This window comes from Chryseomicrobium aureum, assembly GCF_043182735.1.
GTDB classification, from domain to species: Bacteria; Bacillota; Bacilli; order Bacillales_A; family Planococcaceae; genus Chryseomicrobium; species Chryseomicrobium aureum.
In genome coordinates this window covers 1-111,330 of the sequence record NZ_CP171117.1, presented here as the reverse complement: position 1 = coordinate 111,330, position 111,330 = coordinate 1, and the positions used below count along the sequence as shown (strand labels likewise).

Annotated in this window: 129 protein-coding genes, 4 pseudogenes, 4 riboswitches and 1 other annotated feature; of the genes and pseudogenes, 47 read left to right on the top strand and 86 right to left on the bottom strand. The window is 43.1% G+C overall.

Annotation, left to right across the window (positions count from 1 at the left end; all coding sequences use genetic code 11):
- Positions 1-50 precede the first annotated feature (50 nt).
- From ACF3OH_RS00665 to ACF3OH_RS00655, 3 genes are all read right to left on the bottom strand, one after another.
- Positions 51-506, bottom strand: a complete 456-nt coding sequence (locus ACF3OH_RS00665) for an Lrp/AsnC family transcriptional regulator (protein WP_204590065.1) — start codon at positions 504-506, stop codon at positions 51-53.
- 136 nt (positions 507-642) lie between these two features.
- Positions 643-780, bottom strand: a complete 138-nt coding sequence (locus tag ACF3OH_RS00660) for a hypothetical protein (RefSeq protein WP_239584870.1) — start codon at positions 778-780, stop codon at positions 643-645.
- 17 nt (positions 781-797) lie between these two features.
- The gene (locus ACF3OH_RS00655) at positions 798-1,121 is read right to left on the bottom strand and encodes an HD domain-containing phosphohydrolase (protein ID WP_204590087.1); all 324 of its coding nucleotides are present in this window, start codon (positions 1,119-1,121) and stop codon (positions 798-800) included.
- Positions 1,122-1,402: 281 nt separating this feature from the next.
- Here ACF3OH_RS00655 and ACF3OH_RS00650 point away from each other — a divergent pair, with 281 nt between their 5' ends.
- Both ACF3OH_RS00650 and ACF3OH_RS00645 read left to right on the top strand, forming a co-directional pair.
- On the top strand, positions 1,403-1,921 hold the full coding sequence (locus ACF3OH_RS00650; RefSeq protein ID WP_204590063.1) for a DUF1648 domain-containing protein: 519 nt from the start codon (positions 1,403-1,405) through the stop codon (positions 1,919-1,921).
- Between the two features lie 12 nt (positions 1,922-1,933).
- Positions 1,934-3,043: a site-2 protease family protein gene (locus tag ACF3OH_RS00645; protein WP_392455353.1), complete on the top strand. Its 1,110-nt coding sequence runs from the start codon at positions 1,934-1,936 to the stop codon at positions 3,041-3,043.
- 21 nt (positions 3,044-3,064) lie between these two features.
- On the opposite strand, the gene ACF3OH_RS00640 is transcribed toward ACF3OH_RS00645, so the two are convergent.
- From ACF3OH_RS00640 to ACF3OH_RS00625, 4 genes are all read right to left on the bottom strand, one after another.
- Entirely contained in the window at positions 3,065-3,568 is a 504-nt protein-coding gene (locus tag ACF3OH_RS00640) for an LURP-one-related/scramblase family protein (protein WP_204590061.1), read from the bottom strand.
- Positions 3,569-3,709: 141 nt separating this feature from the next.
- A complete protein-coding gene (locus ACF3OH_RS00635; RefSeq protein WP_204590060.1) occupies positions 3,710-4,159 on the bottom strand; it encodes a MarR family winged helix-turn-helix transcriptional regulator in 450 nt (149 codons plus the stop codon).
- 91 nt (positions 4,160-4,250) lie between these two features.
- Positions 4,251-5,228 carry a sortase domain-bontaining protein gene (locus ACF3OH_RS00630; RefSeq protein WP_392455352.1) on the bottom strand — a complete coding sequence of 326 codons (978 nt, stop codon included), beginning with the start codon at positions 5,226-5,228 and terminating at the stop codon, positions 4,251-4,253.
- A gap of 34 nt (positions 5,229-5,262) precedes the next feature.
- On the bottom strand, positions 5,263-6,594 hold the full coding sequence (locus ACF3OH_RS00625) for a hypothetical protein (RefSeq protein WP_392455350.1): 1,332 nt from the start codon (positions 6,592-6,594) through the stop codon (positions 5,263-5,265).
- 169 nt (positions 6,595-6,763) lie between these two features.
- Between ACF3OH_RS00625 and ACF3OH_RS00620 the strand changes: the two genes are divergently transcribed.
- Positions 6,764-7,102, top strand: coding sequence for a cryptochrome/photolyase family protein (locus tag ACF3OH_RS00620; RefSeq protein WP_392455348.1), 339 nt, complete (start codon positions 6,764-6,766; stop codon positions 7,100-7,102).
- 14 nt (positions 7,103-7,116) lie between these two features.
- Here the strand turns inward: ACF3OH_RS00620 and ACF3OH_RS00615 are convergent, their stop codons facing one another.
- Positions 7,117-7,446 carry a branched-chain amino acid transporter permease gene (locus ACF3OH_RS00615; protein WP_392455347.1) on the bottom strand — a complete coding sequence of 110 codons (330 nt, stop codon included), beginning with the start codon at positions 7,444-7,446 and terminating at the stop codon, positions 7,117-7,119.
- Entirely contained in the window at positions 7,443-8,150 is a 708-nt protein-coding gene (locus tag ACF3OH_RS00610; RefSeq protein ID WP_392455346.1) for an AzlC family ABC transporter permease, read from the bottom strand. The genes ACF3OH_RS00615 and ACF3OH_RS00610 overlap by 4 nt, the downstream gene beginning before the upstream one ends.
- A 193-nt stretch (positions 8,151-8,343) precedes the next feature.
- Between ACF3OH_RS00610 and guaC the strand changes: the two genes are divergently transcribed.
- Complete coding sequence (gene guaC / locus ACF3OH_RS00605) at positions 8,344-9,327, top strand: GMP reductase (RefSeq protein ID WP_392455345.1); 984 nt, start codon at positions 8,344-8,346, stop codon at positions 9,325-9,327.
- Between the two features lie 35 nt (positions 9,328-9,362).
- Here the strand turns inward: guaC and ACF3OH_RS00600 are convergent, their stop codons facing one another.
- The 5 genes from ACF3OH_RS00600 to ACF3OH_RS00580 all read right to left on the bottom strand — a co-directional run bounded on the left by ACF3OH_RS00600 (position 9,363) and on the right by ACF3OH_RS00580 (position 14,080).
- Complete coding sequence (locus tag ACF3OH_RS00600) at positions 9,363-10,043, bottom strand: response regulator transcription factor (RefSeq protein WP_392455344.1); 681 nt, start codon at positions 10,041-10,043, stop codon at positions 9,363-9,365.
- Positions 10,044-10,055: 12 nt separating this feature from the next.
- A complete protein-coding gene (locus tag ACF3OH_RS00595; protein ID WP_392455342.1) occupies positions 10,056-11,417 on the bottom strand; it encodes a sensor histidine kinase in 1,362 nt (453 codons plus the stop codon).
- A gap of 53 nt (positions 11,418-11,470) precedes the next feature.
- Complete coding sequence (locus tag ACF3OH_RS00590; RefSeq protein WP_392455340.1) at positions 11,471-12,058, bottom strand: YdhK family protein; 588 nt, start codon at positions 12,056-12,058, stop codon at positions 11,471-11,473.
- Between the two features lie 68 nt (positions 12,059-12,126).
- Positions 12,127-13,494: a UDP-N-acetylmuramoyl-L-alanyl-D-glutamate--2,6-diaminopimelate ligase gene (locus ACF3OH_RS00585; protein ID WP_392455338.1), complete on the bottom strand. Its 1,368-nt coding sequence runs from the start codon at positions 13,492-13,494 to the stop codon at positions 12,127-12,129.
- A 13-nt stretch (positions 13,495-13,507) separates the two neighbouring features.
- Positions 13,508-14,080, bottom strand: a complete 573-nt coding sequence (locus ACF3OH_RS00580; RefSeq protein WP_392455337.1) for a TVP38/TMEM64 family protein — start codon at positions 14,078-14,080, stop codon at positions 13,508-13,510.
- Positions 14,081-14,263: 183 nt separating this feature from the next.
- Here ACF3OH_RS00580 and ACF3OH_RS00575 point away from each other — a divergent pair, with 183 nt between their 5' ends.
- Together ACF3OH_RS00575 and ACF3OH_RS00570 are read left to right on the top strand one after the other, a co-directional pair.
- Positions 14,264-14,887 (top strand): nitrite reductase, encoded by a 624-nt coding sequence (locus ACF3OH_RS00575; protein ID WP_392455335.1) that lies wholly within the window; start codon positions 14,264-14,266, stop codon positions 14,885-14,887.
- Between the two features lie 108 nt (positions 14,888-14,995).
- The gene (locus ACF3OH_RS00570; RefSeq protein ID WP_392455334.1) at positions 14,996-15,394 is read left to right on the top strand and encodes a cytidine deaminase; all 399 of its coding nucleotides are present in this window, start codon (positions 14,996-14,998) and stop codon (positions 15,392-15,394) included.
- 38 nt (positions 15,395-15,432) lie between these two features.
- Here ACF3OH_RS00570 and thiW read toward each other — a convergent pair whose 3' ends face one another.
- From thiW to ACF3OH_RS00540, 6 genes are all read right to left on the bottom strand, one after another.
- Entirely contained in the window at positions 15,433-15,921 is a 489-nt protein-coding gene (gene thiW, locus ACF3OH_RS00565) for an energy coupling factor transporter S component ThiW (RefSeq protein ID WP_392455333.1), read from the bottom strand.
- Positions 15,912-16,547, bottom strand: coding sequence for a thiamine phosphate synthase (gene thiE / locus ACF3OH_RS00560; RefSeq protein ID WP_392455332.1), 636 nt, complete (start codon positions 16,545-16,547; stop codon positions 15,912-15,914). Before thiE ends, thiW begins: the two co-directional genes overlap by 10 nt.
- Positions 16,507-17,367 (bottom strand): bifunctional hydroxymethylpyrimidine kinase/phosphomethylpyrimidine kinase, encoded by an 861-nt coding sequence (thiD, locus tag ACF3OH_RS00555; protein ID WP_392455331.1) that lies wholly within the window; start codon positions 17,365-17,367, stop codon positions 16,507-16,509. Before thiD ends, thiE begins: the two co-directional genes overlap by 41 nt.
- A complete protein-coding gene (thiM, locus tag ACF3OH_RS00550) occupies positions 17,364-18,104 on the bottom strand; it encodes a hydroxyethylthiazole kinase (RefSeq protein ID WP_392455330.1) in 741 nt (246 codons plus the stop codon). Before thiM ends, thiD begins: the two co-directional genes overlap by 4 nt.
- Complete coding sequence (tenA, locus tag ACF3OH_RS00545; RefSeq protein WP_392455329.1) at positions 18,094-18,780, bottom strand: thiaminase II; 687 nt, start codon at positions 18,778-18,780, stop codon at positions 18,094-18,096. Before tenA ends, thiM begins: the two co-directional genes overlap by 11 nt.
- Positions 18,781-18,859: 79 nt before the next feature.
- A riboswitch (TPP riboswitch) is annotated at positions 18,860-18,961 on the bottom strand.
- Between the two features lie 35 nt (positions 18,962-18,996).
- Complete coding sequence (locus ACF3OH_RS00540) at positions 18,997-20,076, bottom strand: citrate/2-methylcitrate synthase (protein ID WP_392455328.1); 1,080 nt, start codon at positions 20,074-20,076, stop codon at positions 18,997-18,999.
- Between the two features lie 103 nt (positions 20,077-20,179).
- Here ACF3OH_RS00540 and ACF3OH_RS00535 point away from each other — a divergent pair, with 103 nt between their 5' ends.
- Both ACF3OH_RS00535 and ACF3OH_RS00530 read left to right on the top strand, forming a co-directional pair.
- A complete protein-coding gene (locus ACF3OH_RS00535; protein ID WP_392455327.1) occupies positions 20,180-21,061 on the top strand; it encodes a LysR family transcriptional regulator in 882 nt (293 codons plus the stop codon).
- A 24-nt stretch (positions 21,062-21,085) separates the two neighbouring features.
- Positions 21,086-21,916, top strand: coding sequence for an SDR family NAD(P)-dependent oxidoreductase (locus ACF3OH_RS00530; RefSeq protein WP_392455325.1), 831 nt, complete (start codon positions 21,086-21,088; stop codon positions 21,914-21,916).
- 59 nt (positions 21,917-21,975) lie between these two features.
- Here the strand turns inward: ACF3OH_RS00530 and ACF3OH_RS00525 are convergent, their stop codons facing one another.
- Complete coding sequence (locus ACF3OH_RS00525; protein ID WP_392455324.1) at positions 21,976-22,323, bottom strand: NIPSNAP family protein; 348 nt, start codon at positions 22,321-22,323, stop codon at positions 21,976-21,978.
- Between the two features lie 69 nt (positions 22,324-22,392).
- Here ACF3OH_RS00525 and ACF3OH_RS00520 point away from each other — a divergent pair, with 69 nt between their 5' ends.
- On the top strand, positions 22,393-22,872 hold the full coding sequence (locus ACF3OH_RS00520; RefSeq protein ID WP_392455322.1) for a GNAT family N-acetyltransferase: 480 nt from the start codon (positions 22,393-22,395) through the stop codon (positions 22,870-22,872).
- A gap of 37 nt (positions 22,873-22,909) precedes the next feature.
- Here ACF3OH_RS00520 and ACF3OH_RS00515 read toward each other — a convergent pair whose 3' ends face one another.
- Positions 22,910-23,449, bottom strand: a complete 540-nt coding sequence (locus tag ACF3OH_RS00515; protein ID WP_204590042.1) for an NUDIX domain-containing protein — start codon at positions 23,447-23,449, stop codon at positions 22,910-22,912.
- A 177-nt stretch (positions 23,450-23,626) separates the two neighbouring features.
- Between ACF3OH_RS00515 and ACF3OH_RS00510 the strand changes: the two genes are divergently transcribed.
- Positions 23,627-24,385, top strand: coding sequence for a PHP domain-containing protein (locus ACF3OH_RS00510; RefSeq protein WP_392455320.1), 759 nt, complete (start codon positions 23,627-23,629; stop codon positions 24,383-24,385).
- Between the two features lie 49 nt (positions 24,386-24,434).
- On the opposite strand, the gene ACF3OH_RS00505 is transcribed toward ACF3OH_RS00510, so the two are convergent.
- The gene (locus tag ACF3OH_RS00505; protein ID WP_392455318.1) at positions 24,435-25,391 is read right to left on the bottom strand and encodes an ABC transporter permease; all 957 of its coding nucleotides are present in this window, start codon (positions 25,389-25,391) and stop codon (positions 24,435-24,437) included.
- The gene (locus tag ACF3OH_RS00500) at positions 25,384-26,289 is read right to left on the bottom strand and encodes an ABC transporter ATP-binding protein (RefSeq protein ID WP_392456657.1); all 906 of its coding nucleotides are present in this window, start codon (positions 26,287-26,289) and stop codon (positions 25,384-25,386) included. Before ACF3OH_RS00500 ends, ACF3OH_RS00505 begins: the two co-directional genes overlap by 8 nt.
- A 335-nt stretch (positions 26,290-26,624) precedes the next feature.
- Here ACF3OH_RS00500 and ACF3OH_RS00495 point away from each other — a divergent pair, with 335 nt between their 5' ends.
- Entirely contained in the window at positions 26,625-27,098 is a 474-nt protein-coding gene (locus ACF3OH_RS00495) for a HEAT repeat domain-containing protein (RefSeq protein ID WP_392455317.1), read from the top strand.
- 40 nt (positions 27,099-27,138) lie between these two features.
- Here ACF3OH_RS00495 and ACF3OH_RS00490 read toward each other — a convergent pair whose 3' ends face one another.
- The 3 genes from ACF3OH_RS00490 to ACF3OH_RS00480 are packed head-to-tail and all read right to left on the bottom strand — an operon-like array spanning position 27,139 to position 28,384.
- The gene (locus ACF3OH_RS00490) at positions 27,139-27,318 is read right to left on the bottom strand and encodes a hypothetical protein (protein WP_392455315.1); all 180 of its coding nucleotides are present in this window, start codon (positions 27,316-27,318) and stop codon (positions 27,139-27,141) included.
- A gap of 46 nt (positions 27,319-27,364) precedes the next feature.
- Entirely contained in the window at positions 27,365-27,886 is a 522-nt protein-coding gene (locus ACF3OH_RS00485; protein ID WP_392455314.1) for an ankyrin repeat domain-containing protein, read from the bottom strand.
- 33 nt (positions 27,887-27,919) lie between these two features.
- A complete protein-coding gene (locus ACF3OH_RS00480) occupies positions 27,920-28,384 on the bottom strand; it encodes an SMI1/KNR4 family protein (protein WP_392455313.1) in 465 nt (154 codons plus the stop codon).
- A gap of 479 nt (positions 28,385-28,863) precedes the next feature.
- Here ACF3OH_RS00480 and ACF3OH_RS00475 point away from each other — a divergent pair.
- A pseudogene (locus ACF3OH_RS00475) lies at positions 28,864-30,769 on the top strand (endonuclease MutS2).
- A 128-nt stretch (positions 30,770-30,897) separates the two neighbouring features.
- Here ACF3OH_RS00475 and ACF3OH_RS00470 read toward each other — a convergent pair.
- The 6 genes from ACF3OH_RS00470 to ACF3OH_RS00445 all read right to left on the bottom strand — a co-directional run bounded on the left by ACF3OH_RS00470 (position 30,898) and on the right by ACF3OH_RS00445 (position 36,425).
- Positions 30,898-31,485, bottom strand: coding sequence for a hypothetical protein (locus ACF3OH_RS00470; RefSeq protein ID WP_392455311.1), 588 nt, complete (start codon positions 31,483-31,485; stop codon positions 30,898-30,900).
- An 894-nt stretch (positions 31,486-32,379) separates the two neighbouring features.
- Complete coding sequence (locus ACF3OH_RS00465; RefSeq protein ID WP_392455310.1) at positions 32,380-32,739, bottom strand: hypothetical protein; 360 nt, start codon at positions 32,737-32,739, stop codon at positions 32,380-32,382.
- 250 nt (positions 32,740-32,989) lie between these two features.
- Positions 32,990-33,202 carry a hypothetical protein gene (locus tag ACF3OH_RS00460; RefSeq protein ID WP_392455309.1) on the bottom strand — a complete coding sequence of 71 codons (213 nt, stop codon included), beginning with the start codon at positions 33,200-33,202 and terminating at the stop codon, positions 32,990-32,992.
- A gap of 134 nt (positions 33,203-33,336) precedes the next feature.
- A complete protein-coding gene (locus ACF3OH_RS00455) occupies positions 33,337-33,801 on the bottom strand; it encodes a hypothetical protein (protein ID WP_392455308.1) in 465 nt (154 codons plus the stop codon).
- Positions 33,802-33,920: 119 nt separating this feature from the next.
- Positions 33,921-34,508 carry a hypothetical protein gene (locus ACF3OH_RS00450; RefSeq protein WP_392455307.1) on the bottom strand — a complete coding sequence of 196 codons (588 nt, stop codon included), beginning with the start codon at positions 34,506-34,508 and terminating at the stop codon, positions 33,921-33,923.
- A gap of 225 nt (positions 34,509-34,733) precedes the next feature.
- On the bottom strand, positions 34,734-36,425 hold the full coding sequence (locus ACF3OH_RS00445; protein WP_392455306.1) for a DUF262 domain-containing protein: 1,692 nt from the start codon (positions 36,423-36,425) through the stop codon (positions 34,734-34,736).
- Between the two features lie 167 nt (positions 36,426-36,592).
- Between ACF3OH_RS00445 and ACF3OH_RS00440 the strand changes: the two genes are divergently transcribed.
- The 6 genes from ACF3OH_RS00440 (at position 36,593) to ACF3OH_RS00415 (ending at position 41,020) form a co-directional block, all read left to right on the top strand.
- On the top strand, positions 36,593-36,919 hold the full coding sequence (locus ACF3OH_RS00440; protein WP_342527210.1) for a nucleoside triphosphate pyrophosphohydrolase: 327 nt from the start codon (positions 36,593-36,595) through the stop codon (positions 36,917-36,919).
- Positions 36,912-39,338 (top strand): DEAD/DEAH box helicase family protein, encoded by a 2,427-nt coding sequence (locus tag ACF3OH_RS00435; protein ID WP_392455305.1) that lies wholly within the window; start codon positions 36,912-36,914, stop codon positions 39,336-39,338. Before ACF3OH_RS00440 ends, ACF3OH_RS00435 begins: the two co-directional genes overlap by 8 nt.
- Positions 39,339-39,573: 235 nt before the next feature.
- A complete protein-coding gene (locus ACF3OH_RS00430; RefSeq protein ID WP_392455304.1) occupies positions 39,574-39,894 on the top strand; it encodes a DUF3784 domain-containing protein in 321 nt (106 codons plus the stop codon).
- Positions 39,895-40,016: 122 nt separating this feature from the next.
- Positions 40,017-40,250, top strand: a complete 234-nt coding sequence (locus ACF3OH_RS00425; RefSeq protein WP_204590024.1) for a helix-turn-helix transcriptional regulator — start codon at positions 40,017-40,019, stop codon at positions 40,248-40,250.
- A complete protein-coding gene (locus tag ACF3OH_RS00420; protein ID WP_392455303.1) occupies positions 40,247-40,591 on the top strand; it encodes a DUF2178 domain-containing protein in 345 nt (114 codons plus the stop codon). The genes ACF3OH_RS00425 and ACF3OH_RS00420 overlap by 4 nt, the downstream gene beginning before the upstream one ends.
- A 186-nt stretch (positions 40,592-40,777) precedes the next feature.
- Complete coding sequence (locus ACF3OH_RS00415) at positions 40,778-41,020, top strand: hypothetical protein (protein ID WP_392455302.1); 243 nt, start codon at positions 40,778-40,780, stop codon at positions 41,018-41,020.
- A gap of 435 nt (positions 41,021-41,455) precedes the next feature.
- Here ACF3OH_RS00415 and ACF3OH_RS00410 read toward each other — a convergent pair whose 3' ends face one another.
- From ACF3OH_RS00410 to ACF3OH_RS00400, 3 genes are read right to left on the bottom strand one after another with little or no spacing between them, the layout of a single operon-like run.
- On the bottom strand, positions 41,456-42,283 hold the full coding sequence (locus ACF3OH_RS00410) for a GNAT family N-acetyltransferase (RefSeq protein ID WP_392455301.1): 828 nt from the start codon (positions 42,281-42,283) through the stop codon (positions 41,456-41,458).
- The gene (locus ACF3OH_RS00405; RefSeq protein ID WP_342527227.1) at positions 42,280-42,813 is read right to left on the bottom strand and encodes an NUDIX domain-containing protein; all 534 of its coding nucleotides are present in this window, start codon (positions 42,811-42,813) and stop codon (positions 42,280-42,282) included. The genes ACF3OH_RS00410 and ACF3OH_RS00405 overlap by 4 nt, the downstream gene beginning before the upstream one ends.
- Before the next feature lie 48 nt (positions 42,814-42,861).
- Complete coding sequence (locus ACF3OH_RS00400; RefSeq protein ID WP_392455299.1) at positions 42,862-43,437, bottom strand: TetR-like C-terminal domain-containing protein; 576 nt, start codon at positions 43,435-43,437, stop codon at positions 42,862-42,864.
- Between the two features lie 158 nt (positions 43,438-43,595).
- Between ACF3OH_RS00400 and ACF3OH_RS00395 the strand changes: the two genes are divergently transcribed.
- Positions 43,596-44,354 (top strand): glucose 1-dehydrogenase, encoded by a 759-nt coding sequence (locus ACF3OH_RS00395; RefSeq protein ID WP_392455298.1) that lies wholly within the window; start codon positions 43,596-43,598, stop codon positions 44,352-44,354.
- A gap of 183 nt (positions 44,355-44,537) precedes the next feature.
- Here ACF3OH_RS00395 and ACF3OH_RS00390 read toward each other — a convergent pair whose 3' ends face one another.
- On the bottom strand, positions 44,538-44,942 hold the full coding sequence (locus tag ACF3OH_RS00390; RefSeq protein WP_392455296.1) for a GNAT family N-acetyltransferase: 405 nt from the start codon (positions 44,940-44,942) through the stop codon (positions 44,538-44,540).
- A 189-nt stretch (positions 44,943-45,131) separates the two neighbouring features.
- Here ACF3OH_RS00390 and ACF3OH_RS00385 point away from each other — a divergent pair, with 189 nt between their 5' ends.
- The gene (locus tag ACF3OH_RS00385; protein WP_204590015.1) at positions 45,132-45,914 is read left to right on the top strand and encodes an SDR family NAD(P)-dependent oxidoreductase; all 783 of its coding nucleotides are present in this window, start codon (positions 45,132-45,134) and stop codon (positions 45,912-45,914) included.
- 78 nt (positions 45,915-45,992) lie between these two features.
- Here the strand turns inward: ACF3OH_RS00385 and ACF3OH_RS00380 are convergent, their stop codons facing one another.
- The 5 genes from ACF3OH_RS00380 to ACF3OH_RS00360 all read right to left on the bottom strand — a co-directional run bounded on the left by ACF3OH_RS00380 (position 45,993) and on the right by ACF3OH_RS00360 (position 49,192).
- Positions 45,993-46,736, bottom strand: coding sequence for an ABC transporter permease (locus tag ACF3OH_RS00380; RefSeq protein ID WP_392455295.1), 744 nt, complete (start codon positions 46,734-46,736; stop codon positions 45,993-45,995).
- Positions 46,733-47,662, bottom strand: a complete 930-nt coding sequence (locus ACF3OH_RS00375; RefSeq protein ID WP_392455294.1) for an ABC transporter ATP-binding protein — start codon at positions 47,660-47,662, stop codon at positions 46,733-46,735. The genes ACF3OH_RS00380 and ACF3OH_RS00375 overlap by 4 nt, the downstream gene beginning before the upstream one ends.
- Positions 47,663-47,674: 12 nt before the next feature.
- Entirely contained in the window at positions 47,675-48,088 is a 414-nt protein-coding gene (locus tag ACF3OH_RS00370; RefSeq protein WP_392455293.1) for a DUF3021 domain-containing protein, read from the bottom strand.
- Positions 48,078-48,557, bottom strand: coding sequence for a LytTR family DNA-binding domain-containing protein (locus tag ACF3OH_RS00365; RefSeq protein WP_392455292.1), 480 nt, complete (start codon positions 48,555-48,557; stop codon positions 48,078-48,080). The genes ACF3OH_RS00370 and ACF3OH_RS00365 overlap by 11 nt, the downstream gene beginning before the upstream one ends.
- 218 nt (positions 48,558-48,775) lie before the next feature.
- The gene (locus tag ACF3OH_RS00360; protein ID WP_392455290.1) at positions 48,776-49,192 is read right to left on the bottom strand and encodes an Ohr family peroxiredoxin; all 417 of its coding nucleotides are present in this window, start codon (positions 49,190-49,192) and stop codon (positions 48,776-48,778) included.
- A 103-nt stretch (positions 49,193-49,295) separates the two neighbouring features.
- Here ACF3OH_RS00360 and ACF3OH_RS00355 point away from each other — a divergent pair, with 103 nt between their 5' ends.
- From ACF3OH_RS00355 to ACF3OH_RS00340, 4 genes are all read left to right on the top strand, one after another.
- Positions 49,296-49,736: a MarR family winged helix-turn-helix transcriptional regulator gene (locus ACF3OH_RS00355; protein WP_392455289.1), complete on the top strand. Its 441-nt coding sequence runs from the start codon at positions 49,296-49,298 to the stop codon at positions 49,734-49,736.
- A gap of 121 nt (positions 49,737-49,857) precedes the next feature.
- Positions 49,858-50,484: a transposase gene (locus ACF3OH_RS00350; protein WP_392455287.1), complete on the top strand. Its 627-nt coding sequence runs from the start codon at positions 49,858-49,860 to the stop codon at positions 50,482-50,484.
- Between the two features lie 343 nt (positions 50,485-50,827).
- On the top strand, positions 50,828-53,599 hold the full coding sequence (locus tag ACF3OH_RS00345; protein ID WP_392455286.1) for an EAL domain-containing protein: 2,772 nt from the start codon (positions 50,828-50,830) through the stop codon (positions 53,597-53,599).
- Between the two features lie 15 nt (positions 53,600-53,614).
- Positions 53,615-55,255: a thiamine pyrophosphate-binding protein gene (locus ACF3OH_RS00340; protein ID WP_392455284.1), complete on the top strand. Its 1,641-nt coding sequence runs from the start codon at positions 53,615-53,617 to the stop codon at positions 55,253-55,255.
- Positions 55,256-55,302: 47 nt separating this feature from the next.
- Here ACF3OH_RS00340 and ACF3OH_RS00335 read toward each other — a convergent pair whose 3' ends face one another.
- Genes ACF3OH_RS00335 through ACF3OH_RS00325 form a run of 3 tightly spaced genes read right to left on the bottom strand, consistent with a single transcriptional unit; the run spans position 55,303 to position 56,886 of the window.
- On the bottom strand, positions 55,303-55,860 hold the full coding sequence (locus ACF3OH_RS00335; RefSeq protein ID WP_392455283.1) for a hypothetical protein: 558 nt from the start codon (positions 55,858-55,860) through the stop codon (positions 55,303-55,305).
- A 17-nt stretch (positions 55,861-55,877) separates the two neighbouring features.
- Positions 55,878-56,441, bottom strand: a complete 564-nt coding sequence (locus tag ACF3OH_RS00330; RefSeq protein WP_392455282.1) for a DUF4256 domain-containing protein — start codon at positions 56,439-56,441, stop codon at positions 55,878-55,880.
- A 31-nt stretch (positions 56,442-56,472) separates the two neighbouring features.
- Positions 56,473-56,886, bottom strand: coding sequence for a hypothetical protein (locus ACF3OH_RS00325; protein ID WP_392455281.1), 414 nt, complete (start codon positions 56,884-56,886; stop codon positions 56,473-56,475).
- A gap of 131 nt (positions 56,887-57,017) precedes the next feature.
- On the opposite strand from ACF3OH_RS00325, the gene ACF3OH_RS00320 reads away from it, so the two are divergent.
- Positions 57,018-57,218, top strand: a complete 201-nt coding sequence (locus tag ACF3OH_RS00320) for a helix-turn-helix transcriptional regulator (protein ID WP_392455279.1) — start codon at positions 57,018-57,020, stop codon at positions 57,216-57,218.
- A complete protein-coding gene (locus tag ACF3OH_RS00315) occupies positions 57,208-57,465 on the top strand; it encodes a hypothetical protein (RefSeq protein ID WP_392455277.1) in 258 nt (85 codons plus the stop codon). The genes ACF3OH_RS00320 and ACF3OH_RS00315 overlap by 11 nt, the downstream gene beginning before the upstream one ends.
- A gap of 88 nt (positions 57,466-57,553) precedes the next feature.
- Here ACF3OH_RS00315 and ACF3OH_RS00310 read toward each other — a convergent pair whose 3' ends face one another.
- The 4 genes from ACF3OH_RS00310 to ACF3OH_RS00295 form a co-directional block, all read right to left on the bottom strand.
- Positions 57,554-58,414 carry a MetQ/NlpA family ABC transporter substrate-binding protein gene (locus ACF3OH_RS00310; RefSeq protein WP_204590002.1) on the bottom strand — a complete coding sequence of 287 codons (861 nt, stop codon included), beginning with the start codon at positions 58,412-58,414 and terminating at the stop codon, positions 57,554-57,556.
- Between the two features lie 11 nt (positions 58,415-58,425).
- Positions 58,426-59,088: a methionine ABC transporter permease gene (locus ACF3OH_RS00305; RefSeq protein ID WP_204590001.1), complete on the bottom strand. Its 663-nt coding sequence runs from the start codon at positions 59,086-59,088 to the stop codon at positions 58,426-58,428.
- The gene (locus tag ACF3OH_RS00300) at positions 59,078-60,103 is read right to left on the bottom strand and encodes a methionine ABC transporter ATP-binding protein (protein WP_392455276.1); all 1,026 of its coding nucleotides are present in this window, start codon (positions 60,101-60,103) and stop codon (positions 59,078-59,080) included. Before ACF3OH_RS00300 ends, ACF3OH_RS00305 begins: the two co-directional genes overlap by 11 nt.
- Before the next feature lie 92 nt (positions 60,104-60,195).
- A riboswitch (SAM riboswitch) is annotated at positions 60,196-60,298 on the bottom strand.
- A 261-nt stretch (positions 60,299-60,559) separates the two neighbouring features.
- Positions 60,560-61,045 carry a peptide-methionine (S)-S-oxide reductase gene (locus tag ACF3OH_RS00295; RefSeq protein ID WP_342527257.1) on the bottom strand — a complete coding sequence of 162 codons (486 nt, stop codon included), beginning with the start codon at positions 61,043-61,045 and terminating at the stop codon, positions 60,560-60,562.
- Positions 61,046-61,350: 305 nt separating this feature from the next.
- Here ACF3OH_RS00295 and ACF3OH_RS00290 point away from each other — a divergent pair, with 305 nt between their 5' ends.
- From ACF3OH_RS00290 to ACF3OH_RS00255, 8 genes are all read left to right on the top strand, one after another.
- Entirely contained in the window at positions 61,351-62,676 is a 1,326-nt protein-coding gene (locus ACF3OH_RS00290; RefSeq protein WP_392455274.1) for an alkaline phosphatase, read from the top strand.
- 225 nt (positions 62,677-62,901) lie between these two features.
- Complete coding sequence (locus ACF3OH_RS00285) at positions 62,902-63,102, top strand: cold-shock protein (protein ID WP_204589995.1); 201 nt, start codon at positions 62,902-62,904, stop codon at positions 63,100-63,102.
- A gap of 142 nt (positions 63,103-63,244) precedes the next feature.
- The gene (locus ACF3OH_RS00280) at positions 63,245-63,757 is read left to right on the top strand and encodes a GNAT family N-acetyltransferase (protein WP_204589994.1); all 513 of its coding nucleotides are present in this window, start codon (positions 63,245-63,247) and stop codon (positions 63,755-63,757) included.
- Positions 63,758-63,776: 19 nt separating this feature from the next.
- On the top strand, positions 63,777-64,205 hold the full coding sequence (locus ACF3OH_RS00275) for a DUF4275 family protein (RefSeq protein ID WP_392455272.1): 429 nt from the start codon (positions 63,777-63,779) through the stop codon (positions 64,203-64,205).
- Positions 64,206-64,366: 161 nt separating this feature from the next.
- A complete protein-coding gene (locus tag ACF3OH_RS00270; RefSeq protein ID WP_392455270.1) occupies positions 64,367-65,812 on the top strand; it encodes a DEAD/DEAH box helicase in 1,446 nt (481 codons plus the stop codon).
- Between the two features lie 87 nt (positions 65,813-65,899).
- Positions 65,900-66,310, top strand: a complete 411-nt coding sequence (locus ACF3OH_RS00265) for a nucleotidyltransferase domain-containing protein (protein ID WP_204589991.1) — start codon at positions 65,900-65,902, stop codon at positions 66,308-66,310.
- On the top strand, positions 66,303-66,713 hold the full coding sequence (locus ACF3OH_RS00260) for a DUF86 domain-containing protein (protein ID WP_392455269.1): 411 nt from the start codon (positions 66,303-66,305) through the stop codon (positions 66,711-66,713). The genes ACF3OH_RS00265 and ACF3OH_RS00260 overlap by 8 nt, the downstream gene beginning before the upstream one ends.
- A 79-nt stretch (positions 66,714-66,792) precedes the next feature.
- A complete protein-coding gene (locus tag ACF3OH_RS00255) occupies positions 66,793-67,158 on the top strand; it encodes a PH domain-containing protein (RefSeq protein ID WP_204589989.1) in 366 nt (121 codons plus the stop codon).
- Between the two features lie 148 nt (positions 67,159-67,306).
- On the opposite strand, the gene ACF3OH_RS00250 is transcribed toward ACF3OH_RS00255, so the two are convergent.
- From ACF3OH_RS00250 to ACF3OH_RS00235, 4 genes are all read right to left on the bottom strand, one after another.
- Positions 67,307-68,959, bottom strand: coding sequence for a b(o/a)3-type cytochrome-c oxidase subunit 1 (locus ACF3OH_RS00250; protein WP_392455267.1), 1,653 nt, complete (start codon positions 68,957-68,959; stop codon positions 67,307-67,309).
- Positions 68,959-69,432, bottom strand: coding sequence for a cytochrome c oxidase subunit II (locus ACF3OH_RS00245; RefSeq protein WP_204589987.1), 474 nt, complete (start codon positions 69,430-69,432; stop codon positions 68,959-68,961). Before ACF3OH_RS00245 ends, ACF3OH_RS00250 begins: the two co-directional genes overlap by 1 nt.
- Positions 69,433-69,450: 18 nt before the next feature.
- Entirely contained in the window at positions 69,451-69,573 is a 123-nt protein-coding gene (locus tag ACF3OH_RS00240; protein WP_204590083.1) for a cytochrome C oxidase subunit II, read from the bottom strand.
- A 348-nt stretch (positions 69,574-69,921) separates the two neighbouring features.
- Positions 69,922-70,617, bottom strand: a complete 696-nt coding sequence (locus tag ACF3OH_RS00235; protein WP_392455265.1) for a Crp/Fnr family transcriptional regulator — start codon at positions 70,615-70,617, stop codon at positions 69,922-69,924.
- Positions 70,618-70,775: 158 nt separating this feature from the next.
- Between ACF3OH_RS00235 and ACF3OH_RS00230 the strand changes: the two genes are divergently transcribed.
- The gene (locus tag ACF3OH_RS00230) at positions 70,776-71,567 is read left to right on the top strand and encodes a M2 family metallopeptidase (protein WP_392455263.1); all 792 of its coding nucleotides are present in this window, start codon (positions 70,776-70,778) and stop codon (positions 71,565-71,567) included.
- Between the two features lie 12 nt (positions 71,568-71,579).
- Positions 71,580-72,356 carry a M2 family metallopeptidase gene (locus ACF3OH_RS00225; RefSeq protein ID WP_392455262.1) on the top strand — a complete coding sequence of 259 codons (777 nt, stop codon included), beginning with the start codon at positions 71,580-71,582 and terminating at the stop codon, positions 72,354-72,356.
- A gap of 118 nt (positions 72,357-72,474) precedes the next feature.
- Here ACF3OH_RS00225 and ACF3OH_RS00220 read toward each other — a convergent pair whose 3' ends face one another.
- Genes ACF3OH_RS00220 through ACF3OH_RS00205 form a run of 4 tightly spaced genes read right to left on the bottom strand, consistent with a single transcriptional unit; the run spans position 72,475 to position 74,365 of the window.
- On the bottom strand, positions 72,475-72,942 hold the full coding sequence (locus ACF3OH_RS00220; RefSeq protein WP_204589985.1) for an AAA family ATPase: 468 nt from the start codon (positions 72,940-72,942) through the stop codon (positions 72,475-72,477).
- A 17-nt stretch (positions 72,943-72,959) separates the two neighbouring features.
- A complete protein-coding gene (locus ACF3OH_RS00215; protein WP_392455261.1) occupies positions 72,960-73,439 on the bottom strand; it encodes a GNAT family N-acetyltransferase in 480 nt (159 codons plus the stop codon).
- Positions 73,440-73,471: 32 nt separating this feature from the next.
- On the bottom strand, positions 73,472-73,954 hold the full coding sequence (locus ACF3OH_RS00210; RefSeq protein WP_392455260.1) for an NUDIX hydrolase: 483 nt from the start codon (positions 73,952-73,954) through the stop codon (positions 73,472-73,474).
- Between the two features lie 18 nt (positions 73,955-73,972).
- Complete coding sequence (locus ACF3OH_RS00205; protein WP_392455259.1) at positions 73,973-74,365, bottom strand: hypothetical protein; 393 nt, start codon at positions 74,363-74,365, stop codon at positions 73,973-73,975.
- 324 nt (positions 74,366-74,689) lie between these two features.
- Between ACF3OH_RS00205 and ACF3OH_RS00200 the strand changes: the two genes are divergently transcribed.
- From ACF3OH_RS00200 to ACF3OH_RS00185, 4 genes are all read left to right on the top strand, one after another.
- Complete coding sequence (locus ACF3OH_RS00200; RefSeq protein ID WP_392455258.1) at positions 74,690-75,226, top strand: sigma-70 family RNA polymerase sigma factor; 537 nt, start codon at positions 74,690-74,692, stop codon at positions 75,224-75,226.
- The gene (locus ACF3OH_RS00195; protein ID WP_392455257.1) at positions 75,207-76,169 is read left to right on the top strand and encodes a DUF4179 domain-containing protein; all 963 of its coding nucleotides are present in this window, start codon (positions 75,207-75,209) and stop codon (positions 76,167-76,169) included. Before ACF3OH_RS00200 ends, ACF3OH_RS00195 begins: the two co-directional genes overlap by 20 nt.
- A gap of 139 nt (positions 76,170-76,308) precedes the next feature.
- The gene (locus ACF3OH_RS00190) at positions 76,309-76,833 is read left to right on the top strand and encodes an RNA polymerase sigma factor (protein WP_392455256.1); all 525 of its coding nucleotides are present in this window, start codon (positions 76,309-76,311) and stop codon (positions 76,831-76,833) included.
- Positions 76,823-77,653, top strand: a complete 831-nt coding sequence (locus ACF3OH_RS00185) for a hypothetical protein (RefSeq protein ID WP_392455255.1) — start codon at positions 76,823-76,825, stop codon at positions 77,651-77,653. Before ACF3OH_RS00190 ends, ACF3OH_RS00185 begins: the two co-directional genes overlap by 11 nt.
- 206 nt (positions 77,654-77,859) lie before the next feature.
- Here the strand turns inward: ACF3OH_RS00185 and ACF3OH_RS00180 are convergent, their stop codons facing one another.
- Positions 77,860-78,447 (bottom strand): VanZ family protein, encoded by a 588-nt coding sequence (locus ACF3OH_RS00180; protein ID WP_392455253.1) that lies wholly within the window; start codon positions 78,445-78,447, stop codon positions 77,860-77,862.
- A 160-nt stretch (positions 78,448-78,607) separates the two neighbouring features.
- Positions 78,608-78,857 (top strand) — a binding site (T-box leader).
- Between the two features lie 47 nt (positions 78,858-78,904).
- On the opposite strand from ACF3OH_RS00180, the gene ACF3OH_RS00175 reads away from it, so the two are divergent.
- The 4 genes and pseudogenes from ACF3OH_RS00175 to ACF3OH_RS00160 all read left to right on the top strand — a co-directional run bounded on the left by ACF3OH_RS00175 (position 78,905) and on the right by ACF3OH_RS00160 (position 81,862).
- Positions 78,905-80,110, top strand: a complete 1,206-nt coding sequence (locus ACF3OH_RS00175) for an MFS transporter (protein WP_239584865.1) — start codon at positions 78,905-78,907, stop codon at positions 80,108-80,110.
- 67 nt (positions 80,111-80,177) lie between these two features.
- Positions 80,178-80,366, top strand: a pseudogene (locus tag ACF3OH_RS00170) (AAA family ATPase); the annotation flags it as partial.
- Positions 80,367-80,559: 193 nt separating this feature from the next.
- Positions 80,560-80,859 carry a DUF3219 family protein gene (locus ACF3OH_RS00165; protein WP_204589980.1) on the top strand — a complete coding sequence of 100 codons (300 nt, stop codon included), beginning with the start codon at positions 80,560-80,562 and terminating at the stop codon, positions 80,857-80,859.
- A gap of 10 nt (positions 80,860-80,869) precedes the next feature.
- On the top strand, positions 80,870-81,862 hold the full coding sequence (locus ACF3OH_RS00160) for an LLM class flavin-dependent oxidoreductase (RefSeq protein WP_204590081.1): 993 nt from the start codon (positions 80,870-80,872) through the stop codon (positions 81,860-81,862).
- An 88-nt stretch (positions 81,863-81,950) separates the two neighbouring features.
- Here ACF3OH_RS00160 and ACF3OH_RS00155 read toward each other — a convergent pair.
- The 6 genes and pseudogenes from ACF3OH_RS00155 to ACF3OH_RS00130 all read right to left on the bottom strand — a co-directional run.
- A pseudogene (locus ACF3OH_RS00155) lies at positions 81,951-82,223 on the bottom strand (VCBS repeat-containing protein); the annotation flags it as partial.
- Positions 82,224-82,296: 73 nt separating this feature from the next.
- Complete coding sequence (gene queC, locus ACF3OH_RS00150; protein ID WP_392455252.1) at positions 82,297-82,950, bottom strand: 7-cyano-7-deazaguanine synthase QueC; 654 nt, start codon at positions 82,948-82,950, stop codon at positions 82,297-82,299.
- Between the two features lie 46 nt (positions 82,951-82,996).
- Positions 82,997-83,497: a preQ(1) synthase gene (gene queF / locus ACF3OH_RS00145; RefSeq protein WP_204589978.1), complete on the bottom strand. Its 501-nt coding sequence runs from the start codon at positions 83,495-83,497 to the stop codon at positions 82,997-82,999.
- A 120-nt stretch (positions 83,498-83,617) separates the two neighbouring features.
- Positions 83,618-83,664: riboswitch (PreQ1 riboswitch) on the bottom strand.
- A 153-nt stretch (positions 83,665-83,817) separates the two neighbouring features.
- Positions 83,818-84,546, bottom strand: coding sequence for a 7-carboxy-7-deazaguanine synthase QueE (gene queE, locus ACF3OH_RS00140; RefSeq protein ID WP_204590080.1), 729 nt, complete (start codon positions 84,544-84,546; stop codon positions 83,818-83,820).
- Positions 84,539-85,009, bottom strand: coding sequence for a 6-carboxytetrahydropterin synthase QueD (gene queD / locus ACF3OH_RS00135; protein ID WP_204589977.1), 471 nt, complete (start codon positions 85,007-85,009; stop codon positions 84,539-84,541). The genes queE and queD overlap by 8 nt, the downstream gene beginning before the upstream one ends.
- Before the next feature lie 153 nt (positions 85,010-85,162).
- A riboswitch (PreQ1 riboswitch) is annotated at positions 85,163-85,209 on the bottom strand.
- Between the two features lie 367 nt (positions 85,210-85,576).
- On the bottom strand, positions 85,577-85,894 hold the full coding sequence (locus ACF3OH_RS00130; RefSeq protein WP_392455251.1) for a hypothetical protein: 318 nt from the start codon (positions 85,892-85,894) through the stop codon (positions 85,577-85,579).
- Between the two features lie 151 nt (positions 85,895-86,045).
- Between ACF3OH_RS00130 and ACF3OH_RS00125 the strand changes: the two genes are divergently transcribed.
- Positions 86,046-86,408 carry an Abi family protein gene (locus tag ACF3OH_RS00125; RefSeq protein ID WP_392455249.1) on the top strand — a complete coding sequence of 121 codons (363 nt, stop codon included), beginning with the start codon at positions 86,046-86,048 and terminating at the stop codon, positions 86,406-86,408.
- A 59-nt stretch (positions 86,409-86,467) separates the two neighbouring features.
- Positions 86,468-86,956: an Abi family protein gene (locus tag ACF3OH_RS00120; RefSeq protein ID WP_392455247.1), complete on the top strand. Its 489-nt coding sequence runs from the start codon at positions 86,468-86,470 to the stop codon at positions 86,954-86,956.
- Positions 86,957-87,032: 76 nt separating this feature from the next.
- Here the strand turns inward: ACF3OH_RS00120 and ACF3OH_RS00115 are convergent, their stop codons facing one another.
- From ACF3OH_RS00115 to ACF3OH_RS00080, 8 genes are all read right to left on the bottom strand, one after another.
- Positions 87,033-89,489, bottom strand: coding sequence for a S8 family serine peptidase (locus tag ACF3OH_RS00115; RefSeq protein WP_392455246.1), 2,457 nt, complete (start codon positions 89,487-89,489; stop codon positions 87,033-87,035).
- A 170-nt stretch (positions 89,490-89,659) separates the two neighbouring features.
- On the bottom strand, positions 89,660-91,120 hold the full coding sequence (locus ACF3OH_RS00110; protein WP_392455245.1) for a S8 family serine peptidase: 1,461 nt from the start codon (positions 91,118-91,120) through the stop codon (positions 89,660-89,662).
- Positions 91,121-91,275: 155 nt separating this feature from the next.
- Entirely contained in the window at positions 91,276-91,911 is a 636-nt protein-coding gene (locus tag ACF3OH_RS00105) for a response regulator (protein ID WP_392455244.1), read from the bottom strand.
- 5 nt (positions 91,912-91,916) lie between these two features.
- Positions 91,917-93,743 (bottom strand): histidine kinase, encoded by a 1,827-nt coding sequence (locus tag ACF3OH_RS00100; protein ID WP_392455242.1) that lies wholly within the window; start codon positions 93,741-93,743, stop codon positions 91,917-91,919.
- A 50-nt stretch (positions 93,744-93,793) separates the two neighbouring features.
- A complete protein-coding gene (locus ACF3OH_RS00095) occupies positions 93,794-93,991 on the bottom strand; it encodes a LamB/YcsF family protein (protein WP_392455241.1) in 198 nt (65 codons plus the stop codon).
- Positions 93,992-94,718: 727 nt separating this feature from the next.
- The gene (locus tag ACF3OH_RS00090; RefSeq protein ID WP_392455240.1) at positions 94,719-95,000 is read right to left on the bottom strand and encodes a hypothetical protein; all 282 of its coding nucleotides are present in this window, start codon (positions 94,998-95,000) and stop codon (positions 94,719-94,721) included.
- Positions 94,997-95,338: a nitrite reductase gene (locus ACF3OH_RS00085; protein ID WP_392455238.1), complete on the bottom strand. Its 342-nt coding sequence runs from the start codon at positions 95,336-95,338 to the stop codon at positions 94,997-94,999. Before ACF3OH_RS00085 ends, ACF3OH_RS00090 begins: the two co-directional genes overlap by 4 nt.
- A 50-nt stretch (positions 95,339-95,388) precedes the next feature.
- Positions 95,389-96,243: an MBL fold metallo-hydrolase gene (locus ACF3OH_RS00080; RefSeq protein ID WP_392456793.1), complete on the bottom strand. Its 855-nt coding sequence runs from the start codon at positions 96,241-96,243 to the stop codon at positions 95,389-95,391.
- A 131-nt stretch (positions 96,244-96,374) separates the two neighbouring features.
- On the opposite strand from ACF3OH_RS00080, the gene ACF3OH_RS00075 reads away from it, so the two are divergent.
- Entirely contained in the window at positions 96,375-96,878 is a 504-nt protein-coding gene (locus ACF3OH_RS00075) for a metal-dependent hydrolase (RefSeq protein WP_392455237.1), read from the top strand.
- A 1-nt stretch (position 96,879) separates the two neighbouring features.
- Here ACF3OH_RS00075 and ACF3OH_RS00070 read toward each other — a convergent pair whose 3' ends face one another.
- From ACF3OH_RS00070 to ACF3OH_RS00005, 14 genes and pseudogenes are all read right to left on the bottom strand, one after another.
- Positions 96,880-97,407 carry a GNAT family N-acetyltransferase gene (locus ACF3OH_RS00070; protein WP_392455236.1) on the bottom strand — a complete coding sequence of 176 codons (528 nt, stop codon included), beginning with the start codon at positions 97,405-97,407 and terminating at the stop codon, positions 96,880-96,882.
- Between the two features lie 238 nt (positions 97,408-97,645).
- Positions 97,646-98,593 carry a TIGR03571 family LLM class oxidoreductase gene (locus ACF3OH_RS00065; protein ID WP_392455235.1) on the bottom strand — a complete coding sequence of 316 codons (948 nt, stop codon included), beginning with the start codon at positions 98,591-98,593 and terminating at the stop codon, positions 97,646-97,648.
- 22 nt (positions 98,594-98,615) lie between these two features.
- On the bottom strand, positions 98,616-98,936 hold the full coding sequence (locus ACF3OH_RS00060; RefSeq protein WP_392456792.1) for an ArsR/SmtB family transcription factor: 321 nt from the start codon (positions 98,934-98,936) through the stop codon (positions 98,616-98,618).
- Positions 98,937-99,478: 542 nt separating this feature from the next.
- Positions 99,479-100,270 carry an SDR family oxidoreductase gene (locus tag ACF3OH_RS00055; protein WP_392455234.1) on the bottom strand — a complete coding sequence of 264 codons (792 nt, stop codon included), beginning with the start codon at positions 100,268-100,270 and terminating at the stop codon, positions 99,479-99,481.
- A gap of 22 nt (positions 100,271-100,292) precedes the next feature.
- A complete protein-coding gene (locus ACF3OH_RS00050; RefSeq protein ID WP_392456790.1) occupies positions 100,293-101,180 on the bottom strand; it encodes a fumarylacetoacetate hydrolase family protein in 888 nt (295 codons plus the stop codon).
- A gap of 21 nt (positions 101,181-101,201) precedes the next feature.
- The gene (locus ACF3OH_RS00045) at positions 101,202-102,095 is read right to left on the bottom strand and encodes a dihydrodipicolinate synthase family protein (protein ID WP_392455233.1); all 894 of its coding nucleotides are present in this window, start codon (positions 102,093-102,095) and stop codon (positions 101,202-101,204) included.
- A 25-nt stretch (positions 102,096-102,120) separates the two neighbouring features.
- Positions 102,121-103,332 carry an L-2-hydroxyglutarate oxidase gene (gene lhgO, locus ACF3OH_RS00040; protein WP_392455232.1) on the bottom strand — a complete coding sequence of 404 codons (1,212 nt, stop codon included), beginning with the start codon at positions 103,330-103,332 and terminating at the stop codon, positions 102,121-102,123.
- A gap of 17 nt (positions 103,333-103,349) precedes the next feature.
- On the bottom strand, positions 103,350-104,642 hold the full coding sequence (locus ACF3OH_RS00035) for a (Fe-S)-binding protein (RefSeq protein WP_392456788.1): 1,293 nt from the start codon (positions 104,640-104,642) through the stop codon (positions 103,350-103,352).
- Positions 104,635-106,050: an FAD-binding oxidoreductase gene (locus ACF3OH_RS00030; protein ID WP_392455231.1), complete on the bottom strand. Its 1,416-nt coding sequence runs from the start codon at positions 106,048-106,050 to the stop codon at positions 104,635-104,637. Before ACF3OH_RS00030 ends, ACF3OH_RS00035 begins: the two co-directional genes overlap by 8 nt.
- Before the next feature lie 10 nt (positions 106,051-106,060).
- A complete protein-coding gene (locus ACF3OH_RS00025; protein WP_392455230.1) occupies positions 106,061-106,759 on the bottom strand; it encodes a FadR/GntR family transcriptional regulator in 699 nt (232 codons plus the stop codon).
- Positions 106,760-106,845: 86 nt separating this feature from the next.
- Positions 106,846-107,568: a FadR/GntR family transcriptional regulator gene (locus ACF3OH_RS00020; RefSeq protein WP_392455229.1), complete on the bottom strand. Its 723-nt coding sequence runs from the start codon at positions 107,566-107,568 to the stop codon at positions 106,846-106,848.
- Positions 107,569-107,584: 16 nt separating this feature from the next.
- Complete coding sequence (locus ACF3OH_RS00015) at positions 107,585-109,537, bottom strand: TRAP transporter permease (RefSeq protein ID WP_392455227.1); 1,953 nt, start codon at positions 109,535-109,537, stop codon at positions 107,585-107,587.
- A gap of 69 nt (positions 109,538-109,606) precedes the next feature.
- The gene (locus ACF3OH_RS00010) at positions 109,607-110,614 is read right to left on the bottom strand and encodes a TAXI family TRAP transporter solute-binding subunit (RefSeq protein ID WP_392455225.1); all 1,008 of its coding nucleotides are present in this window, start codon (positions 110,612-110,614) and stop codon (positions 109,607-109,609) included.
- A 270-nt stretch (positions 110,615-110,884) separates the two neighbouring features.
- A pseudogene (locus tag ACF3OH_RS00005) lies at positions 110,885-111,253 on the bottom strand (transposase); the annotation flags it as partial.
- Positions 111,254-111,330 lie beyond the last annotated feature (77 nt).

Genomic DNA, 111,330 nt, shown 5'->3' with positions numbered 1-111,330 from the left:
GTAAATAAAAACCCCTGACAATTAGTCAGGAGCTATGTAAATCAAAATTATTAAAGTTTTAGACCGGAGCGACTTTTGAATCTTCGAAGTAAAATATGGCTTTCTACACGTGTAATCCCTTCAAAAGCATATAACTCTTCATTAATGAATTTTTCCAAACTTTGAAAGTCATCAACGAGGACGTGCATATGTAGAGTGGAAGGCCCTGTCATTTGATAACAGCTAGCCACACTTGCGTTTTCTGCTAAATTTTCGGCAACCTCGACCAATGATTTTGGTTCACAATCTACTTCAAAGAAAGCAGACACACTCTTTCCTACTTTTTCTGAATTGACAACTACCGTAAAGCGCTCAATAACGCCACGTTTCTGTAAATCATGTACACGTTCACGAACCGCTACACGTGATAAGTTTAATTCTTTTCCAATATCCACATATGACATACGCCCGTTTTGAATGAGTAGTTCAAGTATGCGCTTATCTGTTTGATCAATTTGTACAGTCATTCTATCTTCCCTCTTTAAAGAATACATTTTGTTTAAAATATACCCTATTTTAAAACATATTGAAACCACAAAAATATCATTTCGTTCATTTCGAAGGATATGCTTGTCGATATTTCCCGGGAAATAGTGAACCTTGTCAGTTTTTGCAAATGAAGCGAACCACATTCATTTCTTTATCGATGCCTTTAATTTCCGCTGTAACATGCTCAATCCTAATGCCATCGAGAAGAGGCGAGTCGCTCGAGATTTCTTCGAATACATCTTTTGCCATCACGATATCATGCCCCTTACTCAACTGTTGCATGCGGGCTGCGATATTGATTGTCCGGCCAAAGTAATCGAGTAAGTCATTGGCATTGACGGCAATTGCCGGTCCGTAATCTCTTCATCTGACCAAGCCTTCTTATAAATACGGTTGCTGCCAGGGGCGTCAAAGACATCCGCTATGGCTATAATCCGTCCAAAGATATGAATTTCTTCACCTTTTAACCCTTGTGGGTAGCCCCTGCCATTCCATCGTTCGTGCTGCTGATGAGCAATGAATGCCGCCACTTTTAACAGGTCCCGATTGGAATGTTTAAATACGTCATAACCAATCGTCGAATGCTCTTTCATCACATGATATTCTTCATCTTCCTTGTCTCTTGGTGGGGCGGATTTGCTTTGTCACCTCTTGCTATAGGAATTGTGTTCATTTCCAACATCCTGTTAGACCGACGCGATTTTATCCAGTGGTGGAACCGAGTCATCATGCGCAATAACGAACTATCTTTGTTATCGATTGTCTCGGACCAAATTTTCCATATTCTTATCCTCGCAGTCATTTTACATTACGGGCTCTAACCTAGTGAAACTTTCCCTCACTCCTCTCGTAGGTAACCTAAGGAGTGATTTTTATGTGGAAACAAAATCGACCACACGTGGAACTTGAGTCTACGTTCGTAGAGCGGGTATTCGTTTTTTTGAGTATAGGAATTTATAGTGTTTGGGTAGGTTGGCTTGCCTTAATATGGGGAGATATCCCCGCTGAGGTTCCGGGTCACTTTGGAATCAATGGAGAAGTGACACGATGGGGGTCAAAATGGGAATTGATCATGTTGCCAGTGATTTCTGGAGTACTGGGTTTCTTCATGATTTGGTTACGAAAGAAGCCAGAATGGCACAACTTTCCTGTTAACATAACAGAAGAAAATGCGCCTTTCTATTATCGATTGTCCCGAAATCTGCTTGTATGGATCACGTTTGTCATTGTGGCAGGGTTTGCGTGGTTGTCATGGGATGTCGTTCAAATTGCACGTGGCCATTCACCATTCTTAGAAAACTGGTTCATGCCAGTATTTTTGACGGGGACATTTGCGCCGGTGATTTACTTCTTCATCCAGATGTTTCGGTATCAGTCGAAACAAAAATCATAAAGGAGCTTTCCGATGGAAACTAAACAAAGAGGTAAATCAAGTTGGAAGACCCCACTCTCTCAATTCATCGTTGGTGGGATAGCAGGGTTCGCAATCGTCAGTTACTACTTTACCCATGACATCACTTTCAGCTTAATGAGTGTTCTATCAATTCTACTCATCGCGATTGCTAGTTTTATTTTCGCTATTATTTTGCACGAAACTGGTCATGCGCTTGCTGGTAAGCTTTCGGGTATGGAAGTGATGAACCTTTCTTACGGACCCTTCATCTATGCAAAGACGAATGGAGCATCTAAATTCTATTTTAAGGCACCTGCTATGGGATACATAGGACGTGCAATGTTGCGCTTCCCTACACAATTACCAGAGCATGAAATGCGGAGACGATTGATTCCTTTCATTTACGGAGGTCCTGTAGCCAATATAGTCGTAGCCGTCTCCCTACTCATTCCATCCTACATTTACGGATGGAGTGGCTGGTTTACATTTGCGCTAGTTCAACTGTTTACAGGTCTCTCAAACCTTACATCGATGGAAACTGGTGGTGCCCAGACAGATGGGCGAGTGATTGCGATGTTAAAAGGAAAAGAGCCGGGGGCAGATCTGTTACTGATCAGCTATAAGCTATTGCAACAAGACCCTACAGCCTCTGGACGTTGGACGAATGATGTCATGCAAGAAGCAGAAGAAATCATCTTGCGTTATAAAAATTGGCCTCTTGCAGCGTCTTTATTGGCTTCTGTTAGTCCGTACTACTATTCTCGCGACCCCGAACGCATTATAGAGCTTTCCGAAGACAGAGCGTTTTTAGAGCGGACAAAGCAAAGTAGTATTTTAGAAGACATTACAGATCTCTCGGTTATTACGAACTACTATTACGCAGGAAGATTGATGACAGAACCAGGTATTGAAGAAAAGCTCCGCCAAATTAGTGACCGTGACAAGGTCTCTCGTCATCTGCGCGATGCGTATTTAGCACTTATTTCTGGTGATAAGAATGAGGCGATAACCGCTATTTATGCCACTGAAAAAGAGTTAGGCGATTGGCATCCACTCTATTTAGAAGCTACCGCTCTGAAGTCTGTGCTACGTGATTTACTCCAGGATGCAAGAAGCAGCTGACCCCATGAGGCCAGCTGCTTTTTAATTGAATGACGTAGCGGCATTCGATGCAGCCGCTTCATCTGCTTTCACACAATCAATCGCGACTACCAATCCAATCATAATTTCTTCCATAGATTCCTTATAGATAGTGACTTGATAGCTATCTCCCCAAGCAAACCATTCTTTCGATACACTCCCAATGACTTCTCCATTTTGAAGAACATCAAATGTCATGTCCCACCAATTCCCTTGTACTTCAATTCCGGCAGCGTCAATCGTGTAACGCGCTTTGAAGAAGGAGAACTCTTTTTTGATTGTGATCATTTGACGCCCGTTCACTTCTAGAAAGAACTGGGGTAAGAAACTAAAGGTTTTCTTTGTAACCATAGCAATTTCTGTGCGTGACGTGTCAAAGATACTGAAGGTCTTTGGAATCTTCATGAAGCTACCTTCTACAAAATAAGCATCGTTCTGATTCTCATCTTTCACTGTGAATTGTCCATTTAAACTAAAGACTTTTTGTTTGATATAGAGTTGTCTCATACCGCATCCCCTTCCGCGTTGTACTACATATCTTTACGAAGTACGGAAGCAAAAGATTCAATTTCATGGCATACTACAATAAAAAGGGTGCGTAAAAAAGTAGCTTCTCTCACTTTTGTTTAGAGAAGCTACTAGTCTTGTCTATTTTGTTCCTTGTTTACGTTCACGTAAGACCGTCAATAGTTTTTGATTGATGGCTAAGTACTGTTCAACTTCTTGTTCCGATAATATACTAAAAAGCTCCAAACGATGCTTGCGGCCCAACTGAGTCGCCTCTTCCAGCACTCGCTCTCCTGCCTCTGTAATAGAAAGCTTGGTTTGACGGCGATCTCCCTCAACTGCTAAACGCTCTACCAATTCTAACTTTACAAGTTTGTTCCCAATATTGGTCATCGCACCACCTGTAAAATGTAATCCTTCTGCAAGTTTCATCGAATTTTGTGGACCTTTTCGTTTCAACTCAGCCAACACGAGGATTGGTGAAATACCAAGTGGATGTTCGAATTCTTCATTCCAGCGCATAATTGCCTCATTTGTCACTGCTTCAGCAGAATGAATCAACTCAAATAAATCTTTCGATTTCTCTGTCATATCCATCCCCCTCTTTCTCTTGTATTTTAGCACTAAACAATATAAAGAAGAAGAGAAGTGCATGGTTCTCTCCCATGCACTCCTCGAGCATTTATTCGGATTCCATTTCTGCTGGTTCTGATTCGTTTAAGTCTACGTCTACTGAAGAAATGAAGTATTTTGTCCCTTCAACTCCATCTACAACTACTTTCTTACGATCAAAGAGTGACACTGTTTGAATCTTTTCCATTTCTCCCGTTTCGGGATCTTGCGCGTAAATGCGGTAACCAATAATTGCGTCATCGCGAACGGCATGCCATGAAAGTGTACTCGTTGCTTCATTTAAGGAGATGTTTGAAGGCGCTTCGGGTTCTGTTTCCAACACGCTAGAATCTGATACAAGCTTTGTCGTAACCACTAGACGTTGATCGTGCGATCCAACATCCCGGTTAAATGTTCCTGTACATGTAATCAAATTCAACATTTGTTGATTTGACGGTCCAAAAATCTCACGTATTGGTGCTTCTTCAGTTTTATAGCTCACTTTATTCGTTACTTCAAACACCATCTCTCGTCCAGTGGAGTCTGTAATAATGACTTGCTCTCCTACTTCTACATCTTTAAGATCATAAAAGATAGCAGGTCCGGTTGTGCTGTCGACGTGGCCCGCTAGAACAGAGTGTCCTTTTGCCCCCACTTTGTATCCAGGTTCAAACCACCCTACTTCGTCCGGATCATCCGGAACCCCCATCTCTCCATTCTCTAAAACTCCTGTAGGCTGTACAGTAGCTTTAACTCCAATAGAAGGTATTTCTATTGTTTGAGGCTCCATTCCCTTGATTGCATTTAGGCGCTGCTTTTGCAGTTCTTTCAGCTTTTCACGTTGTTTTGGGAGAATGGGGAATTCGGCGATTTTATCAACATCATCTTGAATCTCCGTCAATGTCTTCACTTCTTGACGTGGGGATTCTTTTGACTCTGTCGTTTGCCCTTCCGCTCCTATTGGTTCATCTCCCATCGGATCTAAGATGAAAAATAGACTTGTAATTAGAAGTAATGCCACAACTAGTGGCAGAAAGCGCTTTTGCATGAATACCCTCCTCCCTTAAACCGAATCGTGTGCTTTAGTTCTGCACTTTTCTTTGGCGATACATGACTGCTCCTGCTGAAAGAAGAATCAATGTACTTAACGCTACCCATAGGTTCATCGTAGAGTTTGCTTCTGAACCACCAAGACCTGTGGCTGGCATTTTTTCAGGTGCCGTTGTCGTAAATTCTTCTGGGAACTGGTCGACAATCGCAAAACTCAACAATTCTCCAAGGTCGAACATAATCGCATATCCATCGCGATACGTAGAATAGGAGCCGTCAAAATCACCTGTCACATAAAAGTTGAATGTATCGATTACAGACTTTTCATGTGCAGCAATTGCAGAAACTGTATCTTCTAAAGGCATTCGCCCTTCTGTTGCTTCACTTAAGAATACTCCAAGTTCATCAGCAAACGCGTTCGTCAATGATTCTGTTGCTTCGTCAATCGCCGTTTGATCTTCATTTGCTCGAGCAAATGCTAAATCACTTTGTGCAGAAAGATGCTCTCCTGTCCAAATTTGTTCAAACTGAGTGGCTGCTTCCTCACCGTAAAAAGTGGAGATTGCGCCAGTAAACTCAGCGGTATTTTGGTCCTGCGCCCAGTCTACAAAGTCAAAGTCTTCTGAAGCTGTGAACCCTTTTATTAAGCTTAGGTTTGCTAGTGCAAAGTGTTCTGCTGCGAGACGATTAACAGTCGAACGGAAATCACCAGCTGGCGTATTCGGGTCTGTAAATTGGTCGGGGAACTGTGCATGGATCGCTCCACTGATTGCAGCTCCTGCTCCAAAAATTTGTTTAAACCCTTCTAAATAAGTCATATAAGACGCTTCGTACTCGCCCTCCACATATAAATCAAATGTATCTTGAACGAAGTCTTCATGTGTCCGTAACGCTTCTTTTGCCCCGTCCGCTGGAAGATTTCCTTCAGTAGCCGTTCCTAGGAAGTCGCCCATCTCGGTAACGAATGCTTGAATCCCATCCAATGCTTCTTGCTTTAGTTGTTCATCTCCATTTTTCACAGCAAGTGCGTAGTCATCCGTCCCTGTGTTGTGTTTATCAAAGATTTCAACGAATGCCGCACCTCCTTCTTCTCCATAAACAGAAGCAATGACTGGTTCCATATCTGCTGCATTTTCATCAAGTGCATCCATTGCTGCTTCTGCTGCTTCATCACCATCATAAATCTTCATCATGCTATCAACAGCCAGTACATAGTGTTCAGATAACAAGGCATCTAAAGTTGCCCGTAGCTCAACACCGGAAGTATCAGTTGTGGGTGCTTGTTCTGCAGCACTCGCTGTTGTGATGCCAGATAATAAAAGAACAGCCCCGGCAAGCGGAGCTATTATTTTTTGTTTATTCATAGTATCGACTCCTTCGGTTTTTTGTATAAAGAGCTAACGAAGGAATTTGGTAGATGGATCACTTTAACGTAGAAATTTTTCAAGCAATTGCTGATTTTGTTCCAGGAACGCGCGGTTTTAGACACCGATGCGGTTCTTTCGTATACTCAATTTAATTGGAGGGGATCAGATGACGACGCGATGGATTTTTGGAAGTCATCTTTCACATGACTTACCCATTGTGAAAGAAGCAGATAAAGAAACGGATGTTTTTTTGTTTGTCGAAGCGCACTCTCGTTCGACCTGGCAAAACTACCACAAACAGAAGCTTGTTCTCGTGTTTTCAGCAATGCGTCACTTTGCGGAGGAACTCAAAAACAAAGGATATACGGTAGATTACCGAGAGGCAGGGGAGAAACGCGCTGAAGAAGACAAAGAAGCCATACGGAAAAAGGCTGCATCTTTAAAAGCGCAGCTAGCTTCCGGTGCGTTTCATCTAGACAACAAAACAACCTCCTACTCGGACTGAGCGGGAGGTTGTTTTTATGCAAAGATCGTTTGGACAAGCACCATATAAAATACAGTCCCACCGGCAATCGACAGTAACATATTGCGCTTCCATATATGTAAACCTACAATCAGTAAAATCCCAAGTATCTCGGGTAACCCGTATAATCCCCCGGTCCATTCTACATCTTTCACACTATAAATCACCAAGAGGCCAAGTACAGCTGGCGGTAACAAACGCCCTAAAAACAACACATAGCCTGGCGTCGGTTTATCCGCTGGGAAAATCCAGAACGGTAAAAACCGCGTCAACATCGTACCGAGTACAACTACTGCAATCGTTATAATCTGTTGCGTCAATGTCATAACGGCTTCACTTCCCTTCGCTCAAGCGGCTTCCGGAAAGCAATTAAAATTATCAAAATCCCGATCATCGCCGGAATGACGAACTGATTCGCGCCAAATATCATCAGTGCAGCAACGGATGCAACCAGCCCAATCATCGCACTTGTATGGCGTTTTTCTTGTAGCCAGTTTTCTAAGAAAATCACCACAAACAAAGCCGTCATTACGAACAACAGGCCATCTGTATTGAATGTGATGAATTGACCCAGTACTGCCCCAAGCGTCGAACCTCCCACCCAATACATGTGATTGTAGAGCGTGACAAAAAACATGAACCATCCTTTATCAATCGTGGGATCTGGCTTCGCTGTATAATTTATAGAAAATGATTCATCACACATGCCGAAAATTAGATACAACTTCTTCTTCCCAACAGAATGGTATTTCTCGAGCATCGATAGTCCATAGAACAGGTGGCGCGCATTCACCATAATCGCTAGCAAAAACGCTTGAAATGGAGCAAACGCCATCAATAAAAGGTTCGCTGTAATAAATTCAATGGAGCCTGCAAAAATAAAAAAGCTCATCAAAATCGGGAAGATCGGATGAAACCCTAATGAAGTCATATAGATTCCGTACGCCGCTCCTAAAAACGTGAATCCAGCTAGTATCGGAATGGTCGCAGGAAAAGCCGCACGTGCTGCTCTTCTTACAGGTGATGCCATGGTGCAACAGCCTCCTTCTCTCTCTACCTCAGTTGTACCATATTTCCATTCCTATAAGTATCATTATTTTCAGGTTTATTTTAAATTCTACAGATAAGCCTTTGACAATTTCCAAAAAGTGCTGTAAATTACTCAATGGACGAACATTAATAGTGTTTTAAATTAAAATATTCGTTTTTAGGGGATGGAATGAATGGAAAATGTATTTGATTATGAAGATATTCAGTTAGTACCAAATAAATGTATCGTTGAAAGTCGGTCAGAGTGTGATACGTCGATTCAATTTGGAAACCACACGTTCCGATTACCTGTCGTGCCTGCAAACATGCAGACCATCATTGATGAAAAAATCGCTATGTATTTAGCGGAGAACGGGTACTTCTACATCATGCACCGTTTCCAGCCGGAAGCACGCAAAGCATTCATTGAGAGGATGCAGGAAAAAGGACTTGTGACGTCAATCAGTGTTGGGGTAAAGCCAGAAGAATACACGTTTATTGAGGAATTGAAACAACAAGAACTTGTTCCGGATTACATTACGATTGATATCGCACATGGGCACTCGAATGCTGTAATCAGAATGATTCAACATATTAAAACGCATATTCCAGAAACGTTTGTTATCGCAGGAAATGTTGGAACTCCTGAAGCTGTTCGTGAACTTGAGAATGCCGGAGCGGACGCAACAAAAGTGGGAATCGGGCCAGGTAAAGTATGTATTACGAAAATCAAAACGGGATTTGGCACAGGTGGCTGGCAGCTCGCTGCTCTACGTCTATGCGGAAAAGCGGCAACGAAACCAATTATTGCAGACGGCGGAATCCGTACACATGGAGACATTGCGAAGTCTGTTCGTTTTGGTGCTTCGATGGTGATGATCGGGTCGTTGTTTGCTGGTCATGACGAGTCTCCAGGCGAAGTGAAAGAAGTTGATGGTAAAGTCGTGAAAGAATACTTCGGTTCTGCTTCTGAGTTCCAAAAAGGTGAACGCAAAAACGTCGAAGGCAAGAAAATGTTTGTCGAGCACAAAGGAAAATTACAAGACACACTAATAGAAATGGAACAAGATCTTCAATCAGCGATTTCGTATGCAGGTGGCGACACATTGGACGCACTTCGTCACGTCGATTATGTCGTCGTCAAAAACTCTATCTTCAATGGTGACAAAGTATATTAAATAAGTGACCCCTGGGATGCAACCCAGGGGTCTTATTAGGTAACATCTTTCCAACGATACCCGATGCCCCAGACAGTTACCAAGAACTGATCGATTGGGAATTCTGCCTTTTTTAATTTATCCCGAAGATTACGCATGTGGGAATCTACGGTACGCGGTTCTGTGTGAGTCGCAAAGTCCCAAGCAATGGCAAGTAACTGTTCACGACTATACGTTCTATTAGGATGCTTCATCATAGCTTCTACTAATTGAAACTCTTTCATTGTCAACTGGACTTGTCCATCGTTCCACAAGATTGCATAACTTTCCGTATCTAGTCGAATGCCATCTATCTCAATCCCTACGGGCACAGGTTCTGGAACCCTTCTCAATAATGCCTGCACTCGAGCCACTAACTCATCTTCATCAAACGGCTTTGTGACGTAATCGTCCGCACCCAGCGTAAGTCCTTTTACCACCTCTTCTTTCCCTTCTCGAGCTGTCAGCATCAAAATAGGAACAGTAGAGAGACTTCGAATCTCTGTACATACTTCAAACCCATCCATTCCTGGCATCATCACATCTAAAACCACAAGATGAATCTCCTGTGTCCGCATCACGTGAAGGGCCTCTCTTCCGTCTAATACTTTTACACACTTGAATCCATGAGGCTTTAAGAATAATTCAACAAGGTCAACCATCCGCCGCTCATCATCGACAATCAGAATTTTTTTCATAGTTATCACCTCTTACAACAAAATAGAAAAGGTTGTTCCTTTGCCACCTTCACTTTTTACGTCAATCGTTCCGCCGTGTGCTTCCACCAACTCTTTAACGATGGAAAGGCCAAGACCCGAACCTCCATGTGAGCGAGATCTTGATTTCTCGACCCGGTACAATCGGTCAAAAATCGCATCCAGTTCGCTCTCCTCCATTCCTGGGCCTTGATCCGTCACTGTAATACGCGTCTTCGTACCCTCTTGGTGAACACGGACCTCCGTGTCTACTCCTTTCCCACCATACCGCCGAGCATTATCTAACAAATTCACAAGAATCTGCTCAAGACGGAGAGGGTCTGCATACACGATTACATCAGGTTCAGTACTATACAATAAGTGACTGTTTTGTTGTTCAAATGACGGGGCCAACCGCTGACAAATCCTTTGTATGAAAGGCTCCATCTCAATTTCCTCTTTCACGACTCGAAAACTAGGGTCTTCAAGCTTGGCCAATTCAAATAGATCTTCTATCAGTGCGGTCAGCCGAATGGTTTCTTCCCGAATGATTTCAAGGTACCGCTGTCTTTCAGCAGGCTGTACATCTGGTCGCATTGCCACTTGTGAATAGCCAGCCAAATAAGTGAGCGGGGTACGAAGTTCATGAGAAATTGAAGATAAAAATTCAGTTCTATTTTTTTGAAGATGTTCCAAATCTCGTGCTAGCTTTTGAATAGAGGCTGCCAATTCTCCGAGCTCGTCTTTGCCTTCGATTGGTAGCACTACATTGAAATCACCTTTACTCAACTTTTCTGTAGCCACTTTCATGCGAGCGAGAGGATGCGTTAAAAAATGTGTCAAAAGGATATATATCACTCCAAGAACTAGCAAACTGCCTATACCCGCTAATAAAAAATGGAAGTTTAAGGTATCCATCAATTTTTGAATTGCTGATGTACTTTGCAGCATGACAAGTGTTCCGGACTCTCCCGTCTCTGCAACAAATGGATGGGCACTAATTAAATAGGGTTCCCCCTTCCATTGCTTCTGCAAAATCGTATCTTCAGCAATGGTTGAAAACTCCCAGCGTGAAGCGATTTGCTGCCACTCTTCTGAGATCTGGCTAGAAGCATCTACTAGTTGTTGCTCTTCATCCAATAGTGCTACACCTCGGTCATTGCGCGACTCCATTAACAAGATATGATGAATGGTTTCTGTAGAAAAATTATCTTCTAACACTTCCCGGTGATTCGCGCCAGTATCTAATTGCCGCGTATACTCTTCTTCCAAGCGCGCTTGTTCGATATTTGGATGCAGATACATCATTAAGAGTCCTTCCAACAATAAGATTGTCACCAAAAAACACACAGCCAGCTTGATGGACAGTTTGCTCATTTTTCTCCTCCTTGCAAAAAAGAGCCTCTCGCGATGGAGAGACTCTCAAGATGTTAGTTGACAGGAGATAATTCACTTTCTGTAACCCATTTGTGATTGGTTACTTCATCTCCAGTTACTTTGTCCGTATAGTTTACCATATAGACTGTTGTTTCTTCTGCTGAATCAATGGTAGCTGTGGCTCCGTCCATTCCTTCCATGTGATCAGCGTCAAGCGTAACTTCTGCGCCAGCCTCTAGAGGGGCTTCTCCTGCATCTTCTAGCTCTTCATGGACAACCCATTTATGGTCTTCAACCGGATCTCCTCCAGATGTTGGTGTATAGCTGACTGTATAGACGGTTGTCTTAAACGCGCCTACGATTTCAGCTTCTACCCCTTCCATCCCTTCCATATGAGCATCTGTAATGAGAGCTGTATCACCAACAGCAAAGGTTGGACTTTCAGCTTCTTGTAAGCCAGATGGAATGGATCCATCCGTCGAATGATTCATAGAGCCATGATCCATGTCTCCGTGACCCATTTCACCATGCTCTTCCATTTGCGACTCTTCCATCATCATGTCATCATTCGCATCTCCACAAGCTGCCAAAAGTAAAGTTGCAGTAAGTGTTGCAGCAGCGAAACCAGTATATTTTTTCATTGGGAATGCCTCCTCTATCTTCTTCTCTTTTAGCATACCCACAAAATATGAAAAAATTGTGCAGATGATTAATATGAGTTACTTTTTTCTCTTTTGAAATACCAGTCAACAGTCTCGCTGTCTGATTGACAAGGTGCCATATAGCGGTCACGATACTGTTCGTTTCCTTTTCCAGTAATAACAACCCAATCTCCAGCACTTGCTTGTTCGAGTGCATATGCAATCGCCTCTGTACGGTCATCAATACGTATACCAGTAAACCTTAATTTTTGAAGTTGTTCTTGCATCGCTTGAACAGGCAATCCGTTCAAATCATCAAACGTTAATACCTGAACGTCACTGCCTTTTTCAGATGCCTCAACCATCGCCTGACGCTTTGTTTCATCACGCCCTCCCCGGAACCCAAAGACATGAAACACTCGGCCTTTTGCAAGTTTTCGAACACTGGCTAGCACTTGCGTGAATGCATCTGCTGTGTGTGCATAATCAATCACGACGTGTCGATCTTCTGTGAAGTGAATGACTTCAAATCTTCCTGGAACTCCTGAAAATTGTTGAATGACTTGTTCGACAACTTGTTCCTCTACAATCATCTTTTTTGCAATCGCAGCAGCAAGCACAGCATTCATTTGATTATGGAAGGGAATGTTGCTATCTGCAAATCGTTCGACAGCACGTTTCGATAGTTCGAGCACATGATGAGGTCCGTTTTCAAGTTTTTGTGCCAAACGACGTCCCCAGTAACCTTCTGTCCAAATAACAGCGACACCCGTCGGTTTCAATTGATCAAACAGCTTGGCTTTGACTTGAAAGTAGTTCTCCATCGTGCCGTGATAATCCAAATGGTCTTGGTCAAGATTTGTAAATACCGCAAAATCGAATTCAATCCCTTCAATCCGCAGTTGATCGATGCCGTGCGACGATACTTCCATGATCACCACGTCATCCTGACTTTCATGCAGCAATCGTTGGAAGTTTAGGCTGTCCGGTGTTGTGTTCGGTGACGGCAATTCTTGACCGTTGATGATATACTGCACAGTTCCGAAAAGTGCACATTTTTTACCCGCCTTCTCTAGCATCTCTTTTAAATAGAATGAAGTGGTCGTCTTTCCATTCGTGCCGGTGATGCCGATAACGGTCTTGGATGCGGACGGGTTGTTGTAATATCGCTTCGCAGCAAGTGCCACAGCTTTGCGGGAATCTTCGACTTGTATGTAGGGAACTTTGAAGGGTGCAAGTGGTTTCGTACCGACGACAGCAACAGCTCCTCGTTCGATTGCATCTTCTATATAGGCATGACCGTCTGACACATGGCCAACCAGCGCAAAAAACAAATTGCCTGGCTGGACGTGTAGCGAGTTTGTTTCAATCCCTGTCAGTTCGACTTCAGGTAAAGGGTCTTGAGATAGGGATGCAAGTAATTCTTCTAACAACATAAGTTCGACTCCTTTATCGAATAGGCGTAGAGGTCAATCGCCATTTTCTTTGCACAAAATTGGCGAGAATAAGTAATACGGTCGTATAAATAACCAGTGCAAGGATAGATTGCCATGTATAGATATCAACTTGGTTCCCTGCAACTGTATAAAGTGTGATTAGTGGGAGTTTCCCGACTGCTGTCGCTAGTAAAAATGGTGTCACCTTCATTGTAGACAGAGCACTGACAACATTTACAAGAAGCGACGGGACCACTGGAATCAATCGAGCGATTAAAATTACTTGGAAGCCGTTTTTCTCCATCTGGGTAAATAAGCGACGTGCTCGATCATGACGTACGACGTATAGAGAGGCTTTTTCATGAAACAGGTACCGAATCGCATTAAAGATCAAAAGTGTCCCGAGTAGAGATCCAATTAGATTGATGGGAAGTCCTAGTCCAACAGGAAAGGTAAATCCGATTGTCCCGTAGAGAAGGGGGAGCGGTAAAACTGGAACCATGGAGACCACGATGACAATGCCAAATGCAAGGATTGCCGTCCAGATGCTTGGTTCTGTAAGTAACGCTAGTAATGAGTCTGTCATTGAAACCTTTTCCACTCCTTCATGCACATGTATGTTTAGTATAAATTTCATTTCTCTAATAAAAAAGCGAGGAATGATGATTTGGGGAAAAATGAACCAAATGACACGCTCTTTTCATACCCCCCGTTAGTATAGTATCATTAGAATGGAGAAAATCGTAAAAGTAGATGGAGGTGGAAGCGAATGACAGTTGAGAAGCAAAGATTCGCTGTAAACGGTGGGATTGGATTCGGTTCAAAATTAACGGGAAAACAACTTTTAGTGCTGACATCGTTTATGGATGAAAAAGACGAGCTTGAACTGACTACCTTCCAGCAGCTCTATATTGATATTCCTCAAGCAAAAGTGGATGCCGCCCTTACAGCATTCGAGGACGCGGGATTATCAGTTTATCCTGTGGGGAATTTTGTAAAGAGTTTACGCACCTGTAATTTTTGTAAAGGTTCGGAGCAAGAAGGCATGCCTGTAGCGAAAGAAATCAACAACCGGATAGCTGGACGGCCAATGCCATTTACAGTTCGAGCCGCCTACACAGGGTGTGCGGTTGGTTGCGGTGAACCTCGTACGAATGACATTGGAGTCATGAAAATAAAAGAGACTTATTCTTTGTATGCAGGTGGTAAAGCAAAAGGAATTGATGCTCAACTTGGTCAGATTCTAATAGAGGGGGCTTCTCCTGAAAAACTTTATAGTGCTATAGATCGAGTATTAGATTTGTATGCCGCACAAGGAAAAAAAAGAGAGCCTTTGTCTAAGTTTGTGGATCGTTATGGGATAGAGGCAATGCGTAACCTTGTTGCACACTAAGTTTGTTGCATCCGCTTTCAAAACAATGTATACTAGTCTTCCTGCCCATTTTCAGAAAAATCGACAGGGAACTTGAGAAAGTTCATTTTTCGTGAGAGGGATGATTGGATGAATAAAGAACAATTAGTTAGTCAAGCACGTGAAATCAAAGAGCGCGCTTATGCACCGTATTCGAAGTTTCCTGTTGGCGCTGCGCTTTTAATGAAAGATGGCCGTGTATTTACTGGCGTGAATGTTGAGAATGTCTCGTTCGGAGCAACAAACTGTGCGGAGCGTACTGCAATTTTCACAGCGATTACGGAAGGCTATAAAAAAGGTGATTTTGCGGAGATTGCGGTGAATGGAAATACGGAAGACTTCCTTCCACCGTGCAGTATCTGTCGTCAAGTCATGGCAGAATTCTTTGAGCCAGATATGCCGGTCCATTTAACGAATGATAAAAATGAAATCTACACATTGGCGTTAAAAGAACTACTGCCAATGGCGTTTACGGATTTAGATATGTAACAAAAAGACCACTTCGCAGTCGCGAAGTGGTTTTTTGTTTAATTCACAGGTAATGCCACCTTTGACCTCTCTAAAAAATGCCAGATGACCAGGCCTAAAATGGCTCCCGTCGCACTCGACGCCATAAATCCTGGCATGAAGAAGAATGCTCCGACTTGTGTGCCCATAAAAATAGCCGCGTATGGGACAGCTACTAAAGAGGCTAACACTCCTGTCCCTACAAACTCTCCGATAGCTGCAAAACCACTACGTCGTGTATAACGGTAGAGTAGCCCCGCTAGTACAGCTCCTAAAACACTTCCTGGAATCGCTAAGAGTGAGCCGGTCCCAGTAAAAATTCGAATCAACGCTGTCACAAGTGCCACAACGCCAGCTCCCACTGGTCCAAATAGCACGGCAGAAATCACATTAATAGCGTGTTGTACCGGAAAGGCTTTGGCCACACCAAGTGGTATCCAGATAAACAGAGAACCTAAGACCCCAAGCGCGCTCAACATCGCCATTTGCGTCAATCGTTTCAATTCCATACGGCACTTCCTTTCTTGAACTGAGCAATGGTCTCTTTACGATTTATCGAGCGTGCAATCGCAGAAATCACAGCTATACCTGTTGCTCCCGCTTCCCACACCACATGGGCATTGTCTTCGGTGATGCCCCCAATACCTACGATCGGCACGTCCGGGTACAAAGCATGTACCTCTTGAATTACTGAAACACCTGACGGGGGGCGGGCATCCGCTTTCGAGTTAGTTGCAAAGACAGGACCAATTCCTAAATAATCAGCTCCTTCTTGCACAGCTCGAATGGCTTGTTCAAGAGTATGAACGGATACGCCGAGCTTCCGGTTCGGTCCAATTTGCAGACGTGCTGCCTTTACTGACCCGTCATCTTGTCCGATATGAAGACCATCTGCATCGCTTGTTATACACAACTCCACATCATCATTTATGAAAAAAGGGACATCGTGACGCGCACATAACTCCTTGCAGTTGAGTGCTAGTTCAAGTAACGCTTTACCAGACTTGGCATGCGGCCCCTTCTCTCTCAGCTGAAATTCTGTAATACCTGCTTCCAACGCTTCTTCTAAGATTTTCTCAACAGGTAGATCTTGATTATCGGACGTGCCCATAATGAAGTATAGGTGCCTGTGCATCTTGTTTCTCCCCCTCTCCCTGTCCGTATACTCTATATGCCGCATGATGTGTAGGACCATGACCGGCTCCAAGCGATAGAGGATACTGAAGTGCCGCTTGAATAAACCGTTTCGCAACCGTGCAGGCCGCTTCTACCGAATGATCTTTGGCAAGTTCTGCTGTCAACGCTGCACTAAACGTACATCCTGTCCCATGCGTCTGATGTGTCGCTAGTCTTGGAGTCGAGAGACTGAACTCTCTGCCAGATTGATCGAGATATAAATCTGTAGCAAGTGGTCCGGTGCGATGTCCACCTTTTAAAATCACAGCGGTCACTCCACTCTTAAGCAACGCTTCCATCGATTTTCGTGCACTGCTATCACCTTCAATTTTCAAACCTGTCATTAATTCCATCTCTGGAACATTGGGCGTGACAATCGATGCTTTCGGAAGAAGGAGTTGCGTTAATGACTCGATTGCTTCTTGCTCCAACAATGTATGTCCACCTTTGGCAACCATGACTGGATCGACGATAACCGTCGTCCAGGAATACGCATCAATCGCTTGCACTACTTGTTCAATAGTAAACGAGTCACCTAACATACCCGTCTTCACGGCGGTAGGTTGAAAATCGGCACCGATTGAATCTAGCTGTGCTTTCAAGAGCGCAGGCTCCACCATGCCAACACGCTGGACGCCGAGCGTGTTTTGAGCTGTGACAGCGGTCAATGCCGAGACTCCAAATACTCCGCGTTCTTGAAATGTTTTTAAATCTGCTTGAATACCTGCGCCTCCACCACTATCAGAGCCCGCAATTGTAAGAGCGACTGGATATGTCATGAGACAGAGACCTCCTTTTTTGCAAGTTCATCTAAAAGGGCTGCAGGGAATCCACCAATTCCACTTTGAACCGCAAGTTCACCAGCACGCCCATATTGATACAACCTTTCCTGAACTCCCTCAAGGCTAGCGTCCTGAACGAGCCAAGCTGCAAGTAAACTGCTTAACAGACACCCTGTGCCGACTGCTTTGGTCATGTCCGGGTGCCCTGAACTGTTTGTTAACACTACGTTGCCGTCTGAAATGAAATCCACTTCACCTGTAAGTACCACCGTCGTCTTGTAGACTCTTGCTAATTCCAGAGCAAGCGCTGACACGTCCTGTCGTCCGGTCCCAGCATCAATCCCTCGTCCATGCCACTCTGCATCTAAAAGTGCTGCGGCCTCTCCGGCATTGCAGCGAATAAGTGTTGGTTGAGCTGCTGCAATCACTTCTTTGGCAGATTGCAATCGGTACGCCGAGGCTCCTGCACCAACCGGATCCACCACGCGTGGAATTCCTTTTTTAACAGCTGCGTAACCAGCGACTTTCATACTGCGAACAGTGCGCTCTGTGAGAGTCCCTAGATTCAAGCTAAGTGCGTCTGCCAGCGCTACAAGCTCTGCCACTTCTTGCTCTTCGTCTCCCATTATCGGAGACGCGCCAGCTGCAACGAGCCCATTCGCTACAAAATTGGCAACCACGTAGTTTGTAATGCAATGAACGATGGGTACATACGTGTTTTCATTAGCGCTCATGCACGGACACCTCCGATTTAATCGTCCATTTTTCTTGTGTCCAAGCTTGTTCCCAAAAATGCCATTCGTAATACGTACTGCGCTTGAAGTGTGCTTTTAATTCTTGTAGGCGCGCAGGTGAAACATCTTCAGCAAGCCGATCCATCCGGTCTTTCTGCTCCTCGACGAGTGTTGCAAACCACTCGGACCCGTATGTCGCAATCCATCGCTGATAAATCGGATTGTCAGGTGTCGCCCCTTGAAGGTGAATACCAATTTCATAATAGAGCCAGTAACAAGGGAGCAATGCAGCTAGTACATCTGCTACATCCCCTTGAGCTGCGCGGTACATGTGAGATACATACGCATATGCAGAAGGTGACGGCTCGAAGGTCTCCCATTCTGCCTCGGTCACACCTAAAATCTGCATAAACGATTCGTGCAAACTCAACTCGGCCGCACACGTTTGTTCTGCGTGATGGGCAAATGCACGCGTCATTTGAAGATCAGTTGCTTTCACAGCGCCTAGTGCCTGCACCTTTGCAAAATGTGTTAAGTAGTAGGCGTCTTGCATGACGTAATATCGGAATACATCTTCTGGCAATGTTCCGTCTGCTAATCCTGTAACAAAGGGATGATGAAAACTGCTCTCCCAACTATCTTTAAAATCTTCTCGAACTTCTTTGCAAAAACTCATCTTCTACCATCCTTTCTGACAACAAAAAAACGCCACTCTCCCAAAGGAAAGTAGCGTGAAGCCGTCATAAAAGATTACCAGAGCGGTCGCGCCACTTCCCTCCGCTGGTATGATCCAGATCAGGTTCAAAGGGTCCGGACATATGTCCGTCTCAGCCTCTTCGGCTCCCCTAGTGGATGTGCATGTAGTTGTCGCGATTACTATACCATACTTTTTTTACGGTGCAAAATCATTTACAGATGTCACGTATACCGACTCCGGTCGGAAAATGACATTGTTTTCAAGTTGCTCGACCATATGCGCTGTCCAGCCAACACTACGCGCCACACTAAATGTCGGGGTGAACAATTCTGACGGAAGCGCAATAGACTTCATGATGGCAGCTGCATAATACTCCACGTTTGTATATAAACGACGCCCCGGTTTGTGAAGAGCGAGTAGGCGTGTGATTTCCTTTTCAGCCTCGACTGCGAGTTGCAACCAACGCTCTTCGCCACTTAATTTCTTACAAGCTTCGCGGAGCACAAGAGAACGAGGATCATTCGTCTTGTAAACGCGGTGACCAAATCCCATGATGCGCTCTCCTGACTGTAACTTGTTCATGACGACAGTCTCAACAGAACCTACCGAAGCAATTTCATCAAGGAGTGCGAGCACACCAGATGGCGCACCTCCATGCAATGGCCCTTTCATTGTTCCCAGAGCCGAAACGAGCCCTGAAGGCAAATCGGATTCACTTGATACTGTCACACGCGCAGCAAACGTCGAGGCATTCATCCCATGCTCCATCGTAGTAATCAAATACGTTTCAAGTGCTGTGACTTCGGATTTGGTCGGGTGCGAACCAGATAACATGTACAAATAATTCGCAACATGGGGAAGTTCAACGGATGGAGTTACGGGTTGTTGCTCCCGCTGAATCCGATAAGCAGCTGCGGTAAGAACGGCAAGCGCACCCGTGAGCAGAACCGCTTGCTCTTTCAGCGAACGCGCAAGTAATTCTGGCGTCCCCATTGAGGAAACGACCGTTCGCACTTGGTCCATAATTGATAAGCTTTTCGGCAAAACCTTTAGTACGAATAGATGATCAAATCCAAGCTGACGTCCCTCGACCAATAATCGTGTAACCTGCTTTTCATCTATTTCCCATAAAAATGACGCGACGGCTTCAAATGTCTGCTGCTCCACAACATCCTTTAGTAGTAAATCCTTGTAGCGTAGTTCTCCCTTTTCCCCATCTACTGAAGCAATGGTCGTCTCTACAGCCACAACGCCTTTTAATCCTTTTTGAATCATTAAAAACGCCTCCTTTTCCTTACTATAACCAAATCCTTTAATTACGAAAATTAAAGGTTTATAATCAATTTAATTACTAAACGTAATTGATGGAGGTGATGATGTGGATATCAATTGGATCAAGACGTTCTGCATAAGTGCAGAAACCTTAAATTTCCGGAAGACTTCGGAGCTTTTGCATATGTCACAACCGAATGTGACCGTTCATATTCGAAAACTTGAAGAATCTCTCGGTGTTGCTTTGTTTACACGTAAACAGAATCGTGTGCATCTCACACCAGAAGGGCTTCTGTTTTATAAAAACAGCAAGGTCTTACTCGATAATTTCACCCATACAGTTCAGTCCGTCCAGGCTCTTGCACAGGGCTTTCGAAAAAAATGGACGCTTGCTATCTCACCACTTCTTGCAGAAACGATTTTGCCATCCTTGGTCCGGCAGTTTTTAAACGATCACCCGGATGTGGAGTTTCAGATTCGTGTAGAGGAATCGACGGACATAGAAAAATTAGTCGAAAGTGGCGAAGTGGATTTTGGCTTATCCGCAATGCCACCCACGAATCGAAAACTAGTTGTGCACACGCTGTTTAGTGAGGATGTTGTGTTCGTGCGTTCGATTGATTCCTACGACGAGGAGTCGGGTCCGCCCCTAGACGCTGAGGAAATCTTAACCTCTGAGACCTTGTTTACCCATCATCACCCCGTCATTTGGGAAGACTTAACGATTCGTTTAAGACACGCCGTTCCAGGAATACGCGCAATCAAAGTCTCACAAGCGTCGATTACAAAACGGTTGGTGCAAGACGGGCTTGGCGTCTCGTTTTTGCCTCACTCCATCGTCAGGCGTGAATTGCTAGAAGGACGTTTAGTGACGATTCCTTTTCCTCTTTTTGACTTGCCGAAAGTATCTACTTACGCTGTCGTTCAGGAAGAAGGTGAGCTAGAGCAGGCTTTTCTAAAAGCGATTCAAAATCGCTATTTTGGGTAAACGAGTGTAAAGGAGGAAATGAAGATGACAAAAACAATTGTACTGACTGGGGCTAGTGATGGGATTGGGGCGGCTGCTGCGCGTCAATTAAAGAAAAAGGGCTATCATGTTGTCCTTGTTGGACGTTCTAAAGAAAAAACAGAACGACTCGCAACGGAACTGGATGCTCCTTACCATTTGGCAGATTTCACAAAGCTTCGAGATGTGGAGCGACTGGCAAGTGAACTAGATGCGTACCCGACAATCGATGTCCTCGCCAACAATGCAGGTGGAATCATGGGAAATCGAGAAGTGACAGAAGATGGTTTTGAAAAGACGTTTCAGGTTAATCACTTAGCCGGATTCCATTTGACCAAATTGCTTTTGCCGAAACTGATTGCGAGCAAGGCTAAAGTGATCCAAACATCGAGTGAAGCAGCGAATTTATTCGGTAAGACATTTGCTATCAATGACTTAAACAACGAACGCAATTACACTGCAACCAATGCGTATGGAAACGGAAAGCTCGCAAATATCTATTTCACTTGGGAGCTGCAAAATCGCTACGGTTTAGAGGGCATCTCTGCTGTTGCCTTTCACCCAGGGGTCGTGCGCACAAGTTTCGCTTCTGAGACGAACCACTTTATGCGCTTTATGTATCACACGCCTCTTAAATACCTCATTACCATTACGCCGGAAAAGAGCGCTGAGGCATTAGTTGCTTTGATTGAAGGGACTCCAGGAACGGACTGGGAGCCAGGTGGCGTGTATTCGAAAGGCAAACCCATGCGTGTGCAGGCAATTGATGACGGTACGACAGCACGCTTGCTTTGGGAGAAGAGTGAGGAAATGATTGGTTCTTGGAAATCTAACTAAAAGAAAGCCGACTCGGAGGAAAACGAGTCGGCACCTTTGTTTTAAAATAGTCTATTCCTTCACTTCTGTACGTGCACCGTGTCTTCAATTTTCTCATTTCGTACCTCTATAAAATAAGTCGACTGGACAAAGGATTTCCCTCCGTGTCCCTCATACCACTTGAGCACTTTATCAACATGGTACTTATCACTGCGAACAGCATCTTCTATCTCAACATATTTGTTGTAATCATCGTATTCCCAGATAGCGAAGACCTCTGTAATTCCATCATCTAGGGGCATACTCCATCTCCCGACGAGTCTCGCGCCGTGTTTTAACTGATTCGGTAGATTAATTGTATTGAATAATTGATTAAATGGTTTTAAAAACTCGGTGCTAATACGATAATACTTCCTTCTATAAAACATTCTTCTCCTCCTCAACCGCACTAAATCCAGTACATGCTATACTTAACAAAAATAGGAGACGATACTCATATGGATAATGTTGCACAGCCCTCTATAGTATTGAGACCACTAAAGTTTACCGATTTTCCTCAAGTCCTCCTTTGGAATCAAGATATACAATTTTGCGAAGCGAACGGATGGAGTTTAAATCAAGACGAAGAGCGGCTCTTCAGGTGGTGGGGTATGTTCGTTAATAACACCTCGAATGACTTCTTTCGAATAGGTATTGAGTGGGACCAAAAGCTCATCGGATATGTTGACTTTGCAGAAGTAAATAACGGAGGAGCAGAAATCGGCATAGCAATCGGTGATTCCACACTATGGCAAAGAGGACTTGGCAAGGAAGCCCTCTCCCAAGCGCTAGAGTTTGGTTCAAAGAATTATGCGATCCATTCATATAGGGCTGAAACAGAGCTTTCGAATGTACGTGCTCAAAATCTACTTATTCGAGCAGGCTTCAAAAAAATAAAGCAAACGGATTCAACAATTTTTTATAAGGTCACCCTATAAGCAAACGCCAGAAGGAGGCTTCTCCATCTGGCGCTTTTTATTTTGTCTCGAGAACCGGTACAGGTTCAAAGTACGTATCGAATATCTCTTTATAAAGCTCATACCGCGGAAGCATATTGTGCGTGAGCAGTCCTTGCGCTTCCATTTCAAAAAACTCATCTTTCGTTACGATTCGGGCATCGACTACTTCGCCCACTTGATAGCTCAACTCATCCAACGAAATCCTCTTTGGAAGTCGCGTGACATATACGTCAATCAAAGAATCATTTCGGATTTGTTCGCCGAGCAAGATCATTTCATCTGAGTTTAATAATAAACCTAATTCTTCTTCTACTTCACGAGCAGCTCCTAATAAAGAAGACTCTCCCGTGGTAATCGAGCCACCTGTCGACTCCCATTTCAGACCGTGTGGTTTTGCTGGATCGCGTTGTGATAAAATCAAACGACCATCCGGCAAGAATGTCCAAACATCAATCACAATATGGTAATCACCTTCAACAAGCGCTGGTACACTTCCACGGACATGCGTGCGCCCTGTTAGCTTTCGGTCTTTCGTGTACACATCCCATAACTCCATCGTGGCACCTCTTTTCCCATAAATCCGTCCCAAAAAACTGGTGAGGTTCTACTATAGTAGATTTTCCCATTGCTTGTCCAAACAAAACCTTATGCTCTTTACAAAAAATTAGCATTCCCTTCATTCTCTCTTAACACAAACTACGTATACTACGAGATAGAAAGGATGTGTTCAGAGATGAACTTTGACTTCCACACGCACGGCAAACTCACCAAATACGACGAATTTTCTTTGAAGTACTTTCGCATATTGGTAAAAGCTGCACAAGAATCTGGACTCGATGGATTCGCGCTTACGGAACATTTCAACACACGCCACTTCTTTGATGTCTTCGGAACATTAGATGATTTCTATCCTTATCAAGACGGATACTATTTAGTGGAAGGCATTCGCGCCTTTCCTGGAATCGAGGTCCATACGAAAGAAATGGACCACCTTCTACTCATTGCAGACCGTACTGTCATTCGAAACTTACGTATGCAACTCCAACCGTTTACACATAAACTAAATTATATCTCATTCGAAAAATTAATGGATTTGGTAAAACTTGAAGAAGTTTTAGTCATTGGTGGTCACCCGCTCGCGCATCAAAAAGCCTACTTCGAATTACATCCAAACCATCTTGAAAAGCTAGATGCAATCGAACTGAATGCTAAAGATTTATCAATCCTTTCAACAACTGAATCCGTTCAAGAGGTTTATTATCTCGGAATGCGCCTTGCAAAACCAGTTGTCGGAGGAACAAGCGCATTTCACAAAAATCAGTACGGTCGGGTCTACACAAAGCTCCATACGACCTGTTCAACCGTAAGGGATTTAAAGCGAGCCGTGCAAAATGAACAATTCACGGTAAAAGTAGCACCTGCTGCAAGCGGTATGTTTTTGCATAACGGGGCCGCTCCTGAACTAGGTGTCTGGGGCGAGCCGTATCTATAGAAGTAAAAAACGAGACGTCCTCACTTGAGGGCGTCTCGTTAACTTTTTCTTACGCCACGTCCCGCTTCGTAAACGTCACAAACGAAGCAGCAAGGAACACGACAAGATAAATCACAAGTATTGTTACTGAAAAACCAAGCGTCATCCCATCAATGAGTGGTGTGCCACCATCTGCGTATTGACCAAGATCTGTATTCGCAAACAATACGAACTTCGCCCAGTCAAAACGAGACAAGAACAACATTAACGCATTGCTCGACAACAACAAGAACAACGAAATCCCAATGGCCATTCCACTACTGCGGAAGAGCGTTGAAATCATAAACGCAAGTGTCGTCATCATCACAAGCGACACCATACTGAATCCGTATTCCTGCCAGATCGCCGTCATGTAGTTCATGACCAGATACTCACCTGACATCGTTGGAATGACAGAAGTTTGCGTGATGTCATTGATTCCAAACAGCACTGCACCGACAAGTACTGAGCTGACAAACAATGTCACAAGTAAAATTCCTGTAAAAATAAACACAGATACATATTTCGCAAGCAAAATCTTTGAACGCTGAATTGGGCGAATTAACAATAGCTTGATTGTGCCCCATTTGAACTCGTTCGAGACAATTCCAGCTGCCGTCACAATCGCAAATAGGCTGACAATCATCATCATAAACGTATTGTCATATGTGAACGCCCACGCATCATATGGCTTTGGTTGGATGTCTTCTGCGAGTGCTACATTGTTCTGATCAATGCGCATCTGCTGTGTGAAGCCGCCAAAGTCTCCCGCCTCTTCAATCTCTGCTTCCAGTGCTGCGTTTTCTTCAGTTAGTTCTGTGCGCCAGTCACTCGAGTACTCTTTTGTATCGCTTTCGTCTAAAAATGAGTTTGTCAGAATACCTGACCCAATAACTAATAAGACGACCAGTCCAACCATCACCCACGCCGATTTACGTCCAAAAATCTTTACTTGCTCGTTCCAAACGAGCTTGAAAAAGTTACCCAATGACATTCTCTCCAATCAAATCGAAGAACTTGTCTTCGAGGGATGCTTGTTTCTGCTCTACGCTATACACCGCAACGTCTTTCGCAGCCAGTGCTTTCACCAGTGCGGGAATCGTCTCCCGTGTTGTGGAGAACGTCAGTGTATTGCCTTCAGCCACTACTTCTCCTGCCACGTGTCCTTTGACAATTTGAAGCGCGCCTTGGACAGGTTCCACTTCCAATTGGACAATCAAGCCTGTCGCTTCGGTTGCTTTTGTCTGCACCATTTCAATCGCTACAAGCTCCCCGTTTTTGATGACCCCAATCCGGTCACACATCAATTCAATCTCACTCAGCATGTGACTCGATACGATGACGGCCACGTTCGCTTCTTGCGCAAGTTTTCGTAAGTATAGGCGGATTTCTCGGATACCGGAAGGATCCAACCCGTTCGTCGGCTCATCCAAAATCAGAATCGACGGATTATGTAATAACGCTTGAGCAATTCCTAGTCGCTGACGCATCCCAAGGGAATAACGTCCCGCCTTTTCATGAATCGCCTTCTCTAACCCAACAAGCGCGACTACTTCTTGGATACGCTCTTCTGTAATACCTTCCATCATGCGGGCATACTGCTTCAGGTTTTTCCATCCACTTAAGAACGGATACATTTCTGGGTTCTCTACAATCGCCCCAACATGACGCACGGCCCCTTTAAAATCTTTGCAGACACTCTTTCCTTCAATCACTACGTCGCCTTCTGTAATTCCAATCAAGCCTACCATCATTCGAATCGTCGTTGTTTTCCCGGCACCATTTGGCCCCAAGAATCCAAAAACTTCACCGCTACGAATTTGGAAGTTTAGACCTTTGATGATTTCCTTTTTACCAATAGTCTTTTTCAGATTCACGATGTCCATCACTACTGTTTGTTCGTTCACGACCTCACTCCTTTATATGTACTCCCTCCTTAGGTACGTATGAATTGGAAATTTGTTTCAATTTTTGAACAGTTTTTTGGGAAATGTTCAGAAAGTGGTCTGATTTTGCTGGATTTGTCTGTATACTAAAAGAAATTATGGAGTTTGGAATTACTTATCCACAAAACGTGTACTATACAGAGTCGGACTTTTATCCACATGTGCATAGATAGTTATTTTCCGCTTATCCACAGGAACTGAATGGCTCGTTCGTAAAAAAGTCATACACAGAATCATTCAAGAGAGGTTGCTATTACATTATGTCTTTAGATTATTTGAAGGAATTACTTGAGGAAAAGAGAGTAGACGAGGCACTGGAGGTAGTAGAAAACCTGACTGATTCCCAAGTCCAGGGTTCAGAAAAAGAGCTTTTACAAATCCTAACTTCAGCAGACGATGCGTCTCTTCGCAATAGCATAGCGCTTCGAATGAGTGACGCAAAATGCCAGCAAGTCGCCCCTTGTATCATCGACTTATTAAAAGACCCTAAAACTAAAGGGAATCGAGGAACACTTTTGTATGCTTTACACGAATTAAATTATTCAGAACATATCGAAGTCCTATTACCCTTCCTGGCTGATCCGAGTTTTGAAGTGAGTCGCGAAGCCTATGCGTTAGTAAAACCTCATTTTAGGAACTTAACAAAAAAGCAGAAGAATGAAACTAAAGCTTTACTCGAAGCCTACTTAGAAGATCTCCGAGACGAAATTGATTTTAGGAAGGGTGTTTTGTCCGTACTGAAGAAGTAAAAAAGCCGCTCTTCTAGTTAACGAAGAACGGCTTCACTTCTTAATTTTGTTGCTTCAAGCTTCTCGCAGCTTGAACATCTTTATAAATTGTATACGCTACAGTTCCTAGAAATATCACGATTCCAAAACCAAGTGGCAAGTCTAACCAAAACTTTGCAATTCCAAGAATCGCTGCTACTAGTAACAATAATTTCAAGCTTGCTAGATAATGTGGATTCAAAATGAAAAGCCCCTTTTTCAGCATTTAACTTCAAAAAATCCCCCGGCTATCCACTACTAGCTAAAGCATTCTTCAAGTCTTCGTCCCCATTCTCTTCAATGAACCGCTTCACTGAATATCCAGCACTATTTATTATTTCCACGTCTGGACCTAACTCTAGACAAGAGAGAAGTAATTCATTTGTTTCATCAGATCGTACTTTGAATGCCTCATAACACATAGTAAAAAATGCTGAATTCCCATATTTTTTATCTTGTAAGCCTAAGTCGACATGTAGCTCGACCAGTCTATGGGCTAGTTGAACCGCTCGTTTATCATCAAAGTGCGCTGCTATGTAATGCAGTTCATTACACCCATCTTTTGAAACGTTATTGACTAGAGCCCCTTGATTTAATAGCAAATCCGCAATCTCAAATTTTCGGCTGATCAAAGACTGTTGTAGTAAACTAATCCCCCGGTCATCCACAAGATTCATTACCTCACTGACAGTCTTCTTTTCTGCTCGCAATTTCTCTTGAAAGTCTTCTAAAGAACCAAACCTAATTGTCACCCAATAATCTCTTATCACAGTTTTCACCTGCTCGTTTCTTCTCATTTAAATCTATAGTTCTTCCTTAACTAGCTCTAAAAGAAATTCTCCAAAACCCTCAGCAATCCACTCTGGCTCAAACTCAGCGTCACCTAATTCTATAGAAACCACCTTTGGTTCATTAAATTCATTGAGGTCCTGAAAATCTAAACAATAGACTTCTCCATCCCCAAGCTCGTAAATCACTAGATACGACTCTGGTAGATTTACTTGCTTGCGAAGCGATAAGGTATACCATACTGCGTCTGGAATTGAAGAATTCTCAAAGTCCTCTCCAAGTACTCCAAATATCTCCTCTGAACCAAAACTTCCCGCACCAAATGTCTGCAAAAAATCTAAATAAGAGCCTGAAAACTTTAGGTTCAGAAGTTTTTCAGCCTTACGAATACTCTTATCTGGTTGACCACCTTCAAAGTCAGCCTCATCTTCATTTTTTAAGATTAATTTTTTTGCTTTCTTATAGTCTTTCTCGCTCACAGTAATGTCCTCCCTTACAGAGAATAATCAATTATTTTATTTATGATTAATTATACTTCTTATTGTCAATTAATAGTAGGACAGCCACATCTTCAGATTGTCTTGACCCCTTCTCTCTCAACAACTCGACTTTTCAATTCGGAAAAAATTTGGTATACTTCATTCAACATTTAAGAATCGAGGTGTCTTTGTGAGTGTCTAACAGGTTTTAACTCAGGAAATGAAGTAACGGTGCATCCCATTCAAACAGCTCTCTTTGAGAGGTTTGTTTGCTATGGACTGCATATATTTCCCTGGAGAAGATACCTGATGGCTTCACAAAGCACGTATTTGGACAAGGTGCCCTGCGGTTTATTTCGCATACCTGTCTGTGCCTAGAAGCTGCGGGAACATCCGCAGCTTTTTTCTATGGTCTTTCTTATACGTACCGGCGAATCCGGATTGGGTGTCTTCCGAACAAGAAACGGAGGAATCATCCCATGGATTTTATTACCCTTGAAAAACTACAATATAACGAATTGAAGCACCAGGTACAGGCTCATTGTGTGAGCGGTCTTGGAAAACACCTTCTTGAAAAATTGGAACCTAGCACTACTCTTCAAGTTGTTCAGACGCGATTGAATGAGACGACAGAAGGCCGTACCTTGCTCGATGCAGAAGGACATATCCCCTTTACTGGCATCACAAATATCGAGGCTACGATTAAGAGTTTGGAGAAGGGACAGATTCTGCATCCCACGGAACTGCTTGCTCTTTCGGACTTCCTAAGAGGTTGCCGTCGACTAAAGCAGTTTATGGAAGGACACACGTTCTTGGCACCTCTACTTGCCTCCTATGCCGGCTCGATGACCGAGCTCAAGGGACTCGAAGAAGAAATTAATCAGGCGATTACGGGGTCACGTGTCGATTCTCGGGCAAGTCGAGAACTACGCCGCATCCGACAGGCCATCGAGGCAACGGAAGAAAAAATCAAAGATCGCTTAAACAAGTTCTTGAACTCTGCTGGTAACAAGACCTATATCCAAGAATTCTTTATCACTAAAAAAGACGACCGTTTCACTATTCCAATCAAAGCGTCTTATAAAAACCAAGTACCCGGTTCTGTCATAGAAGTTTCAGCAAAAGGGGCCACTGTCTTTATTGAGCCACAAACCATCGCCAAGCTGAACGAACAACTGACTGTCTTGAAAACGGAAGAGGCGATTGAGGAATACCAGATTCTTGCGACGTTGACGGGAATGGCACTTGAACAGCTGCACCCGCTTCAGATTAACCTAGAACTAGTCAGTCATTACGACATGGTATTCGCCAAAGCCAAATACAGCAAACAGATTAGTGGGAGCGCACCATCATTGAACGAGCATGGATACATTCGACTTGTTGAAGCCACCCATCCGTTGTTACCTTCAGATGCCGTTCCACTGAATTTTGAAGTGGGAGATACTTACCGTAGCTTGGTCATTACAGGACCCAATGCTGGCGGAAAGACCTTGGTACTGAAAACGATTGGTCTGTTGACTCTGGCCACTATGTCCGGGTTCCACATTCATGCCAAACCCGGGACAGAAATCGCCGTCTTCGACCAGATCTTTGCGGACATTGGTGACAATCAAAGCCTAGAGAATGCGCTCAGCACCTTTTCATCGCATATGAAGCCATTTGTCAGAGATTCTAGCACGCTCTAAGAACAACACTCTTTTGCTGTTCGATGAGATTGGCAGCGGAACTGAGCCGAACGAAGGCGCAGCGCTCGCCATTTCTATCCTTGAGGAATTCTATCTGAAGGGCTGTATCACGGTGGCGACCACGCACTACGGCGAAATCAAACGGTTTTCCGAACAGCATAGTGATTTTATGAACGCGGCCATGCAGTTCAACCCAGACACACTCGAACCGCAATACAAACTGCTGATTGGGACTTCCGGTGACAGCAACGCCCTCTGGATCTCACGAAAAATGAACATTCCCGAGCATGTCGTGGTGCGGGCGAAAGCCTACATCGATAGCAAATCCTATACATTTGAACGTGTTCATACGGACCGAATCAAAAAACCAGCAGCGCCTGTTCAAGCTCCTACTGAACTGTATCCGTTTGAACGAGGAGACCGTGTGATACTAACAGATCGGCAAGAGACCGCTCTGATTTATGAAGGACCCGATTCTTACGGCAATCTGACTGTCTTTTACGAGGATGATTTTTTGACGGTTCATGCCCGTCGTGTTTCACTCGACATCCCAGCCAAAGACTTGTATCCAGAAGGCTATGACATCGACGCATTGTTCGTTGACTACAAAACGAGGAAGCGGGAACATGACATCACGCGTGGCTCAAAGAAAGCCTTGCGCCAACTTCAAAAAGAGATGCGCAACCCCTCTTCTGATTAGGAAGAAGCTGGGACAAAATCAAAAAGGGAGTTTCTCGTTAGTTGAGAAACTCCCTTTTGTATGAGGTAGTGTATGTTAACAAGCCCTAACTTGGAGCGCCATCTTATTTCAAATATACCAATAACATGCTATTTCAAAAAATCCAACGCCACTTTTTGCTCGTCCTTCTCGGTAACCTGCAAAACAAATGCACGGCGGTCTTCAATCGTCGGAAGCTCTCGGAAATATTCCTGTACACTTTTTGTTAAAAACGCACTGTCATAGTCCGCATCATCATTCACACGCACAAGTTCACTATAGAAACGCAGATCTCGGTAATCCTCCAGCTGTGTTTTCACAGCCTGCCACTTGGTTACGCGCGGCATCAGCTTGGGCCGCTTGATTACCGTCATCTCACTCTTCAATTGCATCAAAAAGCTCTCCACTTCGGAAATGCATTCATCGAGCTTCGCGTACTTATACGATTCCAAGTTCGGCAAAATCTGATCTTGATAGCGCATATAGCGGGTCTCCCGATACTCCATCTTCCCGAGCTCACTTTTCTTCTTCAATTTGTTCAAATGCCACTGATGCTTTTTATCATTCAGGTCAGACAATATCCCGACCAGTGATGGCACTATAGCGGCTGCCGCTTTTAATTTATCTGGATTTTTCCTGGCGAATTCCATCCCCTTGATACCAAGGTCTTTTACGATTTCTAATGGGATTTTGGGCAATGTCTTGTCCTCCAAACAGTAACGAGTTTCTCTTTTCACTATACCGCTCTCTCTCCTATATAGGAAGAATCTAGATCCCACCTAGTTCTTTTAATCTCGGCTCACCTGTGAAAGCACTTGTTTATGATAGTATTGAAAATAATACCAAGTGTGTAAGGAAAGAAGGATCCAACTAACATGAGTCTATTTCAAAAACTAACGGGTTTATTCACAACACAAAAAACCCCTTCTGGCACAGTCATCCCCAAGAATGCTTGTTACTTCTGTAAAAAGAAGTCGCGTGAGATGCGAACGTATCGGAACGAAGTCAATCAGACAATCAAGGTTTGTCGGTTGTGTGTGGAGTATGCGGAGCGGCGGGGGTTTGGGAGAGACTACTGACCGCTTTTCTTTAAGACGCATACCATCTAGTAGCAAGAAGATCCGCTCGAAAGAAAGATAGAATGTACCTGTATTGGACACCATTCTGCTTTCGTGCAGACACCATTCGAGGCTTTGCCGAAGAATTGTGGCTGGTTAGAAAGTGTGGGAGAATTGTGGCTGACACAGGTATGTGGGTTGGGTGAATTACGCTAATGGAAATTTATTTTGTATGTCAGAACATTGGTCACATTCATACTGTACGTATAAATTCACGCAAATGATTCAATGCTGCGCTATACATATTATGTCCTCTCTTATTTTTTTCCTGAAATGATGGATTGTTTAAAATTAGGTCAATATATGAGTCATTCGAAAGAACATATAAATCCCTAGATTCTAAACCCCAAGACGAAAGTTCATTACGAATCGTTTCTATAGCTCCATAGTAGTGCTTGATGGATCTAGGTGATAGCTTCTTACTAGTTTCTAACCAGACTATAAATCTCTCTCCATTCATACTGAAACCCCCATTCAATTTTTTCTCAAGTCATCAATAATTTTCTGGTATCCTCTTAAGTTTCCTTTACCCAAGGTAGAGTAATAGTTAATATGTTGTTGTGCAGCACTTAATGCCTTATTAAAAGCCTCTTCCCCGTAATCATTACGAATATTTTCTAAGAGATAAAGATTAGATGCGTTATTAAAAGCTCGTTTATATACTTCTCCTTCCATCATAGCTAAAAAAATGGTGATGATAGCACTTGCAGAACTAGCATTCATACCGGTCGTTTTGTGAATCTCCTCTTTTCCTTGAGTTCGACTCATTCTACCTTCGTATACGGACTTCAAAATTCTATAGGATCCCCTTGTCATATCCATCGTAATCTCCACTGTTTCCCCTCCTTTTGTAAATTTAAGTTAATCCTAACATATTAGTCTGTAAGCTGTACTTAGCAAATTTAGTATTAGAAGTCGTCTATGACTCGAATTGATTAGAAGCTATTTTTAATCAATTCGAAGAAAGATTAATGTACCTATCTTGGATTACACCATTCGAGGCTTTGCCGAAGAATTGTGGCTGGTTAGAAAGTGTGGGAGAATTGTGGCTGATACAGGTATGTGGATTGGGTGGGAGAAGCAATCAGGCTTCTTCTAACCAACGAGCTTCTCGTTCTTCTTTTGCCTTTGTCCATCTAGCATTTCGCCCTTCCAGTAACACATATTGATAATACTCATCAATCACTTCATCTAACTCTTCAAGTAAATAACGCGGACTTGGATACCCATATAAGAACCCTTCATATAAGCACACAATGTAATTTTTCGCCCACTTTATATAATCCAACCGAATCATTTCATAGTCATTCACATAAGGATGATCATAATCATCTGCAGGGTGTTCCCATTCCTCATAGCAATTCGTTGATCAAAACAACACCCCTTCGCTATTCACACGTCGCTCGATAGTAGGTTTTTTTGCGACAAACTTTACAACGTTTCATGGTAATTCTCCTCTCTTACATGAAGTTGTATTGTACCATCCTCTAAATACTCAATTCCTTCATCAAATTTATAGGATTTGTCACCTGTAAATGTCCCTTCATATCTTATCCTGCCATCTTCATAATAGAGTTTACCTTTGACAAATAAGCGTGAAGTGTAAAAGAAATAACGTCCGCCACGCTGCGTCCTTTCGAATCTAAGATTACCATTTCGGAAGTATTCTTTTCCTCGCCCGAGATACTGGAAATCTTTATGTTGTCCCTCATAACGAAGTCCACCATCGTTATAATAGAATTTACCGTAATTTTGAGGCTTTCCATCAACAAATTCACCTTCATACCAAACGGTTTCTCCATCCTCCCAGTAGCCTGTCCCGTAACCATATGGTTCACCATTTACTACCTGGCCTTTATACTTTAACCTTCCATTTTCGTAATAGATTAAGTTCATTTTCACCATCCCCTTTTGTTTACATTTGCACTATACATGGGGATTAAAAAAAGCCCTACGGTAGCAAAATACCGTAGAGCTGAAAAAATAGTTTTATAATTAATATACGAAATGATGTATCAACCTAAAAAATCAATATTAACTTTTTCTCTACTTTTTCCAGTTGTTATAATTACAAATTCTTTTCTCTCTTCTAAACTTTCAATTTTTCTAAAATATGACTGAAGACTTTCTGGCATAAAATTGCTGGTATAGTTAGCTTCGTTATTCAACCTTTTGAGTTCGTAATATAAGTTATTATCTCTTTTAGTTTTTAATTGGGTACCAATCGATATCCAATTAGTTTTTCTTTTATTAATTATTGGTTTCTTAATTATTTTTGCTTCATTTTCTAACTGTTCAATAAAACTGTCCACTTCAGTAATCAATTCATCCAACTCTTCAAAATTATGATTATTTATATTTGGTAAGATTTCATTTTGAAACTTTATATATCTATCTTTTCTATAATGGAGTTTCCCACGAGCCCTCTGGTCGTTTATTTTTGTTTCGAATCTTGCTGCCTCTGTTGATTTTCTTTCATTTATAAAATCTACTAACTTTTTCCCTCCACCTAGTACTGCTAGAAATGCTTGAGGATTTTTCTTTACAATGTCGTATCCTTTTTGACCGAGCGCTTTTAATACATTAACAGGTATTTTAGCCATTAATATGCCCCTTAAAAAATCTAGTTTATGAGTTTTAAATCTAAATTAAAGATTATTAAATACTATCTATTTACTTTCATTCAATCGCAATTACTATTTAAGACAAATAATTTAAATCTCTTCCCATCCAATAGAAGCTATGCCTAATTTTAAGAAGCCTTCTATTAATTCATAGTCATCCCCTGCTCTTATCATTCACCACTTTGTCCTTAACTTTGTCCCCTTTTAAATCAGTAATCCTTTGATTTTCCCCTTCAATATCTCTTTTCTCGCCTCATAAAACTCCTCAAAGTTTTCAAATTCAAGCGATGAATTAGGATTAATCATAGCTTGTTTAATGAAATCTTCTTTTTGATCTTGGTTCATGTCATTATAGTAATCAACTAAACGCATTGCATTCTTACTGCCATTGCTTCTGCCTTCAAGTAGATGTAGATTTGGTAGTCGATTTCTCATCCCTCGCCACCTATGCCAATCATCCATTTGAATTGAAACTGGCTTACTATCATTGAAACGTGTGTCAGGGTGAAGATGATCTTGCTCATATTTAAAGTTACGATTAGTCCAGTCTAATCCTAGATAATAAAGTACTTCACCTGCTACTCTACTACCTTTTTCTGAATTTAAAATATCTTCAATCTTACCCTCAGTCACTCGAAGATCATTAATTTGGTCCAACATCTCAATTGTGATTTCATAATCAAAGTTATTAATATTACTTTTCATCTGTTGAAGCTTACCTGTTGTACCTGATTGAAAGTATGTAAAGAAAATTGCTCGTATTAAGTACGCTCTAATACTAGCTGTATTTTTCTTATAATCAGGAGCATAGTAAATATAATAAATAATTGGCAAGAGAACGTTCCAACTAGAAGCAAAGCGACTTACATCTATTTTCATCTCTTTCAGTAACTCTTCTAAATTTAATAGAGACATTTTAAAGCCGGTCCAATCATTCTTCAAATCTTCTGCGATTTTTTTATTAATATTTGATTTTACAACGTCGCCATAAAGCATTAGTGCAGCACGTATAATAAAATCAGAACCAAATCCTGTATATGCTCCTACAAGTATTTTTCCAAACTCCGACTTTGCACTTGGCCAGTACGCCTCTAAGATTGACATTGTAATCTCAGACTTTTTAAGAGCCTTTCCACCACTATTAAATCTAACAAACATTTCAAGAGCATCATCTTGTTTCATATCTCTAATTTCTGTATAACGAATAAGTTTTTCAGTAAATATTTTGTGATATAACTTGTTTAAAATGTTTCGTGCATATTCTTTACTATTGGAAGGTACATTTGAAATCTCATCTTCTATTGCCTGTTCTCTAGTCTCATTATTTTGAAAACGACTTTGTAAAATTGTACGTATTTCAAATTGAGTAGGGCTTAGACGACCTACTTTTTCACTAAAACGAATATCAAATTTCTTGCTATTATATTCTTCCTCATCTACAGCAATTTTATTTTGATCTAGTTCAATCAATAGTTTTGTATAAGTCAAACTTCCAGTACTTCTACGAGCGTAATTTGGCCGAATAGTAGATTCACCGAATAAAGACAAAAACAATGAGGTGAGTCTTTGTTGTCCATCTAGTACAGCTGTATCAGAAGTTCTCACATCAATACTAGTCAACTCGTAATTCATCGTATCTGCTTGTTTCCTACTATCAAATGTGACCTTTGATAGGAAATTACAGAAATAGGTGTCCCATGAAACATTAGAATCGTCAACATGCCAAAATAAGAATGTAGCTATTGGATAATCTAATAAAATAGAATCCCATAACTTTTCTATTTGTTCAGTACCCCATACAAATTGTCTTTGAAAAGCAGGCATAACATACTTTCCACTTTCAATATTAGTCAATGCTTGAATAATGGTAATACTATCATCATTTAACCGACTCATACTTCATTCCCCCATGTTTATCTTTAAATCTCTATTTTATATGACTATATCTCCACTATAACCAAATACTAACAACACAGCATCATTTATTTACAGTATTATCTTAATATGTACAGATGCTACTAGTATAATGAAGGCAATAACCATTTGTGAAATGAGGACATACAATGCCAATCTACAACAAACTTATCCGAGATCGCATCCTAGAAATCATCGAAAAAGATGGTAAGACCTATGATATGGAGATGCTATCTAAAGAACGTCATGCAGAAGAGATTAAAGCGAAGCTGACAGAAGAAGTGCAGGAGTATCAAGCAACTCAAAACAACCATGATGCACTAGAAGAACTCGCAGATATTCTGGAGTTGGTTCATGCTGCTCTTCCCCTACATAATGCAACATACGAACAGTTGGAAGAAGTGCGCGTTAAGAAGAAGGAAAAACGTGGCGGATTTGATAAAGGGATTTATTTGATTGAGGTGCATGATGACTGAGATTCGGTTCATCACACAAAACCTAGTCTCGAATTTGGAACAGCAATTAGAACAAGCTACGACTGTCTACTGGATTACTGCATTTGCAATGAAGTCGGGTGTGGACCTGGTACTTCCTAGTTTAGTAGATGCCGCAAAGCGTGGAGCAGACATAAAACTTTTAGTGGGCGATTATTTATCGATTACGCAGCCAGAAGCTTTGCGACGGTTAATTGATGCAGTGCCAGAAGCAGAAGTACGCATTTATCAGAGCCATGGACTTTCCTTTCACCCAAAAGCGTATTTGTTCCGAAATACTACAGAGAATACATTGATTGTTGGATCTTCCAACCTTTCAAAATCTGCGCTGACAAACGGAATTGAATGGAGTCTTTCTGTGCCAACACCACTTGAAGAACCACTCTTTGAAGAAGCTGCAACTGAATTCATGCGTCTGTTTTATCACCCTCAAACTCTACCTATGAATTCTGAAACTTTTCTTTTATATGAAGCTAAGTACAACGAAAACAATAAGGCCATGCCACTCAGTTCTCTCTGGGCAAACCAAGATGAGATTGAAGTGATGTTTGGAACAGACGGAACAGATCATGAGCCTGTCTTGATTGAAACGAACGAAATTTATTCAACAGATGTCACTCCCCGTCCAGCACAGGAATTGGCGTTGAAAGCTCTAGAGGAGTCAATGGAGGAAGAGTACGATAAGGCTCTTGCCGTTATGGCGACGGGTTTAGGCAAGACGTATCTTGCTGCTTTTTTCGCAGAACGTTTCAAACGTGTTCTCTTCGTCGCACATAGAGAAGAAATTTTGTATCAAGCACGTGACTCTTTCCAACATGTTCATAATTCGAAGAAGACCGGACTTTACAATGCAACAAATAAAGACATAGAAGCAGATTTCTTGTTTGCTTCAGTAGCTACACTTAGTCAAGAACACCATCTAGCTAAGTTCCAATCCGAAGAATTTGATTTGATTGTTGTTGATGAGTTCCACCACGCGACAGCCCCAAGTTATATGCGCATCATCAATCATTTCAAACCTAGATTTTTATTAGGCATCACTGCCACACCTCACCGATTAGACAATAGTGATGTATTCGGGATTTGTGATGGGAATGTCGCTATTACAATTAACTTCTTAGATGCCATTCAAAAACAATGGCTGGCCCCTTTTAAGTATTTTGGAGTTTATGACGATACGGATTATAGTCAATTACGTTGGGTTGGAACTGGCTATGCGGAGGAAGATCTTGCTCGAGTTCAGCTCCATGAGTCGATGGCAGAAATGATTTTCTCAGAGTGGCAATCAAAGAAACAGACGCGTACAATCGGATTCTGTTCTTCCGTTCGCCAAGCCCAGTTTTTAGCAAACTACTTCAAACAACAAGGCATTCATGCGATTAGTCTAGATGCCAAGTCGGACCCAGATGTACGGAAAAGTGCGCGACAAAAGTTAAACGATGGAGAGCTCGAAATTATCTTTACAGTAGACCTTTTCAATGAAGGGGTAGATATCCCAAAGGTAGATACACTTCTATTTGTTCGGCCTACCGAATCTCTCGCTGTCTTCACCCAACAAATCGGACGTGGTTTGCGTCTGGCTGATGGAAAAGATCATTGCGTGATTATCGATTTGATTGGTAACTATAGAAATGCAGATTTAAAGTGGCGGGTTTTTTCTCCGGAAGATAGTACTGCTAAGGGTGTTGCAAACATTGCGGATGCACTACCTATGGATTGTGAAATTCATCTAGACACGCAAGTAGTAGACCTTGTTCAACATATGATTCGCAAATATAGAAAACCAAAAGATGTTCTGCTATCTCATTACTATGAATTGAAAGCGGATCTCGGTCGCCGTCCAACCTATCTTGAATTTCATTTGCAAACACCCGTGGATACTCTATCTATTAGAAGAGAATTTGGTTCCTATTTTAATTTAATACAAGAAGCTGGCGATTTAAGTACTCATGAAGAGCGAATCTTGAGAGACTACCAAGCTTGGTTGGTTGAAGTAGAAAAGACTAGTATGACTAAGAGTTATAAAATGACTCTTCTTCACTGTATGCTGCAGCGAGGCCCATCTGAATGGTATAAACCAATCTTAGCTGAAGAAGTAGCCCAATGCTTTTACGAATTTCTTTGGGGGAAGAAATTCCGACGTGATATCGATTTCACACCTGCCCAGCAAATTAAATTTTCAAGGTTTGACCAACAGAAAGTCGCCAAGCATGTCGAAGACAACCCAATGAAGTTTTGGAGTGGCAAAGTTGATGGCTTAGTGAGATTTGAAAACAAAGAGTTCTGGTTTGATTTTGATGTAGCAGCTGAGGATCAAGAGATTTTATTTCAGTGGACTAAGGAGATTTGTGAGTTTCGGTTGCATTGGTACTTTGAGAGGAAGGCAAAAAGATTAAATTAGACTAATAATGCCCTTTCTACTATTCGCTAAATACATTCTTAAAAAACAATTAAGATTTAATATAGTTACGATACTTGTTATTTGAGAGGATGCTAGAGTCTATTAATTAGTAAGAAGAAGCTAAACTTCTAAAAGAAGTTTGGCTTTTGGTCTTGGACTAGAAATGATTACTGAAACCAATGAGCGAAAAGCTCCGTAAACAAGTTATACATTCAATATAGAAAGGAGCCCCAAAATGTCCGGAGCCTTAATCAATCTTCTAGTGATCATTCCCCTTCTCATCCTAGCCGTCTACCTCTCGCAAGGAAAAGGAGCCTTTTTGATTGCAGGGTACAACACCATGCCCAAGGAAGAGAAAGCGAATTATGATGAATTGGCACTGTGCAAGTTCATGAGTAAGATCCTGTACGGCATCAGCTTTAGTTTGGTGTTGTTGTCACTGAGTGAATGGCTGGAGATGCCTCTGCTTATTTGGGTTGGAATCGCATTAATGATAGGACTAATTGTTTTTACGCTTGTGTATTCAAATACGGGGAATCGTTTCCGTCAGCAGTAGATCCAGCTCAGTTGCGAGCTGGATTTTTATTTATCGTAAAATAAACTGGAAATATAAAGGATTAAAGTTTACTTTACTTTTTGATAAGTTTACTTTATTATCGAAAGTAAGAGGTGAAGCAGATGAAAAATGAGGTGGGCGATTCGATTGCCAATAAGGTCTATGAACACCGGGTTCTTGCCAAACTGACGCAGGCAGAGCTTGGGAAGGCTGTTGGGGTATCGAAGCAAACGATTTTTGTTATGGAAAAAGGTAATTATGTGCCGTCGCTGCTCTTGGCTTTCCGGATTGCTGATTTTTTCAAGGTGGAAATCGGGGATATTTTTACGTATGTAAAGGGGATGGATGAGAAATGAGGATAGATCACGTAGGGGCATTTATTTTTTCTCCGCTGATGGACTGGGCCGAGCAATCGAATGCGAATTTTAATATGGTACTGATGGCGAGCTTAGGGCTTTTACTTTTGGGAGCCGCACTCATCACGGTTTACTATTACCGGATCGGGAAGCCTGATGAGCGGACGAATCAAATTTATTTGAAGAGCACGTTCGTCTTGCTAGGTGCTGTAATTCTAGGAGATTTTATTCTGCCAAAAGAAGAAATGTGGACGATTTTCTTTGTACTCAAGTATGGGGTGGCATTTGTCGCTACTGGTGTATACTTGGCGATGCAATATAAGCGGGAGTTTGCGGGGTAATCAAAAAAACATGTTGGATATGTAGACTTGTCATGAATAACCCTTATAGTCTTGATATTTTCTCCAACTATGGATAAGTATTTCATAGGTTACATTCTTATATCATCTTAGTGTACAACGTTTTTTGAATCACTTAGAGGGAATGTATAAGGTGTACCACAAATTAAGGGATTGGAGGAATCGTACATGGCAAATCGAAAGGATGATCAGAAAATCCGTCGTGAAGAAGCCGGACGTAAAGTCGGCGAAGACACTTCGTACAATCCTGATCAAATCATTCATGAGGAGCTTGACGAAAAAGGCGGTCAGATTAGTTCTTCAAGCCACTCCACTAACCATTCATCAGACGACGTGACATGGAGCAAAGAGGATGTTGCTCGTAAAGGTAAAAAACCTGACCAAAGCGGAATCAACTCCTCCGGCTCGTAATTCAATAGATACATGGGAGAAGGCGTTGGTGCCTTCTCTTTTTAATTATTTAAAGCCTTGTCAATCCTGTCAGCCTCTTTCCGGAGTTGCATGTAATAGATGAGCCAGACGATCTAATAAAAAGACCTGTTACGTGTAAGTGCATTGATAATTTGGTTTTTCTTTGAAATGAAGAAGAAGTTTTATTGGCGAAAGTTCGTGTGCGTATTTTCAGCGCTACTCTTTGGGAACCTGCTTCCAACGATTCCTGTCTCTATTTAAAATTGGATTTTACTGGAGGCATTTGGATGTGGTGCCTATCATGGCGAAAGCGCTTTGGGTTTTGACGATAGCGTCCATCTTGCTCAATATAACGCCAATCTTTTTAGAGCGAGTCTATAAACGAACTTAATATCAAGTTAGTAAAAAGGTGCGTACGCTATGTACACACCTTTTTTAACTATTCAAACTGTATGTATAGTACTCCTGCGCATGGTGGACTTTGAACCCAACAGACTCGTACAAGCGCAGTGCATGCGCGTTTGTCGCTTCGACCTCTAAATGGACCGAGTATCCTGCTTCACTTTGGTCTTTCACAACCCTGCGAAGGACATTGCGGCCGATTCCTTTTCCTTGGTGTTCAGGTAAAATTGCAAACCCGTAGATCCACGCTTGGTCTTCTTCTCGCTTCACGCGCACTTTCCCAACCGGTTCTCCTTCCACCTCAATCATCCACAAATCTGTGTCCGGTTCCGCGGTGATGCGTCCTTCTGTTGCGAGTGAATCTTCCCGTGTCAGTCCAAATGCTTTGATATCCAGTTGCACACGAAGTTCTCTATCTCTGTCTTCCGCAGGTCGCAGTGTAAACCCTGTTGCTTCCGGTAATTCAACTGGCTGCCACTGCATTTGATGTTCAGTGAACGAGTAGATAGCTCCTTTCATTTGTAAGAATGCTTTTGCTGCTTCAGAAGAAGCCGGTGCATTCATTAAGATTTTTGTGAATCCGAGTTTCGATACGGTCGACATCACTTCATCAAACAGGCGTGTAAAATGACCCTCACGACGAGAGTTCGGCTTTACCATTCCTGTGACTTCTACAGTAGACCCAAAACCATAGAGCCCAAGAAACGCTACGAGTTCGTCGTTTTCATAATGGAGAAAATCATACTCATTGGATTCTCGATCTTCGAGCATCTCCCAGTTCAGTTTCATCTCAAGGTGGTCATGAGCTTCCACTTCTTTTTGCAATGCCTTGATGGCTTTTAATTCTTCCAGCGTCCTCATGGTGTCTTTCCTCCTTGTTTCCATCTCACTAGTTCTTGCAAAACGCTGTTTTCACGTTCGATGTAGAAATTCTTAAACGGGTCGATGGGAATCGCCTTGTTCGCTTCAATCGCTGCTTCTGGCGTGATCCATACTCTATGAAAACCTTCTCGTATTTCCTTTTCTGTTAACTTTACGGGCTGTTGTTCCCATGAGTTCAAATGGACATTGTAATACGGAGACCTTAAGTGATACCAAGCGCCTTTTTGAATCCGGTCGGGGTGCGCTTGTACGGCCTGGCCTGCCAGTTCCCGAATCACGAAATCTGTATATCCTGTCTCTTCAATCAGCTCTCGTGCAAGTGCCTGCTTGTCACTCTCTCCTGCCTCCACACCTCCCCCAGGAAACTTGTAGTCTCCGCGGTTCGATTTCATCATAAGTAAGTTCTGACCATTCCAGATGATTGCGCGAACTCCGGTGCGGGAAATCACTTTTACATTTGCCGGAATAGAATTTCCCAACGTAATTTCAAATTTAGTAGTAGTTTTCATAGTTGCATTCCTTCCCTATGACCTGGTCTCAAGTTCCCCGTGGAACAACTAGTCATTTAAATTGGCTGGTTGTAAATTAATGATTTTCACGAGTTGTTCGTTCATTTCCTGGGCAGATGCTTCGAAACCATGTTGATACCAGTGCAAAATCATCCCGATGATCGCATTCGCTTGATAGGCACAATACAAATCTCGTTGAATCTCGGGCTGATTCCAGGAAGTCGCATGGTCATTTAAAAATAAGGTCCGTACTTCATCAAACAGCAGGTAGTAATACAAAAGAGGCACTCGCTTAGACAATACAATGGTATAAAAAGATTCGTAGTTCTTAATGTGATGGAAAATCCGGATAGTGGACGGATCCAATTCTGATGTCTTCAAAACAGATACATGGCGGTACGGCTCTTCATAGGATTTTGCGAGGTCCGCTGTGATTTCCCGGAAGTATTCCTCGAACACATCATTGATTTCTTGGTAATGAAGATAAAACGTTCCGCGGTTAATCTTGGCTTGTTGGCAAAGTTCTGTAATGGTAATTTTTTCGAGCGGCTTTATTTCTAACAATGCAACTAGTCCTGCATGCAAGGCATCTTTTGTTTTGAGAACACGTAGATCCGTTTTCATTTTTTGTTCACTTCCTCCTCGACACATTTATGCGTTTTGTTCATTAGTAAACAAAATCTTATTTTTTGATTATTGTGGCAATTTATTGTTCCTAGTATACTTTTTATTAAACAGGTGTTCAATAATTATCTTAAAATAAGACTGGGGAGGACACACACATGCGTTTACAAGACAAAGTGGCCATCGTAACAGGCGCTGCTTCCGGAATGGGGAAAGCGATTGCGGAAGCGTATGCAAAACAAGGAGCAAAAGTCGTAGTCTCAGATTTGAATGGTGAAGGTGCTGAGGCAGTAGCAAAAGCGATTCAAGAAAGCGGTGGCGAAGCATTTTCGATTCAAACGAACGTGGCAGAGAGTGCAGATCTGGATGAATTGTTCGAAGAAACCGTTGCGAACTATGGGCATCTTGATATTCTCGTGAACAACGCGGGCATCATGGATGGCATGGAACCTGTTGGGGAAATTGAAGACGCACGGTGGGACCGCGTATTCGCAGTCAACACGACAGCTGTCATGCGGGCATCTCGTTTAGCAGTGAACCACTTCTTAGAACGCGGTCATGGTGTAATTATCAACAATATTTCAGTCGGCGGATTGTACGGAGCACGTGCCGGGGCTGCTTATGCGGCATCGAAACATGCGGTCGTTGGTCTAACGAAAAATACAGCGTTTATGTATGCGAATAAAAACATTCGGTGCAATGGTATCGCTCCAGGTGGCGTCGAGACTAATATCGGTTCTTCGATGACAAGCTTGAGCGAGTACGGAATGGGTCGTCAGCAACTTGGAATGGCTATCAATCCGCGTATGGGCAAACCAGAAGAAATTGCGCAACTTGCGGTGTTCTTAGGGTCAGACGAGTCGAGCTTTGTAAACGGACAAGTCATTGCAGCAGATTCTGGTTGGACGGCTTACTAATTTATAGTCACTTTCACCAACCTTCAGAGGTTTTCTGGGGGTTGGTTTTTTGTTTGTAAAGATCTTTCTAGCAAGATCTTTGAGCAAATTAAGGTTTGTGCCCTCAGTCATATTATGAAAACTAATTCGTCCTACTCCTACCAAAAAAGCACCGAACCCTAAAAGATTCGGCGCTCTGCTTCCCTATTTTCCTGCTTGTCGCTCATAATTTCGGATGTGCATACTATTCCCTCGCACCATACCGAACTTTTCATAATAGGCGACTAAATCATCGTCGCAAGCTAAATCAATCATATAGAGGTGACGCAGTTCTGCAAACATTCGCTTCACTAGTTCTTTTCCAATCCCTTGGTCTTTATAAGATGGAGTCACTTCTAGAAATGGAATATAGGCAGACAATACGCCGTCACTTACGGCTGTGATGAAGCCAACCACGCGGTCTGTATCCGGTTCGATTGCGATCACGGCATGGCTACTGTTTTGTAAGAGCTTCACGTGTGTTTCCGCGCTCGGCGGGCTCGGCCATCCCTCAAAGAATTCCGCGAGCTGCTCGGGTTGTAGTGCATCGACATTTGTAGAATAGTTCATTGTTTCTCTCTCCTTTTCATTGACCTCTGAAAACGAGTGGGAATCAATTGTACAACAACATAACTTCTCCTACTTTCTTTTTAAATCGTTTGTTTTCCTTATGTTACCATATAGCAATCCCTTGTCGACCCTATTCCTCAAATAAGTATGCTATTATCTAAGTAATCAAACAATTCAAGGAGGCTCATCATGAATTTAGGACTGACAGATAAAGTGGCACTCATTACGGGTGGTAGTAAAGGTATTGGATTCCAGACAGCTCTTGATCTTTCTGCTGAAGGTGCGCATGTCGCAATCGTAGCACGTAGCGAAGAACATTTGCAGAAAGCCAAGGACGAAATTAAGGAGAAGACAGGACGTGAGGTACTTACTATTTCTGCGGATGTCTCGCAAGAAAGTGAGTGTAAACGTGCAGTGGACGAGGCAGTCGCACACTTTGGGAAGTTACATATTTTAGTTAACAACGCAGGTACTGCAGCGGCAAAGGCGTTTGAAGATGTCGACGGTGAAGCGTGGCAGAATGACTTGGACCTTAAGCTTGGTGGAACCATCCACTGTTCCCGTTACGCAATCCCACACATGAAAGAACAAGGAGGCGGGGCTATCGTCAATTTGGCAGCAGTCGTAGCAAAGACGCCTCCAGCAAGCAGTCTCCCCTCTTCCGTCAGTCGTTCAGCCGGTCTTGCACTGACACAGGCGATGAGTAAAGATCTTGGCAAGCACAATATTCGCGTGAATGCTGTATGTATCGGTTTGATCCGCAGTGACCAGATTGAAAAAATGTGGCAAAACAATCGCCCAGACCTTACATGGGATGAGTTCTCGCATGAGACCGGTAAAGGCATCCCGCTCGGCCGAATCGGTGACACTCAGGAAGCTTCTAACGTTATCACCTTCCTCGTCTCAGACGCTGCTTCTTATGTTACGGGCACGTCTGTCAACATTGATGGTGGTTCTGGAAACGCTCTATAAAAAAATGACCCCTGGATTTGTCTCAAACACTAAGGATACTTACTTAGTCATGAGACAACCCCAGGGGTCTAAGTTTTATTAACTCTTCGCTTCCCTCAAGTAACGCGGATAGGCAAGTAGAGCTAGTGTACTGCAGGCAATTCCAAATCCGACGAGGACTGCAAGCGACTGCCATACGTCCATAAGCGTACCGTTGTCGAGAATCACTGTCTTATACCCTTCAAGTGCCCAGTAATGTGGTAAAAAACGCGCGATGTTTTGCATGACGTCGGGCATAAACTCTACAGGCATCCAAAGACCCCCAAGCATCGCTCCCCCAAGTGCAATGACCTGAGTCAACGCGATTCCCATATTTTCTGTTTTTGCTAGCACGGCCATGGCCATCCCACAACCTGTCGCTACAAAAGCAAGCCCTATAGAAAGTGCTAGAAGAGAAAGAGGATCACCAAGAGGCAAGTCATATACCACTACGCCAAACGTGAACAATACAACGATTTGAAGCAACACAACCGCAACAAACGGCAGCCATTTTCCTGCAAAATAGTCGAGGCGGCGGATAGGTGTACTCGCAAGTCGAGCAGCCATTCCGCTATCTCGGTCTTTGATGAATGCAACAACGATAGAAATCATGATATAGAACGAAAACATCACTGTGTAGCCCGGAACTATTTGAACTACTAACTGCTCAGGTTCCGCCCCCATGCTTTCTCCGAAAAGCGTGATAAACCCTACAATGAAAATGACTGGCAGTAGGAATGTCCAAAACCATAATCCTTTGTCTTTCGTCTTCTTTTTCAATTCTAAAAGAGCAATGGCTGTCATGATGCCCCCTCCATTCCCGTATCTCGTAAGGATGTTCCTGTTAAGCGAATGAAAATATCTTCTAGTCGTGCTTGGCTGAGCTCTAAACGCTCAGGCAAGACGGCTTGTGAAGCAAACGAACGTGCAAGCTGCTCTAAAGTTTCCAGAGGCTCATCGCTGACAATACTGAACCCTGCACCTTGTTCCTTGAGTGAAGGAAACCCTTGCAACACTTCAGCAGTTACTTGTTTTCCTTCAACATAAATCGACGAATGATGGTGACGTCCCAACACTTCCTGCATAGGCCCATGCTCTACAACCTTCCCTTGATCAATGAATCCGATCGCATCACAGAGTTGCTCTACCTCTTCCATATAATGACTAGAATAAATCAATGTCTTGCCTTCATTTTTCAACGAATGGATCAACTCAAATATCGCTCTTCGTGACTGCGGGTCTACGCCAACAGTCGGTTCATCTAAGATGATGATGTCTGGGTCATGCAACAACGCACAGCCAATATTCAAACGGCGCTTCATTCCACCTGAAAATGTGGAAACGCTAGATTTTTCCCGGTCCTCTAATCCTATTTTACGGAGTACTTCCGTAATCCGTTTGGATAACTGAGATTTTGAGAGTCCATACAGTCTTCCAAATAAGAGCAGGTTATCTCGTGCCGTTAGCGTTTCCTCTAAGCATATGTCTTGAGGTACATAGCCAATCCGACGTTTGATAGCTAGGCGGTTATGATGAAATGTGGCGTTATCGAGCAGTACTTCTCCTTCGTACTCTTCTAAAATACCGACTAAGATTTTCATCAGTGTCGACTTCCCTGCACCATTTGGCCCGACCAAACCGAAGCAAGTTCCTTTTGCGATTGTTAGTTCCACGTCTTGAAGAGCACAGTGTGTACCATAGCTTTTCTTCACGTTTTGGATGTGAATCATTCAACTTCCTCCCTATCTACGTTTTTGAAGAGACTGATTCATGCGTCTTTCTAGCTGTTTGAAATAGCTGTACCAGCCGAACCAGTTCAGAATGTAGGTGCCTGTGAAATATAACCACCCAATGAGAAGAGATTGCGGATGTAGCGGTATCCATCCTGTCAGCCATGTGAATACGGGGAACAAGATGATAAGGGAAGCAGTGTAATGAACTAGTGTCTGTTTCAACATGCTCCATTCATCAATCTCAAACAAAAGAGCAGAAACGCTAAAGTAAGCACCAATCAGCATGCTTCCAAAGAGGTTTAATGCAATCAGTCTTGTTGAAACTTCATCTGTGCTGTCGTAAAGAAAGACGATCACAAGCAGTGTCAGCAGTCCACCAACCCCAAACCCTCCAAAGATTCGAATCATCAACTTACTTATCACGACTTCCACCTCCTTCGACAAGTTGGTTACGTAGATGGTGCACGTAGCTTCGTGTCACATATTCTTTATTACCAGACTTGAAGAATACACAAAGATTGCCGTTAAAGGACAATTCGAAACGATCAATCAAGTCTAAGTTTCCGATGACGGATTTGGAGAACCGAATAAAGCCATGGTTCCCTAAAAACTCCTCTAATTCATAAAGTTTCAGCTTAAGTTCGAGTGTTCCTTCTACAGTCTGGGCAAACACTTTACGGTTAGCTGAGTAAACGAAGTCGATATCCTGTGGCTGCAAAATAATGGACCGTTCGCCATCAGTCGCAACAAGTCGTTTGGGAGCAGAATCTGATTTCTCCAACTCTTTCAAATGGCGTACGATCGCTTCGACTTCAGCTGTCCACTCATTAGCTTGAATAGTAATCACAGGTGTGTCCTCATGTTGAGGATCAATGTCAATTTTGATTTTCATTGGGCCTCCCTTTCTTGTTCTTAGTGTAGGTCAGTTTATGTAATGGGCGACAAAGATAGGGCCAACATGCTTTAAATCGTGCATAACATGACCCGTTTGGTGTGTGAAACGTAACTTTCTATTCAAGTATATAAAAAAAAAGACCCCTAAAGTTGGGTCACTTCTAAGTTTACTTAGCGCGTGAGACAACCCCAAGGGTCTACATTTATCAAATTAGATTAAGCTGTTTTTACTGTAAAGTCGACATCGACGTTGTTGCGGATTGCGTTAGAGAATGGGCAGATTTTATGTGCTTCTTCTACCAACACTTCTGCTGTTTCTTGATCCGTCCCTTGGATAGTGATTATCATTTCGACTGACAATTGATACCCCGCATCGCCTTTATTTAACGATACGTGCGACGTGATTTCAGAACCTGAGATCTGTGCTTTCTTTTGCATCGCTACAATATTCAATGCAGAGTCAAAACAAGCTGAGTATGCACCTGCAAACAATTCTTCAGGTGTTGTCTTACCTGTCATGTCGGCACCTGGCATTGGCATTCCCAAGTTCAAGTCATATGTTCCGCTCTCTGAAGCAACGCGGCCTTGGCGTCCTCCGACAGCTGTAGCAGTTGATGTAAATAGTTTTTGCATAGTGGTTCCTCCTCTAATTTTTTGGTATAATTAAGTTGTACACAATTTAATTTTACACAACTAAATAACACTTGCAACTAATATGCATAAGGAGGAATGGTTTATGGATGCTCTTCATCTTTCGAATCAACTCTGCTTCCCGTTTTATGCGGTATCCAAAGAAATCACCAAGCGCTACCGGCCGTTACTCGAACCTTTGCAGCTAACCTATCCTCAATATCTTGTGATGCTCGTACTGTGGGAGACCGATCAACTATCTTTAAAAAAAATTGGTGAACGGCTCCATCTTGATTCAGGTACCCTTACACCGCTAGTCAATAAACTTATTTCACAAGGTTACATCGAAAAAGCACGGAACCCCCACGACGAACGCCAACTCGTTATTCAACTGACACCTACTGGACGCGCGTTACAACATGATGCAGCGGATATTCCAGCAAAACTTGCTGAGGTTCTCGGTCTCACGGAACAACAGTACTCTGCTTATCAAAAAATGCTTACTGACCTTTCTATGAAGTTTGGGTTAAGTGACGCGACATGTTAATCTTTATTATTCTTCCCAGGGAAGATTTCAAAACAAGAGTTAACTTAATATATGAAATCTTCCCTGGGAACTTCTTTCTATGGTAAAATATCCTATAAATCCATAAGAAAAGAGGAATAGTATGCCCCCTAAAAGAAAGCTGCATCCCAATGCTTTTTACCATGTGACCATTCACGGCCACCACCAGCTCCCCATCTTTCAAACTCTACAAGACAAGCACTGTTTCCTTAAAATTCTTCAAGAAGTCCATCAAAAGTATAAGTACACGCTCATCAGTTACTGCATTATGTCCAATCATTATCACCTCTTAATTCGCCCCAATGAAACACCGCTCTCAAAAATTATCGCCTCAATTAACCATCGCTATAGCATGTCCTATAAGAGACGCTACCTCCATAAAGGAACCATTTACGATGATCGCTATTTTTCCGCTCCCTTACTTACTTCACAAGCCATTTTGAATACCAGTGTATATATTCATTGCAACCCTATTCATACAAAGGTTCCTATGGTTACGTCTTTAGAACACTACCTGTTCAGTTCCTATCCCTATTACTACAATGAAGATTTATTTCCCCCTTCATTTTTGGAAGTGGATAGCCTATACAAGCATTTACCGAGCTATTTACCACCCAACTTTCAAAGCTATCAATTCTTCATCAACCGACCTAAGCAAATTAAAAGACGCATGACGAGAAATAGTACGCTTTCTTATTCTTCCCAGAGAAGATTTCAAAACAAGAGTTAACTTAAGATATGAAGTCTTCCCTGGGAACTTTTTTATAAGATATGAAGTCTTCCCTGGGAACTTTTTTATAGGAGCTTCTATATTTCCCTATTCGCATAGTCATAGTAATCCCTCTAGTAAGAAAGTCCCTAGCTCTACGTTTTACGAAATATTTTTTATTTTATAGGTCTATGGATAGTCATTTAGACCTTAAACCGGAAAGTGGTGTTCTTGTATCAAAATAACCATATTTTTTTCTGATAATAGTATAATAATTTCGACTTTACCTGTTACTATAAAAGAGATGATACATATCGTTGCCACTCTCATAGACTCATTCTGAAACTGTTAGGAGGTTCGTAACATGTCACAAGACCACTCGAGGTATTCTCGTCTCGCCAACATCACGAAAATGATCAACATGAAGCTCGACTTGCGTGAAGTCATGGAACAAGTCACACTCGCCATCTCTGAAGAAATTATGCGCTGCGATTCAGTCGGTATCTACATGCCCCAACCAGACGGCACATTCCGAGGATACGTCGGGAAACCGGAAGTCATCAATGGCCGGACTTTGGATATGCACGTCATCGATACAGACTATGACCTGTTGGCAAAAGAAGTGATTGAAACGAAAAAAACAATTTATATTCCAGACACCTCGCGCGACAACCGACCGGACCCACGAGCTGTAGAAGCTTTCCAAATCAAGTCTTTGCTCGCCCTCCCTATCTCATTTGAAGGTGAACTATTTGGGCTCGTCTTCCTATTTGACTATGGTATTCCAATGAATCTGACAGAGGATGAAATCCAAGCGGTAGAAGCCTACGTCAACATGGCGGCTGTAGCTATCCAAAATGCATCAAATTTGGCGCGTAAAGAGATGCTACTGAACGAAAAGCAGTTGCTTCTTGACGTCTCGAAAGACTTATCGATGTATACCACCCTTCAAGAATGTTTTGATAGCTGCTTCTTCTATATTCAAAAAGTCTTAAACAATCCAAACATCGGCGTTCATCTATTCGACCCAATAGCTAAAAAACGAATCAAACCAGCTAAACTTAGTAAAGAAAGTGACTGGACCGAAGAAAAATGGCTTGAAACCCATAATGAATTGGATGTCGATGACAGTAATGACGTTCTAATGCAAGAAGTCATTGAAAAGAAAGCGTACATCTACATTCCCGATGTCTCGATTGATGATCGACCCAACCATGATGTCTGTAGAAATTTTGGAATCCGCGGCCTTGTCATGTTCCCTCTCATTACAATGGGAGAGGTGTTAGGGCAAATCTCAGTTGTCACACTAGAAGATAATGTCCCACCATACAATGAGACGCAACTGCAACTGGCTCAATCCATTATCGATACGACAGCTTCCGCCTTGTCTCACTTACTTTATATGGAGAAGCAAGAGATCTTGATTGAAGAACGTACGTCTGAAGTGCTTGAGAAAAACAAAGAGCTTGAAGAAGTCGTTTCAGAACTGAAACATTTGAGCCGGGAAAAAGAATTGATTTTGAACTCAGCTGGAGAGGGAATCTTTGGTTTAGATTTATACCGGAATATCACATTCTGTAACCCTGCTGGTGCAGCCATGCTTGGGTACACATCTGAAAGTGAATTGATTGGCAAACCTGTGAAGCTTATTACAAATGGGCAAGCGATGGATCGATCAGATAACGCGTCTGCGTATCCAGATACGTACTTTGAAGAGTACCAAGAATTTTATAGAAAAGATTGTTCTCGATTCCCTGTTGAGTATGTAACGTCACTTATCAAAGAGAATGACAAAGTGGTCGGTGAAGTTGTCACATTCAAAGACATCACACAGCGTAAACAGCTTGAGGAGAAAATCAAATACTATGCGTATTTTGATAGTCTCACTGACCTACCAAACCGTGTCTTGTTGATGGATCGCCTGACGCAGGGCTTGAAGTATGCAAAGAAAAACGGAGAAAAAGCAGCGGTTCTTTTTTTAGACCTCGACCGTTTCAAACTAGTCAATGACTCGCTTGGTCACAGTTATGGTGACTTGCTGTTAAAAGAAGTAGCACAGCGTCTAATGACTTGTGTGCCAGAAGGAGCCACGGTCTCGCGTCAAGGTGGCGATGAATTCACGATTTTCTTACCGCTAGTTAAAGAGGACAGTGACATTTTAAAAGTTATTAAGTGCATTGATGCCGTATTCGTCGATTCATTTAAACTCAACGAACACGAGATGCATATTAAGACGAGTATCGGCATTGCCTTATTCCCAGAAAACGGGGATACGGCAGAAATTCTGATTAAAAATGCGGATACGGCGATGTACAAATCCAAAGAGCGGCCGGGTACAAGCTTCCATTTCTTTAGTGAAGAGATGGATATTCGTTCGTATGAATCAATCAAGCTCGAAAATGATTTATACCGTGCCATCGAAAAAGAAGAACTGTTTATTCATTACCAGCCACAAATCGACTACCGCAATAATGAAATCGTTGGTGTAGAAGCCTTATTACGCTGGAAACATCCAGAGTATGGTTTGATTCCACCAGACCGCTTTATCCCGCTTGCAGAAGAAACTGGTTTGATTGTACAGATTGGGGATTGGGTCCTTCGCCGTGCATGTCAGCAATTAAAAAAATGGCATGATGAAGGCTTTGCATTACCACGTTTATCAGTAAACTTATCAGTTCACCAATTTGAGCAAACGGATCTATTTGGCAGTATTAAGAAGATTTTGAACGAGACCGGTCTTGATCCAAGTTTTCTCGAGCTTGAACTGACAGAAAACCTGATTGTGAAAAATACCGAATTAACGCTCGAAACAATGAAACAACTGAAAGAGTATGGCATCAAGATAGCGATTGATGACTTCGGAACCGGTTATTCATCTCTTGGGTATTTGCGCAACTTGCCAATTTCGAAGTTAAAGATCGATAAATCCTTTGTCGACCAGATGTTAGTCGATGATGCCGCCATTACGAATACGATCATTACACTTGCCAAGAACTTGAACTTGGAAGTTATCGCAGAAGGTGTAGAAACGAAAGAGCAAGCGGACTATCTACTTGAACAAGACTGCGTTTTGATGCAGGGATATTATTTTAGTCGTCCGCTCGATGCAGAGACTTTAACGAACAAATACGTATAAGTGAGGAGATCGATGATGAAAGCAGCACGTCTCGTATTAGAGTATTTGAAACAAAATGGGGTTAACCACATCTTTGGAATTCCGGCCGGTTCGGTCAATGCCTTCTTTGATGAGTTGACACAAATGGATGACATCACGCCAGTCGTCACAAAACACGAAGGCGCTGCCGGGTACATGGCTGCCGCTTACGCAAAGTATACGAATCATTTAAGTGTCGCCATTGCATGTAGTGGTCCAGGTGGAACAAACCTCGTGACAGGTGCGGCGAATGCGATGCGTGAACACCTTCCTGTTGTGTTTTTAACAGGCGCAGTTCCCGTCAGTACAATCGGTTTAAATGCTTCGCAGGAATTGGATGCTGCTCCTATCTTCCAACCTGTCACAAAATATAGTGTAGCTGTAAACGACGTGAAAGATGTCGTGGCTGAAATCACAAAAGCTGTAGAAATCGCACTTTCTGGTGTACCTGGTCCTGTACACGTAGCACTTCCAATCGATGTGCAGCACCAGCAAGTCCCAGACGCGACACTTCCTGCTCCTGCAAAACGCAGCTTGATTACACCAGAGGCAGAGACTTTAGCTCGCGTGGCAGATGAATTGATTGCACGTGATACTGGCTATATCTTGGCTGGACAAGGAATCCGTGGGGCTGTTGATTCTGTAATTGAGCTTGCGGAAACACTGGGTTGGCCAATCGTGACGACTCCTCAAGCAAAAGGCTATATTCCAACAGATCACCCACTTCTGGTTGGTGTGTACGGTTTTGCAGGACATGAAGCGGCTTCTGAGCTAGTTGCTTCAGGAAATGCACGCAATGTCGCCCTGATCATCGGGTCAAGCCTTGGTGAGACCGCGACGAACAATTACAATGCATCCATTACTGCAGACCGTTTCACTGTCCAACTTGATTTTGATGCGTCGGTTTTCAATCGTAAGTATGAAGTCGACGAAGCTTTGCTCGGGGATATCACATTAAGTGTTCCTGCTCTTGTGGAAGCTGTAAAAGCGAAGAAACAAGATAGTACAACTAGTTTATCTGTGAACAAGCAAGCCCCATCAACAGGAGGAGACGACTACACGACAAAGAACGTGTTGATTGCTCTTCAAGAAGCACTCCCTGCATCGACACGCTACACAATCGATATCGGCGAATTCATGTCTTATATGATCAATCACCATCAAGTAAAAGAGTCGTATACGTATGAAATTAATGTTCACTTTGGTGCGATGGGAAGCGGAATCGGCTCGGCAATCGGCTCAAAGCTTGCAGAACCAGAACGTCCTGTCGTCTGCATCACAGGTGACGGTTGCTTCTTCATGCATGGAATGGAATTGCTGACGGCAAAAGAACACAACTTGCCAATTCTGTTTGTCATCATGAACAATGCACGCCTTGGTATGGTCTATCACGGCCACAACCTGCAGTTCAAACGTACGCATACGTCATTTGAACAAGAGCCTGTGAATATCAGTGCAATGGCAGCTGCCATGGGCATTCCAAATCACCGCGTGACGGAGATGACCGACTTTACACCTGAAAAAGTGAATGAACTGTTGAATCACGGAGGGCCTGCAGTGCTTGAAGTCTTTTTACAAGACAATAGCACACCACCCATGGGCGACCGCGTGAAGTTCTTGTCTTCTTTCGGTAAATAAATTTATGTAAAAATCCCTGACTCTTCGCTGAGTCAGGGATTTTATGTTTAGCTATGTACTTTCGGCATGTTTTGGAGCACTGCTCCGATTGTCTGCCCTTTGAAAGCATCTGGAACAGCTGTATCACTTTCAAAATAGAAGCTACTTGCTGTTGTGTCCGCTGTGTAGCCCATACTTTGGAGTGCCTCTTGAAGTGCAATAGGAGCTGAAGAAGTACCAGTAGTATGGGCGTAATAAGTTGTTGTGAACACACGCGTAATCTGGTCACCAATTTCTGAATAAATAACAAAGCAATCTGTTGGTTCCTCAATCACCCAACGACCTTTCGCATATAAGGACAGTCCGGCTCCTTCAAGTGCAGAGAGTGCCTCCAGATTCACACTAAACAGTTCATTAATAAACGCTCTGATTTGTTGCCCTGTAGGCTTAGCATCTTGTTGAATAAGCTTTTCTGCTACAACTTCTCGTGAAGAATGATTTGTTGAATGCACTAGAGGCACTTTGTCTAAATCAAAGCCAAATACTTCGTGTACGACTTGAAACACGGCCTCTACACTTAGTTCTTGCTCCCCAAGTAATTGGTCCATTTTTTGTGCTTTTTTCATTTGTGGTCTCCTTCTCACTAAACTTTTAGTACACCACGCCACCCTCGCGAAGCGTAGTACGAATCGGCCCCATTGTGGTAAGCAAATACTGTGTTGTAGCGGCGATCCCCGAACAAAGCGCCTCCACGTTCACGAATCTCAGATGGTGTTGCAATCCAGCTTGATGTCTTCAAATCAAATTCTCCAAGCGTCTGCAAATAGCGATATTCTTCTTCTGTCAAAAGCTCAACGCCCATGAGTTCTGCCATCTCAAGTGCTGACGTCTCTGGAGGGAACTTCTTGCGCCCTTCGCGAGCCACTTGATCAAAACATACGCTACGTCGCTCTTTCGGACTTTCTTTTGCGCAATCATAAAAATGATACTGCTCTTTGACAGCGTCAAATCGCACAACGTCCGGCTCGCCGCCGGTCGCTTCCATTTCTGAAAGTGACCAGAGTGCCTTTGAATTTGCGTTTAATTTTTTCTCAACGTCCTCCCATTCAATGACTCCTTTGTGTCGTCCCCGGTTCTTCTCAAAACGAGCCTTTAATGCTGCCAAAAGTTCACGTTGTTGGTCCTGCGTTAGTTCGTGGTTTACCATTTCCTTTCGCCTCCCACCTATTTCTTTCACTTTACCCTTGTTCGTCGAGCGGTTCAACTACCCACGGAAGCCATAGTTCAATCATGACTTGAACAATCGGTTCTGGAAATATGTCGGGCACAAAATCGAACTCCTCTGTTTCAATGAAAACCGTTGCATCTTGCTGCTCATACTTCACGGGAGAGGCTGAGCCAATCACGTGATAAATTGCGAAAAATTGACGCAGGTCGTTCTTTGAATCCAGCGCCATGATTTCTGCAGCCTTTGTTAGGTCTAATCCGTAGTGATCAGTAAGCTTTTGAATCCACTCCGGAAAGGATGGAATACACGCGATATAATTTTGGCAATATAGACAGTCACAGGACGTCAGTGCGCTCGGCAAGCTTTTGTAAATCGCGCGTGTCTGTTCAATTTGCTCATCTGTTTGATTAATTAACTCGTTCATCCTAATCACCTCTTGTATCTATACGAATTACTTGGTAATAAGTTGTCAATGAGGATTGACATCTACTCGATTAGAATGTAACATATAAATTACAAATGGAATATATATGTTACATTGAGTAAGGAGATTCTATGAAAAACAATGTAAAGCTTGCTCGTCTTTCTGCCAACATCACACAAACGGATCTTGCCAAAAAGACAGGCATTACGCGACAGACGATTAGTTTGATTGAAAAAGGAGCCTACAATCCAAGTCTTCAGTTATGCATTGCACTGGCCAAAGAATTGGGGAAAACGCTTGATGAATTATTTTGGGAGGTAGATGATCAATAATTCATGGTTAACTCTAGTTTTACCTAAAGACGATTACAAACAACAACTTAAGAAAATCACCATTCAGACAATAGGGTTTGGCGTTCTCTACTTCGTAGTTTACTCTCTAATTAGCGGATTGCCTTCAAACGGTGCAGGATGGTTAGAAATCGGCGGCTTCTTCAGCATCCTTTTACTTATGTATTTCGGGATTCACTTTATATCCCTTCGCAGGTCCTATTCAAAGAATCGACAAGCGCTCGATTGATTAACCAAATAAGCTACGAAACATTTCTAAAGTTTAAGAAAAAACCCACCACAGCTAAGGGGGTCAAAGCTGCAGTGGGTGGGTGCCCTTATTGGAAATAGGTATTCATTTTGTCAAACATCGCTTGCGTCTCTTCCGCCGTCTTGCGGATGATGAACATGCTACCTTTGAACTCTTTGTTGATCGCTTCTTCTACTTCAGGATGTTGATACAATTCAACAATCTTTAAGTAGTTTTCGTTGTCTGCTTCATCTGCACGAGATGCGATGATATTGATGTACGGCTCGATGGACTCGGATTCTGTATCTTCATACACAACAGCGTCTTCAGCTGGAATAAGACCTGCTTGTACGGCCACACCATTGTTGATTAAGGCAATGGCAACGTCCGGAAGAACACGTGCTGTCTGTTGGGGTTCCATAGCGACAAATTCAAGCTCTAACGGGTTTGATGTGATTTTGTCTAAGTCTCCAGTGATCCCAAAATCGTCAGCTAGTTCAATCACACCTGCTTCTTGCAGAAGGTTCAGTGCGCGTGGAAGTGTTGATGCATCATTTGGAATGGCGACTTGATCACCTTTTTGCAATTCATCTAGTGACTCGATTTTATCTGAATACACACCAAGTGGCGCAAATACCGTTGTACCAACAGGTGCCAAGTCTTCCCCAGATTCCGCCACAAAGTTTGAGAAGAACGAGATCGTCTGGAACGCGTTCAAATCAATGTCCCCTGCTGCAAGTGCTTTGTTCGGCATGATGTAATCTGTGAATTCTACTACTTCTAAATCAATGCCTTCCTCTTTTGCAAGTTCTACGATGACCGGCCATTGCGGGCTATCCGCACCGTTCACCCCAATTTTGATTGTCTCTTCTGACCCATCGGCTGAGTTACAAGCTGCAAGTGTTAGAGCAGCTGTGGCAGCAAGTGCTGCAAGTTTTAGTCGTTTCATTTTTTAATCTCCTATCGTCTCATAATTTTTTTGGATAATGTATTGCCAAGCCACTGGGCGAGTTGCACCAGAAGAATCAAGATAATCACCGTCACGACCATGACGCTCGTATCAAAACGTTGGTAGCCGTATGTAATCGCGATGTGCCCGAGACCACCACCACCGACATATCCGGCCACTGCCGAGAAATCGATCAAGCTGACTGTCACAAACGTGAGACCAAGAATCAGTGGTCCAAGCGCTTCCGGAATCAAAACGGTAAAGACGATTTGGAACGGGCTCGCCCCCATCGCTTTCGCTGCTTCAATGACACCCGGGTCGATACTCAGTAAGTTCTGTTCAACGATACGCGCGACACTGAATGTTGCCATGATGGCCATCGGGAACACAGCAGCTCCCACACCAATTGTCGTCCCCATTACGAGGCGTGTCACTGGCATCAAGAATACGAGGAACACGATAAATGGAATCGGCCGAATCACATTGATCAGTAAGTTGAGAAGGCCGTATAACAAGCGATTTTCTAAGATATTGCCTTGGCGAGAGACGAATAAAGCGAGTCCCACCAATACGCCTAAAATCGAACCGAGAATCAGAGTCAGGATGACCATCGTGATCGTCTCGCCAGTTGCTTCTATGATGCGCTGATAAAATGTACTCCACTCAACTTTCATGGATGATCACCTCCTTGATGTCGACAACGTCTGCTAGTTCACGGATCACGTTTTGAATCGCGGTCGTCTCTCCTTTGAAGGAAACGACTAGGTTTCCTAGCAACTGATTTTGGATCTCTCGAACAGCGCCGTACACAACGTTAAAGTGGACATTGTGTTGCTGTGAGATTTTTGAAAGAAGCGGCTGACTCGTCGCACTTCCGGTAAACGTTACTTGGTAGATGTGCTCATCTCCCGCTGCTCGCCATTCTTTTAGCAATTCTTGAGAAGGAAGGTCTTTATTGACCGACTGGATAAACCGTTTTGTCGTCGGATGGGACGGGTTTGTGAAGACATCGAAGACTTCCCCGTGCTCGATGACGTGTCCGTTTTCCATAATCGCCACTCGGTTGCAAATGGTTGAAATGACGTTCATCTCGTGTGTAATCAAGAGCACTGTGATGCCGAATTCTTGATTGACGCGCTTCAAAAGTTTCAAGATGTCCTCTGTCGTTTCCGGATCAAGTGCGGACGTTGCTTCGTCGCAAATTAGGATTTCCGGGTTCGTTGCAAGAGCTCGCGCAATCCCAACGCGTTGCTTTTGCCCCCCCGAGAGTTGCTCAGGATAGTTATCTGCTTTATCAGATAGGCCAACGAATTCAAGTAACTCTTTTGTGCGTCTTGTGATTTCCGCTTTTGGCGTGCCTTCAAGTTTCAACGGATAGGCAACATTCCCTGCAACAGTGCGGGATGTGAACAAGTTAAAGTTCTGAAAGATCATCCCGATTCGTCGACGTTGCAAGCGAAGTTGTTTGGCTTTTAGAGATGTGATGTCGGTATCATTGATTTTGATGACGCCACTCGTCGGCTTCTCTAGAAGGTTCACGAGGCGAAGGAGCGTGCTCTTACCAGCTCCACTAAACCCGATGATGCCGAATATGTCGCCTTTTTTGACGTCGAGCGTGACGTTTTGGACGGCGTGCACATCACGCTTCCCGACTTTGAATGTTTTGGATACGTTTTGGAATGTAATCATGGTGGACTTCCCTACTTTCTTGCTAGAGTGCATAAAAAAAGACCTTCATCTCTTAAGAACATAAGAAATGAAAGCCATGAAAAAGCCTCTCAGTCTTATCTCTCAAGTGGTGGACACTTGCAGGATTTGGCACTGACGCATGCGCGCTTTGCCGAGACTTCACAGGGCCTGTCCCTCCGTCTCTCGTGATAAGAATTGCTGGTATGTAGTTTTGAATTTAGTTCGTCTTGCTAACTGTTTCACAGTCTAAAGCATCAAAGTTTTGTCGTCAATAGTAATTTTACTAATTTTTTTAGTAGTCTGACTATGTAAGCGGTTGCTTTGTTGGTACGACGCGGATAGTTTTTTATTAGTTTTATTGAAAATTCTTTAAAAAGCATTATTTTGATTTCCTAGATGTGAACAAGCTATCTAATAAAAATCAGCTTCCTTTCTAGTACAGAAAGGAGGCTCGTCTCATGTAAGCACGTTCGATTTGTATTTTGTCAGCAACTGCTGTGGAATGTGGCAGTAATCATCCGGACAGCGAGCAAGACGGTCTTGGTGTTCTTCTGCACTTCGTACATAATTGGTAAGCGGCAGAACTTCTACAGCAATTCGGTCCTCATCTTCACGTTTCTTGATGAACGCCTTGGCCTGCTCTACATGTTTTGGGTCTATACTATACACCCCAGTTCGATACTTCTCCCCGACGTCTTCTCCTTGTTTGTTGATACTGTATGGATCGATGATTTCAAAAAGATAGCCCATCAACTCGTCGACAGATACCACATCTGGATGAAAAGTCGTTTTTACACATTCCGCATATCCGTCATATTCCCCGTCTAACGTTTGAGAAGTTCCATTTGCTCTTCCTGCTTCAGTCGAGACAATCCCTGGCAACGTCTTCACAAATGCCTGCACGCCCCATAGGCATCCCCCTGCTAAATAAATCGTCTGCATGCAAAATCTCCCCTTGTACTTCAATTAGAATAGAGATTAAATCATTAGTTAGTTATTTCTATTATCTCATAACACCCTAAAATTCTTTAGTAGATGATGTAAAGTCAGATAGTTTATGAATTCATCCGTCAAAATGACTGCAAACGGAACGGTCTATATAGCTACTAAAAATTAAATAGTTTTCAGGTTTCCTTTGACTAAAAACCGATTTTCCCTGTGTTACGTAAGCTTTTACATTGACGTCACATTTCCTTTACATTCAGTTGATATCGTTGCCGTGTACCAAACAAAAGGAGGAAATGTGTATGAAAAAACAGCTTGTAACAGCCGCTTTGGTGGGAGGACTTGTCGTATCCGGGATCAGTGTCAATGTGACAATGGATTACGCAGAAGCACGGAATGATAACGCTCATAATGGGAAAGTCAAAAATGTAATTTATATGATTCCAGACGGCTACAGTGCCGCCTATGCAACGAACTACCGTTGGTTCAAAGGCGAAGACTCTTCTTTTGATCCATATGTAAAAGGTCTAATCAAAACCTACTCAGCAGATACAGAAGTGACGGACTCAGCTGCTGCTGGGACGGCGATGGCAACAGGTGTAAAAACGAATAACGGGATGGTCGGTGTGACACCCGATGGCAAAGAAGTCGACTCTATCTTAGATGCGGCAGAAGCTGCGAAGAAATCTACAGGGCTAGTTGCCACTTCTACAATCACACACGCGACGCCAGCTGTGTTTGGCGCAAGTGTCGCATCACGCGGTGATGAATCGTCGATTGCCCCGCAATATTTTGAGAACGATGTGGACGTGCTCCTCGGAGGAGGCCGTGACTACTTCGTTTCACTAGAAGAAGGTGGTAAACAACCTGCCGGAAACTTAGTGGAAACTGCTCAGAATGATGGCTATGAGTATGTGACCTCTCGTGAAGAGTTACTAAAAGCGAAGAGTGGAAAACTACTCGGTTTATTTGCAGACGACGCAATGGCTCCTGAACTGGAGCGCGGTGAAACGGATCAGCCAAGTCTGGCCGAGATGACGGATGTCGCAATCCAAGCATTGAAAAAAGACAAAGACGGTTTCTTCTTAATGATAGAAGGCTCACAAATTGACTGGGCGGGTCATGCACATGATGCAGCTTGGGCGATGACAGACTCCCAAGCATTCGATGAAGCTGTTGCTGCTGCTCTTGAATTTGCGAAAAAAGATGGCAATACACTTGTCGTCGTTGCAGGGGATCATGACACAGGTGGCATGTCCGTCGGTTCCAACAGTGTGTACGATGTAAAAACGGAAGTACTTCATGACGTTACAGCTACTGGTGACTTTATGGCTGCGCAGTTAAATGAAACGCGTAACAATGTGGAGGAAGTCGTAGAAGCGCACACAGGGTTTGATTTAACCGCTGAAGAAATTGAAGCCATTGCTTCTGCCGAAAATCCTGCACGTGCTATCAACACAGTTGTCAGCGACCGCGCGTTGATCGGCTGGACAACAGGTGCACACACCGGGACGGATCTTCCAATCTACGCATATGGCCCTCAATCTGACTTGTTCACAGGTCTTTTGGACAACACAGATATTCCAAAACATATGGCGAAAGCAATGAAAATAAAGTTCGGCAATTAAGTTTCGTACCTAGAGCAGCCTCACTTTTGTGGGGTTGTTTTTGTTTTAGTAGACAAACCAGATTTTGTGTTGTATACTAGGTTTAATAAGTTCATGAAGTACAACACATTTAATTCACCTATTACAAAAAGTATCTGTGTATTATTTCCGTACTTTTTGTAATACGTGAATTTTTTTATTGCAGAAAAATGATCTTATTAATAATTTATAATGGAGGTCATTTATATGACACAAGGTACAGTAAAATGGTTTAACGCAGAAAAAGGTTTCGGATTCATCGAAGTTGAAGGCGGAGCAGACGTATTCGCTCACTTCTCAGCAATCCAAGGTGAAGGATTCAAATCTTTAGACGAAGGTCAAAAAGTTGAATTCAACATCGAAGAAGGTCAACGCGGACCTCAAGCTACAAACATCGTAAAACTTTAATTTTATGATACGAAAAGGCATCCCATCTGGGGTGCCTTTTTTGTGTTTCGATTCACAAAAAACCTCTTCTCTTTTGATAGTTTTCTGCTAAACTAGGACTATTCTAGTTTGACTTTACTCCCACCCTGAAAGGAAGAACCCGATGATCCGACCAGCCACCTCTGATGATTTAAAAGAAATCTTAGCTATCTACAATGACGCTATTGTCAACACGACCGCTGTTTATTCGTACCACGCTCAAACTTTAGAAGACCGCACGATTTGGTTTGATCAAAAGATGAAAGATGGCTATCCTGTGATTGTCTTTGAAGTCGACGGACATGTAGCTGGATTTGCGACATTTGGTCCCTTCCGCGCGTGGCCTGCCTATAAATATTCGATAGAACATTCGGTGTATGTCAGCAACGACTATCAAAAACGTGGAATCGGACGTACATTGCTTCAGGAAATCATTCAACTTGCCAAAAATGGTGAGTATAAAACTTTAGTTGCCGGAATCGATGCAGCGAATGAGAAAAGCATCTTGCTTCATCAAAGTCTTGGCTTCACGCACTCTGGAACTTTACGCAACGCCGGTTACAAGTTCGAGCGCTGGCTTGATCTTGCGTTTTATCAACTGGATCTCGAAGGACCGGAGACCCCGGTGGAAGGCTGAAACACTAGGGAGTTTACACATGAACCTACACACTCAATTATCGAAAATCGACCCACGAACTCGTGTCCTTACTGGCTGGAGTGCATATCTCCACGCGAGGTGGGAAGAAGCTTTTGCTAGTCATTTAACAACAGTTGAAAAGAAAAGAATCTATCTGAAGGGTGTTGGGGACTACTCAGGTTATTTATGGCATGTGTTCAGCTATCAAACACGCGAACATCTTTCTAGAAGCGAGGCAATCAGTGCATTTCATGCCTTGCGTAAAAAGCGCTGTTTTGTGTTTTATCAATATTCGAATGATGCTTTTTTGATAGAAGATTCTTTTCGTATAGATATGAACATGCTGCAGAATGAAGAAGACATTTACCTGGTAGACGCGGATTTCACATGGACGTTTGTGATCACGCATGAAACCGAGACGTGTGGGCCGTATTTTGCTAAAGTGTGAACAGAATTCGATGGTTTCTCATTTCCTATATATCTTCTCTGTTACGTTTCAAAGAAAACCGGATAAAGTGCGCGGTTTTCACGTATAATGAGAACTATTGACATATGTACGGAACAGATTGTGAAGATATATGACGAAAAACTAGAAAATGAGGTATTTGAATGACAACCACACGCTTTACAGATTTACCGATTAGTGATGATATCCGCCGCGCCTTGACGATTTTGAAATATGACACACCGACTGAAGTACAACAAAAAGTACTTCCTCTTGCATTTGAAAACCTGGACCTTGTAGTGAAATCTCAGACAGGAAGCGGAAAAACAGCTGCATTCGGGATCCCTGTAGCGGACCAGATCATCTGGGAAGAGAAAAAGCCACAGGCGTTGATTTTGACACCAACGCGTGAACTTGCTGTTCAAGTGCGTGAAGATATTACAAATATCGGTCGTTTCAAGCGCGTGAAGGCCGTTGCACTTTACGGAAAAGAGCCATTCTCGAAACAGCGAGATGAGCTGAAACAAAAGACACACGTAGTTGTGGGTACACCTGGCCGTGTGATGGACCACATCGACCGCGGAACGCTAGACCTTGAGATGGTGAAGTACTTGATCATTGATGAAGCAGACGAGATGCTAAACCGTGGTTTCATTGATGAAGTCGAAGCCATCATCAAGCAAGTGCCTTCTGACCGCGTCACAATGGTCTTCTCTGCAACGCTTCCACAAGACATCGAAAGCCTTTGCCATGCATATATGCAAGACCCAACGTACATCGAGATTGAATCGACTGGTGTCACTGCTGATACAATCGAGCACTCGTTAATTGAAGTAAAAGAAGAAGACAAAATCGCGCTTCTTAAAGACATCACGGTTGTTGAAAATCCAAACAGCTGCTTGATTTTCTGCCGTACGAAAGAAAATGTTGATACGGTATACAGTGAACTTGAAGAAGCTGGTTACCCAGTCGAGAAACTTCATGGCGGGATTGTGCAAGAAGACCGATTCGCTGTAATGGAAGGCTTCAAACTTGGAAACTTCCGCTACCTTGTAGCTACAGACGTGGCTGCACGTGGAATCGATATCGATAACGTCAACCTAGTCATCAACTATGATGTTCCAATGGAAAAAGAAAGTTACGTTCACCGTACGGGCCGAACAGGTCGTGCTGGTGCTGCTGGAACTGCGATTATGTTCGCTACTCCTTATGAAAATAAATTCGTTCGTGCCATTGAGCGCTACATCGGCTTCGAACTTCCTAAAGCAGAAGCTCCGGAAGAACAGGAAGTGAAACGTGCTCGCTACGATTTCGACGAGAAGCTAGCAAGTCGCCGTGTCGTCCGTAACAATAAGACTGCCCGTATCAACCAAGACATCATGAAGCTTCACTTTAGCGGCGGGAAAAAGAAAAAAATCCGTGCTATCGATTTAGTCGGTACAATCGCCAATATCCCGGGTGTCACTGCAGAAGATATCGGCATCATTACAATCCAAGATCAAATGTCGTATGTGGACATCCTGAACGGAAAAGGGTCTCTTGTGCTACAAGCAATGGAGACAACTCCAGTCAAAGGTAAGAAACTGAAAGTCAGCAAAGCCCTAAAATAATCTCTATCCCCTTCACATCTGTGATGGGGATTTTTCTGTGCGTTATCGCATATTTCAAGCTATACTAGTTTAAAGGTGGTGGATCTAATGCTAACTCCAACGATACAAAATCAAATCATTGAAGTTATTCTAAAAAAAATTGATGTTGATTTTATAATTCTTTTTGGCTCATTTGCGAAAGAAATGCAAAGAGAAAGCAGTGATTTAGATATCGCTTTTTTTAGTCAACAAAGAATCTCAGCCTATGATCGATTTCTGTTGGCTAGCGAGCTAGCAGAAGCCACTGGTAGAGAAGTTGATTTGGTCGATATTAGAAATCTAGATACTGTATTTACTATGCAAATCTTCTCTCAAGGTCTTCCTATTTTTATTAATAATCACGATCAATTTTATATTCAGCGTATGCGCGCCTATAGTATGTATCTAGCTTTAAATGAACAGCGTGCTCCTGTTATTGAATCAATTAAAGAGCGAGGAAGTGTCTTTGGATATGAATGATGTACTAGTGAATAAGTCGGCAACTATTGAACGATGCATTAATAGAATTCATGAGGTTTACGAAGGCAATCCAACTAATCTTAAAGATTTTACTAAACAAGATAGTATTGTCTTAAATATTCAGCGTGCATGTGAAGCAAGCATAGACATGGCCATGCACATTATCAGTGAAAATAAACTTGGAGTACCAAAGTCTAGTCGAGATGGCTTCAAGTTGTTACATGAAGCTAAAATCATTGATGAAGCTTTAGCAAAAACTTTGATGAATATGGTTGGTTTTCGTAATATTGCTGTCCACGATTATCAGGCCTTAGAAATCGAAATACTCGAATCTATCCTTACCAAACATATTGATGATTTTAAGAAATTCACGAAAATCATCTTACAACATGAAGCAAAGTGATATTTGAGACTACCTTTCCTTCCATTTCTGGAAACTATGTATATACTTAAACTAATTGCATACGAATAGGAGTGGAAATATGAGCGAATTGAACAAATTCATGACATGGACTTTCACTGAAGAGGTCCCAGTACCAGATTCTATCAAGGATATTTTAATTGCTGGGGAGACAGCAACGACTGCTTACAAGACAATCCGAGATGTTGCCGTAGTCACCAATAAACGATTGATTATCGCCGATCGCCAAGGTCTAACAGGAAAGAAGATTGAAATCTACACAATTCCTTTTAAATCCATCGTCATGTATTCGTCTGAAAACGGCGGCACATTTGATATCAACTCAGAGCTCGAACTTTGGACAAGAGCTGGTCGTTTCAAACTAAACCTCAACAAAAAAGTAGATGTTCGCAAGCTCGATAAAATCATTGCTGAGGCGATTCTCTAACAATACAAAAGCCAGTCAAGTCCTAAACAAGGGACTCGACTGGCTCTATTTTTACTCTTCTTCTGTCATAACCTCAACCAAAATCCCCGTCGACAAAACAATCACCACGAACAAACCGATTAATCCTAAAACCATTGTCCTCCACTCCTTACCATGTAATAAAGCCTTTGGAACCTGGTGGTGCATGCTGGATCATCTGGAAAATTGGAATCGCATACGCAATAATGATCAACGCAAATGCAATGCCGATCCACAGAAGCCAGTTTTCTAAGAATTTGGGAGTCGCCGCTTTATCACTTTCTGCTAGTGGGAACTCCACAAACTCATGCGCTTCCTCAGCTTTTGGTGACAAGAATGCACTCATGATCACGATGTAGAGAAGCAACATCGCGGACAAGAACAAAATACTTCCGCCAATCGCCATCGTCACGTGATTGGATATAATCCCCTCAAACCACTCAAGTGCTGCCGGGTGATCATTGTACCCGCTATACGCAGTACGACGAGGTGCTCCGAGAAGCCCTAACACGTGCTGCGCTGTACTCATCAACAGCATCCCAACTGTCCATAATCCGATTTGGATGAAGCCGAGCTTCTCCATCGTCTTCGTGAACTTCCGCCCTGTTAAATATGGAACCATCCAAAACGTGATACCCATGAATGTCATCGCAACCGGAGTTCCGACTGTGATGTGGAAGTGGCCAACAACCCAAAGCGTGTTGTGGACGATTTCATTCAATTGGAAACTTGCATTGATAATTCCGCCCGCGCCTCCAGGAATGAAGAACGCCATCGCAATAAATAATGAGGTGAAACGTAGGTCGTTCCAAGGCAGTTTTGTAAACCAGCCGAACAACCCTTTCCCACCATTCTTGCGGCCTGCTCGCTCAAAATTCGCGAACATCGAGAACGCCGTCATCAATGACGGGATGATGACCATGAATGTCAAAATGACTTGGAAGAACTTCCAGAAGTTTTCGATTCCTGGCTCCATTAGCTGGTGGTGGAAACCGACTGGAATCGAGAACAAGATGAACAACACAAATGATAAACGAGCAAGTGAATCACTAAATACGGGTACGCCTAAAATCTTTGGAACTACCACATACCATGCCATATATGCTGGAAGTAACCAGAAGTACACAAGCGGGTGACCAAAATACCAGAACAATGTACGGCTCAGTTCAACGTTGATTGTATCGACCCAGCCGAATGCCCACGGGATGTATTGGAACAACACCGTCGCGACAACACCTAGACACGCAATTGCCCATAAGATGACTGTAGAAACGGTCATGAAGGCAAACAAAGGACTTAACTCACCTTTATGTTCCTTGCGCCAGCGAATATAATGACCCACAAGTGCAAAGCCCATCACGAGCGACCCAACAATAAAGAGTGCCAACCCGATGTAATACCAAGGACTCGCCATCATTGGTGCGTAGAATGTATAAAGAACAGATGCTTTTCCGCTAATGATCATGACGGTTGCTAACACTGTCCCAGCAAGCATTGTCAGGAAACCGATCCAGTTCCACAGCAACACTTTCGGTCCGAATGCGCCAAGACTCTTGCTCATGCCGGTGATAAAGAAAGCAAAGATGAAAAATGTCGTAAAGATAAGTGCGAGTAAAACTCCATGTGCGGTCAAAATTTGATAATAATCCAGCCACGCCGGAAGTTGGAGCTTATCGTTTCGAATAAAGACCTGTAGTAAACCTGCAAGTGTTCCAATTAAAAAGGCAGCGTACGCGACCCCGACGTTCCAAAGGGCCAGTTTGCGTTCTCCTGATGCGATCATTATTCTGTCACCTCAATTTCTGTGAACATGAAATGGTGGCCAGCTCCACAGTATTCGTTACAGATGATTAAATACTTCCCTGGCTTATCGAACGTGTACGATTTCGTCGTCACTTGGCCAGGTACAACCATCATATTGACTTTCGTGTCATCGATCGTGAAACTGTGCACCACGTCTGTGCTTGTTACTTTGAAGACGATTTCTTTCCCAACAGGGACTTTCAGTTCTGGTCCTTCGTATCCGAATGCCATAGCAATGATGGACACTTGATACGTGTCGTCATCCAGTTGCGTCACGCCTGGATTATCAAATGGTGCTGTTTCTCTTACCTTTTCCGGATCGATGTGCTCGATTCCTCCAGCTGGGGTGTGGTGGTTATCTGTAAATGCGCTGACTCCCACGACTGTTAAAAATACTACTAAACACGTGATTCCAAAAACTAACCAGATTTTTTCATACTTATGCAGATGCATGTTCATTCTCCTTTCTGTCTAGAGCGACAAGTACATTAGATAAACGGCGACCCACATCGCCACGATAACAAAGCCGACAAAAAATACGCTGATCAATGTGCCTTTTAGGTTCTCTTCTTCGTGTTGTTTTTTCTTTGCCACGACACTCACCTCTCCTACTTCGTTTATGACTTAAGCGTAAAGCAATCCCTAGGCGGCAACTGTGACATAAATCACTTCTGTGACAATAATCTATGCGAAATGTGAAATCACTTCATACTTTTGTCAAACTTTGTCTGATGGAGAGGCTGGAAGTTTTGGGTGAGCGAGCGTTCATCGGCTGAATGGTGGATTTCTTCTACCGAAACTCGATTTTCTTCTACCGAATCGCCGATTTATTCTGCACTAACGAGGATTTCTTCTACCGAAGTCATATTATGGAAACTAAATCTTCTCAAACACAAAAAACCACCTCCGCAATTCGGAGGTGGTCATGTAGCATCTCTTCAGTTAATCAACTCGACACAGCGACAACGGACAGTTCTCGCATTGGATTTCAGTTTTTAAATACGCAAGGTCTCGAATCAGGAGTTTCCCATCACACGTCGATACCACTTGCTGCTTCTTCAGTTCGGACAACATCCGGTTCGTCACTTCGCGCGCCATCCCACAAAAATTCGCGAGGTCTTGATTGGTCAGCTGTACATCAATCAACACACCTTCTGACTTCTGAACGCCGTAACTGTTCGACAACCGGATCAACGTCGAGTAAAGTGCTCCCTTTTTCCCGTTCAACAACAAGTCCCGGAAGCGAGTCTGCGTCTTCTGCTGATTCAAGCACATCCATTTCATAAACGCCGCAGCAAGTCGCGCATTCTTTTGGAGCTCCGCTTCGAGTTCATGCAGCGGAAACAAGTAACATTCAGCATCCTCTTTCACCTTCGCATCCAGCATATAGAATGCCTCAGGGGAATACAGATACACCTCGCCAAGCAACTGGCCTGCTCCGCAGATGCGCAGCGTGAGTTCTCGACCGTCCGAGTTGACTTTGTTCAGTTGCACTTTGCCTTTTGTGAGGAAGAACAGATGCTGAATTTTGTCGCCTTCTTGGAATAAGTAGCTGTCTTTCTTGAAACTCTTCACCACATGCGGCAGTGCCAACAGTTCTTTTAAATCCTCTGACATCGATTCTTGTTCAACAAACATGTCCTTCCACCTCCAAAAGTAGTATGTATACTACCACTTTATACCATGTTTCATTGATTGGCTATAGATGATTATATATACTTCTTAAAGGAATTTTATAACGGAAGTCGAATAGTTAGATAGAGGAAGTAAATTCAAACGAGAAAGGTTGCGACAATTTGAGTACACGCGAGACATTTTTAAAGGAATTCAATGACCAAATGAAAGATCTGTATATTCGTTCTTCGGAAGCGGGATGGATGGCGCAGACGACTGGAGAAGCGGAATGGGCGGAGAAATCTGGAGAAGAAGACACGAAGTTTAGTCTGTTGTTTTCATCAAAAGAGAAATATGAAGAGGCGCTCAAGTTCCTTGAAACTGACAGTGGAAGCGTAGAAGAACGTCGTCAATTGCAGTTACTGGTCAATGACATGAAGAGCAATCAGCTTCCGGAAGAAATTATTGCGGACCTTGCGAAGCGTGGTTCAGAACTGAACTACTTGTTCAATACATATACACCAGAAGTGGACGGCAAATCGTATTCTGCTAACGATATCCGAGAAGTACTTTTGACGAGCACAGATCTAGAACTGCGTAAGAAAGTGTGGCTTGCGAGTAAAGAAGTTGGCGGCGTTGTAGAAAAAGGTTTACTTGAGCTTGTGAAAAAGCGCAATGAAGCGGCTCGATTACTTGGCTACGACAACCATCACCAAATGAGTTTTGAACTGCAGGAACTGGACCGCGGGGAGATATTTTCTATCTTCAATGACCTGATCGACCAATCGGATACTGCCTACCGTAAGATGAAGTCAGATCTGGATGCACGCCTAGCGAAAAAGTTCGGCATCACACCGGAAGAGATTCGCCCGTGGCACTATGTGGATCCGTTCTTCCAGGAAGCGCCTGCTTCTGACGCAACGAATCTTGATTCATTTTATAAGGGAAAAGATATTCTACGACTGACGACATAGACGTTCAATTCTATGGGAATCCAGATTGATGATTTGTATGCGAAGAGCGATTTGTTCCCACGTGCAAAAAAGAATCCGACAGCGTTTTGTATGGACGTCGACCGCGCTGGCGACACGCGCGTATTATGCAATCTGACAGAGGATGCGTACTGGATGGAAACGAACTTGCATGAGTTTGGGCATGCGGCGTATTTCAAATATGTTGATAGCGACCTTCCGTTCATGTTACGCACGAATAGCCATACGTTGACGACAGAGGCGATTGCGATGTTGTTCGGCAAGATGGGGAAAGATCCACGCTGGTTAAAGCGTTTCTTAAGACTTGATGAAAAGACGATTGACGGCCTTGAAGGAGAACTTGCGGAATACCAACAGCTTCAAATGTTGATCATGGTGCGTTGGATTATCACGTTTGTGTTCTTTGAGAAGGAACTCTATGAAAACCCTGACCAAGATTTGAATGCATTATGGTGGAAAATTGTGAGCGACGTGCAACTTGTCACGCCACCAGAAGATACATCGAATCCAGACTGGGCAGCGAAAATCCACTTCACACTAGCACCGGTCTACTACCAGAACTACTTGTTAGGTGAATTAATGGCGGCACAGCTTCAGCGCCATATCGAGACAGAAATCTCACCGGAATTCTTTACACAAGAAGCGGGCGACATGCTCCTGAATGATTTCTTCAAACCAGCGGCCCTGTACGACTGGAACGAAAAAATCGAGCGTATCACAGGCGAAAAGCTCAACCCGACTCATTTTGTGGAGTTGTATTGTAAAAAATAATATTATACAAAAACCAGCTGAATCCTGTTTGGGGTCAGCTGGTTTTAGTTTAGTATAGATTTTATCTTTTGGGCAGCTGTATATCAGTATATTCATATACTGGTATACGAGTATACTTTCAAAGCAAAGCTTCTAACTGATTTGCTACTTCCGGAATAGATAAGTTTGTAGTGTCTATGATGACATCTGAACTCTTCTCTAAAAGTGGCAGAACTGCACTGTGGTTTTCAAGAATTTCTTGTCTCTGTTCCGGTGTTTTTCCATATTGATTTGTAGTCCGTGCCTCAATTCTCTCAAACATTGTAGAAAGATCCGCTTTCAACAAGACTACGACATCAAAGTCTTTATAGAACTTTCCTTGATTGTCGCAGCATCCGGAAATAAAGAGGTGTTCCTCCCCACTACTTTCAACTAGCTGCTTCATTTTATTCTCGTTTAAGAAATGCGCTTTTGCTGTTCCTGTGACTACTTCTTCAACATAGTCTCCATAATCTGTGTCGATTGTTCTATAGCCTCTATAATTTAATTCATCCAATGCACTTGTTGTCCCGACTCCAGATAAACCAGTTATATAGATGATTGTCATGAGAACCTCCTACTTTTTTAGGATTTCAGCAGTTCACTATCCAGCGATTTCAACATATTAACCCCCGCAATTTGAAAGCCCAGTTCTTCGTATAGCTTTCGTGCTCCTGTATTGCTTCCGAACACGTGAAGTTTGAAATAAGTGATATCTTTTTGGCGAAGTAAATGCTCTATCTGACGCATAACTTCTGTACCAATGCCATTGCCACGATACACTTCGAATAAATAGATTTCGTAAAGAAACGCACTCTTCTTTTCGTCATCTATTTTCACCCACACATAGCCGGCTAATACCGCATCTACTTGCACAGTAAATAACCAGTGATAACGAGTTGCGAGACCTTTTGGAAGTAAGTTGCTTAGTTGCTTTTTAGCTTGTTCGGAAGGATTCCCACCCACTTCATGTACGTTTTCAGATAAAACCTCTGTATAGCGCTGAAGTTTATCTTGAAAATAGACTTCAAACTCTTGGGGAGCCATTTCTCTTAGTTCAATCATAGTTTTCCTTCTTTCAGTCTATTATTCAATTGTTAAATCATTCGCTCCTTATTGATCACAAAATCCGGGTGCGTCACGTAATCCATATAGGTGATATCACCTTTGAATTTCAAATAGGCCTGGAATCTTTCTCGGATTGCCGGCGCAGTAATCAGCTCTAAAACTTGGTCTTTCTGTATCCACCTTACCTCTGTCGTCTCAATAGATGTGGTCAGTTCTCCTCCTGTAGGTTTGCAGACGTAATCAAGCATTAGCTTCGTTGGAACGTCTGTGATACCGTCGTACCATTTATGGACTCCTGTATTTGAATAGACACCAATTAAGTTCACGATTTCAATATTGATTCCACTTTCCTCTTGCACTTCTCTCACAAGTGCATCAAGCAAATTCTCTCCAACTTCTACTTGTCCACCCGGAAAAACCCATCCCCCATGTTGTGTTTTCACTAAGAGAATATTGTTTTTAGTGTCTTCCACAATTCCACCGACTGCGACTATATGTGTAGGCATTTTCATCTTGTTACTCCTCTCTACTTATCTCGTATGAGTTATTCGAAGGTACTCACCTTGTGTAAACTCTTTGGCAGCTTTTAAATTTGAAGAATCTAATAGAACTTCAAGAGGAATGTACACTTCATGACCCTTCTTCTTGAATTTCCGCAATACTTCAATATCAAAACCCAGAAGGGCTTGTACTTGTTCTTGAATCTTGGGACCTTTTATAGAATTGGGATTTCCAGCGTCCACATGGAGAATTAAACATCTATAATTCTTCTCACCATTCAAGGTAGCGAATTTCGCCATCTTTCCAGCAAATTTCATCGGTGTAAATCCGATAGATAGTGTCTTTCCTGTCATAGAAATCCTCATAGGTCCTAGTGACCCCAAGAATTTGTATAAATCACTAAATAGTATTAATTCGCTCATTTGCAATTTCTCCTCCTAGTTACATTTACTATTTGAATACGCTCTCAAAACCTAAATATTGGTACTGTGAGTATATCAATCAACTCCACTTTTGTTTCAATCATCTCGAAAATATTCACTACTGTCACTAAAAAGAAAAAACTAGTAAAACATTCTTTTGTTAAGAGCGATATTTCCTGTTAACTCTCCTCTCTATCCACCTTACAATAAATGGTATCATAGGAGTCGATGCAGATTATTTAATTTTTGATTTTAAAACTTTTACATATACTTTGAAACTTTCTCTTCTCCTCAATGCCTCTAATAAGTGAAAGGAGGATACATATGACGTATTCAATCCAACTGGTTCATGCTGCGATAGCAGGCGATGAACACGCTTTTGAACAGCTGATTATTCATGAAAGTAACAAGCTCTATAAAATTGCCTACTTGCACATGCAGAACAAGGAAGATGCATTGGATGTGGTACAAGAAGCAACATTTCAAGCGTTTCTATCTATCCATCAAGTGAAGGAGCCTGTCTATTTTAGTACCTGGCTTGTGAAGATTTTGATTACGACAGCATACAAGATGCTTGGGAAACAGAAACGGACAATCCAGCTGCCAGACGAGACCATTCAGTATATTTTGGAATCGCACTACGTGGTATCTGATTCTATTGATTTATCTCATGCAATCGAACATCTGAGCCCTGATTATCGAAACTGCATTACACTTTACTACTACTACGATTTGCCAATCAAAACGATTTCACTTGTTCTGGAGAAACCTGCCTCGACTGTGAAGACACATCTGCGACGGGCGAAAGTGGAATTGAAAGATTTACTAAAGGAGGAGTACCATGCAAAACGACTTATTTAAAGGCATTGAAGTTCCAACAACGGATGTGAATCATGCTATCAAACAAGGTATTACAAAGGGGCAGCATGTGAAAAAGACGCGCCAAAAGGCTCACCTGACAAAACGGTTCACTATGATTGGCTCTAGTGCGGCAGCGGCGATTCTAGCAGCTGGTCTAGTAGTGACGCCCATCGGGAATGTTTTAGCTCAAGTTCCTTTTGTGGGAGACTACTATCAGATGCTAAACATGTCTGTTGGGGTAGAAATGGCATCTGAGCAACTTGTAACAGAGATCAATGAATCCGTCACTACAAACGGTGTAACCGTAACTGTTACGTCCGCTTTCTATGACGGTCACTTCCTAGGGCTTACTTTTAAAGCAACGGGCTCAGAGTTACCAGAAAATCTACCAACGGACGTAGGACCGGAGGCTGGCTATTCGTTTGATTTATTCAAGTTACAAGATGACACAGACGACTTAGGTGGGACTTTGGCAGCTTTAACTAAGGAAGGCGATGCTTACGTCTCGGCTATTATCTTAGAAAACCACAACCTGCAGGATTTAAAGACATTGCCGATTACGTTTACGTCTATGGCTGGTGTAAGAGGAGAATGGAAGTTCAATGTGCCAGTGGAAGCCTCACCTTCTAAAACATTGATACTAAATGAAACAGCCGTTTCAGCGAATGGTGATTATGCAGTACTATTTTCCGGTGTAGTAATCAATAAAGCGAGTGTTGTCGTGAATTTTGCTATCCAAGAGCAAGTAGGGATTGAAGGTGAAGGGCTTCTCTTCCGATCAAAGGTAAAAACTGAAAATGACTACGCTTCTATTTCGAGGACAGATAACACTTTACTTGTTCTTAAAAAAGGTGTGGAAATGGAGACCATCATTTTGGAGCCGTATTTCAAAGTTAATAATAAAGAGATTAACTTGACTCCAATTGAATTAAATTTAAATTAGAATGAATAGAAACGTTGCCCCATTCAAACATTCTGAATGGGGCATTTTTAAAATAAATTACATATTCAGCTCGTTTTGACACACAGAGAAAAACAATCCGTCTAATTAGTACCTGCACGCAAAGGAGGATCAAAGCTACATGAACAGCGACCAACAAACCATCTCTGACTGGTTCTATCTCTACAGCCAAGACATCTACAACTTCCTTGTCTACTATACAGGCACGCGAGACGTTGAAGATTTAGTGCAAGACGTATTCATCAAAGCTGGAAGAGGCCTGGGCAGTTTCCAGAACCAATCGAGCCCTAAGACCTGGCTGATGAGTATCGCACGCAATATCGCAATCGATCACGCAAGAAAACGACAAACCAAAGTCAGCTTGACCGCACTTCCGTGGCAAGACGCCACTCTCCCTACGCCGACGAGTGACTCACCCGAACAACAGGTACTTGATAGCGAAGACAAGTTGGCACTCTACCATCTCATCAACCAACAAAAAAAGAAATTTCGAGACGTGTTGCTACTCCGCGGAATCCAAGGACTTTCAGTCAGCGAAACAGCCACTATCCTAGGCTGCAAAGAGACCGCGGTTCGCACAAATTTCCATCGTGCCATTAAAGCCTTACGATCCGAACCCAATTGGAGGGAATTGTATGAACGATAATCGCCTCACACCTGACAACGAACTGAACACATTCCCGGCGCACCGCATGTCAGAAGAAACGCAACACCGCCTTCACCAAAACATCATGAAAGCACTTGAAGAACCTGTCGCTCCACCAAAGCGAAGCCACACGAACTGGTCTAAAGCACGAACTGGGCTCATTGCAGTCGCTGCTCTTTTCATCCTGACGATTCTTTCGATTAATCTGTTCAACACACCATCAAACACAGCAGTGGAAGAACCACCCCTTCCTGCTGAACAACCGGGTGACCTCGTTCCAGGAACTGCACCCGAAGAACAACCAGAAGAAACAGCGTTTGATTCTGCTGCACTTGAACAACAAGCCAATGAAATCCTGCAAGCTCTTCACGACCGCGATATGGAAGCACTCGCAAACAACGTTCACTCACAAAAAGGAATTCAGTTCTCGCCTTACCTTTCTGTCTCAGACTCTACGGTCAGCTTCCAGCAAAGTGAAATCGCAGGTCTGTTATCCGACTCCGAAACGTATCTTTGGGGTTACGGAGAAGCCAATACGGAGATTCGTTTGACGCCTGCGGGTTACTTTGAAGAACATCTTCAAGTCGAGCGCTTTTTTGAAGCAGATGAAGTCTTCGTCGATACACCGAACGAAGAACTCGACCCGTCGAACTATTTAATGAGTGTCTATCCAGAAGCTAAAATCGTCGAGTTCTATCACGCGGGAACCGCCCAATACAGCAATCTCGACTACCGGAGCCTCAACTTAGTATTTGAGCAAGAAGATGCTAGCGATGAATGGAAACTGACTGCAATCATCAACAATCTATTCACTCCATAACCAAACAAAAGCCACCAAACCTCTGGTGGCTTCTTTCTGTTTAGTTATACAAGTGACCTTTCACAGAAGGATGTAACAGATCTTATTATCAGTCAATTGAAGAAGTGATCACAATTTCCAGAGTTCCCCTCACAGGTACCTATTGAAGGTTAAATAAAAAAACACAAATCCTGAAATATTAGGATTTGTGAAATTACAATTTTAGTTTATAAGATTTTTGCTGGAACTTTAAATACATCTATAAGGTTTCGGAAGTACGTATTTTTTGAAATCCATTTTATTGAATAAAAACCGACTACTCCACCTAGTGTGTTGGCAATCAAGTCGTTCACATCTACACTTCGAGCACTATTGAAAATAATGTACATCAGAAGTTGCACTATTTCTATACAGATACTGAACAGCAAACTACCGACTAAGACCGGCTCCCACGAGATTTTATCTTTCCTCATCACTAACCATTGGTAGACGCCAAATGGAATGAACATAATGATATTCAATACAAATGTTGCTAAATCAATTGTTAGTATCGGGATGGGATTGATTCGGCTAAGCCAGGAAGTCTGATTTTTATACATTCCCCAGTTCACTTCAATTGGGAACGTGGTTAAAGCTAGCACCGATAGTAGATAAGTGCCTAAAGTGATCAACGTGATGTATTGAAACACATTGTACCTCTCACTCTGTTTCTTTATCTTCCCCATCATCAAAATCAAATACACGACAAACAGTGGTCCCAAAACATACCATGCGTCAATAGTGGCTATATACGACCAAGACTCTTCCGTCTTCATTCTCATCCAACTCCTCTTCTTCAGATCAATCGCGTGTATGCTTTTTAGCTGATACACTAATTATTTCATTGAAATCTGAAGAAATAGGTAGAGGAATTCTTAAGGATTTCTAAATTCTTTCTTTACCAATCAAATCGCACTGTGATACGATAGGCAAAATCAAAATGCATTGAAGAGACTAGTACATATCCTACGACTTTCAAAGAGAGCTCCGGTTGGTGAGAAGGAGTAAGGGCTGGGTATCGAATCAAACCTCTGAGCATTGCACCGGAACTGTGAAGGGATGGTGTAACGGGCGCTCCCGTTATAGAGCTTAGGTATACACCGCAATGACGGTCGTACCGAATGAGGTTTGTGTAGCAATGCATAAACATTTAGAGGTGGCACCACGAGAGAATCTCGTCCTCAAGACTAATCGTCTTGAGGGCGGGATTTTTTTATTTTAGGGGGAATGAATATGAAGAATTGGAAGAACAGAAGTCTACTATTGGTTGGAATCGGAACCTCTACTTTAGGGGGATGGGTTTACCTAATCGCTTTAAATTTGATGGTATTAGAAAGAACCGAATCAGTTATTGCTGTATCGGTCCTTTATATCCTTGGACCGCTAGCGACGCTTTTCACAAATTTTTGGGCGGGAAGTTTTATTGATCGCACGAACTCAAAGCATCTGATGATTGTACTCGATATTTTACGTGCAGCTCTTATTGGTTTCCTACCTATCATGCCTTCTATATTTTACGTTTACATACTCGTATTCTTCATCAATGTGGCAAGCACGATGTTCGAACCCACTTCTATGGTCTATATGACTAAACTGATTCGGGAAGAAGATAGACAGCGGTTTAATGCACTGCGAGGACTGATTCTTTCGTGTGGTACATTATTTGGTCCTGCCGTGGCCGGACTGTTATTCTTTATTGGTTCTGCAGAAAATGCCATTTACATCAATTCTCTAGCACTTCTCGTTTCAGCAGGTATTCTTCTCTTGTTACCAACTGTTGATTTGCAGTCTTCGGAAACCGACTCTCGTATCTTAAGTTGGGCAATGGTCAAGAAAGACATTTCGCTCATCTATTCGTTCAGCTATTCCAATACATTCGTCATTAAAATCTATTTACTTTTTATCGCAATGCTTGTGATGATGACGTCACTCGATTCCATAGAAGCAGCTTTTATTAAGCAGTCACTTGAACTATCAGATACTAATTATGGACTTCTTTTAAGTCTATTTGGTGCAGGTATCTTACTCGGCTCGGCCATCAACACACTATTCACAAAGTATTTAGCTGTCAATACTTTGATTGGATACGGTTCACTTGGAACTACAATCGGCTATATTCTTCTCTATAGCTCCCAAGATTTTATGAGCGCTGTCATTGGAACAGTGCTCATAGGTTTTGCATTTACTTTTGCCAACACTGGATACTTAACGTTTTATCAAAACCACGTTCCTGCTTCAATGATGGGCAGATTTAGTAGTCTATTCGGAATTGTGCAGGCCTTCATGATTATTGTCTTAACAGGGGGTATTGGTTTAGCAGCGACAGGTGCATCTGTTCAACTAGTAGGATTTATAGGTTCTTTAGTTTTCCTCACGGTAGGACTACTTGCTTGGAGAATGACTTTCAGAAGAAGCTCGACTGCATTAGAATTAGGCTAAGGATAGCTCTGATATTTTCATAGATATATTTAGGAAAATGAATTAAGTAACATACAAGGAGGAAATTATGGAATCTACGTTGATCATTATAAGAGGAAACTCTAGAAGTGGAAAAACAACTGCTGCGAAGACTCTTCAAAACCAATTAGGAAATGGCACACTTCTTGTTTCTCAGGATGTTGTTCGTCGTGACATGTTGAAGGTCCATGATCGAGATGGAAACCCCTCAATTGATTTGATTCGTCAAATCCTAAAAAAATCATTAATCTTTTCTACCCCGTTAGTTAAACAATATCGCTTACTTCTGTTCAGCTCGTTTATAAAATTTCAGGTATCTCCTTCACCCTATCTTTTATTGTACCCTAACTCAACAAAGCAGAAGATTTGTTAAACGTTTTTAGCGAGTGTTACTATGGACAAACTTAGGTAACTATTGAGGAGGATCTGTAATGGTAAATGAAGTGATTTTGGACGATTTTTCTTTGAAGGTAACTGATTTTGAAGAGGGAGTCTCCACAAACAGCTCCGAAAAAAAAGCAAAGACGATTCGGTTTGATTTCGAAGTAAGAGGCGGAAATGAGTACCACGACGTTACGGTCCATTTATACAAAAATACATTTGATGTAAAGATCCCTGAACTCGATTTGAGCTTCAGAGGAACTATCAACAATTACTCTACTTCACGGACTGATTTCACGGATGAAAATTCTTCATCACTATTCAGCCTGGAGCTGATTGAAATTGGATAGAGAAAATCGACTGAAGTTAAGCATCCTGGATCAATCACCTGTATCCGCTGGCAAAACACCAGCTACGGCTTTGCAGGCTTCCATGGAGCTCGCAAAAAGTGGTGAACAGTTCGGGTACACACGTTATTGGATTGCCGAGCATCACGATTTCACCGGACTGTCCTGTTCTGCGCCGGAAGTAATGCTGGGCTATATTGGGGCGCACACCAAAACAATCCGTATCGGAGCAGGGGCGGTATTGCTTCCGCATTATAAACCATACAAGGTTGCTGAAGTCTATAATATGCTAGCGACCCTGTTTCCTGGCAGAATTGATTTAGGGATCGGAAGGGCTCCGGGCGGATCAGCGGAAGTGACGACGGCTCTCTCGGATAATTATTTACAAAATGTCTACAAAATGCCGGAATCCTTTAAAGAACTTTTGCATTTCCTCAAAGATGATTTTCCGGAAGACCATATGTATTCAAAAGTATCTGCAGCACCGCTTCCGGAAATTTCTCCTAAACCATGGCTTCTCGGGACAAGTAGTAAAAGTGCCAAGCTTGCTGCAGAGAACGGAAGCGCCTATGCATTCGGTCATTTTATGAGCGATAAAGACGGGCCGGAAATCCTTAAAACCTACAAAGAAAATTTTCAACCGGGTTTATCCCAACAACCAGAATCAATCATAGCCGTGTCTGCCATTTGTGCAGAAACGACCGAGAAAGCTGAACACTTGGCAAAGAGTGGTTTTCTCTGGAAGTTAAATATGGCAAAAGGGGAAGGTAGCGTTGGGGTCCCTTCACTAGAAGAAGTCGAAAACTATCCATATACAAGCGAAGATCAACAAGAAATTGAAGAGATGCGGCGCAAAATGATCATCGGCAATCCACAAGAAGTACGGGAGCAGCTTGAACAGTTACAATCCATCTACCACACCAATGAATTCATGATTATTACTATCACTCATGACTATATGGATCGCTTACAGTCGTATAAATTGATTGCTGAAGAACTCTTGTAATAAAAACAGCCAGTTAATTAAAGGCTAACTGGTTGTTTTTCTATTTAGTTGATTACATTTTGATGCTCTCCTAACACCTTTTTATATCCTAACTTCCAAAGATAGCAACATACTGATTTTGCAAACCAAATCTATTACCCGACCATGCTAAAGTATTCAAAACATACCCTAAAGAATCCGCATTATATCGCCCCGCAATTTTCTGATAGGCCAACAACTCAAACTGTTGATTGTAATCAAAATCTACAGGATACAACCCACTAAGCGGATTTACAAATCCAGTGATCGGACTCTTCAGCTTTCCATTTTCATAATAGATTTCATCTAAATACTCGCTGCCTCTTGCTGAAATGTCAATAATGATTGAGAGAGACATCGACCTCCATTTAGACTTGCCTAAGATGACTGAGGGTATCCTGCTCGCTAAAATACTCCTAGTTTAACGATTGTACATAAGCTTCCATTCCTTGCAGACGAAGCTTACATGCTGGGCACTCCCCACATCCATCCGCAATTATTCCGTTATAACATGTCAATGTTTTTTGACGAACAAAGTCAAACGCACCTAGCTGATCTGCTAAAGCCCATGTCTCTGCTTTATCGATCCACATGAGTGGCGTATGTATAACAAATGATGTATCCATCGACAAATTTAATGTGACATTCAATGATTTTACAAAGGCATCGCGACAATCTGGATAGCCACTAAAATCGGTTTCACACACACCTGTTACAATATGCTTCGCGCCAATTTGGCTTGCTAAAATCCCTGCGAAGGATAAAAAAACTAAATTACGACCTGGTACAAACGTAGATGGGAGCTCGTCTTCCTCCCCTTCTTTTATTTCGATATCGTCTCGCGTTAACGCATTCGGTGCCAACTGATTCAAGAGCGACATATTTAAAATATGATGTCGTACGTTCAACTCCTGGGCAATTTGTTTAGCACATTCAATTTCGAGTGCATGGCGTTGTCCATAATCAAAAGTTACGGCTTCTACCTCTTTAAAGTTTTTTAAAGCCCAAAACAAACACGTTGTACTATCTTGCCCGCCACTAAATACAACAACGGCCTTATCATGTTTCATTATTTTTTCTCCTCTTTTTGCAAGCAAAGTTTAGTAAATTGAAAAATTAGCGATTATCAATTTTTTCAGGATATAAATCATGATTCATTAAACGATAGTTTGCTATTTCTTCATATTTTGTACCTGGACGACCGTAGTTGCACCATGGATCAATTGAAATACCTCCACGTGGTGTAAACTTGCCCCATACTTCAATATAGCGAGGATCTAAAAGTTTAATTAAATCATTCATAATAATATTTACACAATCCTCGTGGAAATCACCGTGGTTGCGGAAACTAAATAAATATAATTTCAACGACTTACTTTCCACAATTTTTTTATCTGGAATATATGAAATATACATCGTTGCAAAATCCGGTTGCTGCGTAATCGGACAAAGACTTGTAAACTCTGGGCAATTAAATTTCACAAAATAATCACGGTCTACATGTAAATTGTCAACAGACTCTAAAACTTCTGGTGCATATTCAAATGTGTACTTCACATTTTGATTCCCTAATAATGTTAAATCCTCTAATCCTTCTTTTTGGTGACGACCAGACATAAAAAAACCTCCTTAAGTTAATACCGTAGTATTTCAAGGAGGGCTAACTATAACGACTCTAAATAAACTAGTAGAGACATAAAAAAAGCCACATCCGATATGGACATGGCGAATTGTCATGTTTCCATAGTTTTTTATAGAGGGTATCAGCTATGAACCTCTCCTGAACAACTCAGGTATTTCATTAGTGTTCATTGTATTATATATAGTAGTACCTGTAAATCAATATTTCGACATGATGCTTTTCTAGAATAATGTGAATTCATTTCATACTAAACTTAAGCTTCCTCCACATTTGCCTATCATTTTACAGCCCAGACTTACACCCCTCTTTTATTTCCCCAGATGAGGGTATGCAGCTGTGGCAGTACTTTAACATCATTTAATTGTTCATCCATCATCACTTGATCAATGAGCATTTCATACTTTGCCAATAGATGATTTGCTAATTGTCCAGTGTCTGAAGTGGTAATATCATCATTTCCGACTTGTAAATAAAGGGGGATGTCTGGGTATCGTTGATGTACATCTTTGGCATACTCATAATCCTCTTGATTAAAGATAACGATTTTTAGGGACATATGTTGATTACCATTTCGAATTTTCAACTTCTCTAAAATAGTAGACAGCATCGAAAAATTTGTGGTCATACCAGAGCTAGGTGGCTTTGGTGAAATTGTTAATTCATCGATGTCGTATAGCCAATCCTGCCACTTACTTCCTTGCGTCTCTACCCCAATTTTTATATTATTTTGTTTTAAAATCGCAATCAGTGCACCTAGGTTGGAAAGAAGTGCTGGATTTCCTCCTGAAATTGTGACAAATGAAAACCTATTTCCACCAACACGTTTCAACTCTGTCCAAATATCCTCGGCCGTCATTTGCACGATTAAATGCTTGCCGCTGCCGTCCCATGTAAATGACGAATCGCACCAAGAACAGGCATAATCACATCCAGCTGTGCGTACAAACATCGTTTTCTGACCTATTACCATGCCCTCGCCTTGCATTGTAGGACCAAAAATTTCAATTACAGGGACTTTACTCAACTTCCATCCATTCCCTTCTTGCTTCAGCATAGCTCGTAGGCGTTTCATATAGCTTTACAAACTCTACACGTGCGCCATCATACCGTTGCTCCTGTTGCAAAGCACCATGTAATTCTTCATAAATCCAAACAACAATATTTTCAGCTGTTGTATTCATCGGAGGTAGCGTTTCATTGATATAATGATGGTCCAAATACGTTTCGATTTGCTTCCACATTTCCTTAATTTCTCCAAAATCAATCATCAATCCTCGATCGTCCGTATAACCGCTTAAGCCTAAAATCACACGATACGTATGTCCATGTAGATTTTTACACTTTCCCTCATAGTTATGGAGATGATGTGCGGCGTCAAACGTAAACTCTTTACTGACAAGTACACGCTTTGCATGATACTTCAATTGACTACTTTTAATATCCACATCGATTTTTTGTAGCTTATCGACAATTCTAAATTCAGGCATATGTTAAAATCTCCTTCAGCTTATAAATATAAAAAACTCCCTCGTAAAATGTTTCCGACACTTTCCAAGAGAGGCGCTATGATTCGTTCTATTAAAACATAGGAAGAAAACATAAAAAAAGCCACGTCCTATATGGACATGGCGAATAGTCATGTTTCCATAGTTTTTTATAGAGGGTAGTAGCTATGAACCTCTCCCGTTTTATTTCGGGCGTTATTGTATAAGATTATCATATAGTAGTTTTCAGTAGATATCAAATGTAATTCCAATAAAACCGCGCTTACTTTGCTATTTACTAGAATTTTTTGATCCTCTAGATTCATAATCAATTACTGTTAAATTAAGCGTTTTATTCTAAGGTAACAGTGTACCCAATGATTCTGAGTTTGCATTGCAATTCTATAACTATATAGAGCAAACCATATTAAATTAAGATTGTTGAATTGTGTGAGGCACAGGTACGGTTTTACCCAATCAACACATAACCACTTTAGTTCAAGTAATTGTCGCTACTGATAGTGTTCCAACTATTATTAGTAGCTAAAGAGGTAGTAAAAAGTACACTATCTAAACTTCCTTATTAGTATTGTATTTTGTTCTTTTCCGATTTCTGAAATACACATATAAATTCCGAATGAAGATGATGACAAGAGCGATGTATGCGATGAACATCACATAGAAGTCGGTTGAAAGATTCTCTGCTATGTACTCCATAATGGTGACAAGTAAGCTTGAAAAGAGAATTAACAGTAAAGTTGTACTGAGTAGCCAGATCAGATCCGTTCTAGACTTGAAAATACCGGAAGCGATTAAGCTGAAGATTGATACTAGAAGTGCTAAACTCAGATGATTTACATACGACGTCATAAACTCTAAATCGCTCATTTATCTTCCTCCAGTTGATTTAATGAGTTCCAAGCATTGAAGACCATCTGATTTCAAATTTAGATTTTTATAAACGATTGGAAGTAAATTGAGTACTGCCATAAAGTAAGAGGCAACAATAAATGACCTATACCAAAAACCATTTTTAACCGTGGACCAACAGATTAAAAAGCTCGAAGCAAGAGGGCTGCGAATACATAACGTTGAAAAAGCGAAAATGCAATTGCTTAGAACAAGCTATTATGACTTGATAAATGGTTATAAAGAAATGTTTTTGCTAAAAGAAGAACCGGATCAGCAGGAAGACCAATTTATTGAAGGAACAACTTTCGAAGATATAGTGGAGCTGTACCAGTTGGACAGAAGAATCCGTCATACTCTATTAGAAGCTTTGTTGGATGTAGAAGCTGTCTTTTATTCGAGTGTCGCTTATAGTTATAGTATTGCCGAAGCATACGGAGAGAAACAGGTAGATTACCTGAGAAAAGAGAATTACAAAATTGGCAGGAAGTAATGGAAAAGCCAACGGTTCGAGCGAGATAATCTTCTAGACAAAATCAACAGAAAAAAGACTTGTCATTTGGCGAATTGGTGATGCTTTATAAATTATCAGGGAATCAGGTAAAGACTGATGTGATTCGGCATATAATAGGAGAAGTTCCTGCAGAAGAAGACAAAGAATTTTTTCTGAAATGCGTTGAGATTTTCAATAAATTCCGTAATTGGGCAGCACATGGTGGGCGAATGTATAACCACCGAACACGAATTGAATTGCCCTATTTGGATATGGTGCATCAGCTCGTGCAAATTTCGAAAGAAGAATACACGACGGGAACAGGAAAGAATGATTTTGTTGCGGTGGTGCTCGGAATGATATACTTCTATCAAAAAGATCCGCTTGACGCATTGGAGTTTTTCATTAATTTGAATACAATAATGGAAGAGTATCAAAAGAAGAAACCGTTGGAGTACGAACAAGTATTAGTGGAACTCGGCTTGCCACCGAATTATTACAAGGTTATATTGGAAAAGTACATGTACAAAAGAAACTCGTCAATTTGATTTAAGTAACCAGCCAAAAAATCATTTATAAAAAAACCCCTGCAATTGCCGTCAATGGCAGTGCGGGGGTTTTTGCTTAATTGGTAAAATATGCTTCGTGGTGGCGGCTGAAAGCTACAGCAAAATCACCGCGCAGGATTTGTTCACCAGGATTGAAAACAGCTTCAACAGTCGGCTTCAAATCATATTTTCCTTGAGTGACCGAGAATTGCGCATTGAGAATGTTCAAATCCAATGCAAGTTGGACATACGGCTTTAAACCAGCAGGGATATTAGCCTGATCTTTAAGAGCGATGCGCTCATCTTTATACTGGACAGTTACTGCACCAGTGAACTTTTTCGCTTCCTCTTGCAACCCAAGGCTTTGCACCAATGAGTAAGCAAGTTCAGCTTTCGTTACGCTGCCTTTGGGGTTGAATGTGCCGTTGCCTTTAACTTTCATGACGCCGTCGGATGTTTGTCCGTAATCACGGAATGCGGCTCCTTTGGCTGTAACTGCTTCAGCGTAAGGCGTAACTCCGGAATCAGTATCTGTAAAACTTGGCGTTCCTGGAAGGCTTTGACGGATTTCAGCTCCCATTACCAAATAAGTGGCCAGGTCTGCTCGTGTCAATTTATCATCAGGTCTGAATTGGCCTTTGGAATTGGAATCGAAAAGGCGGTTTTTAACGCCCATCGCAATGGCCGGCTCTGCCGGATGTCCGGCAATATCTGTCAAACCTGTTATGTCATTTACTGTCGTAAATGACAGATTGCCTTTGACCGTTTCCGGTAATGCAAGACCGATCGGATTCAGTGCATCACCGCGCAAGCCGCGAACTTCAGCTTTCCATTCACCGGCGACCGGGTTATTCACGATTACCGTGCGGTCATAAGTTGTTGCGAATAAAAGACTGACTCCTGAACTGTATTCAGTTCCGTCCGGAGAGATCAACACCAGGTTCAATGGATTTCCGGTTGCTTCAAGCAAGCCGGTAGCATTTACTTTTGCCGCTACTGTTGAAACGCCTTCCGCCACTGTGAAGTTATGCTGTGAGCTTGCAGATGCGATATATTCGACAGTAAATTCTTCATGGCGGGTTTGTTCTGATACATTGGCATTAAACACTTTTTCACTGTTTAACGTTTCACCATATTTTTTATTATTGAATACTGCATCAATAGCTGCGTATGCATTAACATAACCGGCACCGACTTCCCAAGTTTCATAGCCGGGCATATTCGTTGCCGTTTGCTGAAGAACATTTTTTACTTCATCAGGTGAAAGCTGCGTATCTGCTTCCAAGAGAAGCGCAGTGATTCCTGCTACATGCGGCGTTGCCATGGAAGTTCCGCTCATCGTTGTGTAGTAAGGCAGATAAGCAGGTTCAATAGTTGCGGCATCTGCGTCAACAGCAAGAGCAGTAAGTGGTGAGACTGTTCTTGTTGAGATGATATCGACACCTGGAGCCACAACTGAAGGTGCATCTGCCCAGGTCCATGTTTTGCCATGGAGTTCAAAAGTTCCGCCTACATCTTTCGTTCCGCGGGAAGAGAAGCCAGCAAGAGTGCCATCTTTTTCGCCGGCACCAACTGAAATTACCCAAGGAGCTTTGGCGTATGGATTATGAGTGTTTTCGCCAGGGCCTTCATTTCCTGCGGCGAATAAAACAACGATTCCGCGGTCATATGCTTTCTTGCTTGCTAAGTTGATCGGATGGTTCGGATCAAAATCACCTGAAGATCCCCACGAGTTCGTGATAACGCGGATATTGTATTCGTTCTGATGCGTAACGGCGTAATCGAAACCACCGATGCCATCGAGAACGAGGAGCGCTCCGCCCGAACCGTAGCCGATCAGATCAGCGCCAGGTGCAGCACCTTCATATTTTCCGCCCGAAAGTGCGCCGGTACCGCCGACTGTTCCTGCGACGTGCGTTCCGTGGCCGGAGTTGGTGTCTGTATTCGGAACATTTTCAGTATATGAGACTGGCAGGATGCCGGTGATGCTCTGGAGATTTGTTGAGCCTAACACGTTCTGGACAAGATTTCTTCCGAATTCATGGTCTTTATGTGTGCCATCGACGCCGCTGTCGTTGACGACAACGCCGATGCCATCACCGGAAACCGGCAATCCACCGTTAAGTTTTCTGAATGAATCGTCCTGCTGGGCTTTGTCGACGCCGGTGATCAAGTTGGCGTCAGCATTAAAATACTCCAGCTTTTCATTAAGGTAAACGGATTGTACTTGTTCATTTTTTGCCAATTCTTCAACTTGCTGTTTTGTAGCGAATGCACCCACAATCGGAAGGCTCTGCATGCTGATGGCGGATTCAATTCCTAACCCTTCCAGCAGCGAAAGCTGAGCCTCTGTGGGTTTTTGATCTCCCTGGAAAGTAACAATGACCTGGGCGACCCCCGCTTCACCGAGCGCCGACCAGACTTTTTCGTCCACCACTGGTGCGGCAGAAGAAACAGTATTGTTTGCATTAACGGACGAAAAAGCCGGGAAGATAAGAAATAACATCATGGCGATCAACCAAATTCTTTTCATTTACACATTCTCCTTTTCAAAATAGTTTGATAACTTCTATTTAATTATCATCCTGCAGCTTTGTTTTGCCTATTACGCAAAGGGAGTAGTTTTAAAACCCTTATGGACTACTTCATTTACTACCAAAGGAGTAGCATATAAAGCGCCCCTTTGGGTAAGGGACGGAAAACTTATTTTTTGATATTTTTTTTCGAAGTTGTTACTGTGGCTGTGCCTGTTTTTAATAATGTAATCGCCTGATATGCATTGACATAACCTGCGCCAGCTTCCCATGTTTCATATCCTGGCATAGGAGTCGCACTTTGCTGCAGCAGATCTTTTATTTCAGCGGGAGAAAGTGTCGGATCCACTTCAAGGATCAACGCGATGATGCCCGCCGCATGTGGCGCAGCCATCGATGTTCCGCTGAAAATTGTGTAATAAGGAAGGTGAGCCGGTGAAATGCCTGATGCATCTTTTTCAAGGCTTAACGCCGATAAAGGCGTAAACACGCGAGTCGATACGATATCTACTCCTGGCGCTGTAATTGTCGGCCGGTCTGCCCAGGTAAAAGTTTCGCCGTCAACTACAACGGTGCCGCCTTTTCCTTCAACGCCGCGTGAAGAAAAGTCTGCCAGATTCATAGAAGAATCTCCTGCTGCCACTGTAACAACCCAAGGTGCTTTTTTGTAATTGCCGGAAATGGTCGATTCTCCGGGACCAGCATTTCCTGCTGAGAAAACTGTAGTAATGCCGCGGTCGTATAATTTTTTGGTTGCAATATTTATTGGGTGATTCGGATCGAAATCAGTATTGGAATCACCCGTGTCGCCCCAAGAATTCGTGATGACGCGAATATTGTATTCAGTTTGGTGTGTAAGAGCATAATCGAACCCGCCGATCGTATCCATGATGGCAATCGCCGCGCCTGAACCATAACCGATCAGATTAGCGCCTGGTGCAACGCCTTCATATTTACCGCCGGACATAGCACCGGTTCCGCCAACTGTTCCCGCAACATGTGTGCCGTGTCCGGACGTCGAATCTGTGTTGGGCACATTTTCCAGGTAAGCGACCGGCAGCAACCCGATTGTGCTGTTTAAGTTAATATTGGCCATGACATTCTGTACCAGATTTTTGCCGAGCTGATGATCTTTATGTGTGCCGTCGACGCCGCTGTCATTGATGACAACCCCGATATTTTCACCGGTAATCGGCAATCCGCCATTTGAAGTCTGGAAGTCGGCATCGGTGCGGACCTTGTCAACACCGGTCAAATCCGTTGAAGTCTCGTTTTCGTATTGGAGAGGGGCGTTATAGTAGATGGAAAGAACTTCTTCTGAGTCTGCCAGTTTCTCAATTTGTGCCGGTGTCAATAAAGCTCCTGCAATTGGAAGGCTTTGGAACAGCGCTGCATTTGTTATGCCTAAATTCTCGAGTAACTGAAGGCTGCTGGCTTCGGTGCTGCCGCTGTCTTTGAACGTAATAATGACTTCGATCGGAGTCAGCCGGTCCTGCAGTAAATTCTGCAATTTGGAATCAATGACAGCTCCTTCAGCAAAAGCCGAAGATTTTTGAGTTAAAGAAAAAGGATTGAATGCAAGACCGAGCGCTAAACACATGGTGCAGATAACAATTAATAATCGTTTCATGTAAATCCTCCTCGTATATTTTCAGAATATTCCTTCTACCAATGATTCCATTTATTCTACAATAGCGCCATTCATCACGAGACGTATTTTGTTCTACATAAAAAGGCGTATCCTCTACTACTTAAGCAGTAGAGGATACGCCTCGGCAAAATGGTTTATCTTAAAGGCACCAAATTATTCTGTACGGCAAAGATGATTGCCTGCGAACGGCTTTTGACGTCGAATTTCCTGAATATATTGCTGACATGGATTTTTACTGTCTTATCGCTGATATAAAGGCGGGAAGCGATGTCCTTATTGGACAGCCCTTCGACGAGTGCCAGTAAAACTTCCATTTCACGAGGAGTCAATGTTTTATCATCTTCATTTTTTTCCTGTTTATGCATTGATAATAATTTTTTGGTCATTGCCGGCGGAATGACTGATTCGCCTCCGGCTACGGTGCGGATAGCATCGATTACATCTTTGGAAGGGGAGTCCTTCAGCAGATAACCTTCTGCACCTTCCCGGATAGCCGCCATAAAATATTCATCGTTATTGTACATAGTCAATACAATGACTTTAACAGCAGAATAATTGCTTTTTACCCAGCGGGTCAGTTCGATGCCGTTCATTTGCTGCATATTGATGTCCATCATGATAATATCCGGCTCGAGGTTCGGCAGCATTTCCATCAATTGGGTGCTGCCGGTAGCCTCACCCATCACTTCCATATCTTTTTCCTGGGCAATCAACGTTTTCAAGCCGTCCCGTAAAATTGCGTGATCATCCACCAATAATACTTGAATCATCCTTTTCATCCTCCTTCAAACCCCATTTTAGGTATTCTTACAATAATTTCTGTGCCTCCGGCTTCGCTGCTTTCGATTTGAAGGGTTGCTCCAATTTTTGCTGCATCTTCATTCATCTGCAAAATTCCGTAATGGGGCTCTTTCATGGCGGTGGTCATTGCTTCATACAATGAAAAGCCGATGCCATCATCTTTGATCTTAAGAAAAATCTGTTCTTTTTGGTAACTTAATAAAATATTTAAGGAACTGGCCCGTGCGTGCTTGATGCAGTTTTGTATACTTTCCTGTGTGATGGAGTAAATGACTTTTTCCGTCAATAAACTTAAGCGGGTTTGGATACCGCGTTTTTCAAAGAAAATTTCAAGGCCATTATTATCGTTTTTCTTCACCTCGGTTATCTTTTTCTGAATGGCCAAATCCAAACTGAGGCTTTCAGTAGGATAGGGACGGAGAGCGTAGATGGAATCGCGTATTTCTTTCAGGCCGTCACGCAATATATTATTGCTGTCATTGATCATCCGCTGCGCTTCTTGCGGCTGGGAAGGGATTTTCCGGGCGGCACTGTCGAATTTCATGACGGCGCCAGCCAGTGTCTGTGCAATGCCATCATGGATATCATGCGCAATGCGATTGCGTTCTTCCAGCAGAATCCGTTGTTCTTTTTCGCTGAAAAGCAATTGTGTTTTCAGGAAAATAGCCAATTGATTGGAAATCGTCGAGATGGAATGAACGTCTTCTATAACAAAACTATTGGTACGGATTTTAGTCAGAATGAGACAGCCGATCAATTCGTTATCCAGAAGAAGCGGTGCGTAAACGGCGGCCTGCATATTCTTATCGAAGCATCCCGACAACGGAGCCTGATCAAGATCCGGCTTGTTAAAGACTTGTGTGGATCGAATTTTTTCCAATCTTGAAAGATCCTCTTTTTCAAGAGACTCCTTTAAATCAGCACGGCTGCCTTCCGAAAATGCCAGCTTCCAATTATCCTGGTCATCTTTTGTGAATAAGAAACTTTCTTCATAAAAGACTACATCACTCAAGAGAAGTTTGATGTCTTTATCCCATTCCTTTGTTGGAATGGATTTATTCAATTCAGAGGAAAAATGAAACAAGGCCTTCAACCGCTGCTTATCAGCACGCAGCCGCAAAATAATTGAGCTGATGATAGCCAGAAAAATCAAAGGGGAGAGGAAGAAGAAGTAAGTGAAAATATCCACTTCCCCACGGTTTTGGCTGCCCAGGTAATAAAGAAGAAAACCGTATAATAAGGAGATGCTGAAACTGAAAAGTTCTCCTTTGCCTTTTTCTGCCCAAATATCCATTGTATATTTTTCGGGGCGGAGAAAAAGGACAATATCGACAATGAAATTATTTATTAAGTAGAAAAGGGCGATAAAAATAAACAGGGAAACAAAATTCTGCCACATTTCCGGAGCACTGAATAACGGCATGAAAGTCTCTTGGAACAAATGGGCTCCTGCCAAACTGAGTACGAGCTGGGCAGGATTGAAGAAAATGATCCGCAGAGGCCTCCGGTTAATCCATGTTGTTAAAAGTACACCCAAAAAATAAAGGATGATGGTGATTTCGATGCCATAAATGAGGTAAGTCAGAAATATGATCGGAAACGTTAAGGACGAATTCCCTTTTCTGAATGGCATCGGGTAATGTTCGCAGATAAAGATAAACGTAAGAAGAAATAATAATTCAAAGGGTTTCTCAATAACCGGCAACTGCGAAACTGAGTACACTGCCAGGGACCAGCCAATTAGAGAAACGGCCATCATAAAAAGTTGAGCGCTATGGTGCTTGGCTGCTATCTGTTTCAAACTTATTTCACCTTCCTTGAAAAATATTTTGGATCTGCTGAAAACTTTTTTTAAATAATTTCGGAAACTTTAGCTATTGTAATGTCAGATTCCGCTAATGATTTTGAGATTCTTTCTGCAAACGCCAGCGCATTTACGCCGTCGACATGAATGCAGATAGTATTGATCTTCACTGGGATAGCCGTTTCTAGGAGTATAGCGACTTCATTATTCTTGATTATTCGCACCACGCGGAAGATAGGCTTCATCACTATCGGTTATTAGCGTGTCCGGTTCGAAAAGTGGCATCAGAGAGTAATTCTTCTGGCAATTGCGGTCGACAAAGATTTCGGCTTGCCGTACACAGACCGATAACTATGTCGGCAAACCCAAAGAGGATCAATGGGGGATATACATCGTACAAAGCCTCTGTAAGGCCAGCGTTTTTGCGGTCGTATTTTAGTGCCGTGGACTTTGACATGTTGATGAATGCTTCCTTCCGCATTATCGAAACCGTATAGAGTATCAATCTAACAAATGAAAAGTTCTAATTTTAGGCAATGGAAGATAGTAGGGTCCAATGCCCGGCAGAATTTAAAACCGAGGTAGGCACCAAGGCAACATTTTTTTCGAGCGCTATCCAGAGAGTTTTTCCGTGTTGTCGCCAGAATTCGCGTGGTTTAAAATCTCTTCATCATTACCTTACTTGTAAACGCCAAAAATTTCTGCCCTTATTACAGTTCAAATCTACCTTATAATTCAATTTCAGTCTCCCTTTTTAATTAGATTTCGATTTTTATTTATCGGATTTTCTTATTACCAATCTTAGATTGAAAAACGCAACACATGTGTAGTGCAAAATAAAAGTACAGAGTTATGAAGCAAAAAAGTACTCATATTAGGTCCAGTTTCTACGTAAGCGTCAAATAGTGAACACATTGTTTTTTATATAAGAAAATGCCAGCCACCTAGAAGTTTAGGTGGGTATTTTTGAATTTAGGCTCCGCTTATGTATATATAACTAAGACCAATAGCAAAATAGATTAGTGTCATAATGGGTACTACTAGACTCACGAGTATGAGGCCCTTCTTCTCTTTATTCTCTTTCAATGCATTGAAGTGAATCGCTAGTGTAACAATAGATGTCATCATAACTGCAGAGGATACAAAATATGTGAATTCATATAATGGTTCATTGACTATGAAACTGTATACCACAGCAATTAGAATCAATAAGGAAGTTAAATATGCTAAGTGTGTGTTGGTAAATTCTTTCACTTCATTTCCCCCTTCTCTCGCTGCTCCGCCATCTTCTCTAACAATCGAAGAAATCTCCGCTGCTCCCACTCACTCGTTTTCAACCGCGAAACCAAAATACTGCTCTGCAAATACTTTCTGACCTTTCGATTGGCAAAAAAGCTTTTCCGGTGGCGTTCACTCTCATATAAAACATTGAACCACTCAAGTTCTCGTAGCTCCTCGATATGCCGATCAATTTTAGTTGAGTTCAAACTTCCACCTAGTGAACCTACGAGATTTACTGATGTAGCTAAACTCAATACAACACTAAGCACACTAACGAGCACTACCCCGATCCAACTTAAAAACTTTTTCATCCCGTCACCCATTCTAAAAAAACCACACCTACTCCTGGTGCGGTTCCTCTTTATAGTTTATATCCGTCCACAAAATAAGAGATTGTCTCTAGTTCGTCTTCAGTGAGCTCTCTCTTCACGTCGGCTTTATAATGTTCCGTTATTTTCAGCTGATCACCTTGGTAACTTTTTGTGTAGTTTGCAAGAGGTCGAAGCATCGCCACTTCCTGATCAAATTCCACTTTGGAAATCGGCTGTTGGTGCGAAGGGATGTACGTTTCCGCATCAAACGATTCCAATACGTCGAGTAGTCGCAAGGTTTTATCAACCGTGTAGTGTACTTTTTCTGCGTACATCTTCGGATAGATGCAGTCGCCGAGGAAAAGAATTTTCTCTTCCGGTATGTACACAACGACCGAGTCTTCCGCGTGGTCCCCTCCGACATGCTGCACGATACATGTCACACCACCAAGATAAATCTCTGCTTTTTTATCGATTGTAATGTCTGGCAACGTCACTTTGATATCTCGGTGATCTTTGTATTCCTCTTTGATTGCTTTGGCACAAAATTCAATTTCCACGCCTTCTCGTACCCGTTCATCAATGGCTTCATCTGACCACGAGTATGGCAGTAACTTCTTCATCTCCGCAGCAGTCTGTTTCGAAGCAAGAGAAACTGTATCCCGTAGTGTGGAAAGTCCAAGGATATGGTCCCAGTGCCAATGCGTCAGTACAACTACATCTGGATTCGGAATACCCCTCTTATTCAGCTCTTGGATAAAATAAGTCACATGCACTTCCGAATTCCCTGCATCAATCAGGAGTGTCTTCTCCGTGCCCGTCACCATTCCAAGAATCGGACGGTCGGTTAAAGAGATAGCGGAAATGTACCAAAACCGCTCCCCTAGTTTATGTATTGAGTGGATAGCAATCGCCTCTTTTCATTTTCAAATCTTAAAAAGGAACATCAATGGTTCCTGAATATATAATTTGTTGGATTGTTTCGTGCTCAGATACCTCGTATTATAGATGAGCAGTATATATTAGGAGGTTTCTCATGCAATACAAGACCCATTTCGCTGGCGGGGCGCTCATTACACTCGCGGTCCTTCACCATACCGAGTATGTGTCGCCAGAGCAAGTGGTCCCATTTGCCGTCGCTACCCTGATCGGCTCGGTTGCGCCAGACATCGACCACAAGAATAGTTTCATCAGCAACCGCTTGAAACCTTTTGGCTTTTTAGTTAGACGCACGACCACCCATCGTGGAGCAACCCACTCCCCACTTATCATTGGACTGTTCAGCTTGCTTCTCTTTTCCGGTCTGAAAGTGACAGAATTCAGCTCTTACGCCTACCCAATCGCATTTGGCTTCTTTATCGGTGCAATCAGCCATGTACTGCTCGACATGCTGAACCCTCAAGGGGTGCCGCTTCTATTCCCTATACCGAAAGCGAAGCGATTCCGTATCGCCCATTTCCGAACAGGTGGCTTAGTCGAGAGAGTGATCTTTGTCGCCCTCGTTATCGTCACAATCCAGTTTTTGTTGAACGCACTTTGAATCAGACATCCTCATGTATTGTGGGGGTGTTTTTATATAGCTTCTGGAATTGAAAAAACAATTCTCCGTTCTCCTCATTCACCTGTGTAAACTTCAATTTCCGTAGCAACTGAATCGATGCACTATTCTCCACTGCCACCCCAGCCATGATTTGATAGTCGCCTTGTTGCTGGATCCATTCAACCATTGTCTGGACTACTTCAGAAGCATAACCTTGCCTTTTAAAAGAGGGACTAACTGTGTAACCGATCCAGAAAATAGTATCTTCCTTCTTGATGAAGACATCTCCAATGAGCGTTTGATCCGCTTTCCTGACGATGGCAAATTGCGCCCCGCTCTCCAAGGTAGTTTCCTTTAATAGAATCTCTTTATATTCTTTCCGCGAATAACCTTTAAACGATTGATATTTCATCCATTCCACATTGTTGCGATAGTCAACAAAAGCATCCAAATCGCTTTCGGCAAAACGTCTGACATAACATCTTTTTGATTCGAAGATTCCATGGCTAGTAGGTTCTATCTTAGTCACCTCGTTCATCACTCACTGATCATTATTTAAATTCTCTTGATAATCTGTATAAATTGTATAGTGCACTGGTGCATTACTTATTCTTGGTGTAATTCCTACACAATAAATCGTCAAAAATTTATTGTTTCTGAGACCATCCTGAATTCTTATCCCATCACCATAAAATTCAAGATAATACTTACCAAAACTCAAACTACCATCATTACCCTGTGTGAAATACTTTGTAATTTTGACATCGTTAATGAGTGGGGAAGTAAGGTAAAACAAACTCTCCCAGTTCTTGAATTACTTCTGCAGGGGGACGCTGTGAAAAGTACAAAACAAAGGCTAGGTGATTGACACCAATTTCTTGAAATTGATGAAGCAGTTCCACTAATTGGTTGCGACCAACATGGTATCCTAAAGGTATGGAAATAGGAGGCGAATCGGGATTTTCCGATAAGTCGATAAATAAAGTTTGAGAGAATGGTTTAAATACCCCTGGGGTGTGAATCTCGGTTAACGTACGGTAGTCATTTATTAATTTTGTTTGGTTACCAATTGTTCTTGGATATTGAATCCAACCATCCCCATGCTCCGCTATCCATTCCATCGGCTGCTTGCTAAACCCAGTCACCATCGTCGGAATTGAAGACACTGGTTTTGGTATCATTCTCATGTCTGTGCCATCCATTACACCAAAATCGCTATGGAGTGTGGGGCGATCCTCTTTTAACAATCGTTCGAGGAAAGAGAATCGTTCTTTAAATAACGGACCAACATCTTGCTTCGACACTCCTAGCGCAATATAATCTTTTTCTCGGTCGCCCGATGCAACACCCATAATCAGCCGTTCAGGAAACAACTGGTCAATTGATGCCGCTTCCTTTGCAACTCGCACAGGATGGCGAAGTGGAAGGACAACACTTGATGTGCCCAACGCAATATGCTTAGTTTTTGCGGCAAGATATGTTAAATAAATCCATAAATCATACATTTGTCCGTTATCATCTACATCTAAATTCTGGACCGTAACATCACGAAGCCATAAAGCTGCAAAACCATAGTCTTCTATTTTACGTGCAAGTTCTAACTGGTTCTCCATTATTGGGTTTTTCGACATTTTCGCTGTGGGAATGGAGAAACCAAGTGTCATTTTGTCCCTTTGGTACATTTTGTTGAAAGCTCTATGATTTATTAAACTCACTGTAATTCTCCTCACCTAAGGGTTATATATTCATGCCAATGTATTGTTCAAACTGTTTGATCGTTTTCTCATTTCGGCGATAATACGTCCATTGTCCAATTCGTTTCATTTCCACTAGTCCGCTTTGCAGAAGAATCGATAAATACTGGGATGTCGTGGACTGAGAGATTCCGGTTTTGCTCTGGATATCACTTACACAAACTCCACCTTCAAAACCTTCATCTTTAATGACATGTGCTTGTGCTGAGAAATTACTGTCGGGATCTTTTAGCATTTGAATAATATTTACTCTAGTTTGGTTCGACAAAGCCTTAAAAATTTCAACTGCATGTTCATCATCTATTCGTTCTAATACCTGTTTCAACTAACATGCCCCTTTCTATATCGATTAACACTATTCACATTGGAAAAGTGAGCAAAATAGATTATCAGCAGCAAAATATCAAATCGGTAATTCGCGATATCTATATTTTATTTGGTTACCTATCTCGAATCAAATGTTTTGTTTAAAAGGATTTCAAAGTGCAGAGAACTTATATTGTATTGTTGTTCAAAAAAAAGAGAATTACTACAGAATGATTGTTTCATTCTTCAATAATTCTCTTTCCTATAACTTGATAGTATTTTATAGTAAACCTTTGTTTCTATCAGACCTCGCGGAGAATTCCACATGCCTATCCATTTTTGATGGCAGTTGCCCCAACAATCAAACCGATTGAAGCCATTCACTGATTGGATACGCCGAATAGTGCCCAAACGGAACCGATATCGCCAGAAAAGGGGGGCTCCCACCCGCAATATGTTGCAACCTAGGCTCGGTCGCTCCGCATATGTACCTGTTTTAGGTATTGAAAATCTATGTTTTTTCTTCGCTTACTATAAATTTTATAGTGCTTTAACCAAACCGCCATCCACCAGCAGTGTCTGTCCAGTTACGTAAGTGTTTGCGCCAGAACATAGGAACACCGCTTGCTTGGCGAATTCATTTGGCCGACCGTACCGGCCCATCGGAATGCCTTTTTCGGTGGATTTTTTGAGCTCTTCGTAGCTCTGATCGATCTTATTGGCTCGCATTCGGTCGAGTTCCTCGACACGGTCTGTAGCGATTCTTCCTGGTCCTAGCGTGTTGATCAGGATATTGTCTTTGCTGAATTCCTGGGATAGGCTTTTGGCAAGCCCGACAATGCCTGCACGGAATGTGTTCGATAGCAACAGGTTATCGAGTGTCTGCTTGATGGAAGAAGAAGCAAAGTTCAAAATATGGCCGCTATGCTGCTCCCGCATGTAAGGAAGCACTTCCCGTATTGCGCGAATATAGCTGAGCAGGTTAAGTTCATATGCCTTCTGCCAGTCTTCGTCCGTGAACTGATCGAATCCGCCTGCCGGCGGACCGCCGGCGTTGTTGATCAGCACATCTATGCCGCCGTTCTTCTCAGCAGCGAATGCCACAATTTTTTTGATGTCGTCCACTTTCATTACGTCGCATGCCACATAGGAAACGTCAGGATTACCAGTCTTTCCTTTAATTTCCGCGACGGCCTGTTCCAGTTCCGCTTCATTACGGCTGCCAATCACGACCTTCGCTCCTTCCGCTGCGAATTCTAAGGCGGTCGCTTTCCCTAGCCCCTTGCTGCCCGCCATGACGATGACGGATTTTCCTGTTAATCCTAAATCCATTAGAATTCCTCCTCTTTATCGGTTACCCATTCTGGTCTATTTTCAGATCCACGCACGGATTGACGAGCGGCTTGAATCCTTCGATCCGGCATTCCACCGTATCGCCGTTCTGGATATGAACCGCCCCAGGCGTTCCAGTGGAAATGATGTCGCCCGGAAGCAGCGTCATCACTTTTGAATGGAATGCCACTAAATATTCGGGGCTGAATGTCATGTGGTCGACCGTGTTTTTGCGGTGGACCTCACCATTGATGACCGTTGCGACTTCCAAAGCATGCAAATCGCTGATTTCATCTTTTGTTACGAACTGCGGACCGAAGCTGAAGAACGTATCAAAGCTTTTCGAGCGCGTTAGGTAGCGCGGGTTTTTCTGCAAAATGTCTTCCGCCGTCATGTCGATGATTGTCGTGTAGCCAGCTACATAATTTCCCACGTCTTTTTCATCAACATTGCGGCATGTTTTCCCGATGATGACGCCGAGTTCCGCTTCCCCCGTCGTCCGCTCAGACTGCAGCGGAATTTCAATGGTGTCTCCCGGACCGATGATTGACGTATCGGGCTTCATGAAGCTTGCTGGTTCGGTATTTGGCGCTTTCTCTCCCAAGTCTGACGCATGGTCAACATAATTGAGACCGATGCCCCATATTTTACGCGGGTGTCTATACAGCGGACCATACGCTAGATTCTCCCCATGTTCTGAGGGAAGTTCTCCGCTCACGATTGCAGCTTTGCCTGTTTCGTTGAACCAATTTGTTAGTCCTTCCAGCTGTCCGGATTCAATCAGCCCGAAAATATTCGTTTCCCAGTTTTCGTTATAAGTTTTATTGACAGTTACGACCGTGACGACTTTATTGCCGATGATGATGGCAGCCTGTTCTTCCTGCCCGATTTTAACGGTTGCTAAACGCATCTTCATTTCTATCCTTCCGGATTACAGGGTGACGCCGAGATAGTGGACGAGCTCCTTGAATTCATCCATTGTTTTTGTATCAAGCGGTGCGGCCGGGGCACGCACATGGGAGCTTTGGATAGCGCCGCGCAATTTGAAGGTTTCCTTCCGGATCGCCACGCCTCCGATGCCCAGCTGGAACTCGAAGCGGATCAGCGGAAGGTGCTTATAGAAATATGCGCGCGCTTCTTCCTGTTGGCCTGAAGTGAACAGGTCATAGACTTTCACGAGGATTTCAGGAAACGCAAATCCGGTCATGATGCCGGAAGCCCCCCTGGCCAGCTCCTCGTAGAACGAACCGCCGCCTAGCCCGCCGAAGATTTCCAATTGATCGGTCTTCTCCAGGATTTTCGTGACTTTGACCGGCGTCGGTGCTTCTTCGAGCTTGACGTATTGGATCGCCGGAATCGAGTTGGCCAGATGTGCGATGAAATCCGGCGTCAATATGACCCCTGTCGTCACCGGCTCGTCCTGCAGGACAATTGGAATCGAGATGCTTTCGGCAATGGTCGTAAAATGCTGCAACAGGAGCGCCTCGTTTTTGACGTTTTGCGGAGGCGCGACCATGACCGCTGCGGCTCCTCCTTGTTCCGCTTTTTGTGCCAGGTGGATGGCGACATTGGTGCTGTTGGCGGTACAGCCGACAACGACCGGCACCCTTCCAGCATTTTGCTTCATAACGATATCGAGCACCTGTTGCCGTTCACTCTCTAGTATTTTATGAGCTTCTCCCATGATGCCGAGGATTGTCAGTCCATGAACGCCGCGCCCGATGTAGAAATCGACCAAGCTGCGCAGACTTTCTTCGTCAAGCGACCCGTTCTCCGCAAAAGGTGTAATTGCGATGACACATAACCCCTGTAATTTGTTTTCCATAACCCTTTCTCCTCCTGTCTGTTTTTCAACCAATGTTTACTTGGATATTGGCGAGTTCCGGAATCTGGTCTGCAACGAATTTCCCGATTTCAAGAGCAGCCGTCGCTGCAGGCGATGGCGCGTTGCAGACATGGATGCTTTTCTTGCCGTTGACGATGAAGAAATCATCTACCAATGTGCCGTCCGCTTTCAGTCCCTGCGCCCGGACACCGGACGGTCCCGGAATCAAGTCTTCTGCGGCAATTGTGGGAATGAGAACTTGCGCACTTTGGACAAATTTCGATTTTACGAATGAACGGTACATCTCAGCCATGCCGTCGAGCGGATACTTCATTGCGAGCTTCAGGAATCCGGGATAACTGATCATTTCCGCAAAATCCTTCACATTGAAATCGGTTTTCTTATAGGCTTCACGCTTGAAGGCGGGAACCGCGTTCGGGCCGACATCGACTTTGCCGTTGATCATTCGGGTGAAATGGACGCCGAGGAACGGGAAATCCGGGTTTGGCACAGGATAGATCAAGTTATTCACCAGGTTTTGTTTATCTTCTTTCAACACGAAATACTCGCCGCGGAACGGCACAATTTTCATATCGATGGCATAGCCCGCCATTTTGGCGATCCGATCGCTTTGCAGGCCGGCGCAATTGATAAGGAATTTTCCTGTGTAGGTTTTCGTTGCCGTCTCGATTATCACATGCTCATGGCCTTCATCAATCGCCAGGACTTCTGCGCTGTTCTCGATGACGCCGTCCTGGAGCCGAATCAGTTCCGCTAACTTTTCCGATACTTCTTTATAATCGATGATTCCGGCAGTTGGCACATGGATCGCCTCCAAACCGTTGACGTGGGGCTCTTTTTCGAGCAATTGTTCTTTCGACAATTTTTCAACCGCGATTCCGTTCTCTAGCCCCCGGTTATAAAGGTTTTCCAGATGGACGAGTTCCTTGTCGGACGTAGCCACGATGACTTTTCCGCAAATGTCATGGCGGATACCATGCTTCGCAGCAAACTGGCGCATGCTTTCGCTTCCGGCTTTTGCGAACTTGGCTTTGAAGCTGCCCGGTTTATAATAGATGCCAGAATGGATCACTCCGCTGTTATTGCCTGTCTGGTGCTGCGCGAGTTTTTTCTCTTTTTCCAGAATCAATACTTTGGCGGTCGGATGACGCTTTAAAATGGACATGCCGACTGATAAGCCGACAATACCGCCGCCGATAATTATGTAATCATACATATTGTCTCCCCCTTTGATTAAATGATTTCACACGCTTCCGCGAGCACCTCCACGATGTGTTTGACGCTTACCTTCGTTTCCAGACCTTCTCGTTTTACGCCCAGGATCATTTGCAGGTGGCAGCCCGGATTGGTCGTGATGATAAGATGCGGTTTCACTTCACTTACTGTCTTCATTTTCATATCGAGCACTTTCATCGATTCCTCGTGGTGGATGATGTTGTAGATCCCAGCAGAGCCACAGCATAAGTTCTGGTTTCTCAATGCCGCAAACTCGAGCCCCGGAATCTTTTTGATTAGTTCCAGCGGCTCATTAATTACTTTTTGCACGTTCGTCAAATGGCACGACGGTTGATAGGTCACGCGCATCGGGATCGATTTTCTGATTGGCAATTCGACCCGCGATAAGATGAAGCTGATGTCCTTGTTTTTCGCGGCAAAATTTTTCGCCCGTTCATGCCACGGATCGTCTTTGGCAAATAGATGATGGTACTCCACCAGGGCCGCTCCGCAGCCGCCGATGGCATTAACGATGAAATCACAATCCAGCTTTTCAAAGGTTTCGATGTTCTTTTTCGCCAGTTCGATCGCGGTGTTTTTCTCCGCGCTGTGCTGGTGCAACGCGCCGCAGCACGTCTGCTCTTTCAGGAACAGCACTTCATAGCCTGCTTCCTCTAACAGCTTCATGCTCAGGTCGTTGACCCTTGCGAAGAACGTGTCCATGATGCAGCCCGTGAAAAAGGCGACTTTCACTTTGGACTTTACGGCAGCCTGTTCATAGAAATGGTTCCGCACGCGCGGCTTCTCCACCTTCGGCGTAATTTGCTCCATGGTAGCAAGCGACGCCGACACTTTGGCGATAACACCGGTTTTCCGCACCGCCTTGTCCGCTTTCGTCGTTTGGTAAAGCCGCAGTCCAGTGCCAACCAGCTTCAAGACGCGTTTGTTCGGTAGCGCTTTTCTGAAGACGAGGTTCCGGACCGCCTTCTCAACAAGCGACCGGTTTTTTCTGCGGTACTCGCCCAAGACATCGATGGCCGAGTCCAGGATTTTGCCGTATTCGACATTGGTCGGACAGACCGTTTCGCACGCACGGCAGCCGAGGCACAGGTCGATCGGCTTTTCCAAATCTTTGATTTCGATTTTCCCTTCCGCTGCCAGCTTCACCAGCTGGATACGGCCTCTGGGAGAATGACTTTCTTTGCCGAATGCCAAATAAGTCGGACAGGCGGGCAGACAGTAACCGCATTGGACGCAGCTGAACGTTTCTTCATAGGCAAGTTGGTTTCTTAATAATGCGGTATCAGCCATTTCGTAGCTCAAACCTTTCTCCTTCTTCAGGGAAGATTTTTCCGGGGTTCAGGATATTCTTCGGATCCCATGCCGTTTTGATGCTCTTCATCAAGGCGAGCCCGTCCTTACCGAGCTCCATTTCCATGAACGGCGATTTCATCGTGCCGATCCCGTGCTCCCCGGACAGCGTGCCGCCGAGTTCGATTGCTGCTTTGAAGATATCTTCGACCGCCAGTTCGACCCTCCGCATTTCTTCAGGGTCGCGCTGGTCGGTGATGATGTTCGGGTGCAGGTTGCCGTCGCCCGCGTGCCCGAAGACGACCAGGTGGATCTTGTATTTTTCCTTTATGGCTTTCAGCCTTCGGAACATTTCCGGGATCTGGCTTCTCGGGATCGTCGCATCTTCAGAAATCTTCGTCGGCTTTATTTTCACGATGGCCGGCGACACCAGCTTGCGTGCCTGCCATAATTCGGCTTCTTCTTTTTTGTCTTTCGCCACTTGCACGCTTCTGGCGCCGACTTCCTTGCAGGCTTCTGCGACCCGCTGCATTTCTTCTTCGATTGCCAGCGGATGGCCGTCAAGCTCGATGAGCAGAATCGCCTCCACGTCTACCGGCAGCCCAAGCGATGCATATTCTTCCACGGCAATAATTGAGCTCTGGTCCATGATTTCCATTTTCGATGGCATAATGCCGGAGCCCAGCACTTTCGAGATCGCCCGCCCGGCATCCACGATTTCGTCGAACAACACCATACACGTAAGCGATGCCTGCGGTTTTGGAATCAGCCGCAACGTGGCTTCCGTGATGATGGCGAGCGTCCCTTCGGAACCGACAATCAGTTTGGTCAGGTCATAACCAGTGACGTTTTTGACGGTTTTCCCGCCCGTCCGGACAACCTTCCCGTCCGCTGTAACGATTTCCAGGCCCAGGACATAATCTTTCGTTACGCCGTATTTCAAGCCACGCGGGCCGCCGGCGTTTTCTGCCAGATTGCCACCGATGGTCGAGACGTGGGCACTGCTCGGGTCCGGAGGGTACATCAAGCCGAATTCGTTAGCCGCGTTATTGATGTCCGCTGTGATGACGCCCGGGGACACGATGGCAATCAGGTCTTCCTCTTCAATGACCAGCTTTGAGTTCCACAGGGAAAAGTCTATGACGATGCCGCCCTGCACTGGTAAAGGACCACCGCTCAAGCTAGTTCCCCTTCCTCTTGGGCAAAGCGGAATTTCGTATTCGTCCGCGATGCGGACGATTCCCGCGGTTTCTTCCGTCGAGACGGGCTGGCACACCGCTTCCGGTTTATGCAGACCAAACGACGCATCGAAGGAATAGCTGTAAAGATCGGCATCACTCGTCAACAGCCTGTCCGGATCCGCCAATATACCTCGCAGTTTTGCTAAAACATCTTCTGTCACTTTCATGAGGACCCTCCTATTCGTATTTATGCCGTACTTTGATTGAATGCAAATGTTCCCACATGGCTTTTTTGGCAGAAGGAGCGTCTTTTCTCATGATAGCTTCATAGATCAACCGGTGTTCATCCATGACCACTCGGATCTCAGTGGGGTGGAGCATCGTTTCCATCCGGTTTTGACGGATAAAAAAATATACTTTCTCGGATATCACTTCCATTAAATCGGCCATCAGGGTGTTATTGGCTGCGGTTAATATGGCTTTATGGAACGCGTAATCCTCCTCGATTGCGAGTTCTCCGTTCAGCTCTGCCTCCCGAAGCGCCTGGTACCGCTTCTTAAGCTCCGTCCGTTGCACTTTCGTCATGCGCTCCGCCGCGTAATGGGCGGCGTCCCCTTCGATCGCCTGTCGCAATTCAATCAGCTCCGATAAATTGTGCCGCTCGGGGCTCAGGGCATCCACCATTTCCTGCTGGATGACTTTTTTTGTCTGGTTGACAAGAAAGACCCCGACGCCCGGTTTAATGGAGACAATGCCGTTTGCTTCTAGCACCGAAATGGCTTCTTTTACCGTTGTCCGTGACACTTCCAAAGAATCTGCAATGGTTCGTTCAGACGGCAGCTTGTCTCCTGGCTTGAGGTTTTCCTTCGAGATGGAAGAAAATATTTCATTGACGACTTCGTGGTACAGCCTGTTCTTCTTTTTGATTGGTTTCAAATCCATTTCTCCTCCCACTAGAGGTCCACTGGTTGGTCCAGTCAAGTAAGATAAGAGAGAAGAACGAATTCTTCCCTCTTGCCGCATTATTTTTCTTCCAACGCCTCTACCCGTGTATCGCCCAGCTTGATTCGTGCATTGATCAAGTGGCGTTTCATGTAATATGCTGCCGCTTTCGGATCTTTGTTTTCAATTGCTTGATAGATCGACAGATGCTCTTCGTACACCTGTTGCCGTTTCCGGGCAAGGCCGATATTTTGCTTCAATGAAAAGTTCAAAGTTTGTTTGTAAAGATCTCTCAAATTGTTGACGGTCTGAATGATAAAGCTATTTTTGGAAGCGGCGACAATTTCATTGTGGAAAAGAAAGTCGGCTTCATGACCAATTTCTTGCTCGTCGTGGATGGTGAGCGCAAATTGATTCAACCCTGCCTTTATTTTTAGCAATTCTTCTTCCGTTCGGCGTTCAGCTGCAAACGCTGCCGCTTCCGTCTCAATCACGGTCCTAAGTTCAAGGAGGTCATACACCTCTTCCGCTGACACCATTTCAAGTGCCACCGAATCTAGCAAGTTGACCAGCTGTACTTTGTTGACGTAGCTGCCGCCTCCTTGGCGCGATTCCACCAAGCCGCTCGCCACGAGGACGCTGATTGCTTCCCTGACCGGCGCGCGGCTGACTCCGAACATTTTAGCGAGTTCATTTTCAGATGGCAATTTGCTTTCTGGCGGGAACTCACCTTCCTGAATCATCAAGCTCAGCTGTTCAAAAATTTGTTCAGACATTTTCATTTTTTTAATCGGACTTATCAACTGGATCCCCCCCTTTTTAATAATTGACTGCTGAGGAAACCATACGTTTTTCTCTCGCTAAATGCAATAATATCATTGAAGCTAAAATCACAATCCCAATGCCATCTGTTACCAATCCCGGCTTGATCATCAGCATCGAGCCGACGAAAAAACCGATTCGTTCGATGATATTGAGTTTGGTATTGAAATAATTATTAATCGCTACCGCAAGGCCGAATATTCCGATCAACGCGGTGATGAATGGCACGATTACAGAGATGAATGAAGCGGTGCCTCCTGCTGGATCCTGCATGATCAGAATCGGATTGTAAGCGATCATGAACGGTACGATGAAGCCAGGCAATGCCAGTTTCAAAGCGGTCCAGGACGTCTTCATCGGATCTGCGCCTGCTATTCCGGCAGCGGTGTATGCCGCGAGTGCGACCGGCGGCGTGACATTGGACAATGCGCCAAACCAGAAAACAAAGAAATGGGCTGCCAACGGGTTGATACCTGCATTGATCAGTGCCGGTGCAGCTGTGACAGCTACCACGATGTATAAAGCAGTTGAAGGCAAACCTAGGCTTAAAATGATGCATGTCACCATAACCAAAAGCAAAATCAGGATCATTACCCCGCCTGCCAAATCAATGATGTTGTAAGCAAATGTGGAGCCGAGTCCCGTCATCGTCACGACTGCGATAATGATACCGATGGACGCGCACGCAACCCCTACCTGGATAGTTCCTCGCGCCCCGTCAACCAAAGCTTCAAATGCTTTTTTCGGCGTTACGCGCGTTGATTTGTCTTTCGTCAGCCAGCTTGCAATGATGACCGAGATGATTCCCGCAAACCCGGCATATAAAGGAGTTCTGCCCATAAGGAGAGCCCCGATGACGATGATAATCGGCAGTACAAGAATTCCTCTTTCGAGAATAACTTTTTTCACTTGAGGGATTGATTCTTTGCTCAGTCCTTTTAGTCCTTGCTTTTTAGCCTCTATGTCAATGGCGATAATCAAAGAAGCGTAATACAGGAGACTTGGAATAATGGCTGCCAAGATAATCGTGGTATAGGAAATCCCTAAGAATCCGGCCATGATGAACGCAGCTGCGCCCATGATCGGCGGCATGATCATCCCGCCCGTTGAAGCCGTCGCTTCTACAGCTCCCGCGAAACGCGGTGTCAGGCCGATTTTCTTCATAAGCGGAATCGTGAAGCTTCCTGTTGTTGCAACGTTCGCTACGGCACTGCCGCTCAAAGAGCCAGTCAATGCACTCGAGATGACGGCTACTTGCGCCGGTCCACCCCTTCTTCTACCCGCAATGGCCAAAGCCAGTTCGTTGAAGAATTGGGAGGCTCCGCTCACTGTCAAAAAGGCCCCGAATAAAATGAAGAGCACAATATAAGTAGAAGCGATTGACAGTGTCATACCGAAGATGCCTTCTGTCGTCATGTACATTCTGTAAAGGAGCCTTTCAATGCTGAAGCCCGCATGTCCGAACATGCCAGGGAAGTACGGCCCGAACATCGCATAGACAATCGCGATGGCCGAAAGCAACGGAATGAAAATCCCGATTGTTCTTCTGGACGCTTCAAGCAGCACGATAATTGTGATAATCGCAAATATGTAATCCTGCATAATTGCCTGCGATTGTCTTTCCACATGGATATCTGTATAGAAAAGGACGATATAGCCTACGCCAGCCAATCCTAAAACTAAAAACAAGATATCGAGAATACTCATTTTGGACTTACTGGATTTTTTTGTCATCGGATATAAAATAAATGTTAATGTCAGAAGAAAGCCTAGGAATATGCCATTCCGATATATTTCCTGGATTGTCGAAAACCCGTTTGTATAGATAGCGTAAAGTGAGAGTCCGGCGGCGACTGCAACCATGACAATTTTCATCCAGCCTGTGAAATTTCTTGTTCCCCCGCCAGCTTCATTGTCAATGATGTCTTCAGTCTGTTGATTTTTCTCCATAAAGAATTCACCTCATTTTTTCAAAGTATTAAAATAGAGATGGGATTTCCCCCATCTCTATTTTATTTATTACTGTGCTTCTGGTGGAATCAGTTCATCTGGCACTTCAATGCCTGCTTCTTTGAAGTATTTATAAGCACCAATGTGAAGCGGCATCGGAACGCCGTCTAAAGCTGTTTCTAATGTCATCGCTTTAGCAGAGTTATGAACTCCGTACATGAAATCCAAGTTCTCGAACATTGTCTTCGTCAATTTATAGACAGTTTCTTCGTCCAAATCGATTGAAGCCGCAAGAATGTTCGGTTGTGCAATCGTTTTGATTTCTTCGGTCTGATTTGGATACGTTTCAGCTGGAATGTTGAACTGGTACCAAGCATTGGAAATCGCCGTTATTTTCTCGAACTGCTCATCCGTCACTTCCAGGATGCTTGCGCCAACATTGCTTGCATACATATCGGTAATCGCTGCTACTGGAATACCGGCAGGCAGCGAGCCGCCATTTAACCGGCCATCGCGCATCGCGGAAATCGTGTCGTCATACCCTAAGTATTCTGGAGTAATGTTTTCTTTTGTAAGGCCGAGACCTTCCATCATGACTAGCGTCGATTGCTCCGTCCCGCTTGCCTGAGGCCCGACTGAGAAGGTCTGCCCTTCAATATCTGCAATCGAACCTGTTTTGATTTCGCTGTTTTTCAGCACGAAATGTTCAACGTTCGGCCAGATCATAGCAACAGACCTAAGATCTGTATAGGCGTTTCCTTCAAAACTTCCTTCACCTTTGTAAGCTTGGTCAGCAATCAGGCCTTGAAGAATCGAAAAATCGGCTTCACCTTGCTTCATTAGATCAATGTTTTCTACTGAACCGGCAGAAGACTGGCCGCTTGCATTGATTCCTTCATCCCCGAGCTCCTGTGACCAAAGATTCCCCAAGCCTACACCAATCGGATAATATGTACCTCCAGTAGAAGCGGTAGCGATGGTGATAAATTGCTTTTCCCCTGAAGCCGTGTTCTCTGAACCACAAGCAGCAAGAACCAGCATTAAACTTGCAATCAATAACAATTGAATTTTCTTCATAAACGATATCCCCCTTTTTTGTAAGCGCTTTATTAAGTTGTAATACAAGTCTACAATAGGACAACTTGAGAATCAAGGACGTTTTCAGAATAATTTAATTTATTGGTTTTTTTATTCTCTTCTGTAATAAATGCAGGGGGAACGTTCTCTTGCTCTTTTTGTGAACTTTTCTATACAAACGTAAGCGTCAAATAGTGAACACGTTGTTTCTTTTTAAAGAAAATGCCGGTCAAAATCAGAAGTAATAAGATGATTTTGGCTGGCATTTTTCTATTTCTTTGATTGGATGTAGCAATTCTTAGGTAACTTTTTCGACCACGGCATCAAATCTTCGAAAGATTCGAGTTTCTCCAGATTACGTTGTGGAAGTTCTTCAAAAAGAAATTGCAGGTAGAAGAATGGGTTAAGTCCATTTTCCTTGGCAGTCTCGATGAGACTGTATGCGATGGCGCTTGAAGTGGCACCTCTTGTCGAGGCTGCGAACAACCAGTTCTTCCTTCCGATCACAAATGGCTTGATGGAACGTTCTGCACGATTGTTATCTATTTCGACTCGGCCATCTTTCATAAATGCCGTGAGTTTTGACCATTGTTTCAATGTATAAGAGATCGCAGTACCAGTTGCCGTCTTTGGAGCGACAATTTTTGTTGTTCTGTAAGCGTCAAATAGTGAACACGTTGTTTCTTATTAAAGAAAATGCCGGTCAAAATCAGAAG

Bases quoted from the DNA above. Each gene is read 5' to 3' on its own strand.
- ACF3OH_RS00665 (WP_204590065.1), bottom strand. From the start codon at position 506: ATGACTGTACAAATTGATCAAACAGATAAGCGCATACTTGAACTACTC.
- ACF3OH_RS00655 (WP_204590087.1), bottom strand. From the start codon at position 1,121: ATGAAAGAGCATTCGACGATTGGTTATGACGTATTTAAACATTCCAAT.
- ACF3OH_RS00650 (WP_204590063.1), top strand. From the start codon at position 1,403: ATGTGGAAACAAAATCGACCACACGTGGAACTTGAGTCTACGTTCGTA.
- ACF3OH_RS00645 (WP_392455353.1), top strand. From the start codon at position 1,934: ATGGAAACTAAACAAAGAGGTAAATCAAGTTGGAAGACCCCACTCTCT.
- ACF3OH_RS00640 (WP_204590061.1), bottom strand. From the start codon at position 3,568: ATGAGACAACTCTATATCAAACAAAAAGTCTTTAGTTTAAATGGACAA.
- ACF3OH_RS00635 (WP_204590060.1), bottom strand. From the start codon at position 4,159: ATGACAGAGAAATCGAAAGATTTATTTGAGTTGATTCATTCTGCTGAA.
- ACF3OH_RS00630 (WP_392455352.1), bottom strand. From the start codon at position 5,228: ATGCAAAAGCGCTTTCTGCCACTAGTTGTGGCATTACTTCTAATTACA.
- ACF3OH_RS00625 (WP_392455350.1), bottom strand. From the start codon at position 6,594: ATGAATAAACAAAAAATAATAGCTCCGCTTGCCGGGGCTGTTCTTTTA.
- ACF3OH_RS00620 (WP_392455348.1), top strand. From the start codon at position 6,764: ATGACGACGCGATGGATTTTTGGAAGTCATCTTTCACATGACTTACCC.
- ACF3OH_RS00615 (WP_392455347.1), bottom strand. From the start codon at position 7,446: ATGACATTGACGCAACAGATTATAACGATTGCAGTAGTTGTACTCGGT.
- ACF3OH_RS00610 (WP_392455346.1), bottom strand. From the start codon at position 8,150: ATGGCATCACCTGTAAGAAGAGCAGCACGTGCGGCTTTTCCTGCGACC.
- guaC (WP_392455345.1), top strand. From the start codon at position 8,344: ATGGAAAATGTATTTGATTATGAAGATATTCAGTTAGTACCAAATAAA.
- ACF3OH_RS00600 (WP_392455344.1), bottom strand. From the start codon at position 10,043: ATGAAAAAAATTCTGATTGTCGATGATGAGCGGCGGATGGTTGACCTT.
- ACF3OH_RS00595 (WP_392455342.1), bottom strand. From the start codon at position 11,417: ATGAGCAAACTGTCCATCAAGCTGGCTGTGTGTTTTTTGGTGACAATC.
- ACF3OH_RS00590 (WP_392455340.1), bottom strand. From the start codon at position 12,058: ATGAAAAAATATACTGGTTTCGCTGCTGCAACACTTACTGCAACTTTA.
- ACF3OH_RS00585 (WP_392455338.1), bottom strand. From the start codon at position 13,494: ATGTTGTTAGAAGAATTACTTGCATCCCTATCTCAAGACCCTTTACCT.
- ACF3OH_RS00580 (WP_392455337.1), bottom strand. From the start codon at position 14,080: ATGACAGACTCATTACTAGCGTTACTTACAGAACCAAGCATCTGGACG.
- ACF3OH_RS00575 (WP_392455335.1), top strand. From the start codon at position 14,264: ATGACAGTTGAGAAGCAAAGATTCGCTGTAAACGGTGGGATTGGATTC.
- ACF3OH_RS00570 (WP_392455334.1), top strand. From the start codon at position 14,996: ATGAATAAAGAACAATTAGTTAGTCAAGCACGTGAAATCAAAGAGCGC.
- thiW (WP_392455333.1), bottom strand. From the start codon at position 15,921: ATGGAATTGAAACGATTGACGCAAATGGCGATGTTGAGCGCGCTTGGG.
- thiE (WP_392455332.1), bottom strand. From the start codon at position 16,547: ATGCACAGGCACCTATACTTCATTATGGGCACGTCCGATAATCAAGAT.
- thiD (WP_392455331.1), bottom strand. From the start codon at position 17,367: ATGACATATCCAGTCGCTCTTACAATTGCGGGCTCTGATAGTGGTGGA.
- thiM (WP_392455330.1), bottom strand. From the start codon at position 18,104: ATGAGCGCTAATGAAAACACGTATGTACCCATCGTTCATTGCATTACA.
- tenA (WP_392455329.1), bottom strand. From the start codon at position 18,780: ATGAGTTTTTGCAAAGAAGTTCGAGAAGATTTTAAAGATAGTTGGGAG.
- ACF3OH_RS00540 (WP_392455328.1), bottom strand. From the start codon at position 20,076: ATGATTCAAAAAGGATTAAAAGGCGTTGTGGCTGTAGAGACGACCATT.
- ACF3OH_RS00530 (WP_392455325.1), top strand. From the start codon at position 21,086: ATGACAAAAACAATTGTACTGACTGGGGCTAGTGATGGGATTGGGGCG.
- ACF3OH_RS00525 (WP_392455324.1), bottom strand. From the start codon at position 22,323: ATGTTTTATAGAAGGAAGTATTATCGTATTAGCACCGAGTTTTTAAAA.
- ACF3OH_RS00520 (WP_392455322.1), top strand. From the start codon at position 22,393: ATGGATAATGTTGCACAGCCCTCTATAGTATTGAGACCACTAAAGTTT.
- ACF3OH_RS00515 (WP_204590042.1), bottom strand. From the start codon at position 23,449: ATGGAGTTATGGGATGTGTACACGAAAGACCGAAAGCTAACAGGGCGC.
- ACF3OH_RS00510 (WP_392455320.1), top strand. From the start codon at position 23,627: ATGAACTTTGACTTCCACACGCACGGCAAACTCACCAAATACGACGAA.
- ACF3OH_RS00500 (WP_392456657.1), bottom strand. From the start codon at position 26,289: ATGGACATCGTGAATCTGAAAAAGACTATTGGTAAAAAGGAAATCATC.
- ACF3OH_RS00460 (WP_392455309.1), bottom strand. From the start codon at position 33,202: ATGATTCGGTTGGATTATATAAAGTGGGCGAAAAATTACATTGTGTGC.
- ACF3OH_RS00455 (WP_392455308.1), bottom strand. From the start codon at position 33,801: ATGAACTTAATCTATTACGAAAATGGAAGGTTAAAGTATAAAGGCCAG.
- ACF3OH_RS00450 (WP_392455307.1), bottom strand. From the start codon at position 34,508: ATGGCTAAAATACCTGTTAATGTATTAAAAGCGCTCGGTCAAAAAGGA.
- ACF3OH_RS00445 (WP_392455306.1), bottom strand. From the start codon at position 36,425: ATGAGTCGGTTAAATGATGATAGTATTACCATTATTCAAGCATTGACT.
- ACF3OH_RS00440 (WP_342527210.1), top strand. From the start codon at position 36,593: ATGCCAATCTACAACAAACTTATCCGAGATCGCATCCTAGAAATCATC.
- ACF3OH_RS00435 (WP_392455305.1), top strand. From the start codon at position 36,912: ATGACTGAGATTCGGTTCATCACACAAAACCTAGTCTCGAATTTGGAA.
- ACF3OH_RS00430 (WP_392455304.1), top strand. From the start codon at position 39,574: ATGTCCGGAGCCTTAATCAATCTTCTAGTGATCATTCCCCTTCTCATC.
- ACF3OH_RS00425 (WP_204590024.1), top strand. From the start codon at position 40,017: ATGAAAAATGAGGTGGGCGATTCGATTGCCAATAAGGTCTATGAACAC.
- ACF3OH_RS00420 (WP_392455303.1), top strand. From the start codon at position 40,247: ATGAGGATAGATCACGTAGGGGCATTTATTTTTTCTCCGCTGATGGAC.
- ACF3OH_RS00415 (WP_392455302.1), top strand. From the start codon at position 40,778: ATGGCAAATCGAAAGGATGATCAGAAAATCCGTCGTGAAGAAGCCGGA.
- ACF3OH_RS00410 (WP_392455301.1), bottom strand. From the start codon at position 42,283: ATGAGGACGCTGGAAGAATTAAAAGCCATCAAGGCATTGCAAAAAGAA.
- ACF3OH_RS00405 (WP_342527227.1), bottom strand. From the start codon at position 42,813: ATGAAAACTACTACTAAATTTGAAATTACGTTGGGAAATTCTATTCCG.
- ACF3OH_RS00400 (WP_392455299.1), bottom strand. From the start codon at position 43,437: ATGAAAACGGATCTACGTGTTCTCAAAACAAAAGATGCCTTGCATGCA.
- ACF3OH_RS00395 (WP_392455298.1), top strand. From the start codon at position 43,596: ATGCGTTTACAAGACAAAGTGGCCATCGTAACAGGCGCTGCTTCCGGA.
- ACF3OH_RS00390 (WP_392455296.1), bottom strand. From the start codon at position 44,942: ATGAACTATTCTACAAATGTCGATGCACTACAACCCGAGCAGCTCGCG.
- ACF3OH_RS00385 (WP_204590015.1), top strand. From the start codon at position 45,132: ATGAATTTAGGACTGACAGATAAAGTGGCACTCATTACGGGTGGTAGT.
- ACF3OH_RS00380 (WP_392455295.1), bottom strand. From the start codon at position 46,736: ATGACAGCCATTGCTCTTTTAGAATTGAAAAAGAAGACGAAAGACAAA.
- ACF3OH_RS00375 (WP_392455294.1), bottom strand. From the start codon at position 47,662: ATGATTCACATCCAAAACGTGAAGAAAAGCTATGGTACACACTGTGCT.
- ACF3OH_RS00365 (WP_392455292.1), bottom strand. From the start codon at position 48,557: ATGAAAATCAAAATTGACATTGATCCTCAACATGAGGACACACCTGTG.
- ACF3OH_RS00360 (WP_392455290.1), bottom strand. From the start codon at position 49,192: ATGCAAAAACTATTTACATCAACTGCTACAGCTGTCGGAGGACGCCAA.
- ACF3OH_RS00355 (WP_392455289.1), top strand. From the start codon at position 49,296: ATGGATGCTCTTCATCTTTCGAATCAACTCTGCTTCCCGTTTTATGCG.
- ACF3OH_RS00350 (WP_392455287.1), top strand. From the start codon at position 49,858: ATGCCCCCTAAAAGAAAGCTGCATCCCAATGCTTTTTACCATGTGACC.
- ACF3OH_RS00345 (WP_392455286.1), top strand. From the start codon at position 50,828: ATGTCACAAGACCACTCGAGGTATTCTCGTCTCGCCAACATCACGAAA.
- ACF3OH_RS00340 (WP_392455284.1), top strand. From the start codon at position 53,615: ATGAAAGCAGCACGTCTCGTATTAGAGTATTTGAAACAAAATGGGGTT.
- ACF3OH_RS00335 (WP_392455283.1), bottom strand. From the start codon at position 55,860: ATGAAAAAAGCACAAAAAATGGACCAATTACTTGGGGAGCAAGAACTA.
- ACF3OH_RS00330 (WP_392455282.1), bottom strand. From the start codon at position 56,441: ATGGTAAACCACGAACTAACGCAGGACCAACAACGTGAACTTTTGGCA.
- ACF3OH_RS00325 (WP_392455281.1), bottom strand. From the start codon at position 56,886: ATGAACGAGTTAATTAATCAAACAGATGAGCAAATTGAACAGACACGC.
- ACF3OH_RS00320 (WP_392455279.1), top strand. From the start codon at position 57,018: ATGAAAAACAATGTAAAGCTTGCTCGTCTTTCTGCCAACATCACACAA.
- ACF3OH_RS00315 (WP_392455277.1), top strand. From the start codon at position 57,208: ATGATCAATAATTCATGGTTAACTCTAGTTTTACCTAAAGACGATTAC.
- ACF3OH_RS00310 (WP_204590002.1), bottom strand. From the start codon at position 58,414: ATGAAACGACTAAAACTTGCAGCACTTGCTGCCACAGCTGCTCTAACA.
- ACF3OH_RS00305 (WP_204590001.1), bottom strand. From the start codon at position 59,088: ATGAAAGTTGAGTGGAGTACATTTTATCAGCGCATCATAGAAGCAACT.
- ACF3OH_RS00300 (WP_392455276.1), bottom strand. From the start codon at position 60,103: ATGATTACATTCCAAAACGTATCCAAAACATTCAAAGTCGGGAAGCGT.
- ACF3OH_RS00295 (WP_342527257.1), bottom strand. From the start codon at position 61,045: ATGCAGACGATTTATTTAGCAGGGGGATGCCTATGGGGCGTGCAGGCA.
- ACF3OH_RS00290 (WP_392455274.1), top strand. From the start codon at position 61,351: ATGAAAAAACAGCTTGTAACAGCCGCTTTGGTGGGAGGACTTGTCGTA.
- ACF3OH_RS00285 (WP_204589995.1), top strand. From the start codon at position 62,902: ATGACACAAGGTACAGTAAAATGGTTTAACGCAGAAAAAGGTTTCGGA.
- ACF3OH_RS00280 (WP_204589994.1), top strand. From the start codon at position 63,245: ATGATCCGACCAGCCACCTCTGATGATTTAAAAGAAATCTTAGCTATC.
- ACF3OH_RS00275 (WP_392455272.1), top strand. From the start codon at position 63,777: ATGAACCTACACACTCAATTATCGAAAATCGACCCACGAACTCGTGTC.
- ACF3OH_RS00270 (WP_392455270.1), top strand. From the start codon at position 64,367: ATGACAACCACACGCTTTACAGATTTACCGATTAGTGATGATATCCGC.
- ACF3OH_RS00265 (WP_204589991.1), top strand. From the start codon at position 65,900: ATGCTAACTCCAACGATACAAAATCAAATCATTGAAGTTATTCTAAAA.
- ACF3OH_RS00260 (WP_392455269.1), top strand. From the start codon at position 66,303: ATGAATGATGTACTAGTGAATAAGTCGGCAACTATTGAACGATGCATT.
- ACF3OH_RS00255 (WP_204589989.1), top strand. From the start codon at position 66,793: ATGAGCGAATTGAACAAATTCATGACATGGACTTTCACTGAAGAGGTC.
- ACF3OH_RS00250 (WP_392455267.1), bottom strand. From the start codon at position 68,959: ATGATCGCATCAGGAGAACGCAAACTGGCCCTTTGGAACGTCGGGGTC.
- ACF3OH_RS00245 (WP_204589987.1), bottom strand. From the start codon at position 69,432: ATGCATCTGCATAAGTATGAAAAAATCTGGTTAGTTTTTGGAATCACG.
- ACF3OH_RS00235 (WP_392455265.1), bottom strand. From the start codon at position 70,617: ATGTTTGTTGAACAAGAATCGATGTCAGAGGATTTAAAAGAACTGTTG.
- ACF3OH_RS00225 (WP_392455262.1), top strand. From the start codon at position 71,580: ATGGGAATCCAGATTGATGATTTGTATGCGAAGAGCGATTTGTTCCCA.
- ACF3OH_RS00220 (WP_204589985.1), bottom strand. From the start codon at position 72,942: ATGACAATCATCTATATAACTGGTTTATCTGGAGTCGGGACAACAAGT.
- ACF3OH_RS00215 (WP_392455261.1), bottom strand. From the start codon at position 73,439: ATGATTGAACTAAGAGAAATGGCTCCCCAAGAGTTTGAAGTCTATTTT.
- ACF3OH_RS00210 (WP_392455260.1), bottom strand. From the start codon at position 73,954: ATGAAAATGCCTACACATATAGTCGCAGTCGGTGGAATTGTGGAAGAC.
- ACF3OH_RS00205 (WP_392455259.1), bottom strand. From the start codon at position 74,365: ATGAGCGAATTAATACTATTTAGTGATTTATACAAATTCTTGGGGTCA.
- ACF3OH_RS00200 (WP_392455258.1), top strand. From the start codon at position 74,690: ATGACGTATTCAATCCAACTGGTTCATGCTGCGATAGCAGGCGATGAA.
- ACF3OH_RS00195 (WP_392455257.1), top strand. From the start codon at position 75,207: ATGCAAAACGACTTATTTAAAGGCATTGAAGTTCCAACAACGGATGTG.
- ACF3OH_RS00190 (WP_392455256.1), top strand. From the start codon at position 76,309: ATGAACAGCGACCAACAAACCATCTCTGACTGGTTCTATCTCTACAGC.
- ACF3OH_RS00185 (WP_392455255.1), top strand. From the start codon at position 76,823: ATGAACGATAATCGCCTCACACCTGACAACGAACTGAACACATTCCCG.
- ACF3OH_RS00180 (WP_392455253.1), bottom strand. From the start codon at position 78,447: ATGAAGACGGAAGAGTCTTGGTCGTATATAGCCACTATTGACGCATGG.
- ACF3OH_RS00175 (WP_239584865.1), top strand. From the start codon at position 78,905: ATGAAGAATTGGAAGAACAGAAGTCTACTATTGGTTGGAATCGGAACC.
- ACF3OH_RS00165 (WP_204589980.1), top strand. From the start codon at position 80,560: ATGGTAAATGAAGTGATTTTGGACGATTTTTCTTTGAAGGTAACTGAT.
- queC (WP_392455252.1), bottom strand. From the start codon at position 82,950: ATGAAACATGATAAGGCCGTTGTTGTATTTAGTGGCGGGCAAGATAGT.
- queF (WP_204589978.1), bottom strand. From the start codon at position 83,497: ATGTCTGGTCGTCACCAAAAAGAAGGATTAGAGGATTTAACATTATTA.
- queD (WP_204589977.1), bottom strand. From the start codon at position 85,009: ATGCCTGAATTTAGAATTGTCGATAAGCTACAAAAAATCGATGTGGAT.
- ACF3OH_RS00130 (WP_392455251.1), bottom strand. From the start codon at position 85,894: ATGAGCGATTTAGAGTTTATGACGTCGTATGTAAATCATCTGAGTTTA.
- ACF3OH_RS00115 (WP_392455246.1), bottom strand. From the start codon at position 89,489: ATGAAAAGAATTTGGTTGATCGCCATGATGTTATTTCTTATCTTCCCG.
- ACF3OH_RS00110 (WP_392455245.1), bottom strand. From the start codon at position 91,120: ATGAAACGATTATTAATTGTTATCTGCACCATGTGTTTAGCGCTCGGT.
- ACF3OH_RS00105 (WP_392455244.1), bottom strand. From the start codon at position 91,911: ATGATTCAAGTATTATTGGTGGATGATCACGCAATTTTACGGGACGGC.
- ACF3OH_RS00095 (WP_392455241.1), bottom strand. From the start codon at position 93,991: ATGAAGCCTATCTTCCGCGTGGTGCGAATAATCAAGAATAATGAAGTC.
- ACF3OH_RS00085 (WP_392455238.1), bottom strand. From the start codon at position 95,338: ATGAAAAAGTTTTTAAGTTGGATCGGGGTAGTGCTCGTTAGTGTGCTT.
- ACF3OH_RS00075 (WP_392455237.1), top strand. From the start codon at position 96,375: ATGCAATACAAGACCCATTTCGCTGGCGGGGCGCTCATTACACTCGCG.
- ACF3OH_RS00055 (WP_392455234.1), bottom strand. From the start codon at position 100,270: ATGGATTTAGGATTAACAGGAAAATCCGTCATCGTCATGGCGGGCAGC.
- ACF3OH_RS00050 (WP_392456790.1), bottom strand. From the start codon at position 101,180: ATGCGTTTAGCAACCGTTAAAATCGGGCAGGAAGAACAGGCTGCCATC.
- ACF3OH_RS00045 (WP_392455233.1), bottom strand. From the start codon at position 102,095: ATGGAAAACAAATTACAGGGGTTATGTGTCATCGCAATTACACCTTTT.
- lhgO (WP_392455232.1), bottom strand. From the start codon at position 103,332: ATGTATGATTACATAATTATCGGCGGCGGTATTGTCGGCTTATCAGTC.
- ACF3OH_RS00035 (WP_392456788.1), bottom strand. From the start codon at position 104,642: ATGGCTGATACCGCATTATTAAGAAACCAACTTGCCTATGAAGAAACG.
- ACF3OH_RS00030 (WP_392455231.1), bottom strand. From the start codon at position 106,050: ATGAAAGTGACAGAAGATGTTTTAGCAAAACTGCGAGGTATATTGGCG.
- ACF3OH_RS00015 (WP_392455227.1), bottom strand. From the start codon at position 109,537: ATGGAGAAAAATCAACAGACTGAAGACATCATTGACAATGAAGCTGGC.
- ACF3OH_RS00010 (WP_392455225.1), bottom strand. From the start codon at position 110,614: ATGAAGAAAATTCAATTGTTATTGATTGCAAGTTTAATGCTGGTTCTT.